Source organism: Caballeronia sp. AZ1_KS37 (assembly GCF_023631165.1).
Lineage (GTDB): Bacteria > Pseudomonadota > Gammaproteobacteria > Burkholderiales > Burkholderiaceae > Caballeronia > Caballeronia zhejiangensis.
Map to the genome: position 1 here is coordinate 113655 of NZ_JALQDP010000012.1, position 89187 is coordinate 202841.

The 89187-nt window shown below is 63.6% G+C and carries 83 protein-coding genes, 2 tRNA genes and 1 pseudogene (1 of these 86 cut by a window edge); 35 read left to right on the forward strand and 51 right to left on the reverse strand.

Translation table 11 applies throughout. The features are described from left to right. From ilvC to NCS00_RS09440, 3 genes are all read right to left on the reverse strand, one after another. Positions 1-175, reverse strand: partial view of a ketol-acid reductoisomerase gene (ilvC, locus tag NCS00_RS09430; protein WP_008341903.1) — the start only. The gene continues 842 nt to the left of window position 1, outside the view; only the first 175 of its 1017 coding nucleotides appear in the window; the start codon lies at positions 173-175; its stop codon lies off the left edge, out of view. Between the two features lie 65 nt (positions 176-240). After that, positions 241-732, reverse strand: a complete 492-nt coding sequence (gene ilvN / locus NCS00_RS09435; RefSeq protein WP_008341906.1) for an acetolactate synthase small subunit — start codon at positions 730-732, stop codon at positions 241-243. Between the two features lie 108 nt (positions 733-840). Continuing rightward, positions 841-2604 carry an acetolactate synthase 3 catalytic subunit gene (locus tag NCS00_RS09440; protein WP_008341907.1) on the reverse strand — a complete coding sequence of 588 codons (1764 nt, stop codon included), beginning with the start codon at positions 2602-2604 and terminating at the stop codon, positions 841-843. A 423-nt stretch (positions 2605-3027) separates the two neighbouring features. On the opposite strand from NCS00_RS09440, the gene NCS00_RS09445 reads away from it, so the two are divergent. From NCS00_RS09445 to NCS00_RS09490, 10 genes are all read left to right on the forward strand, one after another. After that, a complete protein-coding gene (locus tag NCS00_RS09445; protein WP_244807436.1) occupies positions 3028-3591 on the forward strand; it encodes an RNA polymerase sigma factor in 564 nt (187 codons plus the stop codon). Then, entirely contained in the window at positions 3588-4034 is a 447-nt protein-coding gene (locus tag NCS00_RS09450; protein ID WP_034473052.1) for a DUF3619 family protein, read from the forward strand. The genes NCS00_RS09445 and NCS00_RS09450 overlap by 4 nt, the downstream gene beginning before the upstream one ends. A 28-nt stretch (positions 4035-4062) precedes the next feature. Then, entirely contained in the window at positions 4063-4830 is a 768-nt protein-coding gene (locus NCS00_RS09455; RefSeq protein ID WP_250439961.1) for a DUF3106 domain-containing protein, read from the forward strand. Then, positions 4827-5348, forward strand: coding sequence for an RDD family protein (locus NCS00_RS09460; RefSeq protein ID WP_008341911.1), 522 nt, complete (start codon positions 4827-4829; stop codon positions 5346-5348). Before NCS00_RS09455 ends, NCS00_RS09460 begins: the two co-directional genes overlap by 4 nt. A 67-nt stretch (positions 5349-5415) precedes the next feature. Continuing rightward, the gene (locus tag NCS00_RS09465) at positions 5416-6378 is read left to right on the forward strand and encodes a UDP-2,3-diacylglucosamine diphosphatase (protein ID WP_250439962.1); all 963 of its coding nucleotides are present in this window, start codon (positions 5416-5418) and stop codon (positions 6376-6378) included. A gap of 29 nt (positions 6379-6407) precedes the next feature. Next, positions 6408-7439, forward strand: coding sequence for a glycosyltransferase family 4 protein (locus NCS00_RS09470; RefSeq protein ID WP_034473050.1), 1032 nt, complete (start codon positions 6408-6410; stop codon positions 7437-7439). Further along, entirely contained in the window at positions 7436-7990 is a 555-nt protein-coding gene (locus NCS00_RS09475; RefSeq protein ID WP_034473049.1) for a diacylglycerol kinase, read from the forward strand. Before NCS00_RS09470 ends, NCS00_RS09475 begins: the two co-directional genes overlap by 4 nt. Before the next feature lie 144 nt (positions 7991-8134). Further along, positions 8135-8881 carry a TetR/AcrR family transcriptional regulator gene (locus NCS00_RS09480; RefSeq protein WP_008341915.1) on the forward strand — a complete coding sequence of 249 codons (747 nt, stop codon included), beginning with the start codon at positions 8135-8137 and terminating at the stop codon, positions 8879-8881. Continuing rightward, positions 8882-9466: an LOG family protein gene (locus tag NCS00_RS09485; RefSeq protein ID WP_250439963.1), complete on the forward strand. Its 585-nt coding sequence runs from the start codon at positions 8882-8884 to the stop codon at positions 9464-9466. It begins immediately after the preceding gene. 12 nt (positions 9467-9478) lie between these two features. Continuing rightward, entirely contained in the window at positions 9479-10225 is a 747-nt protein-coding gene (locus tag NCS00_RS09490; RefSeq protein WP_008341918.1) for an SDR family oxidoreductase, read from the forward strand. Here NCS00_RS09490 and NCS00_RS09495 read toward each other — a convergent pair whose 3' ends face one another. From NCS00_RS09495 to sugE, 10 genes are all read right to left on the reverse strand, one after another. Continuing rightward, a complete protein-coding gene (locus NCS00_RS09495; protein WP_250439965.1) occupies positions 10226-11101 on the reverse strand; it encodes a DUF5672 family protein in 876 nt (291 codons plus the stop codon). Positions 11102-11161: 60 nt separating this feature from the next. After that, complete coding sequence (locus NCS00_RS09500; protein WP_250439967.1) at positions 11162-11359, reverse strand: hypothetical protein; 198 nt, start codon at positions 11357-11359, stop codon at positions 11162-11164. Between the two features lie 46 nt (positions 11360-11405). Next, on the reverse strand, positions 11406-12926 hold the full coding sequence (locus NCS00_RS09505) for a S8 family peptidase (RefSeq protein WP_250439969.1): 1521 nt from the start codon (positions 12924-12926) through the stop codon (positions 11406-11408). Positions 12927-13102: 176 nt separating this feature from the next. Further along, on the reverse strand, positions 13103-13978 hold the full coding sequence (locus NCS00_RS09510) for a DUF5672 family protein (protein ID WP_239295367.1): 876 nt from the start codon (positions 13976-13978) through the stop codon (positions 13103-13105). Between the two features lie 190 nt (positions 13979-14168). Continuing rightward, positions 14169-14747: a DUF924 family protein gene (locus tag NCS00_RS09515; RefSeq protein ID WP_175982719.1), complete on the reverse strand. Its 579-nt coding sequence runs from the start codon at positions 14745-14747 to the stop codon at positions 14169-14171. 2 nt (positions 14748-14749) lie between these two features. After that, complete coding sequence (locus NCS00_RS09520; RefSeq protein ID WP_008341926.1) at positions 14750-15481, reverse strand: alanyl-tRNA editing protein; 732 nt, start codon at positions 15479-15481, stop codon at positions 14750-14752. 82 nt (positions 15482-15563) lie between these two features. Then, on the reverse strand, positions 15564-15977 hold the full coding sequence (locus NCS00_RS09525) for a group II truncated hemoglobin (RefSeq protein ID WP_008341927.1): 414 nt from the start codon (positions 15975-15977) through the stop codon (positions 15564-15566). A 17-nt stretch (positions 15978-15994) separates the two neighbouring features. Next, complete coding sequence (locus NCS00_RS09530; protein WP_409014117.1) at positions 15995-18511, reverse strand: ABC transporter permease; 2517 nt, start codon at positions 18509-18511, stop codon at positions 15995-15997. A gap of 71 nt (positions 18512-18582) precedes the next feature. Further along, entirely contained in the window at positions 18583-19212 is a 630-nt protein-coding gene (locus tag NCS00_RS09535; RefSeq protein WP_008341929.1) for a DUF4126 domain-containing protein, read from the reverse strand. Between the two features lie 233 nt (positions 19213-19445). Then, positions 19446-19766: a quaternary ammonium compound efflux SMR transporter SugE gene (gene sugE, locus NCS00_RS09540; protein WP_008341930.1), complete on the reverse strand. Its 321-nt coding sequence runs from the start codon at positions 19764-19766 to the stop codon at positions 19446-19448. A 244-nt stretch (positions 19767-20010) separates the two neighbouring features. On the opposite strand from sugE, the gene NCS00_RS09545 reads away from it, so the two are divergent. Next, positions 20011-21468, forward strand: coding sequence for a cytochrome ubiquinol oxidase subunit I (locus NCS00_RS09545; protein ID WP_250439972.1), 1458 nt, complete (start codon positions 20011-20013; stop codon positions 21466-21468). A 20-nt stretch (positions 21469-21488) separates the two neighbouring features. Further along, a complete protein-coding gene (gene cydB / locus NCS00_RS09550) occupies positions 21489-22496 on the forward strand; it encodes a cytochrome d ubiquinol oxidase subunit II (protein ID WP_034473035.1) in 1008 nt (335 codons plus the stop codon). On the opposite strand, the gene NCS00_RS09555 is transcribed toward cydB, so the two are convergent. Genes NCS00_RS09555 through NCS00_RS09565 form a run of 3 tightly spaced genes read right to left on the reverse strand, consistent with a single transcriptional unit; the run spans position 22497 to position 24919 of the window. Next, entirely contained in the window at positions 22497-22979 is a 483-nt protein-coding gene (locus NCS00_RS09555; RefSeq protein WP_250439974.1) for a hypothetical protein, read from the reverse strand. It lies immediately after the preceding gene. A 39-nt stretch (positions 22980-23018) separates the two neighbouring features. Further along, positions 23019-23579: a peroxiredoxin gene (locus NCS00_RS09560; protein WP_250439975.1), complete on the reverse strand. Its 561-nt coding sequence runs from the start codon at positions 23577-23579 to the stop codon at positions 23019-23021. Positions 23580-23620: 41 nt separating this feature from the next. Then, complete coding sequence (locus tag NCS00_RS09565) at positions 23621-24919, reverse strand: EAL and HDOD domain-containing protein (RefSeq protein WP_008341935.1); 1299 nt, start codon at positions 24917-24919, stop codon at positions 23621-23623. Positions 24920-25383: 464 nt separating this feature from the next. Between NCS00_RS09565 and NCS00_RS09570 the strand changes: the two genes are divergently transcribed. Next, positions 25384-27264 carry a putative bifunctional diguanylate cyclase/phosphodiesterase gene (locus NCS00_RS09570; protein WP_008341936.1) on the forward strand — a complete coding sequence of 627 codons (1881 nt, stop codon included), beginning with the start codon at positions 25384-25386 and terminating at the stop codon, positions 27262-27264. 136 nt (positions 27265-27400) lie between these two features. Next, positions 27401-28873, forward strand: coding sequence for an HDOD domain-containing protein (locus NCS00_RS09575; protein ID WP_008341937.1), 1473 nt, complete (start codon positions 27401-27403; stop codon positions 28871-28873). A gap of 37 nt (positions 28874-28910) precedes the next feature. On the opposite strand, the gene NCS00_RS09580 is transcribed toward NCS00_RS09575, so the two are convergent. Continuing rightward, the gene (locus NCS00_RS09580; RefSeq protein ID WP_250439977.1) at positions 28911-29354 is read right to left on the reverse strand and encodes a hypothetical protein; all 444 of its coding nucleotides are present in this window, start codon (positions 29352-29354) and stop codon (positions 28911-28913) included. 157 nt (positions 29355-29511) lie between these two features. Further along, the gene (locus NCS00_RS09585; protein ID WP_008341939.1) at positions 29512-31140 is read right to left on the reverse strand and encodes a methyl-accepting chemotaxis protein; all 1629 of its coding nucleotides are present in this window, start codon (positions 31138-31140) and stop codon (positions 29512-29514) included. 344 nt (positions 31141-31484) lie between these two features. Between NCS00_RS09585 and NCS00_RS09590 the strand changes: the two genes are divergently transcribed. Beyond that, on the forward strand, positions 31485-32759 hold the full coding sequence (locus NCS00_RS09590) for an MFS transporter (protein ID WP_008341940.1): 1275 nt from the start codon (positions 31485-31487) through the stop codon (positions 32757-32759). A 61-nt stretch (positions 32760-32820) separates the two neighbouring features. Here NCS00_RS09590 and NCS00_RS09595 read toward each other — a convergent pair whose 3' ends face one another. The 6 genes from NCS00_RS09595 to NCS00_RS09620 form a co-directional block, all read right to left on the reverse strand. Further along, on the reverse strand, positions 32821-34713 hold the full coding sequence (locus NCS00_RS09595) for a propionate--CoA ligase (protein ID WP_034473029.1): 1893 nt from the start codon (positions 34711-34713) through the stop codon (positions 32821-32823). A 95-nt stretch (positions 34714-34808) separates the two neighbouring features. Beyond that, entirely contained in the window at positions 34809-35267 is a 459-nt protein-coding gene (locus NCS00_RS09600) for a hypothetical protein (RefSeq protein ID WP_008341944.1), read from the reverse strand. Beyond that, positions 35264-35548, reverse strand: coding sequence for a hypothetical protein (locus tag NCS00_RS09605; protein WP_250439978.1), 285 nt, complete (start codon positions 35546-35548; stop codon positions 35264-35266). Before NCS00_RS09605 ends, NCS00_RS09600 begins: the two co-directional genes overlap by 4 nt. Before the next feature lie 131 nt (positions 35549-35679). Next, complete coding sequence (locus NCS00_RS09610; RefSeq protein ID WP_250439979.1) at positions 35680-36438, reverse strand: 5'-methylthioadenosine/adenosylhomocysteine nucleosidase; 759 nt, start codon at positions 36436-36438, stop codon at positions 35680-35682. Continuing rightward, positions 36435-38801 carry a UvrD-helicase domain-containing protein gene (locus NCS00_RS09615; protein ID WP_008341949.1) on the reverse strand — a complete coding sequence of 789 codons (2367 nt, stop codon included), beginning with the start codon at positions 38799-38801 and terminating at the stop codon, positions 36435-36437. The genes NCS00_RS09610 and NCS00_RS09615 overlap by 4 nt, the downstream gene beginning before the upstream one ends. An 86-nt stretch (positions 38802-38887) precedes the next feature. Beyond that, entirely contained in the window at positions 38888-40096 is a 1209-nt protein-coding gene (locus NCS00_RS09620) for a hypothetical protein (protein ID WP_250439980.1), read from the reverse strand. Positions 40097-40311: 215 nt separating this feature from the next. On the opposite strand from NCS00_RS09620, the gene NCS00_RS09625 reads away from it, so the two are divergent. Together NCS00_RS09625 and galU are read left to right on the forward strand one after the other, a co-directional pair. Next, a complete protein-coding gene (locus NCS00_RS09625; protein WP_008341952.1) occupies positions 40312-43179 on the forward strand; it encodes a valine--tRNA ligase in 2868 nt (955 codons plus the stop codon). Between the two features lie 78 nt (positions 43180-43257). Beyond that, positions 43258-44139, forward strand: a complete 882-nt coding sequence (gene galU, locus NCS00_RS09630) for a UTP--glucose-1-phosphate uridylyltransferase GalU (RefSeq protein WP_008341953.1) — start codon at positions 43258-43260, stop codon at positions 44137-44139. 88 nt (positions 44140-44227) lie between these two features. On the opposite strand, the gene NCS00_RS09635 is transcribed toward galU, so the two are convergent. The 4 genes from NCS00_RS09635 to NCS00_RS09650 all read right to left on the reverse strand — a co-directional run bounded on the left by NCS00_RS09635 (position 44228) and on the right by NCS00_RS09650 (position 47405). Then, positions 44228-44455 carry a sulfurtransferase TusA family protein gene (locus NCS00_RS09635; protein ID WP_008341954.1) on the reverse strand — a complete coding sequence of 76 codons (228 nt, stop codon included), beginning with the start codon at positions 44453-44455 and terminating at the stop codon, positions 44228-44230. A gap of 64 nt (positions 44456-44519) precedes the next feature. After that, a complete protein-coding gene (locus NCS00_RS09640) occupies positions 44520-45536 on the reverse strand; it encodes a Gfo/Idh/MocA family protein (protein WP_250434921.1) in 1017 nt (338 codons plus the stop codon). Further along, the gene (gene iolG / locus NCS00_RS09645) at positions 45533-46537 is read right to left on the reverse strand and encodes an inositol 2-dehydrogenase (protein ID WP_008341957.1); all 1005 of its coding nucleotides are present in this window, start codon (positions 46535-46537) and stop codon (positions 45533-45535) included. Before iolG ends, NCS00_RS09640 begins: the two co-directional genes overlap by 4 nt. After that, positions 46527-47405 (reverse strand): MurR/RpiR family transcriptional regulator, encoded by an 879-nt coding sequence (locus NCS00_RS09650; protein WP_008341959.1) that lies wholly within the window; start codon positions 47403-47405, stop codon positions 46527-46529. Before NCS00_RS09650 ends, iolG begins: the two co-directional genes overlap by 11 nt. Before the next feature lie 200 nt (positions 47406-47605). Here NCS00_RS09650 and NCS00_RS09655 point away from each other — a divergent pair, with 200 nt between their 5' ends. From NCS00_RS09655 to iolB, 7 genes are all read left to right on the forward strand, one after another. After that, positions 47606-48658, forward strand: a complete 1053-nt coding sequence (locus tag NCS00_RS09655; protein ID WP_008341961.1) for a sugar ABC transporter substrate-binding protein — start codon at positions 47606-47608, stop codon at positions 48656-48658. Positions 48659-48800: 142 nt separating this feature from the next. After that, on the forward strand, positions 48801-49967 hold the full coding sequence (locus NCS00_RS09660; protein ID WP_008341964.1) for an ABC transporter permease: 1167 nt from the start codon (positions 48801-48803) through the stop codon (positions 49965-49967). Positions 49968-49981: 14 nt separating this feature from the next. Then, on the forward strand, positions 49982-50767 hold the full coding sequence (locus NCS00_RS09665; protein ID WP_008341966.1) for an ATP-binding cassette domain-containing protein: 786 nt from the start codon (positions 49982-49984) through the stop codon (positions 50765-50767). A gap of 13 nt (positions 50768-50780) precedes the next feature. Next, on the forward strand, positions 50781-52772 hold the full coding sequence (locus NCS00_RS09670) for a bifunctional 5-dehydro-2-deoxygluconokinase/5-dehydro-2-deoxyphosphogluconate aldolase (protein ID WP_250439981.1): 1992 nt from the start codon (positions 50781-50783) through the stop codon (positions 52770-52772). Beyond that, on the forward strand, positions 52769-54652 hold the full coding sequence (iolD, locus tag NCS00_RS09675) for a 3D-(3,5/4)-trihydroxycyclohexane-1,2-dione acylhydrolase (decyclizing) (RefSeq protein WP_250439983.1): 1884 nt from the start codon (positions 52769-52771) through the stop codon (positions 54650-54652). The genes NCS00_RS09670 and iolD overlap by 4 nt, the downstream gene beginning before the upstream one ends. Before the next feature lie 689 nt (positions 54653-55341). Beyond that, positions 55342-56247: a myo-inosose-2 dehydratase gene (gene iolE, locus NCS00_RS09680; protein ID WP_250434926.1), complete on the forward strand. Its 906-nt coding sequence runs from the start codon at positions 55342-55344 to the stop codon at positions 56245-56247. Further along, positions 56244-57056, forward strand: coding sequence for a 5-deoxy-glucuronate isomerase (gene iolB, locus NCS00_RS09685; protein WP_008341974.1), 813 nt, complete (start codon positions 56244-56246; stop codon positions 57054-57056). Before iolE ends, iolB begins: the two co-directional genes overlap by 4 nt. Before the next feature lie 43 nt (positions 57057-57099). On the opposite strand, the gene NCS00_RS09690 is transcribed toward iolB, so the two are convergent. The 11 genes and pseudogenes from NCS00_RS09690 to alaS all read right to left on the reverse strand — a co-directional run bounded on the left by NCS00_RS09690 (position 57100) and on the right by alaS (position 66954). After that, a complete protein-coding gene (locus NCS00_RS09690) occupies positions 57100-57438 on the reverse strand; it encodes a PIN domain-containing protein (protein ID WP_250523019.1) in 339 nt (112 codons plus the stop codon). After that, a complete protein-coding gene (locus NCS00_RS09695; protein ID WP_081851873.1) occupies positions 57435-57629 on the reverse strand; it encodes a FitA-like ribbon-helix-helix domain-containing protein in 195 nt (64 codons plus the stop codon). The genes NCS00_RS09690 and NCS00_RS09695 overlap by 4 nt, the downstream gene beginning before the upstream one ends. An 11-nt stretch (positions 57630-57640) precedes the next feature. Then, positions 57641-58366 (reverse strand): ABC transporter ATP-binding protein, encoded by a 726-nt coding sequence (locus NCS00_RS09700; protein ID WP_250439986.1) that lies wholly within the window; start codon positions 58364-58366, stop codon positions 57641-57643. Further along, positions 58363-59103, reverse strand: a complete 741-nt coding sequence (locus tag NCS00_RS09705; RefSeq protein WP_239295555.1) for an ABC transporter ATP-binding protein — start codon at positions 59101-59103, stop codon at positions 58363-58365. The genes NCS00_RS09700 and NCS00_RS09705 overlap by 4 nt, the downstream gene beginning before the upstream one ends. Then, positions 59100-60182 (reverse strand): branched-chain amino acid ABC transporter permease, encoded by a 1083-nt coding sequence (locus NCS00_RS09710; RefSeq protein ID WP_008341984.1) that lies wholly within the window; start codon positions 60180-60182, stop codon positions 59100-59102. The genes NCS00_RS09705 and NCS00_RS09710 overlap by 4 nt, the downstream gene beginning before the upstream one ends. After that, entirely contained in the window at positions 60175-61056 is an 882-nt protein-coding gene (locus NCS00_RS09715) for a branched-chain amino acid ABC transporter permease (protein WP_250440001.1), read from the reverse strand. Before NCS00_RS09715 ends, NCS00_RS09710 begins: the two co-directional genes overlap by 8 nt. A gap of 70 nt (positions 61057-61126) precedes the next feature. Then, a pseudogene (locus NCS00_RS09720) lies at positions 61127-61565 on the reverse strand (acyl-CoA thioesterase). Between the two features lie 3 nt (positions 61566-61568). Then, entirely contained in the window at positions 61569-62717 is a 1149-nt protein-coding gene (gene gbd / locus NCS00_RS09725; protein WP_250439987.1) for a 4-hydroxybutyrate dehydrogenase, read from the reverse strand. A gap of 65 nt (positions 62718-62782) precedes the next feature. Then, positions 62783-63817 (reverse strand): threonine aldolase family protein, encoded by a 1035-nt coding sequence (locus tag NCS00_RS09730; RefSeq protein ID WP_033537101.1) that lies wholly within the window; start codon positions 63815-63817, stop codon positions 62783-62785. Between the two features lie 143 nt (positions 63818-63960). Next, a complete protein-coding gene (locus NCS00_RS09735; RefSeq protein WP_034474291.1) occupies positions 63961-64206 on the reverse strand; it encodes a hypothetical protein in 246 nt (81 codons plus the stop codon). A 123-nt stretch (positions 64207-64329) separates the two neighbouring features. Continuing rightward, positions 64330-66954, reverse strand: a complete 2625-nt coding sequence (alaS, locus tag NCS00_RS09740; RefSeq protein ID WP_008341992.1) for an alanine--tRNA ligase — start codon at positions 66952-66954, stop codon at positions 64330-64332. Positions 66955-67154: 200 nt separating this feature from the next. Between alaS and NCS00_RS09745 the strand changes: the two genes are divergently transcribed. Continuing rightward, positions 67155-68375, forward strand: a complete 1221-nt coding sequence (locus NCS00_RS09745) for a CaiB/BaiF CoA transferase family protein (RefSeq protein WP_250439988.1) — start codon at positions 67155-67157, stop codon at positions 68373-68375. A gap of 4 nt (positions 68376-68379) precedes the next feature. Here NCS00_RS09745 and NCS00_RS09750 read toward each other — a convergent pair whose 3' ends face one another. Further along, positions 68380-68592, reverse strand: a complete 213-nt coding sequence (locus tag NCS00_RS09750; RefSeq protein WP_008341996.1) for a hypothetical protein — start codon at positions 68590-68592, stop codon at positions 68380-68382. A 384-nt stretch (positions 68593-68976) separates the two neighbouring features. Between NCS00_RS09750 and NCS00_RS09755 the strand changes: the two genes are divergently transcribed. Next, entirely contained in the window at positions 68977-70686 is a 1710-nt protein-coding gene (locus tag NCS00_RS09755) for a glutamine--tRNA ligase/YqeY domain fusion protein (RefSeq protein ID WP_250439989.1), read from the forward strand. Between the two features lie 80 nt (positions 70687-70766). Continuing rightward, a complete protein-coding gene (locus NCS00_RS09760; RefSeq protein ID WP_008341999.1) occupies positions 70767-71741 on the forward strand; it encodes a transporter substrate-binding domain-containing protein in 975 nt (324 codons plus the stop codon). A 9-nt stretch (positions 71742-71750) separates the two neighbouring features. Here NCS00_RS09760 and NCS00_RS09765 read toward each other — a convergent pair whose 3' ends face one another. The 3 genes from NCS00_RS09765 to NCS00_RS09775 form a co-directional block, all read right to left on the reverse strand. After that, complete coding sequence (locus NCS00_RS09765; RefSeq protein WP_250439990.1) at positions 71751-72200, reverse strand: NUDIX hydrolase; 450 nt, start codon at positions 72198-72200, stop codon at positions 71751-71753. Between the two features lie 19 nt (positions 72201-72219). Next, positions 72220-72618, reverse strand: a complete 399-nt coding sequence (locus NCS00_RS09770; RefSeq protein ID WP_008342001.1) for an RT0821/Lpp0805 family surface protein — start codon at positions 72616-72618, stop codon at positions 72220-72222. 100 nt (positions 72619-72718) lie between these two features. After that, positions 72719-73999, reverse strand: coding sequence for a cytochrome-c peroxidase (locus NCS00_RS09775; RefSeq protein WP_502800873.1), 1281 nt, complete (start codon positions 73997-73999; stop codon positions 72719-72721). Positions 74000-74308: 309 nt separating this feature from the next. Between NCS00_RS09775 and NCS00_RS09780 the strand changes: the two genes are divergently transcribed. Beyond that, entirely contained in the window at positions 74309-75880 is a 1572-nt protein-coding gene (locus tag NCS00_RS09780) for an acid phosphatase (RefSeq protein WP_250439991.1), read from the forward strand. Between the two features lie 69 nt (positions 75881-75949). Here the strand turns inward: NCS00_RS09780 and NCS00_RS09785 are convergent, their stop codons facing one another. Beyond that, a complete protein-coding gene (locus NCS00_RS09785) occupies positions 75950-76651 on the reverse strand; it encodes a GntR family transcriptional regulator (RefSeq protein WP_239295557.1) in 702 nt (233 codons plus the stop codon). A gap of 141 nt (positions 76652-76792) precedes the next feature. On the opposite strand from NCS00_RS09785, the gene NCS00_RS09790 reads away from it, so the two are divergent. Then, positions 76793-78085, forward strand: coding sequence for a cyanate transporter (locus tag NCS00_RS09790; RefSeq protein ID WP_250439992.1), 1293 nt, complete (start codon positions 76793-76795; stop codon positions 78083-78085). Here NCS00_RS09790 and NCS00_RS09795 read toward each other — a convergent pair. The 3 genes from NCS00_RS09795 to NCS00_RS09805 all read right to left on the reverse strand — a co-directional run bounded on the left by NCS00_RS09795 (position 77985) and on the right by NCS00_RS09805 (position 79752). Continuing rightward, entirely contained in the window at positions 77985-78440 is a 456-nt protein-coding gene (locus NCS00_RS09795; protein ID WP_063828766.1) for a response regulator, read from the reverse strand. The genes NCS00_RS09790 and NCS00_RS09795 overlap by 101 nt on opposite strands. A 286-nt stretch (positions 78441-78726) precedes the next feature. After that, positions 78727-78803: transfer RNA gene (locus NCS00_RS09800), tRNA-Arg, on the reverse strand. Between the two features lie 118 nt (positions 78804-78921). Then, positions 78922-79752 (reverse strand): undecaprenyl-diphosphate phosphatase, encoded by an 831-nt coding sequence (locus tag NCS00_RS09805; RefSeq protein WP_008342009.1) that lies wholly within the window; start codon positions 79750-79752, stop codon positions 78922-78924. A gap of 568 nt (positions 79753-80320) precedes the next feature. On the opposite strand from NCS00_RS09805, the gene NCS00_RS09810 reads away from it, so the two are divergent. The 3 genes from NCS00_RS09810 (at position 80321) to NCS00_RS09820 (ending at position 82376) form a co-directional block, all read left to right on the forward strand. Beyond that, on the forward strand, positions 80321-81223 hold the full coding sequence (locus tag NCS00_RS09810; RefSeq protein ID WP_250439993.1) for an aldose epimerase family protein: 903 nt from the start codon (positions 80321-80323) through the stop codon (positions 81221-81223). Between the two features lie 111 nt (positions 81224-81334). Continuing rightward, positions 81335-82027 carry a peptidoglycan DD-metalloendopeptidase family protein gene (locus NCS00_RS09815; RefSeq protein WP_250439995.1) on the forward strand — a complete coding sequence of 231 codons (693 nt, stop codon included), beginning with the start codon at positions 81335-81337 and terminating at the stop codon, positions 82025-82027. A 28-nt stretch (positions 82028-82055) separates the two neighbouring features. Beyond that, the gene (locus NCS00_RS09820) at positions 82056-82376 is read left to right on the forward strand and encodes a hypothetical protein (protein WP_008342014.1); all 321 of its coding nucleotides are present in this window, start codon (positions 82056-82058) and stop codon (positions 82374-82376) included. A gap of 6 nt (positions 82377-82382) precedes the next feature. Here the strand turns inward: NCS00_RS09820 and NCS00_RS09825 are convergent, their stop codons facing one another. The 3 genes from NCS00_RS09825 to NCS00_RS09835 all read right to left on the reverse strand — a co-directional run bounded on the left by NCS00_RS09825 (position 82383) and on the right by NCS00_RS09835 (position 83111). After that, positions 82383-82646: a hypothetical protein gene (locus NCS00_RS09825; protein ID WP_250439996.1), complete on the reverse strand. Its 264-nt coding sequence runs from the start codon at positions 82644-82646 to the stop codon at positions 82383-82385. A gap of 146 nt (positions 82647-82792) precedes the next feature. Further along, the gene (locus tag NCS00_RS09830; RefSeq protein ID WP_167561874.1) at positions 82793-82963 is read right to left on the reverse strand and encodes a hypothetical protein; all 171 of its coding nucleotides are present in this window, start codon (positions 82961-82963) and stop codon (positions 82793-82795) included. A 71-nt stretch (positions 82964-83034) separates the two neighbouring features. Next, positions 83035-83111: transfer RNA gene (locus tag NCS00_RS09835), tRNA-Pro, on the reverse strand. 106 nt (positions 83112-83217) lie between these two features. On the opposite strand from NCS00_RS09835, the gene NCS00_RS09840 reads away from it, so the two are divergent. Then, positions 83218-83685, forward strand: a complete 468-nt coding sequence (locus NCS00_RS09840) for a SixA phosphatase family protein (protein ID WP_034474269.1) — start codon at positions 83218-83220, stop codon at positions 83683-83685. A gap of 121 nt (positions 83686-83806) precedes the next feature. Beyond that, on the forward strand, positions 83807-84631 hold the full coding sequence (locus tag NCS00_RS09845) for a GNAT family N-acetyltransferase (RefSeq protein ID WP_008342022.1): 825 nt from the start codon (positions 83807-83809) through the stop codon (positions 84629-84631). A gap of 64 nt (positions 84632-84695) precedes the next feature. On the opposite strand, the gene ppx is transcribed toward NCS00_RS09845, so the two are convergent. Beyond that, the gene (ppx, locus tag NCS00_RS09850) at positions 84696-86207 is read right to left on the reverse strand and encodes an exopolyphosphatase (RefSeq protein ID WP_008342024.1); all 1512 of its coding nucleotides are present in this window, start codon (positions 86205-86207) and stop codon (positions 84696-84698) included. A 253-nt stretch (positions 86208-86460) separates the two neighbouring features. Between ppx and ppk1 the strand changes: the two genes are divergently transcribed. After that, positions 86461-88524: a polyphosphate kinase 1 gene (ppk1, locus tag NCS00_RS09855; protein ID WP_008342026.1), complete on the forward strand. Its 2064-nt coding sequence runs from the start codon at positions 86461-86463 to the stop codon at positions 88522-88524. Positions 88525-89187: the final 663 nt, after the last annotated feature.

The following is an 89187-nucleotide window of genomic DNA, read 5'->3' on the forward strand; positions in this document are numbered from 1 at the left end:
CGTTCTCGGCCTTGCTCCACGATGCGCCGCCCTTACGCAGGCCGACCGTCACGTTCACGCCGCTTTCCTTCAGGTTGAGCGCGTGTGCATGGCCTTGCGAGCCATAACCGATGATGGTGACTTGCTTGCCCTTGATGAGGGAGAGGTCGGCGTCCTTGTCGTAGAAAACTTTCATGGTGGTTCCTTGATCGTGCGTTGAATTTGGTTGCGCTACTTTGCTTCGTTTTGACTGGAAAGGCGTCAGACCTTGAGAATCCGCTCGCCCCGGCCGATGCCTGAGCTGCCCGTGCGAACCGTTTCGAGGATCGCCGTGGCGTCGAGCGCCTGGATGAACGCGTCGAGCTTGTCGGACGCGCCCGTCAGTTCCATCGTGTAGGTCTTCTCGGTCACGTCGATGATGCGGCCGCGGAAGATATCCGCCATGCGCTTCATTTCTTCGCGTTCCTTGCCGACCGCCCTTACCTTGATGAGCATCAGCTCGCGCTCGATGTGGGCGCCCTCTGTCAGGTCGACCACTTTCACCACCTCGATCAGGCGGTTCAGGTGCTTCGTGATCTGTTCGATCACGTCGTCCGAGCCAATGGAGACGATGGTCAGCCGCGACAGCGAACTGTCTTCGGTCGGCGCCACCGTCAGCGTTTCGATGTTATAGCCGCGTGCCGAAAAGAGCCCGACGACGCGCGATAACGCGCCCGGTTCGTTCTCCAGCAAAACGGAGATGATGTGTTTCATTGTCTTTTCCCGAATGTGTCCAGAAGAGGCGTTCGTCCGAAAAACCCGCGCGCGTCACATGTCCTTTGTGAAGACAGGCGCGCGCGGGCCTCGCGAGTCGAAGCCGCGTTATAGATCCTCAGACCCGAGCAGCATTTCCGTGATGCCTTTGCCTGCCTGCACCATCGGGAATACGTTTTCGGTGGGATCGGTCTGGAAGTCGAGAAATACGGTGCGATCCTTCAGGCGCAGCGCTTCCTTCAGCGCCGGCTCGACGTCCGCCGTCTTTTCGACGCGAATGCCGACGTGACCGTACGCCTCAGCGAGCTTCACGAAGTCGGGCAGCGCGTCCATGTACGAACTGGAATAGCGCTTCTTGTATTCGATCTGCTGCCACTGGCGCACCATGCCGAGATAGCGGTTGTTCAGCGAGATGATCTTGACGGGCGTGTTGTACTGCTTGCACGTCGAGAGCTCCTGAATGCACATCTGGATCGAGCCTTCGCCCGTGATGCAGACCACTTCGTCGTCCGGATAGGCCATCTTCACGCCCATCGCCGCCGGCAGGCCGAAGCCCATCGTGCCGAGACCGCCCGAGTTGATCCAGCGGCGCGGCTTGTTGAACGGATAGAACTGCGCCGCCCACATCTGATGCTGGCCGACATCGGAACACACGAACGCGTTGCCGTCGGTCAGTTCCCAGAGCTTTTCGACGACGTACTGCGGCTTGATGATCTCGCTCTTGCGGTCGTAGGACAGGCAATCCTTCGAGCGCCAGCCTTCGATCTCGTCCCACCACTTCGCGAGCGCCTGCGTGTCCGGGCCGTGCTCGGCGTGCTGAAGCTGCTCGATGAGCTCCTTGAGCACTTCCTTCACGTCGCCGACGATGGGGATATCCACCTTCACGCGCTTGGAAATGGACGACGGGTCGACGTCGATATGGATGATCTTGCGCGGCGACGACGCGAAGTGCTTCGGATCGCCGATCACGCGGTCGTCGAAGCGCGCGCCGATGGCGATCAGCACGTCGCAGTTCTGCATCGCCATGTTGGCTTCGTACGTGCCGTGCATGCCGAGCATGCCGAGGAACTTCTTGTCCGATGCGCGATAGCCGCCGAGGCCCATCAGCGTGTTGGTGACGGGATAGCCGAGCAGATCGGCGAACTGGTTCAGCTCGCGCGATGCATCGGCGAGGATGATGCCGCCGCCGGTATAGATGTACGGGCGCTTCGCCGACAGCAGAAGCTGCACCGCCTTGCGGATCTGGCCCGAATGGCCCTTCGTGACCGGATTGTACGAACGCAGCGACACGCTCTTGACCGGCTCGTACTTGCACGGCGCCTTCGACACGTCCTTCGGAATGTCGATCAGCACCGGGCCGGGACGGCCGGTACGCGCGATGTAGAACGCTTTCTTGACGGTCTCGGCCAAGTCGCGCACGTCCTTCACGAGGAAGTTGTGCTTCACGCATGGACGCGTGATGCCGACGGTGTCGCACTCCTGGAATGCGTCGAGACCGATGGCCGCGGTCGGAACCTGCCCGCTGATGACGACGAGCGGAATCGAATCCATGTAGGCCGTGGCGATGCCGGTGACGGCATTGGTGACGCCCGGGCCCGAGGTCACGAGACACACGCCGACGTTGCCGGTCGAGCGCGAATACGCGTCGGCGGCGTGCACGGCGGCCTGCTCGTGGCGCACGAGAATGTGCTGAATCTGGTCTTGCTTGTACAGCTCGTCGTAGATGTAGAGTACCGAGCCGCCGGGATAGCCCCAAATGAACTCGACGTTCTCATCGGCCAATGCGCGCATGAGCACGGTGGCGCCGATGGAGTCAGCTTCGTGAGGAGGAGTCGTATCCGACGTGGAGAATTCCGCGCTGGGCATGTTCATTCATCACCTTTCGAATTTTCGGCAAAAAATTGATCGGGTGCTCTCTGCCGGGCTTGTGGCTCGGGTTCAAGCGGCGCGTCTAGGTTTGACTGGCGTGCTTCTTGGGCTCGCCTCAAAGCAGACATTTCACTGATGATGCGAGTCAGAAAATGTAACAGCGGCGCGCGCGGGCGGTCAAGCAAAAAGTTACCGAACGCGGCGTGCGCGCTGATTTTGCGCCGTTGCGGCGCGAAAGTTCCTTTACGGGGAGAGGCTGTCCGGGGCGCATTCGACCGGTCGAGTGCGGGCGGCAAATGGCAACAAAAGCTCTCATCCGCTCCGGATGCGGCGAAACTTTGCTAGGATTCGCAGGTTTTCCTAGAACTCCACGATCCTCATCGACGCAACTTCGGACGCAGCTTCGTTGCGCCGGGTCCCCAACGGATGGCATCAGACAAGGAACTCGCCGACTTCCTGGCGGGCGTCGAAAGACGCGCGTTCAAGCAAACCGTGTACACCGTTCGCGACGACGACGCGGCGCTCGACATCGTGCAGGACGCGATGATCAAGCTGGCGGAAAAATACGGCGACCGGCCTGCATCCGAGCTTCCCCTTTTATTCCAGCGTATCCTTCAGAACGCGACGCATGATTATTTTCGTCGCCAAAAGGTGCGCAACACCTGGGTCAGCCTGTTTTCGTCCTTCGGCAATGCGGACGACGACGAATTCGACCCGCTCGAAACCCTCGAATCCGAGGACGGCGCGGCGAGCAGCGAGAGCAGCGAAAACCGTCTGGAGCGCGAGCAGGTATTGAATCTGATCGACGCCGAAATCCAGAAACTGCCCGCGCGTCAACGAGAAGCTTTTCTCATGCGTTACTGGGAGGATATGGATGTCGCCGAGACGGCCGCCGCGATGGGATGCTCCGAGGGTAGCGTGAAGACGCACTGTTCACGCGCTACGCATGCACTCGCGCAAGCCCTGAAAGCCAAAGGGATCACGCTATGAGTTCCACTCTTGAAACGAAGGAAAACGAGTTCGCGCTGAAAGTCGTGCGCGCACTCGATGAAAGCACGTTGAACATTCCGGCTGCCGCCGTCGACCGGCTGCGCGATGCGCGCCGCGCCGCGATCGCGCGCAAGAAGCCGGAGAAGGTGGCCGTCGCGATGACCGCGCCCGCCTTCGCTCCGGCGTTCGCCGGAGGCACGCTCGACGCGGGCGGCGCCGATAACGGCCGCGGCGCAAAAGGGCTGCTCGCGCGGCTCGGCGGCCTCGGACTCGCGTGGCCGCTCGCGGCGCTCGTCATCGGGATTGCGGGCATCGCGTATTGGGAAGATCAGCAGCGCAAGGCGGAACTGGCCGACATCGACGCGGCCATGATGAGCGACAGCCTGCCCATCGACGCCTATCTGGATCACGGTTTCAACGCGTATCTGACGCGCAATCATTAAGCACTGAAAACAGCGGGGGAATTTCCGGGTGAGTTACAAGCGCGGTCTCGCGATTGTCTTTAGTTGCGCGATTGCGGGTCTGGTTGCGTTCGCCGCGACTTATCCGCGCTTTTATTCCACCGCCGCAGCGCCGTCGTCCGCCGCCGCGCCGAGCGGCAGTTCCGGCACGCCCGCCGATTCGAACGCATCGCCGCTCGCGGCGCTGTCGTCCGACAGCCCGATCTCCTGGAGTCATCTCACCGAAGCGCAGCACGTTGCGCTCGCGCCCTTCGCCACGCAGTGGGACTCGTTCTCCGACGAGCGCAAGAAAAAGTGGCTCAGGATCGCGTCGCGGTTCCATCGGATGTCGCCCGACGCGCAGAAGCATCTGCATCAGCGCATGGAAGAATGGGTGCGGCTCACGCCCGACCAGCGCAAGGTCGCGCGCGAGAACTATCAGGTTTCGAAGTCGGTGCCGCTCGAAAAGCGCGAGAAGGCGTGGGACGCGTATCAGAAGCTCTCGGAAGAACAGAAGAAAAAGCTGGCCGCGAGCGAGCACACGCGCCGTCCGACAATCGTTTCCGCGCCGCCCACCGGCAAGACGGAAGTGAAGGACATCAACCGGCTCGTCGCGGCGCGCGAGCAGGGACACGTCGGCGGCCACGCGGACGGCAGTTCGGCGGCGGCGGCCGCGCCGGCAGTGCCCGTTTCCGGCGCGCCGGCGCAACCCGCCATTCCGAACGCGGCGAGCATCGTGCCGGCCACGCCGATTCCGGTATCGCCGCAGCAGGCGCCTTCGATGTACAACGGCTCGTGAGCGCGCAGCCGGCAGTGGCCACCGTCGATCCGATGCGCGCGCCCACACTGCGCCGCCGGCTCGCGACGATGCTCTACGAAGGCGTCATTCTCTTCGGCGTCGTGTTCCTCGCCGGTTATCTCTTCAGCACGCTCACGCAGCAACGCAACGGTCTCACGCATCACAACTGGCTGATGTCGTGGATCGGCATCGTCCTCGCGGCTTACTTCGTGTATTTCTGGACGCACGGCGGCCAGACCCTGCCGATGAAAACCTGGCGCCTCAAACTCGTCGATGCGCGCGGGCAACCCGTCAAACCCGCCCGCGCGCTCGCGCGCTACGCGCTCGCGTGGCTGTGGTTCCTGCCGCCGCTCGCGCTGCACCCGCTCTTCTCGCTCGCCGTGCCGCAGACGCTCGCCGTCTTCGCCGCGTGGGTCGCGCTGTGGGCCGCCGCCGTGTGGCTCGATCCGGCGCGTCAATTTCTCCATGACCGCCTCGCCGGCACGCGCATCGTTCCCGCGCAATCCGTTGTCAAGTAATAAGAACTTCTCGTGACTGTCACGGCTCGGTCACGGCCGGAAGGCGTAATGCGCATACCGAAACCCGATGCGCGAGCCAATGGCCTTCAACTCGTCCGCCCGACCGGCAATCGACCCGCCCTCTCCCTTCAGCTTCAGCAATAACGAACTGCGCACCGGTCCCTTCGCGCTGCGATCGGAGTCCACGGAATCGTTCGGGTCCGAATCCGCGTCGCCGGGCCAGCACGACGGCATCGCCGATTCTGGCGGAGAGCCGCATCGATACCGCACGATCTGGCTGTCCGATATCCACCTCGGCTCGGGCGGCTGCCAGGCGCCGTATCTGCTCGATTTCCTGCGGCACCACGAGTCGGAGTATCTGTATCTCGTCGGCGACATCATCGACGGATGGCAGCTTCGCAAAGGCTGGTTCTGGCCGCAGGCGCACAACGACGTCGTGCAGAAAATCCTGCGCAAGGCGCGAAAGGGCACGCAGGTCGTGTACATCCCCGGCAATCACGACGAAGCGGCGCGCCAGTTCTGCGATCTCGCGTTCGGCGACATCCACGTTCGCGGCGAAGCCTTTCACACGACGCTCGCGGGCAAGCGTCTATGGATCGTACACGGCGATCTCTTCGATGGCGTGATCCAGCACGCCAAATGGCTCGCCTATCTCGGCGACACCGCCTACACGATGATCCTGCTGCTCAACCGCTGGTTCAATCGCGTGCGCACGAAGCTCGGCTTCAACTACTGGTCGCTGTCGCAATACCTGAAGCATCAGGTCAAGAACGCGGTGAACTTCATCTCGCAGTTCGAGCGCGTGATGACCGACGAAGCGCGCCGCCGCGGCTGCGACGGCGTCGTGTGCGGGCACATCCACAAGGCCGAAATCCGCGACATCGACGGCATTCTCTACTGCAACGACGGCGACTGGGTCGAGAGTCTCTCGGCGCTCGTCGAAACCTACGACGGCGAACTGAAAATCGTCTACTGGACGGTGATGCGCTCGCCGGAAGCGCAGCCGGCGAAAGCACGCGCGACCGTCTGACCACGAACGAACCAACGGGGCCAAAGCCGATGAAGATCATGATCGTTACCGACGCATGGGAACCGCAGGTCAACGGCGTCGTGCGCACGCTCACGCAGACGACGAAGGAACTCACCGCGCTCGGACATCGCGTGGAATTGCTCACGCCGCTCGAGTTCAGAACGATTCCCTGCCCGACCTATCCGGAGATTCGCCTGTCGCTGATGCCGGGACAGCGCGTCGCGAGCCGCATCGACGCGTTCGGGCCGGACGCGCTGCACATCGCCACCGAAGGTCCGCTCGGACTCGCGGCGCGCGCGTATGCGCTGCGTCACAAGCTGCCGTTCACGACCGCGTACCACACGCGCTTTCCGGAGTATGTGAAGGCGCGCTTCGGCATCCCGCTCGCGCTGACGTATCGCTTCCTCCACTGGTTCCACAAGGGCTCGCAGGCGGTGATGGCGCCGACGCCCGTCGTCAAGAGCGATCTCGAAAAATACGGCTTCACGAATGTCGTGCTGTGGACGCGCGGCGTCGATCTCGACATCTTTCATCCGATGGAGTCGAAGGTGCTCAACACGGCGCGGCCGATCTTTCTGTACGTCGGGCGCGTGGCCGTGGAAAAGAACGTCGAGGCGTTTCTCAAGCTCGATCTGCCCGGCTCGAAGTGGGTCGCGGGCGAAGGTCCGGCGCTCGCGGAGCTGAAGTCGCGCTATACGAACGTCAACTATCTGGGCGTGCTGTCGCAGCCGGAGCTCGCGAAGGTCTACGCGGCGGCGGATGTCTTCGTGTTTCCCAGCAAGACCGATACTTTCGGCCTCGTGCTGCTCGAAGCGATGGCCTGCGGCACGCCGGTCGCGGCCTATCCGGTGACGGGCCCGATCGACGTGCTCGGCGAAAACGGCCCCGGTGCGCTCGACGACGACCTTCACGAAGCCTGCCTGCAGGCGCTGAAAATCGAACGCGCCGATGCCCGCGCGTGGGCCGAACGCTTCTCGTGGCGCGCGGCCTCGGAGCAGTTCGCATCGCATCTGCGCCAGTTCGGGCCGCGCGCCGCGAGCTCGGACCGGGCAGCGGCATGACGCGACACGCCGTGGCGCAGGAACGGGCCGAAGCGAACGCGCGAGGCGCTTCGTCCGCGACGGGCCGCGCGCGCGATCCCTTCGACGATGACCCCGAAGACATCGACGAAACGTCCGCGCAGCCGCCCGAGCCGCTCGGCCCCGACGACCTGCCCTTCAATCCGTACAAGGGCAACCGCGGCTTCACGCGCGCGTGGCACGCGATGAAAAATTCGCTGTACGGTTTTCGCGTCGCGATTCGCGAGGAAAGCGCGTTTCGTCAGGAATTGACGCTCGCCGCGATCCTCCTGCCGTGCAGCCTTTTCGTGCCGGTCGCGCCCGTCGAGCGCGCGGCGCTGATCGCGTCCGTGCTGCTGGTGCTGATCGTCGAGTTGCTGAATTCGAGCGTCGAGGCGGCCATCGACCGGATATCGCTCGAACGTCACGAGTTGTCAAAGCGCGCGAAGGATTTCGGCAGCGCCGCGGTGATGGTCGCGCTCGGCGTCTGCGTCATTACCTGGGGTCTGATTCTTTGGCCGTTTGCATCCGCTTGGCTCGCGCGTATCTTATAAAAGAGAATTCGTGCGCTCAAAGCTCGCGTCCGTGCCGCAGAACGACCGGTTTATAATCGTCCGATATTCTCAAAAATAGCAACGGAAGCGGCCGCGCGAACGCTCATCCCGAGCCCTCGCGGCCCGATCCCAAGGTCGGACGACATGGAAGCCAAACCACCCCGCCGCACCCGCGAACGGATACTCGAGCTGTCGCTGAAGTTGTTCAACGATATCGGCGAGCCGAACGTCACCACGACGACCATCGCCGAGGAGATGGAAATCAGTCCAGGCAACCTGTACTACCATTTCCGCAACAAAGACGACATCATCAACAGCATCTTCGCGCAGTTCGAGCAGCAGATTCAGAAGCGTCTGCGCTTTCCGGACGATCATCGCCCGACGATCGACGAGATGTGGTCGTATCTGCAATACATGGCGGATTTCTTGTGGACTTACCGCTTCCTGTATCGCGACCTGAACGATCTGCTCGCGCGCAACCGCACGCTCGAAACGCACTTCAAGCAGATCATCACGCACAAGGTGCACTTCGCGAGCCAGTTGTGCGAGGCGCTCGTGGCCGATCAGGAAATGGTCGCGACGCCCGAGGAGATCAAGGTGATCGCGACGAACATCGGCGTAATCGCGACGTACTGGCTGTCGTATCAGTACGTGATGAATCCGCGCAAGTACAACGATCAGGAAGCGATCCGCACGGAACTGCATCAGGCGAGCCTGCATATCATCTCGATCATGGCGCCGTATCTGCGCGGACGCTCGCGTCAGCTCTTCGACGATCTCGTTTCCGGTAAGCTGCCAAAGCGCGAGTATGCGGATTTCCTGCCGCCGCGCGAAGACGCGTCCAACGCATCGAACGCGTCGAAGACCGAAATACCGAAGGATTCCAGATAAATGAAGGCAGTTTGTGTTTATTGCGGCTCCGCGACCGGCGCCCGCCCCGTCTATGCCGAAGCGGCCAAGGCATTCGGCCGCGCGCTCGTTGAAAACGATCTCTCGCTCGTCTACGGCGGCGGCCGCGTCGGGCTGATGGGACTCATCGCCGATGAAGTGCTCGCCGCGGGCGGACGCGCCGTCGGCGTGATTCCCGAGTTGCTGCTCGCAAAGGAAGTGGGCCACACGGATCTCACCGAATTGCACGTCGTGCCCGACATGCACGAGCGCAAGAAGAAGATGGCCGATCTGTCGGACGCGTTCGTCGCGATGCCGGGCGGCGTCGGCACGTTCGAGGAGTTTTTCGAGGTCTACACGTGGGCGCAGCTCGGCTATCACCAGAAGCCGGTCGGCTTGCTCGACGTGAACGGCTACTACGATCCGCTCATGGCGATGCTGTGTCATACGGTCGACGAAGGCTTCATGCGCGAGGCGTATCTGGATTTCATTCAGGTCGCAGCCGAACCCGGCGAGATGATCGCAAAGCTGAAGACCTACACGCCGCCCGCGATCGACAAGTGGTCCGAAAAACGTAACGCCGTCTGAGGAGCGGAACCGATGTCTAAAGTCATCCTGATTACGGGGGCTAGCCGCGGCATCGGCCGCTCGGCTGCGGTGCTCGCGGGCGCGCGCGGCTGGTCGGTCGGCGTCAACTACGCGTCGAACGCCGCGGCCGCCGATGACACCGTCGCGGCCGTCGTTGCGGCGGGCGGCAAGGCCATCGCGATTCCCGGCGACGTCAGCGACGAAGCCGCGATCATCGCGATGTTCGACGCGACGGAGAAAGCCTTCGGCAAGATCGATGGCGTCGTGAACAACGCGGGCATCGTCGCGCCCGGTTCGATGCTCGCGGACATGGATATCGCGCGCATGAAGCGCATCTTCGACATCAACGTGCTCGGTGCGTATCTCTGCGCGCGCGAGGCGGCGCGGCGCATGTCGACTTCGCGCGGCGGCAAGGGCGGATCGCTCGTGAATGTATCGTCGGCGGCGGCGCGGCTCGGCGGGCCGAACGAGTACGTCGATTACGCGGGATCCAAAGGTGCGATCGATACGCTCACGATCGGGCTGTCGAAGGAACTCGGGCGCGAAGGCGTGCGCGTGAACGCGATTCGCCCCGGGCTCATCGATACCGACATCCACGCGAGCGGCGGCAAGCCGGATCGCGCGCACGTACTTGGCGTGCAGACGCCGATCGGACGCGCGGGCACCGCCGATGAAGTCGGCGAATCGATCGTATGGCTGTTGTCGGATGCGTCGTCGTATGTGACGGGCGCGATTCTGGACGTGTCGGGCGGGCGTTGATCAAGCAGGCTCTGGCATGAACTCGAGCCGATAACCGCGCTCCTCGAGCATCTTGACCACAGGCGGCTCCAGCGGATGTTCGTCGATGTGGCGCCGCGTCGCGCCATAACGCACGACCGGCGGATCGATGCTGGCAAGACGCCGCCATGAACCGTGCATGCCGAATACAGTGTGAAGGTTCACGCCGATGTGACTGAGCGCGGCATGTTCGAAACCGAAACGCGCCGCGACTTCGAGCGGCGCGAACCGCAGACCCACGGCTTCCAGCTCGGGACGCAACATGCAGGTGAGTTGCACGTCTTCATGCGTGGCGTCGTTGAACCAGCTCATGGCGATCGGCTCGGAATCGCTGACGTCGGGCGGCGGGACCACCATCCGGATGTGCGGATGATCGACCAGCGCACGAAGCATGCGACGGCTACGGAGACTGAAGCCTCCGTTGAGCACCGGAATCACGACGGAGTCCGGGTTCTCGAGATCGCCGTACCAAGAAAAATCCTTCTTCCAGTAAATGCCTTCGGGTCTGTCGACGCGCGCGAGGTGTCCGGGCGCGCCGATATAGTCGTATTCGAGGAATTCATCGGTCCAGTTCGACGCGTCGAGCAGCCAGCCGTCTTCCTGGACGATCAGCACGTACTCCGTTTCGACCATGCGCCACAACGCGAACATCATGAAAAGGCTGTATTCCTTGAAGCTCAGCGGCGCGATGGCACGGTGACGAATGTCCGGCGGAAGATTGCCGGGTGCGGACGGGCTTAGAAGCAAGGCGGAAGCGCCGGGCATTTGCCGGCGGGAGAATTCGAGCGCCAGCGCCGCGCCGTGGGCGTCGTTCAGTCCGGTCACGGAGACCAGAGTGATGTTGCTGAAATCGGGCATGAAACACGTCGGATGATAAGGATGCCGAGCGATTCTAAATCACTGGCATTCGACGCCATCTCAAAAGGCTGGGTCATTCATCGACGCGCATTTGGCGGCGAGAATATGGTTTTGACGGGGAAAGTGCGCGATCATTTTCGATGAAGCGAGCAAATCGATCGGGTGGCTGATGTCGCATATGTCGTTATTGACACCGAACTCAGGCGCGCGGCGACTGTTCAGATCGTTGCAAAGGCCCGCGGCAGGCGAGCCTTCCATTCATACTCGACGACGTCTCGAGCGCGTAACAGCGGGATCTGCCCTGTCAGCTTCGTTTGATCGCCAGGATGCTCTCAACGGCCTTCCGGGCATTGATGAGACCCGCGCCACAACCCTCCGGACACTGTGCGGCCATCGATGTCGCCGTTGAAGTCAGGGCGGACTTTATCTCGTCGACGGTCGCCCCAGGGTTCGCCTCAAACATGAGTGCAATCACTCCTGCTACGTGCGGAGTTGACTGCGATGTGCCACTCAATATCGAAAACATGGAGTTGGATGCGGGAACGGTCTTACCTGTATCGATGGTCGAGATGATCGATCCGCCGGGGGCCATCACAGTGACCGGCGGCCCGTAATTCGAGAATACAGCACGATTGCCACCGGAATCCGTTGCACCAACAGTGACGATCCCGTTGCAGTTCCCAGGCTGCTGCGTCGAAACTTCCCCCTTGCCGTTAGGCCCGTTTCCGGAAGCAGTCACGACCACCGCGCCCTTACTGCGCGCGAAATCGATGGCATCCTGGTAGGCTCTAGAACAAGTTCCCGCACCGCCCAGACTCAAATTGATGACCTTGGCTGGCGTCGCGTTTGGCGGTACGCCTTCCACGGTGCCGCCCGCAGACCAAACGATGGCATCCGCAATGTCCGATAATTGGCCACCGCATCGCCCAAGAACGCGCACAGGAAGAATTTTGCTGTTATAGGCCACGCCGGCCATTCCGTATCCGTTGTTGGCTTTCGCACCGATGATGCCCGCCACATGCGTCCCGTGCCAGGTGGAATCCGAGCTTGATGTTAGTACACCGCTTGGACACACGTCGCCAGCCTGCGTCCAGTTTCCGGGGTCCGATCCACCCGCCCCGCGTCCGCTCCTGTTTCGGTCATAGCGCGCGTCGGATATGAAGTTGTATCCAGGCAGAAACTGGCCATCGAGATCCTTCTGGTCGGTTATACCGGTGTCGAGCACCGCAACGACGACGCCGTTGCCCGTGGCCAGATCCCATGCGCTTGGCAACGAGATTGCCGTGCTTTGACTCGACAGATTCCACTGATATTGGCTATAGAAGGGATCATTGGGTACAGACGCCGGATACATGATCGCGTTAGGCTCGATGTACTCCACCTCCGGGCTCTTCAGATACTCCACCATGAACGCCTGAGCCTCAGAGGAACTCATGCGCTTCGACGCCCGGATGACGTGCCCTCGACCACGCGTCACACTTCTTTCTTCGATCGAAAGATTCCTCAGTTTGGCCACGCGCGCATTGTTCGAAGTGGCCAGCGTAGCGTCGTTGATTGATCGATGCGCGGCACTGTCACCACTGCCGCTCTCGTTCGCCTGCGAGCGGTAATAGACGATGAAACTGTCGTACTCGCTTCCCTGAAGCAATCCGCTGACATTCGCGCGCGATGCATACTCCGTAGGAATTTCGTTCGCAGCGAGCCTCGTTGTCGCTTTCATTTGAGTGGACTCGGGCAACACCGATCCGAGTTCGGAAGATCCCCCGCCGCAGGCTGCGAGACTAGCGGAAGCAGCCATGATTAAAGCAATAGTTCTTTTCTTCATTATTTTGATTCTATTTTTTAATTCGTATACCTAATTTATAGGAACGTAATACATGAACTTACGACTAACACGCTATGCGACCATGCCGTCCTCCTTCGTCGATGATGAGTTCCCGAAAACCTCCCTAGCGTCATCGTCTGGGGGCGATGTCTTCCAGTGTGTCGCCCTATGCCTGCTCACTCCGCAGCGAACGTTACGCGATACCCGCGCGCCTCCAACATACGCACGACATCCATTTCCCGGAATGCCCGCTGTGCCAAACTGCGTTTGACTTTGTACTCCACGCTCGGTGGATCGATGCTGACCAGACGGCGCCAGAAAGCATGATGGCCGAATAGGTCCATGAAATCGGCATCGCCATAGATAGGACCGGAGTCTTCCACCGCGAACAGCTTGCACAAATCGAGCGGAGCGTACTTGATCCCGACCGCCTCGAGTTGCGGACGCAAAGTGGCAGTCAGTTGCACGTCTTCATTGGGTGCGCGATTACTCCAGCGCATGCGAAATTCGCTGTTATCGAGTAATTCCGGCCGCGGAATCTCAACCTTGATTTCCGGATGATCCATCAATGCGCGCAACATGCGCCTGCTGCGCAGGCTGAAGCCTCCATTCAAAACAGGCCGCACGACATGGCCCGGACGATCTATCCGATCGCGCCATTTGAAGTGTGAAATCCACTCGGTACCGGCGGCCGATTCGACGCACGCCTGATGAACGGGTGCCCCTATGTAGTCGTAGTCGAAGAATTCGTCACGCCAGTTATTGCCGTCCAGAACCCAGCCATCATCCTGCAAGACGAGCGCGAAATCGGTGTCGATCAGCTTCCAAAGCGCAAACATCACGAACCAGCTGTATTCGTGGTAGTTCATGGGAGCGATCTTGCGGTGCGCGATTCCTTCAGGCAGCCCGCGCGGCGAATTCGGGCTGCAAAGTAATGCGCGCGCGCCTGGCATTTGTCTGCGACTCAATTCCAGCGCTGGAACGGCGCGCGTGGCGTCCTGCAAACCTGTTACGGAAACCAAAGTAATTCGATTAAAGTTCGCGCGCGTCATGCTGTTGCGATGGTCCGATATATGAATAGTGCCTTGATACAGCGGTATTCATATTAGGGGCGCATCGCTCATGCATCAATAGAACTAATCGGAAAACGGATCGTCAACGACCAATGTCAATCCGTTCGATCGACGATGTGACGCGGGCTTCCTCACGTAAAAGGGATGCGGCACACGCTTCGCCCGTGGGTCAAAACCCGCCATGCGCCGCCAGCCACGCTTCCTCATCGGCGCGCATTTCGCGTCCGAGAATCCGATTGCGATGCGGAAAGCGTCCGAAGCGCTCGACCACTTCCGCGTGCTCCAGCGCCGATTCATGGAAGCTCGAAACGCCGGTCTCTTCTTTCAGCTTTGCGAATAAGCGCAGCGCCTCGCGCTGGCTCCCCATCGATTCATCGTGCTCGAACGGCATGTACGCGAACGCGCGATGGTACGCACTCGGCAAGCGCAGATCGTCGCCGCGCTCGACCAGCGTCTTCGCCAGCGCGAGCGCACGCGCATCGCCCGCAAACGCGCGCGGCGTGTTCCGATGACAGTTGCGCGAAAACTGATCGATGAGCACGATCAGCGCAAGCGTGCCGAGCGGCGTGCTTTCCCACTCGCGCAAGCCGCCCGCGTGCGCCTCGTCGAGCAGCGCGCCGAAACGTTCGGTGAGCAGCGAATCGAAGGCGCGCTTCTTCTTCCACCACAGCTTGCGATCCTGACCGAATTCCGCTGAACCGGGCGCGCCGAACCAGAGATCGAGCACGGCCTGAGCGCGCGGATCCATGTTCAGACGAGTTCCAGCACCAGTCGCCGCGTGCGCGCGCTCTTTTTCTCCAGCTTCGCGATGCGCAACTCGCCGATCTCCTCCGTGTTGCGCACATGCGTGCCGCCGCACGGCTGCAGATCGACATTCTCGATGCGCAAGAGACGCACGCGGCCGAGGCCCGTCGGCGGCTTCACGCTCATCGTGCGGACGAGCTCGGGACGCGCGGCCATTTCATCGTCGGTGATCCATTCGGTCTGCACGCCGTGCGCGCCGCCGATCAGCGCGTTGAGCTTCGCTTCGACGGCTTCGCGCTCGATCGGCTCGACCGTCGCGAGATCGAGCCGCGCGTATTCCGTCGTGATGCTGCAGCCGTCGACGGGATACGGCAGCACCGCGCAGATCAGATGGCTCGCCGTATGCAGCCGCATGCGCCGGTAACGCTGCGCCCAGTCGATCTCCGCGCTCACCTTGTCGCCGGTTTTCAGCTTCGCAAGCGCATCCTCCTGACCGGGCGCGGGAACGTGAACCGCGTCATCCGGCGTTGCGCCTTCGAACTTCGCCTTGCGCGTATCGGCGATCGCGATGACCGTGCCGTCCGCGAGCGTCAGCGTGCCGGCATCGCCCGCCTGGCCGCCGCCGAGCGGATAGAACACGGTTTGATCGAGGTGGATGCCCTGCTCGTCGATGGCGGTGACGGTCGCGTCGCAACGCGTTTGATAAGCGTCCTCGCGAAAGAGTGCGCGTGTGCTCATGGTCGTGCTTCCTTGCGATGAGGCGAAAAAGCCGATGATGCATCAGCCGCGCCCCGCCTGAACCGGTACAAAAGAAAGCGAATCAACCGGGACGGTTGCGCATCCAGTCGGCGGTATCGAAGAACGAAGTGAGCAGCCGCTCGCGCAAGGATGCGTCGATGCCGATGTCTTCCATCGCCCACGCCATGCAGCGCAGCCATTGGTCGCGCTCGCTCGATGCAATCGCGAACGGCAGATGCCGCGCCCGCAAACGCGGGTGACCGAAGCGGCTGATGTAGTGATCCGGCCCGCCCATCCAGCCGCACAGGAACCAGAACGTCTTGTCGCGCGAATTGTCGAGCGTCGGCGGATGCAGCGCGCGGATGCCCGCGAACTCCGGCTCGAGGTCCATCAGATCATAGAAACGGTCGACGAGCGCGCGCACGCGCTCTTCGCCGCCGACCAGCTCGAAAGCGGTCGGCTTTTGCACATCGTCTTCGGGATTGACGTCGGTCATTGCTCTGATTCGAAAAACTACGCGTCGCGCAGCGATTGCAGCGCGGGGCGCGCCAATACGCGCCGCAGGCTCAGCCAGCCGCCGAGCCCCGCGCACGCGACGCCCGCGACGATGCCCACCGGCACGAGCCACGGATTGAAATCGATATGAAACTCGAACACGCGCGCCGCCAGCACATAGCCGATGCCCTGCGCGCCGACCGCGGCCATCAGCCCGGACAGCGCGCCCACGGCGACGAACTCGGCGACCTGCACCGAGCGGATCTGTCCGTGCGACGCGCCGAGCGCGCGCAACAGCGCCGATTCGCGCACGCGTTCGTCGCGCGTGCCGGCAAGCGCCGCGTAGAGCACGAGCACGCCCGCCGCGAGCGTGAAGAGGAACAGGAACTGCACCGCGCCGATCACCTGCGCGAGCGTGCGATGAATCTGCGCGAGAATCGGCGCGATATCGATCGCCGTCACGTTCGGATAACGCGCGACGAGCCCGTCGATCACGCGTTGCTCGTCCGCCGGCAGATGAAAGCTCGTGATGAAGGTCGCGGGAAGATCGGCGAGCGCGTCGGGCGGCAGCAGCACGAAGAAGTTGACCTTGAACGAATTCCAGTCGACCTTGCGCACGCTCGTCACCGGCGCTTCGACCGGCAGTCCGGCGACGTCGAAACGCAGCACGTCGCCCATCTTCACGCGGATCGTCTTCGCGATGCCCTCTTCGATCGACACCTGCGGCTTGCCGTCTTTGCCGAACCACGCGCCTTGCGTGACGCGGTTATCGCCGGGCAGTTCGGTCGTGTACGACAGATTGAATTCGCGATCGACGAGGCGCTTCGCGTCGGCACGGTCGTAGTTGTCCGGATTCACAGCCTTGCCGTTGATGGCGACGAGACGCGCGCGCACCATCGGCGAAAGCGCGGCGTCGGGCTGGCCGTGCGTGTGCAGATAGTCGAGCACGCCGGCGCGCTGGTCCGGCTGAATGTCGATGAGAAACTGATTCGGCGCGTCGGGCGGCGTCGCGTCGCGCCAGCCCTTGATGAGATCGTTGCGCGTCATGCCGATGAGCAGCAGACACATCAGCCCGATGCCGAGCGCGGTGATTTGCAGCGCGCTCGACCCGCTGCGCCGCTCCAGCGACGCAAGCGCATAACGCCAGCCGACGCCCGCGCGGCTGCGCTCCCGCCGCACGAAGCGCGCCGCCGCCCAGAGCGCCGCGCGCGCGATCGCGCCGAACACGAGCAGGCCCGCCGCGAAACCGCCCGCGACGATGCCGCCGAGCTTCAACTCGCCCGCCGCGACGATCAAAAGCGCCGCGAACAGCAGCACGCCGACGCCATACGCGGCATGAGCGACGCGTTGCGCATCGCCAAGCTCGCGCCGGATGACATGCACCGGCGGCACGCGCGTGATCGGCAGAAGCGGCGGCAGCGCGAAGCCGAGCAGCAGCACGAGCCCCATCGCGACGCCTTGCAGCGCGGGCCAGACGCTCGGCTGCGGCAGTTCGACATCGACGAGCGAGCCGAGCCAGTTCAGCAGCACGAGATGCCCGCCGAAACCGAGCACGACGCCCGCCGCGCTGCCGATCAGGCCGATCGCCAGAAATTCGTTCAGGAAGAGCGCGCGCAGCGTGCGCTGGCTGACGCCGAGACAGCGCATCGCGGCGCAGCCGTCGAGATGACGCCGCGCGAAACGATGCGCCGCCATCGCGATCGCGACCGCCGCGAGCAGCGCCGTCAACAGCGACACCAGCGTGAGGAAGTGGCTCGCGCGATCGATCGTCTGGCGCACTTGCGGCTGGCCGTCGGAGAGCGATTCCAGCGCGACGCCGCGCAGCTTGCCGCCATCGACGTTCTCGCGCGCGAACTTCGCGAACTGCTCGACCTGGCTGTCGGAACCGGCGACGAGCAGGCGATACGTCACGCGGCTGCCGTAGCCGATGAGTCCCGTGGCGGCGATTTCGTCGGCGCGCATCATCAGGCGCGGCGAGAAGTTGACGAACGAGAAGCCGCGATCCAGTTCGCGCGTGATGACGCCCGCGACCGTGAACGTGCGCGTGCCGACTTTCACCGTGCCGCCGACCTTCGTCTTGAGCGCATCGAGCAAGGCGGCGTCGACCCAGACGGTGCCGGGCGCGGGAATGCCGTGCGCGGGCGCATCGGCGGCGTCGACGGCGGGCGCGATGCGCAGCGCGCCGCGCAACGGATAGCCCTGCGTCACGCCCTTGATCGCCGCGAGGCGCGAGAGCGGCTGCGCGGACGTCGAACTGATCATGCTCGGGAAAATCGTCGTGCCCGCCGTCTCGAGTCCGAGCGATTTCGCTTGCGTTGCGAACATCGGATCGACGGGATGATCGGCGCGCACGACGAAATCGGCGGCGATCATCTGGCGTCCGTCGCGCGCGAGTCCCTGGCGCATGCGATCCGCGAGAAACCCGACGCTGGAGAGCGCCGCCACCGCCAGCACCAGCGCGAGCAGCAGCATCGTGAGCTCGCCCGCGCGCCAGTCGCGGCCGGTCATGCGCCACGCCTGACGCATCGTCTGCATGAAACCGAGCGTGATGTGCGGATGCGAATGTCCTGCCTTACGTGCGGCCTGATCGTTCCTGAATGCGGTGCTCAATCGTGCTTGCTCCGCAGCCGGTTCATCCGATGTTCCGAGCTCGGCAGCATGTGCTTGGCCATGCGCGACACCCCGCCGTGCACGCCGCGCGCGAGCCTCGGCAGCGCCCAGCCCGCCAGCACCAGAAACGCGAGAAGCAGCACGAGAAACAGCAGCGGCACAAAGAGCGCGAGCGCGATGCCGGTGACCGCGCCGACATCCTCGGTCGCCGACGCCGCCCAGTTCGACACCGGCTCCGGCGACAGATTGATGAGCGCCCGCGTGCCCGCCTTCGCGAAATGCGATGCACCGGCGAGCGTGCCGCCCGCGAGCGCGGCGATGGTGAGCATGGCGGGATCGGCGTGGCCGAGGGAGCCGGCGGCGAGCACCGCGCCCGCCGGAATGCGGATGAACGTGTGCACCGCGTCCCACAGGGAATCGAAGGCGGGAATTTTATCGGCGAGAAATTCGACGACCGCGAGCACGCCCGCGACGCCGATCACCCACGGCGAGCCGAGCACCGCAAGCGAATCCGGCAGATGAACGATTCCCATGCGCTGGAACATGCCGGCGATGAAAACAGTGAGATACAGGCGCAGCCCGCTCGCCCATGACAGGCCCGCTGCGAGCGAAAGTGACTCAAGCATTGCCGTCTCCCTTAATGCTGCCAGCCGCCGGCGTTCGCCGCTACGGGACGATTTGCCGACTGAAAAGAGCGGTCTTTGCGGCAGATGCCGGAAGAAGCCGCCTACATCCGCGAAGATAGAACGAAAACGCGCAAAACGTTGCGCTCAGACAAATGCGGATGACCTCGAACCATTATATCCACGCAAATACGCGCGGTGCAGCACGGTTCAAGCGATTGGCGTTCCCGGCGCCCTCAGTGTCCTGACGAGAGCTTGAGCCCGATCAGCCCGGCGACGATCAGCACCGCGCTCAGGATGCGCGCCGCCGACAGCGCTTCGCCCATGAACACGATTCCGAAGACGAACGCGCCGACCGCGCCGATGCCCGTCCAAACGGCGTAGGCCGTGCCGAGCGGCAGTTGCTTCATGGCCATCGCGAGCAGGACGAAGCTGCCGAGCGCGGTGATGACGGTAAAGACGGACGGTCCGAGCCGGGTGAAGCCTTCGGACGATTTGAGACCGGCCGCCCAGGCGACTTCCAGCAGACCGGCGACGAAAAGAAGAATCCAGGACATCGAGCGACTCCCTTGAAAAATGGGGCCGTCCCCGACGAAACGATGCGCATGCGGTCGTCCGCATGGCTTAGGCGCGAAAGCCGAAGATTGTACCAAACGGGTGCATTCGCGGCACGCGCACGCGGCGCTTCGCCGCGCGGCGTGTGGTCGCGTTCCTTAAAACCATGCTATTAAGGAGAAAAGCGCCCGCGCGAGGCGCGCCTTTCGACACATCCGCTGCAAAAAGCCTGAACAAGGAGCGTTCATGGATGTCGACTCGGTCCTGCTCTCCCGCTTCCAGTTCGCGTGGGTCGTCGCCTTTCACATTCTGTTGCCGGCCTTCACGGTCGGTCTGTCGTGCTTCATCGCGACGCTCGAATTCAACTGGTGGATCACGAAGCGCGACGTCTATCGTCGCCTGTCGGCGTTCTGGCTGAAAATTTTCGCGGTGTCGTTCGGCATGGGCGTGGTGTCGGGCATCGTGATGCCGTTTCAGTTCGGCACCAACTGGAGCCGTTTTTCGGATGCGACTGCGAACGTCGTCGGCCCGCTGATGGGCTACGAAGTGCTGACGGCGTTCTTCCTCGAATCGGCGTTTCTCGGCGTGCTGCTCTTCGGGCGCAAGCTCGTGCCGCAGTGGGCGCATGTGATGTCGGCGATTTTCGTCGCGGCGGGCACCGTGATCTCGTCGTTCTGGATTCTCGCCGTCAATAGCTGGATGCAGACGCCGCAAGGCCACCGCCTGCTGCCGGACGGCCGCTTCGAAGTGGTGAGCTTCTTCGACGTGATCTTCACGCCGTCGTTTCCGTACCGGCTCGGGCACACGGTGAGCGCGTTTCTCGTGACGGCCGGCTTCGTGATTCTCGGCGTCGGCGCGATGTATCTGCGCCAGCGCCGCGCGCTCGAGGAGAGCCGCGTGATGGTGAAGATGTCGCTGATCTTTCTCATCATCATGGTGCCGGTGCAGATGGTGATCGGCGACGCGCATGGACTCAACACGCTCAAGCATCAGCCGGCCAAGCTCGCGGCGATGGAAGCGCTCTGGGAATCCGGCACGCGCGTTCCGGCCAATCTCTTCTCGATTCCCGATCAGGACGAGGAACGCAATCACTTCGAAATCTCGATTCCGGTGCTCGGCAGCATCTATCTGACGCACGACCCGAACGGCTACGTGCGCGGCCTCAAGGACTTTCCGCGCGAGGACCGGCCGCCCGTCGCGGTCGTGTTCTTCGCGTTTCACATCATGGTCGGCATCGCGCTGCTGATGTTCGCGCTCGTGCTGTGGGGCATCGTGCAGTTCGCGCGCGGGCGCATCGAGACGAGCACGCGCTGGCTGCGCGCGGCGACGTGGGCGATGCCGCTCGGCTTCATCGCGGTGATCGCCGGCTGGACGACGACCGAGGCCGGCCGTCAGCCGTGGACGGTCTACGGCATCCTGCGCACGAAGGATTCGGTGACGCCCTCGCTCACCGCCGCCGATGTCGGTCTCTCGTGGCTGCTCTATGTGCTCGCCTATCTCGTGATCTTCGGCGCGGGTTTGTTCCTGCTGCGGCGGCTCGTGCGCGTCGGGCCGGCCGAAGTCGGCCATGCGCACGAAAAGGACGAACTCGATACGAAGGCGCGCGCGGCGCGTCCGCTGTCGGCGGTATCGGCGGGCGGGAACGGCGCGACGCCCCGCGTGAGCGAGGACGACATCGTGCCGCCCGGCCGCGGACGCAAATAAGCAACGAACCGGAGAACGCGATGCTCGATCTCGTGCCGCTGTGGGCCGCCATTCTCGCGCTGGCGGTGTTCATGTATGTGCTGCTCGACGGCTTCGATCTCGGCGTAGGCATGGTTTTTCTGCTGCGCCGCGACGCCGAATCGCGCAATCTGATGATCAACTCCGTCGCGCCCGTCTGGGACTTCAACGAGACCTGGCTCATTCTCGGCGGCGGCGGATTGTTCGCGGTGTTTCCGCTCGCGTTCGCGATCATCGTGCCGGCCGTTTATTTCCCGATTCTCTTCATGCTGCTCGGGCTGATCTTTCGCGGCGTCGCGTTCGAATTCCGCGAAGTGACCGGCGCGCGCAAATGGCTGTGGGACGGGGCGTTCGGCTGCGGCTCGCTCGTCGCGACGTTCTCGCAGGGCATCGTGCTCGGCATGTTCATCCAGGGCTTCCCGATCGAAGGCCGCGTCTACGCCGGCACGAGCTGGAACTGGGTCGCGCCGTTTCCGTTGCTCGTCGGCGTGGGGCTGATCTTCGGCTATGCGCTGCAAGGCACGACGTGGCTCGTGCTCAAGACCGAAGGCGAACTGCAGGACTGGAGCCGCAAGATGGCGCGCTATGCGCTCATCGGCGTGATCGCGTTCATTCTGCTCATCAGCCTGTGGACGCCGCTCAAGGACGCGCGCATTGCCGCGCGCTGGTTTGCCTTCCCCGACAGCCTGGCGTTCGCGCCGGTGCCTGTGCTCACCGTGCTGCTCGCGTGGACGCTCTGGTCGAGCCTCGCGAAAGACCGCGACGTGCTGCCGTTCCTGTGCTCGATCGGGCTCTTCTTTCTCGCGTTCACGGGGCTCGTCATTAGCCTGTGGCCGTTCATCGCGCCGCCTTCGGTCACGCTCTGGGATGCGTCCGCCGCGCCCTTGTCGCATCAGTTTCTGCTGATCGGGACGATGTTTCTGCTGCCCGTCCTGATGATCTACGTGATCTGGTCGTACTGGGTGTTCCGCGGCAAGGTACGCGGCGACATGGGTTATCACGCGGAATAGTCAGAGCTTCTGCTGCGTGGCGAGCGACAGGAGGCGCGCCCATTTGTGCGCCTCGCCGCGATCGCGCATCGGCAGCGTCCATTCGCCGTGCTTCGCGTCCCGCACGTCGAGCACGACCTGCCACGCGCCGTTCGTTCCATTCGCCTGCCGCATGCGCGCGCCGCGCAGGTCCGCGAAGATATAGCTGCCGCGCTCGTCGCCGACGCGCACATCGCACAGACGCTTGCCCGCCGCGACCCGCACGCCGCCCCAGTCGGATTTGAGTTCGTGGGTCCAGTCGCCGTGTTCGCCTTTGCGCAGATTCGGCGCGATCTCGCGGCGGCTCGCGAGCCAGCGCATCACGCCCGCCGCGATGATCGCCAGCACGACGATCGCAACCGCCACCGCGACGCCGAGGCCGAAGTGCGCGTGTAGCGCGTCGAACGACCATATCGCGCCGTAAATCAGCAATCCTAAAACGATCAGTCCGACGACGATGGGCATCGCGCCTCCCGCACGCTCAATCGATGAGACCGCAGCGTATCACTGCGCCTTGTGCTTCGCGTTCCAGTCGCGCAGCGCCTGCAGCGTGTTGGCGACGTGCTGGTCCGGCGACAGGCTCGTGTATTCGTAGATGACGCGGCCGTCGGGCGCGATCACGTAGGACACGCGCTTGGCCATCGTGCTTTTCATCGGCATGGAGGCGTCGTAGGACTTGATGATCTTCGAGTTTTCGTCCGCCGCGACCGGAAACTTGCTGCGGCATTCGCTCACCGAAAACTTCTTCAACGTATCGATGTTGTCGTGCGACACGCCGATGACCGTCGCGCCTTCGGCCTTGTACTGATCGACCGCTTCCGCGAACTCATGCGCCTCGATCGTGCAGCCCTTCGTGAACGCCGCCGGATAGAAGTACAGCACGACCGGGCCTTTCTTGAGGGCATCGGCGAGCGAATAGTCGTACACGTTGCCGCCGAGCGACGCCTGCGCGGTGAAGTCGGGCGCGGCATCCCCGGGCTTGAGCGTCGCGCCTGCGACGAGCGGATAAACGGCCGCGGCCATCGCCAGAACAGCAGCCGCTTTCATACCGGAAAATCTTTTCATGCGCGCTCCTTTCGAAGACCTCGTTCATGCAAAGACGCCGGCTATGCGTCGTCCTCGCCCTGATCCATCCGGTGTTGCGCGAACCACGCCGCCGCTTCGAATTGCAGTTTCGCGAGCACCGCGGGCGTGAGCACGTCGAGCGATGGCTGCGCGTGCCGGCTCGCGTCGATGGCGGGCGCATCGCCCCGCTCGGCAGCCCGCGCGATGCCGAGCAGCGCGCCGAGCAAGCCTTCGCCCGCGAGAATGGCCGTGCGGATTTCGGCCGCCAGATGGAGCTTATCGAGAATTTCCACGGGCTGCATGTTCAGCACGACATGCACGAGCGAGAAGATGCCGGTCATGAACGCGGCGTCGGAAAAGGCTTCGTCGGCGGGACGCAGCTTTTCGGCCGCGAGCTCCAGGAAGCGCGCGCGCGTGCCGACGAGTTGCAGCAGCGGATCCGAGCGCCACGGCAAACCGCTGCCGTCCGCGTACAGCAGCAGCTGCGCCCAGCGCATCAACTGGCGCGTGCCGGTCGCGGCGATCGCCTCGCGCAACGACGACACGCGCCGCCCGCGCGTCTGCGCACTCGAATTCGCGAGACGCATCAGCTGCACGACGATATCCGGATTGCGCTTCAGTTCCGCTTCCAGCTCGCGCAGGCCCGGCTCGCCGGCGAGCACGGCCATGAGGCGCAGGAGCGAGCCGCGCGCCGGGCTCTCGCGCCGCGCCGAAAGCACCTGCGGCCGCGCGAAGAAATAGCCCTGAAAGAGATCGAAGCCGAGACGTTTGGCGCGCGTCAGATCGTCGAACGTCTCGATCTTTTCCGCCACGAGCAGCTTGCCGCGCCGCTTCACTTCCGCAGCGAGTAGCGGCAGATGCCGATCGTCCGCGGCGAGGAAATCGACCTTGACGATATCGACGGTCGGCAGCGCGGCATGCAGCGCGTCGTCGAGCTTCACGACGTCGTCGAGCGCGAAGCGAAAGCCCGCGTTGCGCAACTGCGCGCAGCGTTTGAATAGCGACTCGTCGAACGTGATGCTTTCCAGCAGTTCCAGCACGAAACGCTCGGGCTGCATGATGTGGACGATGTCGTCGAACAGCAGCTCGCGGTTCATGTTCACGTAACCGGGATGCGGCCCGAGCACCGCCGGCACGCCCATCTCGCCGATCGTGCGCGCGACGACATGCGCGGTCGCCTGCACGTCGTCGTGGATGCGGGCGCGATTGTCGGGGCTGTCGCGAAAGAGCAGTTCGTAGGCGACGAGCGCGCCTTCGCCGTCGAGGATCGGCTGACGCCCGACATAGACGCTTTGCCCGCGGCGCGCCGATGCCGCGCGCTTCAGGGAAGAATCGGGCATGGCGCGGACCGGTCGGATGCGCGCGGCGGCGCCGTGAAGCGTTGCGTGATGGCCGGCTCGATGGCCTTGGCTATGGCACAGGCCGGCCGCTTGGTGGATTCGATCATGGGGCGAACGAGTCGAACGGAATTCTGATGGTCAACAGCACGGCGAAAGCCCTGCGTCCGGCGGCACACCGACGAGAGAACGGGTTCCCGGCCGCAAACGCGCCACTGTAACCGAATTCTCCTGACGAGATAATATGAAACCTCATATAGACAATAACTGGACATTCTTGATGCCGCGATGCGCCCGCCGCATCCGCGCCGCCGGTTAAAGAAATCCCCGATCGCGCCGATAACTCGCCTGATAGAGCGTGTCGCGCCTCATTGCGGCACGTCCCGGCCGGAACCCGCGAGGCGCGGGTTCCGCGCGCCGCCGCCTGGCCGAAACAGCAGGCGCAGCCGCCAGAAACCAACGAGACCATGCAAGCGAACCGGATCAACGTCTCCCGCCGCGCACCGTGGCGCATCGCGCTCGATGCGCTCTCTCGCGCATGGGGAAGCGCCGCGCGCGAGCGGCATCCCGAGAGCGCCGGGGAGCCGCCCGCGCCCGCGACATCGCCCGGGGCCGGCGCGCCGGATGCGCCCGTCGCCGCCGTCGCGAATGCCCTGACCGACGCGTCCGAGGCCACGCTCGGCGCGGTCGACTTCCTCGCCCAGCTCGACGATGCGCTGCGCTTCCAGTATGTATCGGATGCGAGCATCGAGTTCATCGGCTATCACCGCGATTATCTGAGCATGCTGACGCTGCACGATCTCGTCGCATCCGAGGAAGCCGACGAGCTGCATGCGCTCGTCGCGCGGGCGCGCGTGAGCGGCAAGCTCGAATCGGCGACGCTGACGGTCGTGAAGTCGCTCACCTATCCGATCTGCGTCGAGTTGCGGCTCGTGTCGACGGCCGCGCGCGGCATGCCCGGCTTCGCGCTCGCCGCCTTCGACGTGACGCACTGGCGCGAGCGCGAAGCGGCGCTCGTGCATACGATCAATCACGATGCGCTGACGGGCCTCGACAATCTCATCGCCCTGAAGGCCGCGATCGTTGCGGCGCAGGACGAAGCCGAACTCACGCGCACGCACGCGGGACTCGTGCTGCTCGACATCGACGATTATCAGCGCATCAACCGCGCGCTCGGCTACGACGCCGGCGACGAGCTGCTGCGCGAAACCGCGCGGCGCATCCAGCATACGGCGGGACACGGCGAGCGCGTCGCGCGCGTGGCCGGCGACGAATTCGCCGTGCTGCTGCCGCCCGGCACCACGGCGGAACTCGCCGAAAGTCTCGGGCGGCGCTTGCTCACCGCGATCGCGCAGCCCTACCGGCATCGCGGGCAGCACACGCATTTGTCGGCGAGCGTGGGCGTCGCGCTGTATCCGGATCAGGCGGGCAGGCTCGCGAAAAGCGAAGCGCAGACCAACCTCTTGCGCATGGCCGATCAGGCGCTCGCGCAGGCGAAGGAATCGGGCGGCAATGCGCTCGTCTTCCACACGATCGACGACAACCCCGCCGACGCCGAGCGCCTCAAGCTCGAAGCGGACCTGTACGAAGCCGTGCGCAACGGTGAGTTCTCGCTCTACTTCCAGCCGATCACGAAGATCCGCACGGGCGCGGTGGTCGGCGTGGAAGCGCTGATGCGCTGGAATCATCCGGTGCACGGGCTCGTGCCGCCGTCGACGTTCATTCCGCTCGCGGAATCCATCGGCCTCATCAATTATCTGGGCAACTGGGTGCTGAAGGCCGCGTGCATGCAGATCGTGCAGTGGGACGCGATCGGCATCCGGCTCGATTACGTGTCGGTGAACGTGTCGCCGCAGCAGTTCCGCGACAAACGATTCACCGCCGCAGTAAAAGAAGCGCTCGCGCTCACCGGCATCGACGCGCGGCGGCTCGTGTTCGAGATCACCGAAAGCCTTTTGATGCACGATCCGGAGGAAGCGACGCGCCTGCTCGAAACGCTGACGACGATCGGCATCCGCTTCGCCGTCGACGATTTCGGCACCGGCTATTCGAGCCTCGCCTATTTGCAACGTTTTCCGCTCTCGAAGCTCAAGATCGACCGCAGCTTTGTCGAGAACCTGATTACGTCCCGAAACAATCGCGCGATCGTGAGCGCGGTGGTCGGGCTGGCGCAATCGCTCGGACTGGAGCTGGTGGCCGAAGGCGTCGAAACCGAGGCGCAGCGGGATTTGCTCGCGGACCTGGGATGCGACCATATTCAGGGCTGGCTCATCAGCCATGCGTTGCCGTCGGACGAGCTGGCGCGCTCGTTCCAGTCGCATTCGCTCGTATTGCACGAGACATTATGAACGGACGATTGTTCGTGTTTTAATCGAAGCACGCGCCGTAACTCCCTAATAACGTGTACATTTCGTTGTTGGGTGCTGGATTGCAGGACCGCCTCGGGTTAGCCGTCGCGTAACGAACGAGTTCTTATTTTTTGCAATGGCACGCACCAAGGCCGAACTACTGGACAAGCTGTGGTCGCGCATGAGCGAGCGCGGGGATTTCCCCATGCTGTCTCAGGCGCTGCGCTCGACTGTGTCCGCAATGAGCGATGACGACCTCGACTTCACGTCCCTCGTGCAAGTCGTGCTGTCGGACGTCGGCCTCACGCAGAAGGTGCTGCGGCTCGCCAACTCGGCGATGTACATCGCGTTCGGCGGCAACATCACCACCGTCACGCGCGCGTTGATGGTGCTCGGCATGGACGCCGTCGGTCATCTCGTCGTCGGGTTGAAGCTCGTCGACCACTTCCATCAGAGCGCGCCGCGCCGTATCGACGCGAAGCTCGAACTGAACCGCACCCTGCTCTCGGGCGCGGTTGCGCGGCAGCTCACCGAGCACAAGGACTTGCGCTCCGCCGAGGAAGCGGTCGTCTGCACGCTGATGCGGCAGATCGGCAAGCTGCTCGTCGCGTTCTATCTCGAACACGAGTGGGATCAGTTGCGCCGCAAGGCCGCTTCGGAAAACATCCCCGACAGCGCCGCCTGTGCCGCGCTGCTCGGCGTCACCTTCGACGAGATCGGCCTCGAAGCGGCGGACCGCTGGCGTCTGCCCGAGACGATTCGCGAAGGCATGCGCGCGACCGATCCGAACGCGCCCGTCGATGAAACCGTGCCGAAGCACGTTCGCTGGCTGCGCGCGATCTCCAACTATTCGACCGAAGTCGCGGACGCGCTCACGGCGCAAAACGTGGCCGCGGACGGCCGCGAATCGGTGCTCTTCGATATCGCGAACCGCTACACCGGACCGCTCAACACCGACGCCGACACGCTCACGTCGATGAGCCTCGCGCTCGCGAACGAAGAAGCGAGCGACGGCGTGATGCGCGAGATCTCCGAGCTGCAGGCCAACGCCGATGCCATGGCGCGCGCGAACGTATCGGCGGAGGCGCGCATCGGCGCGAGCGTCGCGGACTTGCGCTCGTTGCCGTCGAAGAATGCGCTGGCGCCCGCGCTCGCGCTCGCGTCGGAATCGATACTCGGCAGCCTGCATCTGTCGCGCACCGTGGTGTTCGTGCGCCAGGCCAACAACGAATTCCACGCGCGTCTCGGCCTCGGCGCGGGCGTCGAGCCGATGTTGCCGAAACTGCGCTTCTCGGCGGAGTTCCGGCCCGACGTGTTTCATCTCGCGATCAGCAATCCGGTCGGCATCTTCATCGAGAACGCGCACGACGCGCGCATCGACGCCCGCCTGCCGCGCTGGTACAAGGAGACGCTCGGCGAAGCGCAGGCGTTCGTCGTGCTGCCGGTGAAATCGAACGATACGACCGTCGCGCTGATCTACGGCGACTGGACCTCGCCGCAACACGTGCGCAAGATCTCGCCCGCCGAGATGAGCGCACTGAACGAGCTCACGAAGGAGCTGAGCCGTTTTTTCTTTAGCGCGAACTGGAAGGAAGTCGAGCTCATCTGAGCGGCTTCCTTCTTGCGCGCAGACCCCTTCCTCCGCCTTATTCCCGCTTCAGAATCGCCACGGCCTGCTCGCCGTATCGCACGATATAGCCGCCGTGCGCGCGCTGCCATTCGCGTGCTTCCGATTCGTTCGCAAACCAGTTCTTCTCGTAGTCGTTGAACGCGCCTGCGTCGAGCCGATAGCGGTCGATCGCCGCGTCCGGCTGTTCGTCGATGTGGGATTTGCACGCGTCCCAGCCTGGGTAGCCGAGTTCGACGGCGAGCATCGCAAGCAGATGCTTCAGTTGCAGATCGTCGCGCATCGCGTGCAGATCGGCGAGGCGTTTCGCGCGCGTGACGTTCGTCGCGAGCAGGCGGCGCAGAACGGGCATCGACGCGCTCGTATCGCCGTCGCGGGCGTGACGAAGCAGACGCCGCGCATGTTCGCGCAGATAGTCGCTATTGGAAACGGAAGAAGAGATCGGACAGGATGTAGACCACATGACGTTGTTCCTTTGTTGCGCCGTTCTCGCTGCGGCTATAAAGGTTCGACGTTGCGGTTCGATCCAAAGTTGAGGTGCTGCACGGCAGGTGCGTAAGACTTTCGCGAGACCGGGCGCCCTGCCGCGCCCGTCCGCGATTCTATCCTCAAGCCTTGCGTCAGGCCAACTGGAATTTTCCGACGAGCGACTTGAGCGCGCGCGCCTGATCGTCGAGCGATTGCGCGGCGGCCGCCGCCTGTTCGACGAGCGCGGCGTTCTGCTGCGTGTTCGCGTCCATCTTCGTGACGGCCTCGCCGATCGACTCGATGCCCGTCTTCTGCTCCGCTGATGCCGCCGAGATCTCGCCCATGATGTCCGTCACGCGGCGCACGGCCTTGACGACTTCCTCCATCGTGGCGCCCGCTTCCTGCGCGTAGGTCGAGCCGTCCGACACGCGCGACACCGATGTATCGATGAGCCCTTTGATCTCCTTCGCCGCCGACGACGAACGCTGCGCGAGACTGCGCACCTCGCCCGCGACGACCGCGAAGCCGCGTCCCTGCTCGCCCGCGCGCGCCGCTTCGACCGCCGCGTTCAGCGCGAGGATGTTGGTCTGGAACGCGATGCCCTCGATCACGCCGATGATGTCGCCGATGCTCTTCGCGCTCGCATCGATGCGCTGCATCGTTTCGACGACGCGGCCCACGACCGCGCCGCCCTTCTCCGCGATCTCCGACGCGCTCGCCGCGAGCGTGCTCGCCTGCTTCGCATTGTCGGCGTTCTGACGCACCGTCGACGTGAGCTGCTCCATGCTGGCCGCGGTTTTTTCCAGCGCGACGGCCTGCTCCTCGGTACGGCGCGACAAGTCGACGTTGCCCGTTGAAATCTCGCTCGATGCCGAAGCGATCGCCTCCGCGCTCGCCGCGATATCGCCGACGGTCGACGACAGCCCCGCCTGCATTTCGGAGAGCGCGTGAAGCATCGACGCGTCGTCGCGACGCTTGAGCTTGACCGGATACGCGAGATCGCCCGATGCGATGCGACGCGCGATGTCCTTCGCATAACCGGGCTCGCCGCCGAGCTGGCCGGCGAGACGCCGCACGACCCATTCGGAGACGACGATCGCGAGCGCGAACAACGCGAGCGTCAGCACCGACACCATCACGAACGACGAATGGAAGATGAACGCGGCGGATTCGATCGTCGCCTTGGCTGCGGCGCCGCGGCGCGCGACGAGTTCATCGACCATCTTTTCGAGCTTGCCCGTTTCGACGAGCAGCGACACGTCCTGCATGCCGACTTGCCAGTTCATCTGCGAGAGATCGAGCGGTTGCTCCTTCACGAGCTTCACGAACGTCCGCAGATTCTCGGCCCACTTGCCGAGCGCGATCGAGAAGTTCTTTTGCTGCGCGAGCGCGTCCTTGTCGGCGTGATCGATGTATTGCGCGAGCTGCGCCTGTTCACGTCCGATTTCGGCGAGCGATTGCTCGATCTGCGCGCCGAGATCGTCGCGCTCTTTCGCCGTGCTCGCGGTGAGCAGCATCTTCTGCGACCGGCTCGCGCGCAGCAGATAGCCGCGCGTTTCCTCGGCCGCGCGGCTCGCGACGTAGCCTTGCGTGTAGATGGATTCGGTCGCGCCGTTCAGACGGCTGATCTGCGTGAGCGAAATTGCGCCGATGACGAGCGTGCCCGCGAGCACGAGTCCGAAAGCCAGCCTGAGCGATGCCTTGACTGATAGCGTGCGCTTCGCTTCGTCATGCGCCATGAAGCCCGCGTCTTTTGCGCCGCGTAGCGAAAACAGTTTCATCGATCGAATCCCCGAATTTGTTCTTTGGACTTGGCCGTCGTGAGGCGTGTCCTGGTCTGATCCCTGCCGGGAATACGGCAGGTTTGCGGGCTTTCTTGAGCCTTTTTTTAGCAGGAGCGCACGTTCGTTCGCTCCGCCGTCGCTTCTTATAACCGGCCAAAAAACCTTGCGTGCGACGAAATCGCAGCTTGATTCGCTGCCGATCCTGTCCGATTCGCGACAAAGCTTGGCAGGACAACGCGTCGGGGACAGCCTACACTTGTCAGAAATTCAGTCTGCGCATAAATGTCGCACTGACAAAAGATCGATTCCGAGACGCTTTCCTGCTTTCACAAGCCATCACTATGCAAACGAGCATCGACAAGGGCGCTTTGTCGCCTTCCGGCGCATCGGCCGGCGCTTCCGCCAACGCTTCTGCAAACGCTTCCGCCGCGACATCAGCGGGCGCGCAACGCACCGTTTATTCCGTTCTGGGCGCGATCAGCTTTTCGCACCTTTTGAACGACATGATCCAGTCGCTGATTCTGGCGATCTATCCGATGTTCAAGAGCGAATTCGCGCTCACGTTCGGACAGATCGGCCTCATCACGCTCGTGTATCAGGTGACGGCTTCGCTGCTGCAACCGCTCGTCGGCCTGTACACGGACAAGCATCCGAAGCCGTATTCGCTTCCGGTCGGCATGGGCTTCACGCTGTCGGGTCTCTTGCTGATGTCGGTCGCGGGCAGCTTCGGCACGCTCTTGATCGCGGCGGCGCTGGTCGGCTGCGGATCGTCGGTGTTTCATCCGGAATCGTCGCGGGTGGCGCGCATGGCGTCGGGCGGCAAGCACGGTCTCGCGCAGTCGCTCTTTCAGGTCGGCGGCAACGCGGGTTCGTCGTTGGGTCCCTTGCTCGCCGCGCTGATCGTCATCCCGCACGGGCAAAAGAGCATCGCGTGGTTCTCGGTGGCCGCGCTCGTCGCGATGTTCGTGCTGGCGAATATCGGCCGCTGGTACAAGCGTCATCCGGCGACGAAGAAGGGCCGCGCGCAGACCGCGCACGCGACGCTGCCGCGCAACAAGGTCGTCATGGCGATGAGCGTGCTCGTGCTGCTCGTGTTCTCGAAGTACTTCTATCTGGCGAGCATCACGAGTTACTTCACGTTCTATCTGATCAGCAAGTTCGGCATCTCGGTGCAGGCCGCGCAGATCCATCTGTTCGTGTTCCTCGCGGCGGTGGCGGCGGGCACGATCATCGGCGGTCCGGTCGGCGACAAGGTCGGGCGCAAGGCGGTGATCTGGGTGTCGATTCTCGGCGTCGCGCCGTTCACGCTCTTGATGCCTTACGCGAACCTGTTCTGGACGGGCGTGCTGTCGGTGATCATCGGGCTCGTGCTGGCATCGGCGTTCTCGGCGATTCTCGTGTATGCGCAGGAACTGATTCCGGGCAAGGTCGGGATGGTCGCGGGCTTGTTCTTCGGATTCGCGTTCGGCATGGGCGGCGTGGGCGCGGCGGTGCTCGGGCATCTCGCGGATGCGACCAGCATCGATTATGTGTACAAGGTTTGCGCGTTCCTGCCGTTGCTGGGCGTGTTGACGGTGTTGTTGCCGAAGACGCATGAGGGGAAGGCGAAGGCCTGAGCGCACGCGATGACGATCACAACGGGCACGCCGGACCGCGTGCCCGTTGTGTTTTGGGCGCTCAGTTTCCCAACGCCTCCCTCACCTGCATCAACGCGCCCGGATCCTCGATCGTCGGCAGCTCGCCCGGATCGCGCCCTTCCGCCAACGCCGCGATCGCGCGTCGCAGCAGCTTCCCCGAACGCGTCTTCGGCAGCATCGTCACGAAATGCACGCGCGCCGGACGCGCGATCGCGCCGAGCTGCGAATCCACCGCGTGACACAACTCCGCTTCCATGCCCTCGCGCGCGCCCGGCGCATTGATGCGATCGGCATCGCGCAGCACGACGAACGCCGCGGCCGCCTGCCCCTTCACGGAATCGGCGATGCCGACCACCGCGACCTCCGCGACCGCCGGATGCGCCGACAACGCCTCTTCGATCTCGCGCGTGCCGAGCCGATGCCCCGCCACGTTGATGACATCGTCGGTGCGGCCGAGGATCGACACGTAGCCGTCCTCGTCCTGCACACCCCAGTCGAAGGTCGAATAGACCATCTGATTCGGCACGCTCTTCCAGTACGTGTCGACGAAGCGCTGGTCGTCGCGCCACACCGTCTGCATGCAGCCCGGCGGCAGCGGATACGCCAGCGTGACGACGCCCTTCTCGCCGGGCGCGCAGGCATCGCCGGTCGCTTCGTTGCGCAGCGTGAGATTGAAGCCCATCGACGGTACGCCCGGCGAGCCGAGCTTCGACGGCAATTCTTCGATGCCGCGCGGAATCGCGATCATCGGCCAGCCGGTTTCCGTCTGCCAGTAATTGTCGATGACGGGCTTTTTCAACGCGCTCTGGATCCAGTGCGCAGTCGGCTCGTCGAGCGGCTCGCCCGCGAGAAACAGCGTGCGCAGGCTCGACAGATCGTATTTCTCCATCAGCGCCGGATCCTGCTTCTTCAGCACGCGGATCGCGGTCGGCGCGGTGAACATCAGATTGATCTTGTACTGCTGGACGAGCCGCCACCAGATGCCGCCGTCGGGACGAATCGGCGTGCCTTCGTACATCACGGTCGTGAGGCCGGCGATCAGCGGCGCATAAATGATGTAGCTGTGCCCCACGACCCAGCCGATGTCCGATGCGGTGAACATCGTGTCGCCCGGCGCGCCCTGAAAGATGTGCTCCATCGATGCGGCGAGCGCCACCGCGTAACCGCCGACATCGCGCTGCACGCCCTTCGGCCTGCCCGTCGTGCCGGACGTGTAGAGCACGTACGACGGCTCGTTCGATTCGAGCCATTCGCACGGCACGTGCGCGTCGAAAAATTGCTCGCGCAGCGGTTCGTACGCGACGAGATAACTCGCCTGCAAGCGCTCGGGCGCGAGTTGCCGGTCGATCAAGAGCACTTGCGGCACCTTGTATTCGGCGCGCGAGAGCGCTTCGTCGACGAGCGGCGTGTAGTCGATCACCTTGCCCGCGCGCGCGCCGGCATCGGCGGTGACGATGAGCGCAGGCTCGGCATCGTCGATGCGCGCCGCGAGATTCGGCGCCGCGAAGCCGCCGAACACGACCGAGTGGATCGCGCCGATGCGCGCGCACGCGAGCATCGCGAAGAGCGCTTCGGGAATCATCGGCAGATAGATGAGCACGCGATCGCCCTTCTTCACGTGCAGCGAGCGCATGACGGCGGCCATGCGGTTCACTTCCGCGTGCAGCTCGGCGTAGGTGTAGCGGCGCTCGATGCCCGTTTCCGTCGATACGTAGACGAGCGCGTCCTGTTGCGCACGCGACGCGAGATGCCGATCGACGGCGTTATGGCACAGATTGGTCTTGCCGCCGACGAACCACCGCGCGAACGGCGGCTTGCTGCGGTCGAGCACCCGCTCGAACGGCGTCTGCCAGTGAATGCGACGGGCCTGTTCGGCCCAGAACGCTTCGGGCTCGTCGATCGACCGTCGATACGCTTCTCGGTAAGTCGGCATGCGCGTCCTCTGCAAAGCGGCGTTGGCTGAGCCCTGAGCATAGAGCAGCCGTCCAACCCGCGCCAGACCGGGCGCGCCCTGATCGGCCCGGCGCGTCAGAGCGCCCGGGTTCGCGCTGCGGCGCGGCCCTCGGACGCGGTGTGCTTGAGCAGCACCGGCGCAAGCTCGCCCGCGACGCGCATGCTCGACACGACGACCGTTCGTACGCCGCATCCGTCCGTCAATGCGCGCAGCGTTTCTCGCGTGCTCGCGCGCGCCTCGATGCGCGGTTCGATCAGGATCAGGCCGCGGCAGTACGCGGCCAGCATCGCGCGATGCGTGCGCATCCACGCGGCGCGCAGACGGGCGTCGTCGGCGGTTTCGTTTGCGTCGTGCTCGGCCACGAGAACGAAAGGCGTCGCGAGGGACACGAGACGGCGCATCTGCGCGCCCCATGCGAACGCATAGCCCGGTTTCACGGCGCGCGGACGCAGGCGCACGAGCGGGAATCGGCTCGCGTCGAAAAGACGCTCGTCGAGTTCGATGGATTTCGGTGCAAGGTCGGCGGCGTTCACAGCGGTTTCGGACTCCAGTAGTTGAGCGCGGCGACGAGCGACGGCCAGCGGGAACGCCGCGGCACCACGCGTTTCTTGGGCTGCGTGGCGCGTGGCGCGCGGCGAGCCGATTCCTGCGCCGCCTGCGCCGCCTGCGCCGTCGCCTCCGTCCACGCGCGGCGCGTGGTTTCGAGCACTCTCGCGGCGTTCGCCGAAACAGCGCAACGCTCGCCCCGCTCGCCGCTTTCGGACGCCGGGCGCGCTTCGCCCATCGTGCCGATGGCGGTGAAATCGTTGGTCATGTCGTCGGGCCTCCTGTGTCTGCCTCACGGTGTGCGAGTCATTGTATTGAGAATCATTCTCAACTACAAGCAGGATTTTCGACGATGCGCGGCCCCCGGAAAGCCGCGTCCGCGTGGGATTCGGCGCTCGATCAGCCGGCAGCGCGGAGAAAGCGCGACAAAATGCCCGACGAGTAAGTCGCGGCGATCGACGTCAGAAATTCGGTGAACGATAGCGGCGCGGCGGCGTCCGCTGCATCGGAAATGGTCCGCACGACCGCGCACGGCACGCCGTGCTCGTAGCAGACCTGCGCGATGGCCGCGCCTTCCATTTCGACCGCGAGCGCGTCGGGCAGCGCGTCGCGCAAGCCGAAGAGCGCGTCGTGGCCCGCGATGAAGCGATCGCCGCTCACGATCAGCCCGCGATGCACGCGCGGCCCGGCGACGGCGAAGCGCTCCGTCAGCGTACCGCCCTCGTCGGCGATGAACGCATCGGCGGCGGCGGCGAGCGCATCGGAAAGCGCGCGATCGGCGCCGAAGCGCGCGCGGTCGAGCAGCGGCACTTCGTAGCGCGGAAAGAGCGGCGATGCGTCGAGATCATGCTGCAGCAAAGCATCGGCGATGACGACATCGCCCACTTGCACGTCCGTGCGCACGCCGCCCGCGACGCCTGTGAAAACGATGGCATCGGTTTCGAACACATGGATGAGCGCGCTCGCGGTCGCGGCCGCCGCCACCTTGCCGATGCGCGCGAGCGTGACGACGGCCGGCAGCCCATGCGCGTCGCCGACGTAATACTCGCGCTGGCCGAGCGTCACGGTGCGAACTTCGCCTGCCGAGCGCATCTGCGCGATGAGGTCGCCCAGTTCCTGCGGCAGCGCCGCCATGATGCCGAGCCGCTTCGTCTTCATTCGACGGCCTGCAGTTTCGCCACGGCCAGCGCGAGCCACTTTTCGCCGTGGCGCTTGAAGCGCACTTGCGCGCGCGCGTCGCCGCCCGAGCCTTCCAGCGCGGTCACGGTGCCTTCGCCGAACTTCGTATGGAACACGGCCTGGCCGACCTTGAAGCCGGATTCCGCCGCGCGCTGCTCGTTGGCGAACGACGGCAATGCCGCGCTGGCGCCCTGATCCCGCGCATAGCCGGAAGAACCGCCGCGCTCCTGTCCGGGACGCGCAAACCAGTCGCGGCCCCAGCCGGCGTTGTCGGCGCGTCCGCCCCAGCGCGCGCCCGCCTCCATCTTCGGCGTGAGCCACTTGAGCGAGCCTTCGGGCAATTCGTCGAAGAAACGCGAACGGATGTTGTAGCGCGTCTGGCCGTGCAGCATGCGGCTCTGCGCGAACGACAGATAAAGCCGCTCTTTCGCGCGCGTGATCGCCACGTACATGAGACGCCGCTCTTCCTCCAGCCCGTCCGATTCCTGCGCGCTGTTCTCGTGCGGGAACAAGCCCTCTTCCAGCCCGGTGATGAACACCGCCGTGAATTCGAGGCCCTTGGCCGCGTGCACGGTCATCAGTTGCACGGCGTCCTGGCCGGCCTGCGCCTGGTTGTCGCCGGCTTCGAGCGATGCGTGCGACAGGAAACCGGCGAGCGGCGTCATCGTGTCGGGATTCTGCGCGGGATCGGCGATGCCGGGCGCATCGAGCACTTCGATCTCGCCGTCCTCGCTGACGATCTCCGGCAACGCCGACGCGCCCGGACGCAGCGGAATGGAGCGCGCGGGCGTATCGAGCCCGTAGCCTTCCTCGCTGACGAACGCCGCCGCCGCATTCACGAGTTCCTGCAAGTTCTCGAGCCGATCCTGGCCCTCGCGCTCGGTTTCGTAGAACGCGGCCAGACCGCTCGCGCGCACGACGTATTCGACGGTTTCCGGCAGGCTCATCTGCTGCGTTTCGGCGCGCATTTTCGCGATGAGCGTCGCGAATGCGCCGAGGCTCGTGCCCGCCTTGCCGGTGACGTACGGCACGGCGGCGGCCATCGAACAGTTGTAGAGACGCGCCGCGTCGGCCACTTGCTCGATGGAGCGCGCACCGATCCCGCGCGTCGGGAAATTGACGACGCGCGCGAAGGCGGTGTCGTCGTTCGGATTGTCGATGAGACGCAAATAGGCGAGCGCATGCTTCACTTCCTGCCGCTCGAAGAAGCGCAGACCGCCATACACGCGATACGGAATGCCCGCGTTCACGAGCGTATGTTCGATGGTCCGCGACTGCGCGTTGCTGCGGTAAAGCACCGCGACCTCGCCGCGCGACACGCCCGTATTGATGAGCGCCTTGATTTCCTCGACGATCCAGCCCGCTTCCTGCGAATCCGTTGCGGCCTCGTAGACGCGCACCGGCTCGCCGTGTCCCGCGTCGGTGCGCAGATTCTTGCCGAGCCGGTTGGCGTTGTTGGCGATCAGATAGTTCGCGGTATCGAGAATATGGCCGTGCGAGCGATAGTTCTGCTCCAGCTTGATGAGATTGCGCACGCGGAATTCGCGCTCGAAATCGTGCATGTTGCCGACGTTCGCGCCGCGGAACGCGTAGATCGACTGGTCGTCGTCGCCGACCGCGAAGATCGCGTTGTGCTCGCCCGCGAGCAGCTTGAGCCACGCATACTGCAGCTTGTTCGTGTCCTGAAACTCGTCGACGAGAATGTTGCGAAAGCGCGCCTGATAATGCGCGCGCAGCGGCGGATTGTGCGCGAGGAGTTCATAACAGCGCAGCAGCAGCTCGGGAAAATCGACGACGCCTTCGCGCTGGCATTGCTGATCGTAGGCTTCGTAAAGCTCGACGAACTTGCGATTGAACGCATCGGTGGCGTCGACGTCTTTCGGACGCAGACCCTGTTCCTTCGCGTTGTTGATGAAGTACTGCAGATTCTTCGCCGGATACTTCTCGTCGTCGACGTTCAGGCCTTTCATCAGCCGCTTGATCGCGGACAGCTGGTCGGCCGTGTCGAGAATCTGGAATGTCTGCGGCAGGCCGGCGTCGCGGTAATGCGCGCGCAGCATGCGGTTGCACAAGCCGTGAAACGTGCCGATCCACATGCCGCGCGTATCGATGGGCAGCAGCGCGGACAGGCGCGCCATCATCTCGCGCGCGGCCTTGTTCGTGAAGGTGACGGCGAGCACGGTCGGCGGCGACGCGTAGCCCTGCTGGATCAGCCACGCGATGCGCGTGATGAGCACGCGCGTCTTGCCGCTGCCGGCGCCCGCGAGAATGAGAGCGGGCTCGTCCGGGAGCGTCACGGCGGCGAGTTGTTCGGGATTCAGATTCGCGAGCAGGTCGGGCATGGGAAAGAGGCGTCGAGGTAAGCGAGCATTATAAATGTCCGGTTCTTCGACGACTTTCCGCGTCGCCCGTCGCAGCCGACACTCGATTACGGCGCAGACGGCCTACTTTCCATGGATTGTTGCATTTTCTGGGCCGCGTCCGCGCCTAGCGTATTTCGCACACGTCCGTTCACAAGCGTGTTCAGAAATTTGTCATCGAAGCCATTCGCCACTTTCCAGGCGTCCCGATCCCGCTCGAACACGAATTCGCCCTTGAGCTGCACGTATGGCATCGCACCGATAACGCTCAACAGATTGTCCTTATAGTCGACCAAAACCGGACATGCGTAGGAATGGTCGTCGATCCTGCGGCAATCCGCTGCCGGAAGCACGCCGATGACCCTCGCTTCCATCGTTCTCGGCACATCTTCCCCGTACACCGGTTTGTGATACGACGGCGACCGTCTGCCCACGCGATCGTCGATTCCCTTGATTCCCGCGATGACCGCTGCGCGAATCGCGTCGCGGCCGAGCGGGGCGCCCAGCGCCTTGTTCAGCCCGGCCTCGTTGTAGCGCGCGGCCACGTATTCGTACGGATAGGTATGCACTTCGAACTCACCATTCTTTTCCCTGGGCCGGATCACGTAGCCTATGGGGCTCGTCGCCTCCCCCGCTTTGATGACCGCTGTGCAACCGCGCGATCTGTCGCCATCGTCGTAGCCCACTTCCTGGAAATCCGAAAATCGTGGCGTCAAATCGCGGTCATCGTTCAGCGACAGGCCCGGACGTTTCGTGGCGAGATCGGTCTTCGATTGGACGCCGATCCGGAACAGCGCGTCCTTCGTGCTGCTTGCCGCGCAGGATGGCGTGCTTGCCGACCAGAGGGTGTAGGCCCCGACCGCCGCGAAGATCACGCAAAACGCCGATGCATACCCGATCATGCGACGTTTCACCTTCTTGCGCGTGCGCGCGGCGAACGCCGCGAATGGCGCCCGGAAACGCGGGTCGATCTGCCCGACGACCGACTCGTACTGCAACAAGTCCTCGGGCGCCTTGTCCGTCTCCAGCGTTTCCACGAAACGGACCGCCGCCGCTTCCGCCGCTTGCTCATCCAGGAAACGCTCTTGAATGAGCCAGTCGAGCATCGCGCGCGCGGAATCGAAGCGCAGGTCGATCTCCGACATCTGGTCCATCGACTCTAGCACCCGCAGGGCCGTTTTATCGTCGATATAGCCGCAACTATTCAACACTGCCAAGGTCTGCAAGCGGACCATGCCCGCGACGCTAACCTTCTGACACTCCTGATCTGTGGTCATCTCGCCCCTTTCTCTTGCGCCACTCGTGCCGGATGCACGCGTGCGAATCCGCCAGCGTAGAACCATGGCTTTTTGCGATACAGGGACAGAGCGCGCTTTTGACAATTACTTCCAGATATCGCTCTTACGGGGCACTCGGGCACCGTACGAGTAGGCCACGTGGGCACCGCTATAATTGACGGATTCCCTGCTTTCAGATCTAGACGAACGACGACATGAGCGACAACACACTGGCAAAAAGCTTCGAGCCTCAAAACATCGAGTCCCAATGGGGACCGGAATGGGAAAAGCGCGGATACGCCGCTCCCACGTTCAAGGAAGGCGCGAAGAATTTCTCCATCCAGTTGCCGCCGCCGAACGTCACCGGCACGCTGCACATGGGGCACGCGTTCAACCAGACCATCATGGATGGCCTGACGCGCTATCACCGCATGCTGGGCGAAAACACGCTGTGGGTGCCGGGCACGGACCACGCGGGCATCGCGACGCAGATCGTCGTCGAACGCCAGCTCGATGCGCAAGGCATCTCGCGCCATGACCTCGGCCGCGAAGAGTTTCTGAAGCGCGTCTGGGCGTGGAAGCAGCAATCCGGCTCGACCATCACGAATCAGGTTCGGCGTCTGGGCGCATCGATCGACTGGTCGCGCGAATACTTCACGATGGACGACAAGATGTCGGCCGCCGTGCGCGACGTGTTCGTCACGCTCTATAAACAAGGGCTGATCTATCGCGGCAAGCGGCTCGTGAACTGGGACCCGGTGCTCGGCACCGCCGTGTCCGATCTCGAAGTCGTGAGCGAAGAAGAAAACGGCAGCCTGTGGCACATCAACTATCCGCTGCCGGACGGTTCCGGTCATCTGACGGTCGCGACCACGCGCCCGGAAACCATGCTGGGCGACACCGCCGTGATGGTGCATCCGGAAGACGAGCGTTATCAGCATCTGATCGGCAAGACGGTGACGTTGCCGCTATGCGATCGCGAAATCCCGATCATCGCCGATGAATACGTCGATCGCGAATTCGGCACCGGCGTCGTCAAAGTCACGCCCGCGCACGACTTCAACGACTACGCCGTCGGCCAGCGCCACAAGCTGCCGCAGATCGAAATTCTCACGCTCGACGCGAAGATCAACGACAACGCGCCTGAAAAATATCGCGGCATGGATCGCTTCGACGCGCGCAAAGCCGTCGTGAAAGATCTCGAAGCGCTCGGCCTGCTCGAATCCGTCAAGCCGCACAAGCTGATGGTGCCGCGCGGCGACCGCACCAACGTGGTCATCGAACCGATGCTGACGGACCAGTGGTTCGTCGCGATGAGCAAGCCGGCGCCCGAAGGCACCTTCAATCCGGGCAAGTCGATCACGGAAACGTCGCTCGATGTCGTGCGCAACGGCCAGATCAAGTTCGTGCCGGAGAACTGGACGACCACCTACTATCAGTGGCTCGAAAACATCCAGGACTGGTGCATTTCGCGCCAGTTGTGGTGGGGCCATCAGATTCCCGCGTGGTACGGCGAGAACGGCGAGATTTTCGTCGCGAAGACCGAAGAAGAAGCCCGCGCCGAAGCCGACGCGCAAGGCTACAAAGGCGCACTCAAGCGCGATGAAGACGTGCTCGACACCTGGTTCTCGTCCGCGCTCGTGCCGTTTTCGTCGCTCGGCTGGCCGAACGAGACGAAGGAATTGAAGGCGTTCCTGCCGTCGTCGGTGCTCGTGACAGGCTTCGACATCATCTTCTTCTGGGTCGCCAGAATGGTGATGATGACCACGCATTTCACCGGCAAGGTGCCGTTCGACACCGTCTATGTGCACGGACTCGTGCGCGACGCCGAAGGCCAGAAGATGTCGAAGAGCAAGGGCAACACGCTCGACCCGATCGATATCGTCGATGGCATCGACCTCGAATCGCTCGTCGCCAAGCGCACGACCGGCCTCATGAATCCGAAGGCCGCCGCGCAGATCGAGAAGAAGACGCGCAAGGAATTCCCCGAAGGCATTCCGTCGTTCGGCACCGACGCGCTGCGCTTCACGATGGCCTCGATGGCCACCCTCGGCCGCAACGTGAACTTCGATCTCGCGCGCTGCGAGGGTTATCGCAACTTCTGCAACAAGCTCTGGAACGCCACGCGTTTCGTGCTGATGAACTGCGAGGGCCACGATTGCGGTTTTGCGAATCCGGGCGCGTGCAAGCCAGGCGATTGCGGCCCTGGCGGCTACACGGATTACTCGCAGGCGGATCGCTGGATCGTGTCGCTGCTTCAGCGCGTGGAAGCCGAAGTGGAAAAGGGTTTCGCGGACTATCGTTTCGACAACGTCGCGAGCGCGATCTACAAATTCGTGTGGGACGAGTACTGCGACTGGTATCTCGAACTCGCGAAGGTGCAGATCCAGACCGGCACGCCCGAGCAGCAGAGGGCGACGCGTCGCACGCTCTTGCGTGTGCTCGAAACGGTGCTGCGCCTCGCGCATCCGATCATTCCTTTCATCACGGAAGCGTTGTGGCAGAAGGTTGCCCCTCTCACCGACGCCTTCCCGCAAGGCGCGAAGGAAGGCGAAGTCTCGATCATGACGCAGCCTTATCCGCGCGCCGAGCAGAAAAAGATCGATGAATCGTCAGAACAGTGGGCTGCCGAACTGAAGAGTGTCATCGATGCATGTCGTAATCTACGTGGCGAAATGAATCTGTCGCCCGCGGTGAAGGTGCCGTTGCTCGCGCACGGCGACGCGGCGCGCCTCACCGCGTTCGCACCGTATATCGCTGCCCTCGCGCGTCTTTCCGAAGTGAAGATCATCGACGACGAAGCCGCCCTCGACAAGGAAGCTCATGGCGCGCCCGTCGCGATCGTCGGCACGAGCAAGCTCGTGTTGAAAGTCGAAATCGATATCGCCGCGGAACGCGAGCGCCTGACCAAGGAAGTGGACCGTCTGACGGCCGAGATCGCAAAATGTAACGCGAAACTCGGAAACGAAAGCTTTGTTTCAAAAGCGCCGGCCGCTGTCGTTGAACAGGAGCGTAAAAGGCTGGCAGAATACGGAACCACTATCGAGAAGCTTCAGGCCCAATTATTGCGTCTGCCTGCTTGAATTTGAGGGTTCGAATCATTTATCGATCCGCTCCGTCTGTCTCGACGTTTCATTGATTAAGAGGATCAGGGTCATCACATGCTAAAAGTTACCAAAGCGGTTTTCCCCGTCGCAGGTCTGGGCACGCGGTTCCTTCCCGCGACCAAGGCCAGCCCGAAGGAAATGCTGCCTGTCGTCGACAAGCCGCTGATTCAGTACGCGGTCGAAGAAGCAATGGCGGCCGGCATTACCGAAATGATCTTCGTGACGGGACGCAGCAAGCGCGCCATCGAAGATCACTTCGACAAGTCCTATGAGATCGAAGCGGAACTCGAAGCGCGCGGCAAGGACAAGCTGCTCGAACTCGTGCGCAGCATCAAGCCGAGCCATGTCGACTGCTTCTACGTGCGTCAGGCCGAAGCGCTCGGTCTCGGCCACGCTGTGCTCTGCGCGGAGAAGCTCGTCGGCGACAATCCGTTCGCCGTGATCCTCGCGGACGACTTGCTGTACGGCAAGCCGCCCGTCATGTCGCAGATGATCGAAGTCTTCGATCACTATCACAGCTCGGTGATCGGCGTCGAAGAAATCCCGCCGGAGGATTCGAAGTCCTACGGCATCATCGACGGCAAGGAATGGGAAGACAACATCTTCAAGCTGTCGGGAATCGTCGAAAAGCCGGAACCCGCCGTGGCGCCGTCGAACCTGGGCGTAGTCGGCCGGTACGTGCTGAAGCCGCGCATCTTCGATCACATTCGCGCGCTGAAGCCGGGCGCGGGCGGAGAACTGCAACTGACGGACGCGATTCAATCGCTGCTGTCGGATGAGCAAGTGCTCGCGTACAAGTATCAGGGCACGCGCTTCGATTGCGGCAGCAAGCTCGGCTATCTGAAGGCGACGGTCGAGTTCGCGCTGCGTCATCCGGAAGTGAAGCAGGAATTCGAGGAATATCTGCGCAATCGCGCGCCGATTCTCGAAGACTGACTTTCTGGCCGGATCGGATGAAAAAAATGCCCGTCACCTGCGTGACGGGCATTTTGCTTTTGGGCGTTTGCTTGTGCGTTCGTTGGCTTCAACGCCGGCGCATCAGGAAGATGAACGTCTTGTCCTGTGCGGTCGATTCGACGATCTCGTTGCCGGTCTGCTTCGCGAAGGCCGCGAAATCGCGTTGCGATCCGGGATCGGTCGCGAGCACTTTCAAAATCTGACCGCTCGTCATGTCGGCGAGCGCCTTCTTTGCCCGCAAAATCGGCAACGGGCAGTTGAGCCCGCGCGCGTCGACTTCCTTGTGAACTTCCATCGCGATTGAACCTTTGTTTGCCGGTGAGGGGAGCGCTCGTGAAGGTTCGATTTTAACGCAGAGGTCAAAACTCCACCGCCCGCCCACTCTCATAAGCCTGCCGCATCGCAATACCAATGCGCGTCGCCTCTCTTGCATCGTCGAGCGTCAGCCCCGTCGGCTGCCCTTGCCGAAGCAACCCGACGAACGCCTGCGCCTCGCGCAAAAACGCATCCTCGAAGCGCTCGAAGAACGTCGGCGTGCAGGCATTGCGCACGCCCTGCGCATCCGCGATTTCCACGCGATTCGCCCGCGGATTGCGTCCCACCGACAGCGCGCCCGCCGTGCCGATCACTTCCGTCTGCGTGTCGTGCCCATGCGCCATCGTCCGCGACGCATACAGCACCGCGAGCCGTCCGTCATCGAACTCGATCGTGCCCACGCCATTGTCGATGTCATTGCACTCGCGCAAGCCTTCGTGAATCGCGATGGTTCCGCTCGCATACACGCGTTTCGCGCGCGGATTGCCGAGCAGCCAGCGCGCAAGATCGATGTCGTGCACGCTGCAATCGAGAAACAGCCCGCCCGATGTCGGCGCGAATCGCACGAAGAAGCCATCGGGATCGTTCTTGTCGCAGGTCTGCGAGCGCACCATGAACGGCCGGCCGATCGCGCCGCTCGCGACGCGATCGAACGCATCGCGATAGCTCGCATCGAAGCGCCGCACGAAGCCGATCATCACTTGCAGATGCGGATGCCGCGCGTGCTCTTCGATCACCGCGTCGCATTCGGCGAGATCGAGCGACAGCGGTTTCTCGCAGAACACATGCTTGCCCGCGCGCAACGCGGCGATGATCTGCCGCGCATGCAGCGACGTCGGCGTGACGAGCCACACGGCATCGACGGAGGCATCGGCGAGCAGTTCATCGTAATCCGCATAAAGCGACAACTCGGGAAGACTCGACGAAGCCCACTCGCGCTCGTCCACAACCGGACTGCACGCCGCGACGAGTTTCGCGCCCGGCACGCGCCACGCGAGATTCTCCGCATGCCGGCGCCCGAGCCGCCCCAGTCCGGCGATACCGAAGCGCACCGCGCTCATGCGACGTTCTCCCCGAGCTTGACGATGCGCTTCTCGCGCCACGACAAGGTCGCCGCTTCGGCGAGTTCGAGCGCCTTCAGGCCATCGGCGACGGTGGTTCGCACCGGTTTGCCGTTGCTGACCGCATCGAAGAAATGCGCGATTTCCGCCGCATACGCCGCGCGATAACGTTCGAGAAAGAACGCCTCGGGCTTGTCGCTCGACACCGACGCCGACGTGTACGCGGTGACTTCCGTCGGCCGCACATTGCCAGCCTGCAGCATGCCCGCGCTGCCGAGCAGCTCGAAGCGCTGATCGTAGCCATACGCCGCGCGCCGCGCCGTATTGATCTGGCACAGACGCCCGCGCTTCGTGCGGATCGTGACCGCGGTCGAATCGATATCGCCCGCTTCGGCGATGGCCGCATCGCTCAAGCAACTGCCCGTCGCGTGCAGCGTGTCGGCTTCGTCGTCGAGAATCCAGCGGAAGATGTCGAAGTCGTGAATCAGCATGTCCTTGAAGATGCCGCCCGAATGCAAGATGTACTCGACCGGCGGCGCGCCCGGATCGCGGCTCGTCACGATCAGCATTTCCGGATCGCCGATCTCGCCCGCGTCGATACGCGCCTTCAACGCCGAGAACGTCGGATCGAAGCGACGCTGAAAGCCGATCATGCAGACGACGCCCGCCTTCTCGACAGCATCGGCGCACGCGCGCGCACGCTCGGTCGTGAGATCGACGGGCTTCTCGCAGAACACATGCTTCTTCTGCGCCGCCGACGCCAGAATCAGATCCGCGTGCGTATCCGTGCTCGAACACACGACGGTCGCGCCGACGGAGGCATCGCCCATCGCGCCATCGACATCGGCGACGGTCGCGCCATGCGCTTTCGCGAGCGCGGCGGCCGCGTCGCGATTCACATCGACGACGTATTTCAGACGCACGCCCGGTTGCCGCGCGAGATTGGCCGCGTGAATCTTGCCGATGCGCCCCGCCCCAAACACCGCCACATCAATCGTCATAGCCACCTGTCTCCTTGGATTCCTCAACGTTCAACTCGAGCCGGTACGCGAGCGCGATGAACAACGCCTGGCACAGGCAAATGGTGCTCGTGAGCGAGCGAAACGCGAACGCGCTGCCCTCCTTCACGAACAGACTCGCGCTCGCGTGACGCGCGAGCGGCGAAAGCTGGCTATCGGTGATGACGAGCGTCGCCGCGCCGTGATGCTGCGCGGCGCGCACGCAATATTGCGTCTCCTTGCCGTAGGGCGCGAAGCTGATCGCGATCACCACGTCTCCCTTCTTCACGCTGCGCACCTGTTCGCGAAACATGCCGCCGAAGCCCGAGATCAAATGCACGCGCTTCTTCGTGTGCTGCAATGCATAGACGATGTAGCTCGCGACCGCGAACGACCGGCGCACGCCGATCACGTAGATGTTCTCCGCCTGCGAAAGCATCTCGACGGCGGCTTCGAACTGCGCGTCGTCGAGACCGGCCTCGAGCTCGTCGAGACCCGTGCGGCTCGCCGCGATGAACTCGCGCGCGACCGACACGCCGGACGCATCGCCCGCCTTCTCGTCGATGAGCTTGCGTATGCGCTGCTGATACGTCTGCTGCGAACCGCCCGCGCCCGTGTACGCCTGCCGGAACACGGCCTGCAAGTCGGAGAAACCGGAGAAACCGAAGCGCTGCGCAAACCGCACGACCGCCGACGCATGCACGCCGCACGCGTTGGCGATATCGCTCGTGCGATCCATCATCACGCTTGGCCGATGCTGCTCGATATACGTCGCGACGCTCTTCAACTGGCGCGGCAGCGAGTCGTAGGCGTCGGTGATCCGCTGCATCAGTTCGTCGACGCTTTGCACGTCGGTGCTGGTTTCATCCATCACATGCTCTTTCGATGTTCGTCGTGAACCGATTATAGGAACACGGCAAGCAAATTGGAATGTATTTTCCATTTGCCGCACCAATGAAATTTCTATTGCAGGCCACCGAAAACTGACCTACTCTTGGTCCTGAGCACGGCACATCGAAGGGTCGGCTCGCGAAACATCACACCAAACAACAACCGAGATAGGTGGAGACAATGACCATTTGCAACGGTCGGGCCGCACTGCGCGCGCTGGTGGCTGCTGCTGCGTTGTGCAGCGCATCGATGATGGCGGCGAGTCCCGCACACGCGGCGCCCGACGCGAAGTTCGTGCTGATCAGCCACGCGCCGGACTCGGATTCCTGGTGGAACACCATCAAGAACGCGATCAAGCAGGCCGACGAAGACTTCAACGTGCAGACGGACTACCGCAATCCGCCGAACGGCGATATCGCGGACATGTCGCGCCTGATCGAGCAGGCCGCCGCGCGCAACTACGATGGCGTCATCACGACCATCGCCGACTTCGATGTGCTGAAGAGCGCCATCAACAAGGTCACGGCGAAGAAGATTCCGCTCGTCACGATCAACTCGGGCACCGAGGAACAGAGCGCGCAACTGGGCGCGATCATGCACGTCGGCCAGCCGGAATATGTGGCGGGCAAGGCGGCCGGCGAGAAGGCGAAGGCCGCGGGCGTGAAGTCGTTCGTCTGCGTGAATCACATCGCGACGAACACGGTGTCGTTCGATCGCTGCAAGGGCTTCGCGGACGCACTCGGCATCGACTACAAGGCATCGACGATCGATTCGGGACAAGACCCGACCGAGATTCAGTCGAAGGTATCGGCGTATCTGCGCAATCATCCGGACACCGGCGCGATCCTCACGCTCGGACCGACGCCCGCATCCGCGACGCTCAAGGCCGTCACGCAAATGGGCCTGCAGAACAAGGTGTATTTCGTGACTTTCGACTTCTCGGACGACATCGCGAAGGCCATCAAGGACGGCACGATCAAGTTCGCGATCGATCAGCAGCCGTATCTGCAAGGCTATATCCCGGTGGCCGTGCTCGCGATCGTGAAGAAGGAACATACGACCGATCCGGCGAAGATCCGTCAGCTTCTCGAAGCCAATCCGAAGTTCAAGGCGCGCCTCGAAACCTACGGATTGCAGCCGTCGTACGGACCGAAGAACATTCGTTCGGGCCCGGGTTTCATCACCAAAGAAAATCTCGACAAGGTCGTGAAGTACGCGGGTCAATATCGTTGATCCCGGCGTGACCTGATTCGGGCGGCGCTTCGCGCACCGCCCGCTTTTATCGACGTTCAGCGCGCCTTGCTGCGTCCGTTCGCGGACGCGGCGGCGACGCGCGCATCGGTACCGCATCGACATCGAGTCTCAAGGAGCCATCATGGGCGTAGCCGGCAAACACTACCCTCCTCACGTGAACCGTCAGCAGGACAACGCTGAAACACCTGACCAGGCCAAGCCCTCGGATGAGCGCGTACGCCACACGTCGTGGTTCGGTCATTTGCTGAATCGCCCGGAGTTCGCGGCCATTTCCGGCACCGTGCTCGTCTTCATCGTGTTCGGCTTCGGCGCGGGATCGTCGGGCATGTTCAACCTCGACGGCGTGATGAACTGGTCGCAAGTGGCCGCCTATCTCGGCCTGCTCGCGGTCGGCGCGTGTCTGCTCATGATCGCGGGCGAGTTCGACTTGTCCATCGGCTCGATGATCGGCTTCGCGGGCATGATGGTCGCGTTGCCGGCGGTCTATTTTCATTGGCCGCTATCCCTTTCGATTCTCTTCGCGTTCGTCATGTCGATGCTGCTCGGCGCATTGAATGGCTATCTCGTCATGCGCACGCGCCTGCCGTCGTTCATCGTCACGCTCGCGTTCCTGTTCATTCTGCGCGGCCTCACGCTCGCGCTGTCGATCATGTTCGCGGACCGCACCATCATCTCGGGCGTCGGCGATCTCGCCCAGGCCGATCCCATCGCCGACACGCTCTTTCATGGCGTCGCGTTTCACGGCCTGTTCACCTGGCTCGCGCACATGGGCATCGGCAAGCTGCTCGACAGCGGCCAGCCGCTCGTGCCGGGCATTCCGAAAGTCATCATCTGGTGGCTCGCGCTCGCGGCGGTCGGCGCGTTCGTGCTCGCCAAGACGCGCTACGGCAACTGGATTCTCGCGGTCGGCGGCGATGCGAATGCCGCGAAGAACGTCGGCGTGCCGGTGAAGCGCGTGAAGATATCGCTCTTCGTGCTCACCGCGTTCTGCTCGTGCCTCTTCGCCGTGCTGCAAGTGTGCGATATCGGCTCGGCGGCGGCGGATCGCGGCTTGCAGAAGGAATTCGAAGCGATCATCGCGGCGGTCATCGGCGGCACCTTGCTGACGGGCGGTTACGGATCGGTCGTCGGCGCATGTTTCGGTGCCCTGATCTTCGGTGTCGTGCAGATCGGCATCACTTATACGAACGTGAGCTCGGACTGGTTCCGCGTATTCCTTGGCGTGATGCTGCTCATCGCCGTGCTCTTCAATCACTACGTGCGCCGCCGCGTGTCCCAGGCTCAATGAGAGGAGCAACGAACATGCAAGACGACAACATCCTCGCGCTCGAAAACGTCAGCAAGTTCTTCGGCAAGGTGATCGCGCTGAACGGCGTCACGTTGCGGCTCAAACGCGGTGAAGTGCATTGTCTGCTCGGCGATAACGGCGCCGGCAAATCGACACTCATCAAGACGCTCGCAGGCGTGCATCAGCCCTCTTCCGGCGACTATCTCGTCGATGGCAACCCCGTGCATTTCGACTCGCCGAAAGAAGCGCTCGATCTCGGTATCGCGACCGTGTATCAGGATCTCGCGCTCGTGCCGTTGCTATCGGTGGCGCGCAACTTCTTCATGGGACGCGAGCCGCAAAAGAAGCGCTTCGGCATCAGCGTGATGGACCTCGACCTCGCCGCCGAAACGTCGCGCGCCAAGCTCGCCGAAATGGGCATCAATGTGCGCGATCCGCATCAGCCGATCGGCACGATGTCCGGCGGCGAGAAGCAATGTCTCGCGATTGCCCGCGCGATTCACTTCGGCGCACGCGTGCTGATCCTCGACGAACCGACCGCCGCGCTCGGCGTGAAGCAGAGCTTCAATGTGTTGAAGCTCATCCACAAGGCGCGCGAAAAAGGCATCTCGGTGATCTTCATCACGCACAACGTTCACCATGCCTATCCGATCGGCGATTCGTTCACGCTGCTCAATCGCGGCCGCTCGATGGGCACGTTCACCAAGGACAACATCAGCAAGAACGAAGTGCTCGACATGATGGCGGGCGGCGCAGAAATGCAGCAGATGATGACCGAACTCGAAGGCGCGACGATCTGAGGACATTGAATCCATGCCAACGCAAAATCCCTCTCGCTTCGCGCCGGATCGCACGCGCGATATCGTGTGTCTCGGCCGCCTCGCCGTCGATCTCTATGCGCAAAATGTCGGCGCGCGGCTCGAAGATGTATCGACGTTCGCGAAGTATCTCGGCGGCTCGTCGGCGAACATCGCGTTCGGCTGCGCGCGGCTCGGGCTGAATGCGTCGATGCTCGCGCGCGTCGGCAACGATCACATGGGGCGCTTTCTCACGGAGACGCTCGAACGCGAAGGCTGCGATGTGAGTCACGTTCGCATCGATCGTGACCGGCTCACCGCGCTCGTGCTGCTCGGCCTCGAAGACCGCGACACGTTTCCGCTCGTGTTCTATCGCGAGAACTGCGCGGACATGGCCGTCGACGAACACGATTTCGATGAAGCGTATATCGCGTCATCGAAGGCGCTGCTCATTACGGGCACGCACTTCTCGACGGAACAGGTGAACCGCACGAGCCGTCGCGCGCTCGACTACGCGCGAAGCAACGACGTCCGCACGATTCTCGACATCGACTATCGGCCTGTCTTGTGGGGTCTCACGGGCAAGGCGGATGGCGAGACGCGCTTCATCGCGAACGAGAGCGTCACCGCGCATTTGCAGCGCATTCTGCCGTTGATCGATCTCGTCATCGGCACGGAAGAAGAGTTTCGCATCGCGGGCGGCAAGGACCGTCTGATCGATGCGCTCGCGATGGTCCGCAAGGTCACGAGCGCGACGCTCGTCGTGAAGCGCGGGCCGCTCGGCTGTTCGATCATCGAAGGCGCGGTGCCGTCGTCCATCGACGATGCGCCGGTTCATGGCGGCGTCGAAGTGGAAGTGCTCAACGTGCTCGGCGCCGGCGACGCGTTCGCTTCAGGCTTCTTGTCGGGATGGCTGCGCGACGAGCCGCTCGAAGCCTGCGCGCGAACGGCCAATGCATGCGGCGCGCTCGTCGTGTCGCGTCACGGCTGCGCGCCCGCGATGCCCACGCCCGCCGAGCTCGATTACTTTCTCGCCGCGGCGAAGGAAGACCCCGCGCGCATGCGCCGCCCCGATCGCGATGCAAAGCTCGCGCGTCTGCATCGCGTGAGTCCCAAGCGCAAGCAATGGGACGAAGTGCTCGGCTTCGCGTTCGATCATCGCAATCAGTTCTTCGATCTCGCGCAGCAAACGGGCGCGAGCGAAGCGCGCATCTCGACGTTGAAAAACCTGTTCGTCGAAGCCGTTGCACAGACGGAGAAAGAACTCGCGCTCGAAGGACGCATTGGCGTGTTGATCGACGATCGCTACGGGCAAGATGCGTTGAACGCGGCGACCGGACGCGGCTGGTGGATCGGCCGGCCGGTCGAATTGCCCGGCTCGATGCCGCTCGAATTCGATCATGGCCGCTCCATCGGCACGACGCTCGTGCAGTGGCCGCGCGAGCAGGTCGCGAAGTGTCTCGTGCAATATCACCCCGATCATCCGCATGACGTGCGTCTCGAACAGGAAGCGCAGTTGCGCGCGCTCTACGATGCCGTTCAGGCAAGCGGCAACGAACTGCTGCTCGAAGTGATCGTGCCGAAAAACGGGCCACCGATTGAAGACGACACCGTGTATCGCGCGTTGAAGCGCCTTTATAACCTCGGCATCTATCCGGAATGGTGGAAGCTCGAACCGATGAGCGCGAAGCAATGGCAAGCCATCGATGCGCTGATCGCGCAGCGCGATCCGTATTGCCGTGGCGTCGTGTTGCTGGGATTGTCGGCGGGCGTCGATCAGTTGCGTGAAGGCTTCGCAGCGGCGGCATCGTCGAAGACGTGCAAGGGCTTCACCGTCGGGCGCACGATTTTTCATGAGCCGAGTCATGCGTGGCTCGCCAATGAGATCGACGACCGCGAACTGATCGCGCGCGTGCGACGCACGTTCGAAGCGCTGATCGATGCATGGCGCGAGGCGCGTTCGTCTTCGGGCGCAGAACTTCGAGTGACACAGGAGCAAGCCGCATGAACCAGCGTGCAACGCAATCGGAGACTGCAGTGAGTTCGACCATTCGACTGACCGCCGCGCAAGCGCTCGTGCGCTATCTCGCGGCGCTTCGCACCGGACACGGCGAGCCGCTTTTCGGCGGCGTGTTCGCGATCTTCGGGCATGGCAATGTCGCGGGTATGGGCGAGGCGTTGTATCGGCATCGCGATGAATTGCCGACGTATCGCGCGCACAACGAGCAGGCGATGGCGCATAGCGCGATCGCGTATGCGAAGGCGCATATGCGGCGACGCATGATGGCGGTGACGACGTCGATCGGTCCGGGCGCGACCAATCTCGTGACGGCGGCCGCGCTCGCGCATGTGAACCGCTTGCCGGTACTGCTGTTGCCGGGCGATATCTTCGTGTCGCGCGCGCCCGATCCGGTGTTGCAGCAAGTGGAGGATGGTCACGATGGCGGCGTCTCCGCTAACGATGCGTTGAAGGCAGTATCGCGTTACTTCGATCGCATCGTGCATCCCGCGCAATTGTTGAGCGCATTGCCGCGCGCGATACGCGTGCTCACCGATGCGGCGCAATGCGGCCCGGTCACGCTCGCGTTGCCGCAGGACGTGCAGGCGATGGCGTACGACTACCCTGCTTCGTTCTTCGAGCCGCGCGCCGTCGAGTTTCATGCGCCGGCACCGATTCCGCGCGAGATCGAACGCGCCGCCGCGATGCTGCGTGAAGCGCGCGAGCCGTTGATCGTATCGGGTGGCGGCGTGCTGTACGGACTCGCGACCGATGCGTTGCGCACGTTCGCGCACAGGCATGGCGTGCCCGTCGCGGAGACGCAGGCGGGCAAAGGCGCGCTCGCCTGGGACGATGCGTTGAACGTCGGCGGTATCGGCGTGACGGGCGGCACCGCTGCGAACGAACTCGCGCATGCGAGCGATTGCGTGCTTGCTATCGGCACGCGTCTGCAGGATTTCACGACCGGATCGAACACGCTATTCACGCAGGCGCGGCTTGTCGCGGTCAATGCGAATCCGTTCGATGCGCTCAAGCAGAACGCGCTCGCCGTGCAGGCGGATGCGCGTGCCGCGCTGGAAGCGTTGTCCGAAGCGCTCGGCGACTGGCACGCATCGCCGCAATGGACGACGCGCGGGCATCGGCTTGCGAATGAATGGCGCGAGACCGTGGCGCATGTGACGAACACGCCCGTCGCGGATGGCAAGCTGCCGCGCGAAGCCGATGTGATCGGCGCGGTGCAGCGCTCGGACGATGCTTCTTCAGCCAACGATATCGTCGTGTGTGCTGCGGGCACTTTGCCCGCGGATTTGCAGAAGCTCTGGCGCACCAGCGCGCCGGGCGGTTATCACGTCGAATACGGCTATTCGTGCATGGGCTATGAAGTCGCGGGCGGACTGGGCGTGAAGCTCGCGCGGCCCGAGCGCGAAGTGATCGTGATTGTCGGCGACGGCTCGTATCTGATGATGAATAGCGAGCTCGCTACGTCGGTGATGCTCGGCGCGAAGTTGATCGTGGTGTTGCTCGACAATCGCGGGTTCGGGTGCATCAATCGCTTGCAGCAGGCTTGTGGCGGGGCGCCGTTCAACAATCTCATCGATGATTGCAAGCAGGGCGCGCTTGGGGCGCCGGAGATCGATTTCGCGATGCATGCGCGGTCGCTCGGGGCTTTGGCGGAGCATGTTTCCAGCATCGATGAGCTTATCGTCGCGATGAAGCGCGCGCGGGCGGCGGATCGCAGTTATCTCATCTCTATCGATACGGATCCTTCGAGGACTACCGAGGAAGGTGGATGGTGGTGGGAAGTCGCCGTTCCTGAAGTGTCGGATCGCGCGGCTGTCGTCGTTGCGCGTGAGGCCTATGAGCAGGCCGTCAAAGCTCGTAGTGTTTGATTGAGCTTCTATGGAAGCCTGTGATCGCGTCGGTCTATTGGCGTTGCCCCTGTGCGGGGCGGCAGTCACTTTCTTTGCTGCTGCAAAGAAAGTAAGCAAAGAAAGCAGCTCGTCACGGCCCGCGGTCACACGCAATTTGGGTAGTCCTCTCGTCACAGGCGGCACTCGCCTAAAGAGTGCCCTCAAACACCTAATCGGGCTTGGCTCGCGCACGGTCTGCCGCCCGAATACGTTGAGGACACTGGTTCAGCACGAAAGAGCTTCGGCACAGCGCTACGCGCTGCCGCCCGGTATGCAAGGGAAACCAAAGGGCGGCGATTGCAGTGAGATGGAGACGTTAGTAGAGAAGCACGCGCGGACCCGGTTGACCGGTCGGCCGCGCAGCGGGCTGGAGCTATTTGGTGCTGAACCAGTTTGGTGTGTGGTGCGATGTGGCAGACCGTGCGCGATCCAAGCCCGAATAGGTGTTTGAGGGCACTCGTTAGGCAGCCCACGAACGACGAGAGGACTACCCAAATTGCGTGTGACCGCGGGCGTATCGGAAGCTGCTTTCTTTGGTTACTTTCTTTGCAGCAGCAAAGAAAGTGACTGCCGCCCCGCACAGGGGCAGTGCTAATAGACCGACGCGAAACCGGGATCCGGCGAAAGCGAAAGCAAAAAGCAAAAAGCAAAAAGGAGAACCCAACATCATGCCTTTGAAAAAGATACGCATCGGCATCAATCCATTGTCATGGATGAACGACGACCTGCCTTCGCTCGGCGGCGAGACGCCTCTCTCCACCGCCCTGACGGAAGGAAAACAGATCGGCTATGAAGGCTTCGAGCTAGGCAACAAGTTCCCTCGCGAACCGCAAGCGCTAAAAGCCTTGCTCGCGCAGTACGAGCTAGCGCTAGTCTCCGGTTGGTATTCAGGCCGACTCGCAGAACGCAGCGCAGAAGAAGAAATCGAAGCCGCGGGCCCCCATCTCGACCTGCTCGCGCAAAACGGCGCGACCGTAATGGTCTACGGCGAGGTCGCCAACTCGATCCAGGGCGCGCCAAAACCGCTCTATCAACGTCCGCGCTTTTTCTCGGATGCGCAATGGACCGGGTACGCAGACCGCCTGAACCGCTTCGCCGAATACACCCTCTCGCGCGGCGTGCGCGTCGCCTATCATCATCACATGGGCGCGTATGTCGAAACGCCCGCCGACGTCGACCGCCTCATGGCGCTCACCAACGATTCGGTCGGCCTGCTGTTCGACGCGGGACACATCACGTTCGCGGGCGGCGATGCCCTGAGCGTGCTGCAAAAGCACATCGCTCGTGTATGCCACGTCCACTGCAAAGACGTGCGCCCCGAAATCGTGAAGCTCGCGCGCAATCGCAACTGGAGCTTTCTCGATGCGGTCATCAACGGTGCGTTCTCCGTGCCCGGCGATGGCTGCGTCGACTATCCGGGCATCATCGCGTGTCTCGCGAAGCATGATTACGAAGGCTGGCTCGTCGTGGAAGCGGAACAGGATCCGGTGATCGCGCCGAGCTACGCATACGCCGACAAGGGCTATCGCACGCTGCGTACGCTCGTCGACGCAACATTCAAGGAGGCAGCATGAGCCTGCTAGTGAAAGCATCGCGCGAAGGACAAACCATCGCGCGCGTCACGCCCGATTCCGCGGGCTGGAAGCACGTCGGCTTCGCGGCGTATCGCCTGAATGCGGGCGATGTCGTGCATGTCTACGACGCGGATCGCGAAAGCTGCATCGTCGTGTTGACGGGCACGGTGAGCGTCGAAGCGGGCGACGAGCATTATCAGTCGATCGGCTCGCGCGACAGCGTGTTCGAAGACGCCGCCCCGTATGCCGTCTACGTGCCGCCGAAGCTCGCCGCCATCGTGCGTGCGGAACGCGATGCGCAGATCGGCGTCGCGAGCGCGCCCGCGAAGGGCGAGTTTCCGCCGCGTCTCATCGAGCCATCGCAAATGAAGCGCTCGACGCGCGGCAAGAACGCGAATACGCGCTACGTGTGCGACATTCTTCCGCAAACGGAAGATGCCGAGTCGTTGCTGGTCGTGGAAGTGCGCACGCCGGGCGGACATGCGTCGAGCTATCCGCCGCACAAGCACGATCAGGACAATGTGCCCGTCGAAAGCTCGCTCGAAGAGACGTATTACCATCGACTGAATCCGCCGCAAGGATTCGCGTTTCAGCGCGTTTATACCGATGAACGCGATCTCGATGAAACGATGGCCGTCGAGGATCACGATGTCGTCATGGTGCCGCGTGGGTATCATCCGGTGGTCGTGCCGTATGGCTACGATAACTACTATCTGAACGTGATGGCCGGCGACAAGCGGACGTGGCACTTCAAGAACGATCCGAAGCATGAGTGGATCGTGGAGAGGGATAGCAAGGCGCAGGGTTAAGCGAGCGGGAAGGCGAATGCCGCATGTCGCGGCATTCGCTGCACTACGCGTTCCAGGGATCGAAGATCGTCGCGTCGAACTGACTAATGGGTGCCGATGCTCTTCTCGACGCAGCAATTTCCGCGTACGCATCGGCTGCATCGTTATCGAAACTCGGCAGACGGCCAGCGAAATCTTCACTGAAGATGATCCGCGTGGCGTCCCATAGGCGCTGCCGCCTGATACCTGCGGCCATCGACCATATTCCATAGAGAATTTCTCCACGCGTGACAGTCGTGGTGAACAGTGCCGAACGCGGCTCGTTGGCGAGCCATGTCAAAACGCGCTGTTCCGGCGCCGGACGCAGCAACTCGGAAAGGACGTTGGTATCCAGAACGATCAGTCATCGAACCCCGACGGGTTACGAATCGCCTCGCGCTTGGGAAGCTCCAACTCGACTCCGCCAAGCGGATCGATGCGGCCACGAATCGATTCGACAAGAATCTTTCCTTGCGCCGGTTCTGTCCAAAGAGCTGTCCGCAGAATGTCGCGAGCCTCTTCCTCCATCGAGCGACCGTGCTTCGCTGCCTGCATACGCAGGAACTTCAGGCATATTGACTCGAATCGAACGTGCCACCGACCGACAGCCATTGCCGCGAGATCGCTTCATCGCGCGCGAGCGTCTCGATCGTCCCATCGAACTGTATCGCCCCATGCCCCATGACCGCGACGCGCGCATCGAGCGTGCGCGCGATCGTCAATCGCTCTTCGATCAGCAGCGTCGCGACGCCGCGGTTGCGCAGCATCGCGAGACACGCGGCCACTTCCGCGAGCACTTGCGGCGCGAGCCCTTCGCCCGGTTCGTCGATGACGACCAGCGACGGATCGCCCGTCAACGTGCGCGCGAGCGCGAGCATCTGCTGCTCGCCGCCCGACAACGCGCCCGCCTTCACCGACGCGCGTTCTTCGAGCACGGGAAACAGCCGATACGCATCGCGCAACGCAAAACGCGTGCCCTTCCTTTCGCCCAGCACGAGATTTTCGCGCACCGTGAGCGCAGGGAACACATCGCGCGTTTCGGGCACGTAACCAATGCCCAGCCGCGCGATGCGATGCGCCCTCAAGCCGACGAGCTGAACATCGCGATAGCGCATGTCGCCCGCGCATCGCACGAGTCCCATGATGGCTTTCGCGAGCGTCGATCGTCCCGATCCGTTGCGGCCGACAAGCGCCACCGCTTCGCCTTCGTCAATGCACAGGTGCACGCCGTGCAGCACTTGCGCCGCGCCGTACCACGCGCACAAATCGTCGATACGCAACTGCGCCTTCATGACGCGACTCCACCGAGATACGCGTCCTGAACAGCGCGATTCGCGCGTATCGCAGCGGGCGTATCGGTGGCGATCACGCGCCCTTGCACGAGCACCGAAATGCGATCCGCGAGGCCGAAAACCGCATCCATGTCATGTTCGATGACGAGCAGCGTGCGCCCTTCCGTCGTCGCGCGAATCAGTTCGAGCGCGCGAGTCGCCTCCGCGCGATTCATGCCGGCGGTGGGCTCGTCGAGCAAGATCAGCGACGCATCGGTGGCAAGCGCGATGCCCAGATCGAGCGCGCGTTGCTCCGCGTACGTCAGGCGTGCCGCGAGTTCGTCGGCGCGCGCGGCAAGGCCGATGGCATCGAGCATCGCGTGCGCGCGTTCGTCGATTCGTCGCGAAGGCAGCCATCGATCGACAAGCCGCGACGATGCCGCGCCGAGCGCCGCGCAACGCAGGTTCTCGAACACGGACAAGCCGCCGAACACGCTCGTCGTCTGAAAGCTGCGGGCAAGCGAGCGCGATACGCGTTGCGGCGGCTTGCCGGTGATATCGATTCCGCTCGCGACGATGCGTCCATCGTCGGGCCGCGTGCGTCCCGAGATCAGATCGAAGAGCGTGGATTTGCCCGCGCCGTTCGGTCCGATGAGCGCGTGCCGCTCGCCCGCAGCGACCTGCAAGTCGACGCCGCGCAGTACGCGCGTCACGCCGAAGCGCTTGACGATGCCATGCAATTCGAGCGCCGCGTTCATCGCGCGGTCCTCGTGCGTCGCGCGAGCCACAAGCCCAGCAACGCGCACGGCAACGCGATGAACCACGCGCGTGCATCGGTTCGTCCGGCGTAAAGCGCTTCGACCGGCACGACGACCGCGACGCCCCACGCGATCGCGCTCAGCATGCCGATGCACAAGGACCGCGCATCGCGCCGAACGAGGCCCGCGACGCCTTCCGGCGCGGCCACGACGACCCACATGAACAAGAGCCCGAGATACATCGGCCACGCGGTGCTGACGCTCGCGAGCCCGACGCTGAAGAACGTGAGCAGCACCGCGCCGACGATCGGCCCGGCGAACGTGCCCGCGCCGCCGATGACGGTCGCGACGAGCGCGCTCGTCGATCGCGCAAGACCGACGCTCTCCGACGACACCAGCTCGACGTTGATCAACGCCAGCACGCCCGCGATGCCCGCGAAAAACGCCGACACGATCAACACGTGCAGGCGCACGCGCGCGGGCGCGAAGCCGATCGCGGCGGCGCGCGCGGGATTGTCGCGCACGGCGTTGGCGAGACGGCACATCGGCGTGCGCGAAAACGCGAACATCGCGACCGCCGATATCACGCACCAGCACGCGATCAACGCATACGCCTCGCGCGGCGGCCCGAAGGTCATCGCGAAGAACGAAGGCCCGCTCGCGCGATCGATCGTCACGCCGCCCTCGCCGCCGAACCACCCCGGCACGAGCCACACGCATGCGGCGACGAGTTCGCTCAAGCCCAGCGTGATCATCGCGAAGGACGTGCCCGCGCGCTGCGTCGAAATCGCGCCGAAAACGACCGCGACGAGCATCGCCGCGCATCCGCCGATCATCGGCAGTAACGGCAACGGCACGCCGAATCGAGCGAACGCATGCGCGGCGGCGAACGCGCCGAGACCCGAATAGACCGCGTGCCCGAACGAGAGCAAACCCGTCTCGCCGAGCAACAGGTTGTACGAAAGCGCGAGGACGATGAGCGTCGCCGTCTGCGCGAGATACGCGAGCAGCCACGATTGATCGACGACGAGCGGCGGCAGCGCGAGCGCGACGATCAGCGCGATGAAGACCTTAAGCATCGCGCGTGCGCTCGCCGAAAAGCCCGCGCGGCCGCGCGGCCAACATCGCGACGAGCAGCAGATACGGCAGCACGGGCGCGAGTTGCGCGACCGTCAACGCGCTCCACGCAGGCGGCAAGGTCACGCCGAGCGATGCCGCGATGCCGCCCGCCGTCGCGCTCGCGCCGACCGCGAAGGTCTGGACGCAGCCGATCAGAAGCGACGCGACGAGCGCGCCGCCGAGCGATCCGAGCCCGCCGATCACGACGACGACGAACACGATCGGGCCCATCGCATCGGCCATCGCCGGTTCGATGACGGCGAGCGGCGCGCCGATCACGCCAGCGAGCGCGGCGAGCGCGGTGCCGGCGGCGAAGACCATCGTGAAGACGCGCGGCACATCGTGGCCGAGCGTTTCGACGGTCGCGGGATGCGTAAGCGCCGCGCGCACGATGAGCCCCGTTTTCGATGTACGCAACACGAGCCACAGCGCGCCGAGCATGACGACGGCGACCGTCATCATGAACACGCGATAGCGCGCGAACGATGCGCCGTACAGCATGAAAAGCGGTCCGTCGAGCACGCGCGGAACGGCGGCGGGCAACGGCCCGAATCCCCAGACGAGCTTCACGCCCTCGCCGATGACGATGGCCGCGCCGAACGTCAGCAGCATGTCGGCGAGCGCGCCGCGCGCATGGACGCGCCTCAATAGCAGGCGCTCGAACAAGGCCCCGGCAACGCCAACGATCAATGGCGCACAGATGAGCGCGAACCAGAATCCGCCGTACGCGGCGAGCGCCTGCCCGACATACGCGCCGAGCATGTAGAAACTCGCGTGCGCGAAGTTGAGCACGCCGAGCATCGAGAAAATCAGCGTGAGTCCCGCCGACAGCATGAACAGCAGCAATCCCACGCTCACGCCGTTGAGCAGACTCACGCAAAACCACTGAAGCAAAACGCGACCCTCAGCCGGTGATGAGCGGCTTCAACGCATCGATGAGCGGCGCGGGCAACGGCACCGGCCTGCGCGTCACGCGATCCACGTAGACATGCACGAAATGCCCCTGCGCGGCGGCTTCGTCCGCGCCTTGCGTGAAGATCGCGACTTCGTAGCGCACGCTGGTATTTGCCGAGCTTCTCGACGCGCAAGCCCGCCTCGATCGGTTCGGGAAACACGACCGGCGCGAAGAAATTGCAGCGCGTCTCGACGACGAGGCCGATGGTTGCGCCCTCGCTGAAATCGAGCACGCCCGCGCGCAGCAGGTACTCGTTCACGACCGTATCGAAGTAGCTGTAGTAGACGACGTTGTTGATGTGACCGTAGACGTCGTTATCCGACCAGCGCGTGCTGATCGGCAGGAAGTGCGCGTAATCGGCGCGCGTGGTCGGGACCGGCTTGCTCATCGCTCAGAGAGACTCCATCAGCATGCGTCGATAATCGTCGGCGCTCGCCTCGCGCGGGTTCGTCTTGTGGCAGTGATCCGCGAGCGCGCCCTTCACGACCTTGTCGAACATGCTTTCGTCGACGCCCATCTGCGACAGACGCGTCGGCAGGCCGAGGCGCGCGGTCATGTCGTGCACGGCCTGCGCGACATCGGCGTTATCGGGGAGATTCATCACGCGGCGCATGCGCGCGAAACGCCGGTCCGCGACGACCGTCGGCGCGCTTTCGTTGAAGCGCAGCACGGCAGGCAAGACCACCGCGTTCAGCGTGCCGTGATGCAGCGACGTGCGTCCGTTCACCGCCAGCCCGCCCAGCGGATGCGACAGCGAATGCACGCAGCCGAGGCCCTTCTGGAACGCCATCGCGCCCTGCATCGACGCGGACATCATGTTCAGACGCGCGTCGCGGTCCTGGCCGTCGTGCGTCGCGCGCTCGATGTTGGCCCACGCGCGTTCGAGTCCATCGAGCGCGATGCCGTCGGCGGGCGGATTGAACGCGGGCGCGAGAAACGTTTCGATGCAATGCGCGATCGCGTCCATGCCGGTCGCGGCGGTGAGCGGCGGCGGCAGGCCGAGCGTGAGCGACGGATCGCAGACCGCCGATTTCGGCAGCAGATGCCACGAATGGAAGCCGAGCTTGCGCCCGTCGTTCAGGATGATGATCGCGCCGCGCGCCACTTCACTGCCCGTGCCCGACGTGGTCGGCACCGCGATCAGCGGCGCCGCGCGCTCGGTGATCTTGCCGCTGCCGCCTTCGATCGTCGCGTAGGTCGTGAGCGGCTCGTCGTGCGTCGCGGCAATCGCCACGCCCTTCGCCAGATCGATCGATGAGCCGCCGCCCACCGCGATCAGGCCGTCGCAGCCTTCGCGCTTGTATTGCGCGGCGGCTTGCATGACCATCGCTTCGGTCGGATTCGACGGCGTGTCGTCGAACACCGGCAGCGCGCCGAGCCGCGCGCTTTCGATCACGCGATCGGCAAGCCCCGCCGCCTTCACGCCTTTATCGGTGATGACGAGCGGACGCTTCATCCCGATGCGCGCGCATTCGCTTTGCAGCGTCTGTAGCGCGTCGTAGCCGAGATGAATGTGGGTCAGATAGAAGATGAAGGCCATGGCGTCAGCGTCGATAAAAGAGGTGCGGCCATGTTGAAACCGCACGCCGGAAGTGTCAATCGGGGTTAGATCGACGCCGACAAGGCGCGCACTTCATCGACGAAGCGCTCGACGGTCCCCCGCTGCGTATCCCACGCGCACATCAGACGGCAGCCGCCCGAGCCGATGAACTGATAGAAGCGCCAGCCCTTCGCGCGCAGCGCCGCCGCGACGTGCGCCGGCAACTCCGCGAACACCGCGTTCGATTCGGGCTTGAAGAGCAGCGACACGCCCGGAATGCCGGCGAGGCGCTCGGCCATCAGCGATGCCATCGCGTTCGCGTGACGCGCGTTGCGCAGCCAGACGTCGTCGTCGAGCAGACCGAGCCACGGCGCGGAAATGAAGCGCATCTTCGAGGCGAGTTGCCCGGCCTGCTTCAGGCGATAGGCAAAATCGGCGGCGAGCGCCTTGTCGAAGAACACGACCGCCTCGCCCACCGGCAGACCGTTTTTCGTGCCGCCGAAGCACAGCACATCGACGCCCGCGCGCCACGTGATCTCCGACGGATGCACGTTCAGCGTCGCGACCGCGTTCGCGAAACGCGCGCCGTCCATGTGGATCTTCAGATGCCGCCGCTTGGCGATGGCCGCGATCGCGCGGATCTCCTCGACGGTGTAGACGGTGCCGACTTCCGTCGCCTGCGTGAGCGAGACGACCTTGGGCTTCGGATAGTGGATATCCGAGCGCTTCGTGACGAGTTCCTCGATCGCATCGGGCGTGAGCTTGCCGTTCTCGCCCTTCGCGGTGAGCAGCTTCGAGCCGCCGGAGAAGAATTCGGGGCCGCCGCATTCATCGGTTTCGATATGCGCGAGTTCGTGGCAGATCACCGAGTGATACGACTGACAGAGCGACGCGAGCGCGAGCGAATTGGCCGCCGTGCCGTTGAAGACGAAGAAGACTTCGCAATCGGTCTGGAAGAGGTTGCGGATGCGGTCGCAGACTTGCGTGGTCCACGAATCGTCGCCATAGGCGGGTTCGTGGCCGCTCGTGTTGGCCTGGATCAGCGCTTGGAGCGCTTCCGGGCAGATGCCTGCGTAGTTGTCGGAGGCGAAGTGTTGGATCGGGTCCGTGGGCGCTGTCATGGGGTCGCTGTGATGGCCGGTTTTTGAACGCGGCGCGCGCGGGCGCTAAAACATCGAACGTCATCGCGCGCGCCGGCAATCGGGCCATTTTAGCGGTTCATCGCCTTCCGAACCGCGTGCGCCTACTTGGTGTTCGGCGCGCTCGCGGCGTTGGCCTGCTGCGCTTCCTGGGCCTTCTTGTCCTTCTTGTTCGCTTCGTGATGGCCGATCGCGCAGCCGCCGATCGCGCCCGCGGTGCCATGTCCGCCCGCGACATGTCCCGCGACGCCGCCGACCGCCGCGCCCTTCAGACAGCCCTTCGCCTGCGCGGCGCCCGTTGCTGCGAGCATCGTCGAAGCCAGAATGATCGATGCGAGTCTGCGATTCATATGTCGTCTCCCTTGCGTTGATGGAACTTCACGGGAAGACGCACGCGCCATACCTGACAGCGTGTAAAGAAAAACGGCCCGATCTTCGTCAGATCGAGCCGTTTTGTCAGAAGCGATGAACGCTTAAAGCTGCTGCTGCACCCATCCGGTCACGCCGGCCAGCGCGGCCGGCAGATTGGCCGGTTCCGTGCCCCCTGCCTGCGCCATGTCGGGACGGCCGCCGCCCTTGCCGCCGACCTGCTGCGCGACGAAATTGACGAGCTCGCCCGCCTTCACCTTTTTCGACGCGTCCGGCGTCACGCCCGCGATCAGGCTGACCTTGCCGCCATCGACCGATGCAAGCACGATCGCCGCGCTCTTGAGCTTGTCCTTGAGCTTGTCGACGGTTTCACGCAGCGTCTTCACGTCCGCGCCTTCGAGTTGCGCGGCGAGCACCTGCACGCCGGAAACATCGACGGCCTTCGAGACGAGTTCGTCGCCCTGGCTCGCCGCCAGCTTCGATTTCAGCGCGCCCAGTTCCTTCTCCAGCGACTTCACGTGCTCCTGAACCTGCGCGATGCGTTGCGTGAGTTCGGACGGTTGCGCCTTCAGCACGCCCGCTGCCGCATTGATGCGCTGATCCAGTTCCTGCACGTAGCGCACGGCGTTGTCGCCGGTGATCGCCTCGACGCGGCGAATGCCCGCCGCGACGCCGCCTTCCATCACGATCTTGAAGAAGCCGATGTCGCCGGTGCGCTGCACGTGCGTACCGCCGCACAGCTCGCGCGAGAAGCCGAGATCGAGCACGCGCACGGTGTCGCCGTATTTCTCGCCGAAGAGCGCCATCGCGCCGCCCTTCACCGCGTCGTCGTACGGCATCACGCGCACGACGCCCGGCGCGTTCGCGATGATCTCGTTGTTGACGATCTGCTCGACGCGACGGATTTCTTCGTCCGACATCGGCGCGTTGTGGGCGAAGTCGAAGCGCGTCTTGTCCGCATCGACGAGCGAGCCTTTCTGCTGCACGTGACCGCCGAGCACTTCGCGCAGCGCCTTGTGCATCAAATGCGTGGCCGAGTGATTGCGCGCGGTGCGGGCGCGGCGCACGCCGTCGATTTCCGCCTTCACGACGTCGCCGACCTTGAGCGTGCCCTGCTCGACCGTGCCGTGATGACCGACGACATCGGCCTGCACTTTCAGCGTGTCCGCGACGGCGAAGCGCACGCTTGCGTTCGCGAGCACGCCCTGATCGCCGACCTGGCCGCCCGATTCGGCATAGAACGGCGTGTGATCGAGCACGACGACCGCTTGCTGGCCGTCCTTCACTTCATTGACCGATGCGCCTTCGACGTACAACGCGAGGATTTTCGCGTCGTCGAAGATTTCCTTTTCGTAGCCGTGGAACGTGGACTTCGCGCCCGAGTATTCGAGGCCCGCCGCCAGCTTGAACTTGCCGGCCGCGCGCGCCTGATCGCGCTGACGCGCCATCGCGTCGTCGAACGCGGGTTCGTCGACGGTCACGCCACGCTCGCGGCACACGTCCGCCGTCAGATCGAGCGGGAAGCCGTAGGTGTCGTGCAGCTTGAACGCGAGTTCGCCGTCCAGTTGCTTCACGCCCTTCTTTTCGAGATCGGCCAGTTCGCCTTCGAGGATCGACATACCGTGCTCGATGGTCTCGAAGAAGCGCTCTTCTTCCTGACGCAGCACGTCGGTCACGCGTTGTTGCGCATCGGTGAGTTCCGGATACGCCGCGCCCATTTCCGCGACGAGATCCGCGACGAGCTTGTGGAAGAACGCGCCCTTCTTGCCGAGCTTGTAGCCGTGACGGATCGCGCGGCGCACGATGCGGCGCAGCACGTAGCCGCGGCCTTCGTTGCCGGGAATGACGCCGTCGACGATCAGGAACGAGCATGCGCGGATGTGGTCCGCGATCACCTTCAGCGAGTTGTTTTCCAGGTCCGGCGTGTTCGTTTCGCGCGCCGCGGCCTTGATGAGATTCTGGAACAGGTCGATCTCATAGTTGCTGTGCACGTGCTGCAGCACGGCGGCGAGACGTTCGAGGCCCATGCCGGTATCGACGCACTGCTTGGGCAGCGGCGTCATGTTGCCTTGCGCGTCGCGATTGAACTGCATGAACACGAGATTCCAGATCTCGATGAAGCGGTCGCCGTCTTCTTCGGGCGATCCCGGCGGGCCGCCCCAGATTTCCGGGCCGTGGTCGTAGAACACTTCGGAGCACGGACCGCACGGGCCGGTGTCGGCCATCTGCCAAAAATTGTCCGATGCGTAACGGGCGCCCTTGTTGTCGCCGATGCGGATGATGCGCTCGACCGGCACGCCGATTTCCTTCGCCCAGATATCGAAGGCTTCGTCGTCTTCCTGATAGACCGTGACCGTGAGTTTTTCCGCCGGCAGGTTGTAGACCTTCGTCAGCAGTTCCCAGCAGTAGTGAATCGCGTCGCGCTTGAAGTAATCGCCGAACGAGAAGTTGCCGAGCATCTCGAAGAACGTGTGATGCCGCGCGGTGTAGCCGACGTTCTCCAGATCGTTGTGCTTGCCGCCCGCGCGCACGCTGCGCTGCGCGGTCGTCGCGCGCGAATACGGACGCGATTCGCTGCCCAGGAACACGTCCTTGAACTGGACCATGCCCGAGTTGGTGAAGAGCAGTGTCGGGTCGTTGCCGGGCACGAGGCTCGACGAACGCACGATCGTATGGCCCTTCGATTCGAAAAACTTCAGGAATTTCTCGCGTATTTCGGCGGCTTTCATAGCGTACGGGGCGTGTCTTCGGTTCTTTGATGGCGCCCGCGGGCAGCTGATTTCGCAGGCTGCCGGCGGAACAAGGGTGATTGTCGATTATACGGGATTCGCCGCGCGCGCCCGGGCGATGCGGACGCCCGCGCTATCGCGCACGCCGCGGTTCTGTGCGACAGTCGCACTCCGGAGACACAACGTAGCGAGACACATCGATGGGAGCCTTGAGCCATATTCGCGTGCTGGACCTGACCCGCGTGCTGGCGGGACCGTGGTGCGCGCAGACGCTCGCCGACTTCGGCGCGGACGTCATCAAGATCGAGCGGCCCGGAACCGGCGACGACACCCGTCACTGGGGCCCGCCCTACCTCAAGACGCCCGAGGGCAACGACACGCACGAAGCCGCGTACTACCTCGCGGCGAACCGCAACAAGCGCTCGGTGACGGTCGATATCGCCACCCCCGAAGGCCAGCAGATCGTGCGCGAACTGGCCGCGCAAAGCGATGTCGTCCTCGAAAACTACAAGGCCGGGCAACTGAAGAAGTACGGGCTCGACTACGAGTCGCTGAAGGCCGTGAAGCCGGATATCGTCTATTGCTCGGTGACGGGCTTCGGGCAGACGGGGCCGTACGCGTCGCGCGCGGGCTACGATTTCATCGTGCAGGGCATCGGCGGATTCATGAGCATCACCGGCGAGCGCGACGGCCAGCCCGGCGGCGGTCCGCAGAAAGCGGGGGTGGCGATCGCCGATCTGATGACCGGCATGTACGCGGCCATCGGCGTGCTCACCGCGCTCGCGCACCGCGACCGCACGGGCGAGGGCCAATACATCGACATGGCGCTGCTCGACGTGCAGGTCGCGATGCTCGCCAACATGAACACGAATTTTCTCGCGAGCGGCAAGCCGCCGGTGCGCTGGGGCAACGCGCATCCGAACATCGTGCCGTATCAGACCTTCCAGACGAGCGATGGCTGGGTCATCGTCGCGGTGGGCAACGACGGGCAGTTCCGCAAGTTCGTCGAAGCGGGCGGACGCCCCGAGCTGGCCGACGACGCGCGTTTCGCGGCGAATCCGTCGCGCGTGCGCAACCGCGACATGCTCGTGCCGATTCTCGCGGACATGGTGCGTCTGAAAGGCAAGCACGAATGGATCGCCGAGCTCGAGGCGGCGGGCGTGCCGTGCGGGCCGATCAACGATCTCGGCGAAGTATTCGAGGATCCGCAAGTGCTCGCGCGCAGGATGCAGATCGATCTGCCGCATCCGACGGCCGGCACCGTGAAACTCGTCGCGAGCCCGATCAAGATGAGCGCGACGCCGCCCGAAGCGCGCACGCATCCGCCGCTGCTAGGCGAGCACACGTCGAGCGTGCTGGCCGACGTGCTCGGCTACGACGAAGCGAAAATCGCGCGATTGCGGGAAAAGAAGGCGATCTGAACCCTTATCGAACGCCCGCGCCGATCAGACCGCCCGCCGCCGCGCCCGCGACGGTGCCGATCGGCCCGCCCGTGACCAGATACCCGAGCGCGCCGCCGGCGGCCGCGCCGACGCCCGCGTGAGCCTGCTGACGCGAGACGTTTGCGCAGGCGGCGAGGCTCGATACGAGCGCGGCTGCGGCGGCGAATTTGAGCGTCGTGAGGGCGATCTTCTTCATGATGGGCTTCCTTGTGTTGTCGTTGTGATGTGTTGTGCCTGGCGCTCGAGCGTGCCCCCGGAACCGGCGCGCTCGATGTACGCGAGCCGATCTTAAGAGCCCGCGCGCGCGCCTTTCAACGCGATTTACGTCCCGTTACGGCGGTTACGAGGCGTGCCGCGGCACGTAAACCATGTAACGGAACTCGCGAAACGGCGCGACGGCTGGAACCGCCCGGCGAAACAAAGCGCGAGCGCTTCCTCATACGCCGCCGCGGCCTGCCCCGGACGGTTGCGTAAGGTAGAATCGACCCAATATTCAAGGCCTTTGTACGCGTTTCGAGTTTCATCGAGCGCTTCCCGAACCGATCACGCGCGCGAGCGCATCCGCTGCCACTTTTTCCGCATGAACACCGATCGCAACGACGCTCCGGCGCCATCCAATTTCATTCGCAACATCATCGAAGACGACAACCGCTCCGGCAAATGGTCGCAGCGGGTCGAGACGCGCTTTCCGCCGGAGCCGAACGGCTATCTGCATATCGGCCATGCGAAGAGCATCTGCGTGAACTTCGGCCTCGCCGCGGATTACGGCGGCGTGTGCCATCTGCGCTTCGACGATACGAATCCCGAGAAAGAAAGCGTCGAATACGTCGATTCGATCATCGACGCCGTGAAATGGCTCGGCTTCGACTGGAACAAGAACGGCATCGAGCACCGCTATTTCGCGAGCGACTACTACGACAAGCTGTACGAATACGCCGAAATGCTCATCAAGAAGGGCCAGGCGTACGTCGACAGTCAAACGGCCGAAGAGATGCGCGCGACGCGCGGCTCGGCCGCCGAAGCCGGCATCAACTCGCCGTATCGCGATCGTTCGCCCGAAGAAAACCTCGACCTCTTCCGCCGCATGAAGGCGGGCGAGTTCAAGGAAGGCGAGCACGTGCTGCGCGCGAAAATCGACATGGCGTCGCCGAACTTCAACATGCGCGATCCGGTCATCTACCGCATCCGCTTCGCGCATCATTACCGTACCGGCGATACGTGGTGCATCTACCCGATGTACGACTACGCGCACTGCGTGTCGGACGCGATCGAGAACATCACGCACTCGCTCTGCACGCTGGAGTTCGAAGATCATCGGCCGCTCTACGACTGGTTCCTCGCGCAGCTCGCGGACGACGGCGTGTTTCAGCGTCCGCTCCCGCAACAAATCGAGTTCTCGCGCCTGAACCTCACCTACGCGATCACGAGCAAGCGCAAGCTGCTGCAGCTCGTGCAGGACAATCACGTCGACGGCTGGGACGATCCGCGCATGCCGACCATCGTCGGCGTGCGTCGCCGCGGCTTTACGCCGGAAAGCATTCGTTTGATGGTCGAGCGCGTCGGCGTGACGAAGGTCGATTCGTGGATCGACATGAGCATTCTCGAAGGCGCACTGCGCGACGATCTCGACGAGAAAGCGCCGCGCGCGATCGCCGTGCTCGATCCGCTGAAGCTCATCATCGACAACTATCCGGAAGGACAGAGCGAGGAATGCAGCGCGCCGGTGCATCCGCATCATGCGGATCGCGGCGTACGCACGTTCCCGTTCTCGCGCGAATTGTGGATCGAGCGCGAGGACTTTCAGGAAACGCCGCCGAAGGGCTATTTCCGCCTCTTCCCCGGCAACAAGGTGCGTCTGAAGTACGGCTTCATCGTCGAATGCACGGGCGCGGACAAGGACGAGAACGGCAACGTGATCGCCGTGCACTGCAACTACTTCCCGGACAGCAAGTCGGGCACCGAAGGCGCGAACAACTACAAGGTGAAGGGCACGATCCACTGGGTCAGCGCGGCGAGCGCTTATGCGGCCGAGGTGCGTCTGTACGACCGTCTGTTCAAGGAACCGCAGCCGGGCGCGGGCGGCGCGGAGTTCCTCGACGCGCTCAATCCGGATTCGAAGCGCGTCGTGAACGCCTATCTCGAACCGAGCGCGCGCGATGCGAACGCCGAAGACCGCTTCCAGTTCGAGCGGCACGGCTACTTCGTCGCGGACCGTGTGGATTCGCAGCCGGGTAAGCCCGTGTTCAACCGCATCGTCAGCCTGCGCGACAGCTGGGGCAAGCCGGCCTGACATCGATGCAACGAGGGCGCCGCGCGGCGCCCTCGTCGTGTCTGGCGGCCCGGCCATACGCCGCTTCCAACGAGGAGAACATGAAGCAGTCGCATTCCTTCGCGCCGCGCCGCACACGGGCCCAACGAAGCGCCGCCCTCGCCTCCGTGCTGCTGTTCGCATCCGCCGGCGCGGGTGCCGCCACGAGCGCCGAACTGGCGACGGCCCAAGCCAGCGTCGATCAGATGCCGCCGTCGGCGACGCTGCGCAAGATCGCCGAGAACGGCGCGATCGTGCTGGGCACGCGCGAATCGTCGGTGCCGTTTTCGTACACGGTGAAGCAGCAGCCAGTGGGCTACTCGTACGACATCGCACTGAAGGTCGTCGACGACATCAGGAAGCGCCTCAAGATGCCGAACCTCGCGGTCAAGAACGTGATGGTCACGTCGGCGAACCGCATCTCTTATGTCGTGAACAATCAGGTCGATCTGGAATGCGGCTCGACCGCGCATGTGGCCGATCGCGATCCGCTCGTCGCGTTCTCGAACAGCTTTTTTCAGTACGGCATCCGCATGGCCGTGAAGAAGAAGTCGGGCATCCGCGATTACGACGATCTCGCGAACAGGACGGTCGTGACGACGGCGGGCACGTCGGACGAGCGCATGCTGCGGCAGATGAGCATCGACAGGAAGCTGAACCTGCGCATCATCAGCGCGCGCGATCATGCGGAGGCGTTCGCCGCGCTGAAGTCGGATCGCGCGGTCGCGTTCGTGATGGACGATCCGCTTCTCTACGGCAAGATCGCGCAGGAAGGCGCGGCGCGCAATGAATACACGGTGACGGGCGCGCCGCTCGCGAACGAAGCGTACGGCTGCATGATGAGAAAGGGCGACCCGGTGTTCAAGCGCATCGTCGACGACGTGATCGCCGGCATGCAGCGCTCGGGCGAAGCCACGAAACTCTACGAGACGTGGTTCATGCGCCCGATTCCGCCCGACGGCATCAACCTGCAATTCCCGATGTCGCCGGAAATGAAGGCGCTCTTCGCCAATCCCAACGACCGCACGATCGACTGATCGCGCCGGTCAAAGCGTCTCGTGCAGTTCGGCGAGCGAGAGCGTGGTCTGAAAGAGCCGCGCGAGACTGCGGCTCGCGAACTGATCGACATCCGCCGGACTGACCCAACGATACGCATCCATCTCCGGAATCATGGTGCCGTCGCTGTAGCGCGGGAAAAACGATTCGCACACGCAGTTTTCGAGCTGCACTTCCTCGGCGGAAACGCGCACCGCGAACAGATGCAGATCCTTGTCGCGGCGATAGACGAAGCGCCCGAGATCCTTCAGACGTTCAGCGGGCAGCACGATGCCCGTCTCCTCGACGAGCTCGCGCAACGCCGCCTCGCGCGGGTTTTCGCCCGGATCGGCGGCGCCCTTGGGCACGTCCCAGTGCGTGGTTTCGGTCGCGTGACAGAGCAGCACGTCGCCCTGTTCGTTGAGGATGACCACGCCGCACGATACGGTGCGCGAGGTCATCGATCGCTTGCCCGGTTCGTCACTGCTTCTTGAGTTTCCACGTGCCGTCGCTCTGCTTGCATGCGGTCGGGATCCAGGTTTGCGTCTGTCCCTTCGCGTGCGCGACGAGCGTGACCTTGCGGCATTTGAGGCCGCCGGATTCGAAGGTTTCCTGCGGCGTCACCGTTCCGTTGATCGGGACCGTGTTGCCCGTGCCCTCGTTGTTCCAGTCGAGCGATTCGCCGTCCTGCTTCGTGTTGAGCGCGATCTGCGCGGCCTTGTTGAGCGCCTGCAGGTCGCGCTGCTTCATGTAGGTGATCGGCGTGTTGTTCAGGAAGCCGAGATTGGCGGCGGATGCGGTCGCGCTCACGGCGACGAGCGCGGCTGCCGCGATCGTCCGGAGAGAGGCGTGAGCGAACGCTCGATCTCGTATCGGCATGAAGTTTCTCCTCGTTGCATTGGTGTTTCGCCGATGACCGCGCCGGCCGTCGGCTGCAACGAGAATAGCATGAGGCGCGGGCCGCGCCGCCCGCGCTGTCTCAGTTTTGCGCGGACTTCATTTCGTTGATGCCGATGCCCTTTTGCGAGTCCTTGTCCCTCGCCGGATCGTAGCCGTCGGTGAGCGTGCCGAGGAACGCGACGACGTCCTTGATCTCGGCTTCGTCGAGCGCGGGTTTGTCGCCTTTCTTGCGATCGAACGGCGGCTCGGTGTTGACGTTCTCCCAGTACTTCTTCGGCAGGTCGTCGAACTTCTGCACGGCGCCGTTCTTCGACACCGGATAGAACTTTTCCGGATTCGTGTCGCGCTCGACATAGAAACGCACCACGTCTTCCAGACGATGATAGATGCCGTTATGGAAGAAGGTCTTGCGCGTCGCGACGTTGCGCAGCGACGGCGTGCGGAAGATCCCGCAATACTCGTCCATGCCCTTCAGGTCGCGACGCTCGGGACCGCATGCGCCGAGATCGTGGAAATTCGGATTCTTGTTGATCGGCAAGGCGCGGTTGCGCGGCACGCCGATCGCGATCAGGCCGAAGTCGCTGAACTGCGGCGGCGAGCCGTCCTTCGCGCGCTGGCTGATGTGGCACGACGCGCAATTGCCCTTGTTCTCGTCGTTGAAGAGTTGCAGGCCGTGCATTTCGGCGTCGTTGAGCTTCGCGCGGCCGGCGAGGAACGCGTCGTACTTGCTCGTGTACGGATAGAACTTGTCGGGCGATTGCTCGAACGCTTCGAGCGATTCCAGCACCGACGCGAACGCCTTGTCGTCGCTTGCGAAGACATCGGCGCCGAACGCGCGGCGGAAATCATCGGCATAGGACGACGCCTTCACCGCCGCGACGACCTTGCCCGGCGTGCTGCCCATTTCGAACGACGACAGAATCGGGATGCGCGCCTGATCCGATCCGCGATCGACGCGGCCGTCCCACGTCAGGCCGCCGGTCGGACCGGCATCGACGCTTTCGTCGCCTTCATCGTCGGAATCGTGGAAGTGACGCGTGAAGGCAGGCACCGACTGCAAGTACCTGAGCGACGGCACCGCGCGAAAGCCCGCCTGATGCATGTCGTTGCCGCCGAGCTGCACGGACAGCGCATTCGGCGGCCCGAACGCATGACTCGGGCTATGGCACGACGCGCACGCGAGCTTGCCCGACCCGGACAGCGACGGATCGAAGAAAAGCTTCTCGCCGAGCGAGGTGATCTGCTTCACATGCGCGAATACTTCCGCGCGCGATTGACCGTGCGGCGCCGAGTTGTCCGCGTTGGCCGCATTCACCGTCCTGGCCGCGACGTTCGCCGCGTGCGAATCGCAGCCGCTCATCGCCGCCGAAAACGCGGCAAGCGCGATGGAACACAGGACGAACGGCAGGCGCATCGAAGACATGGCGTAGGAGGCGGAATCGAAAGATGCCGAAGCGTATGTCGTCTGCGTGTCTTTCATGTGACAAGCCTCGACGCTTTCACATCGAACCATCTACGCGAAATTTATTAAGCAAACATTACGCAAACGAAAGCGTTATTACATGGTTGCGTCAATTTGCGTTGCGACACTGCGCACGCCGGCGAGCAAAGACTCATTCGACGATGAAGCCGCGCCGTGCGCCGGTCCCCAACACAAGAGAGATCCTCAATGAACAAGAAACTCGTTTGCGCGGTGCCGATCGTGGCCACTGCCGCATTCGGCCTCTACGCATGCGGTGGCGACGACCATCACGACAGCAGCGATATTTCTTCGGTGAAGAACGTCGTCGTGATCTACGCGGAAAATCGCAGCTTCGACAATCTGTACGGGCATTTCCCCGGCGCGAACGGCCTGCAGAACGTAACGGCGGCGAGCGCGCAGCAGCTCGACCGCGACGGCAGCGTTCTGCCGACATTGCCGACGATCTGGACCGGCCTGACGGCGACGGGCGTGACGCCCGCGATCACCGCGGCGATGACGACGAATCTGCCGAACGCGCCGTTCGCCATCGACGATCCGAAGGGCTTCAACATCCAGCTGAACGTCACGACGCGCGATCTGTATCACCGCTTCTACGAGAATCAGATGCAGATCGACGGCGGCAAGAACGACAAGTTCGCCGCGTGGGGCGATTCGGGCGCGCTCGTCATGGGTCACTACGACACGCCGCCGGACAAGCTGCCCCTCTACAAGATCGCGCAGCAATACACGCTCGCGGACAACTTCTTCATGGGCGCGTTCGGCGGCTCGTTCCTGAATCACCAGTGGCTCGTCTGCGCCTGCACGCCGATCTATCCGAACGCGGACAAGAGCGTCGCGTCCGGCTCGATTTCGGCCGTGAATGCCGATGGCGTGTCGCTGAAGCTCAAGACGGATCCGCCGCCTTCGGCGCTCACCGGCTCGGCGGACGCGCAGTTCGTGAACTCGGGCACGCTCACGCCCGACTTCTACGCCGTCAACACGATGCAGCCGCCGTATCAGCCGAGCGGCAACCCGGCGCCCGCGGGAGTCGATCCGGCGCTCGGCGATGCGACCAAGGCCAACACGCTGCCGCCGCAGACGCAGCAGCACATCGGCGATCTGCTGAACAGCGCGGGCGTGAGTTGGGCGTGGTACGGCGGCTCGTGGGCGGCGGCGCTCGCGAACCGCTCGGTCATCAACGGCGCGGTCAACGTCGTGCCTGACTTCCAGACGCATCATCAGCCGTTCAACTACTTCGCCGATCTCGCGCCCGGTACGGCAAACCGCGCGCAACACTTGCTCGACGGCGGCACGAACGGTTCGGAGTTCATCAAGGCGATCGACGCGGGCACGCTGCCGCAAGTCGCGTTCTACAAGCCGCAGGGCAACTTGAACGAGCACGCCGGTTACACGGACGTCGCGCAGGGCGACCAGCACATCGCCGATCTGATCTCGCATTTGCAGAAGAGCCCGCAGTGGAAGAACATGGTCGTCGTCGTGACGTATGACGAAAACGGCGGCTTCTGGGATCACGTCGCGCCGCCGAAGGGCGATCGCTGGGGTCCGGGCACGCGCATTCCGGCGCTCATCATTTCGCCGTACGCGAAGAAGGGCTTCGTCGATCACACGCAGTACGACACCACGTCGATCCTTCGCTTCATCACGAAGCGCTTCAACCTGCCGACGCTGCCGGGCCTCGCCTCGCGCGACGCCGCGCTGGTGGCGAACGGCGCGCCGAAGATGGGCGATCTGACCAACGCGCTCGACTTCTCGCAGTAAGCATCGCGCGCACGCAACAATGAAAGGGCCGCGGCTTTCGAAGCCGCGGCCCTTTCTTTTTGCCGACGATCACGCGAGCGCGAAGATCGTCGCCAGATCGCTCGTGCGCGACGCGCCCGCTTGCGCGAGAACACGCGCTTCCAGTTCGTCGATGTGCGTACGCATCGCAGTTAGCGCGGCATCGAGATCGCCCTGTTCGAGGGCGTCGATGAGTTGCGCGTGTTCATCGGATGAGCAGTTCGACAGCTTCGATGGATCGAAAAGCGCCTTGTAGAGCTCGGTCTTCGCGACGAGCCTCGCGAGAAACGCCTCCACTTCCGGCGCGCCCGCGAGTTCCGCGAGGAGCACATGAAAGTGGCCCGCGAGACGCACACATTCCGCGACGCTTCCCGCTTTCAGCGCGCGCTGTTCGGCCTTGACGTGAGCGCGCAACGCACGCAACGCCTTCACGCTCAACGCGCCGCACAGCGATGCGACGATGCCCGCCTCCACCACTTGCCGCGCGCGATAAACCTCGCGGATGTCGTCGACGGTCGGCGACGGCACGAACGCGCCGCGATTCGCTTCGAGCGTGAGCTTGCCTTCCGCGCCGAGGCGCGCGAGCACCTTGCGGATCGTGCCGCGCGTGCACTCGAAGGCTGCGGCGAGCTCGCGCTCGACGAGCTGCGCGCCGGGCGCGAGCTTGCCCTGCAAAAGCGCGGACGCGATTGCCGCGTAGACGCGCTCGTCCGCGGAAATGTCCTTCGATGAAGTGTCCTTGCGTGATGCCATGATGCCCGCCGTGCTTGCGATGAATCGCATTGTAGCGAGCGCGCACCGCCGCGTACGAATGCGCCCTATTCGGTTCGTCGTATTTTTGGTTGACCAAAAATAGATAGAATGGTCAACCATTTCGCACCGAGGATGAGTCACATGAAAGCATCGAACGTCGCGTGGCTCGCGGTGATCGTCGCGATCGGCCTGAATCTGCGGCCGCTGCTCACGTCCGTCAGTCCGCTGATGGGCGTGATCTTGCACGCGACAGGACTGTCTTTTCGCGGGGCGTCGATGCTGACCGGCTTGCCCGTCGTCGCGATGGGCGTGTGCGCGTTCGGCGCGAGCGCGCTGTCACGCTCGGTCGGCAATGCGCGCGGCGTGGCGCTCGGGCTCATCGCGATCGTCGCGGCGTGCGCGGCGCGCCTCGTCGCGGGGAACGCGGTGGCGCTCGTCGCGAGCGCGGCCATCGCGGGCACGGGCGTCGCCGTCATTCAGGCGCTCTTGCCGGGCGTGATGAAGACGCGCTTTCCCGCGCGCCTGCCCTTCGCGATGGGCCTCTATTCCGCATCGATCATGGCGGGCGGCGGGCTCGGCGCGAGCATCACGCCGGCGGTCGCATCGCGCGTGACGTGGCAGGCTGGACTCGCGTTCTGGGCTGTTCCCGCGCTGATCGCGCTCGCGGCTTGGATGATGCTGATGCGCGCCGATGCGTTGCCGCGCGTCGCATCGACGGGCCGCGCGAAGCCCGCGCCGTCGCTCTTTCTCAATCGTCGCGCGTGGACGCTCGGGATTTTCTTCGGGCTCGTCAATGGCGGCTATACGAGCCTCGTCGCGTGGATGCCCGCGTATTACCAGCAACTCGGCCGCGGCGTGACCGAAAGCGGCGCGCTGCTGGCGATGCTCACGGCGTTCCAGGCGTCGTCCGCGCTGCTGTTGCCGATGGCGGCGGCGCGTTTCGGACGCGGCAGGGATCGTCGTCCGTGGATCGCGCTCGGCCTCGCCGCGCAACTCGCGGGGTTCGCGCTGTTGCTAGTGGCGCCGCTTGCCGCGCCGCTCGCCGTCGTCGCGTTGCTCGGCGCGGGCCTTGGCGGTGTGTTCGCCCTTTCGCTCGTGCTGACGCTCGATCACGCCGACGATCCCGCGTTGGCCGCGCGGCTCGTCGCGTTCGTGCAGGGCGTGGGGTTCGTGATCGCGGCGATTGCGCCGGTCGTCGCGGGCATCGTGCGCGACGTGAGCGGCGGCTTCTCGATGTCGTGGATGATGCTCGCCGCGAGCCTCGTCGCGATGATCGCGCTCGACGTCGTGTTCGCCCCGCGCGGGTATGCGCGCGCGATGCGGTCCGCGCGGGTCAGCGAACCGCGTGACAGGCGAAGAACTCGTCGAGCAGATCGGTCATCTGCCATACGGGACACGGACGGCGGCAATGCCCGTCGTAACCCGCTTCCTTGAGATGCGCGATCGGCTCTTCGGGCAGGAAACCGCTCATCGCGATGATGAGGCGAGTGGCGTCGTCATCGGCTTCGCGCAGCGCCCGCACCAGCGCGTAGTTGCCGGAACCTCCGATGCGCGTATCGAGAAAAAGCACATGCGGACGCCATTGCTCGACGATGTTTCTGGCCGATGACACATCCGCCGCAAGCTGCGCCGGAAAGCCCTTCAGCTCGAACAGCGACGCAAGCGACGCGCCGAGCACGCGTTCCGGCAGCGCGAGCAGCACGCGGCGCGATTCCGGTTGCAGGCGCAGCTTCTTGCGATTCCATAGCGAGCATTGCGCCGGGCTGGTTTCGTATGCTCGATTGTTCAAGTCACCCTCTTTCGACGATGCGGTACGCACCGTCACCGTTGTGGCGCACCGCGCGCCACGATGACGCATCGGCGCACCGTCGATGGGCGGCACGTCTGCTTGTACGAGATGGTTAAATTTGTGAAGCGTTGTGTGGCGCGGAGTTGCGGGGATCGGGCGCGCACGCGGGGGAAGGACGGGCAGGAAGCGGGCCAGGCGATGGCGCCTCGCTGCTTGCTTTGCGCGGAGCGCAAAGCAAAAAGCCCAGCCGAAGGAAGACTGGGCTTTTGCCTGTGTGCAGGCCGTTTGGCCCGCCCTACACGACTCGAACGTGTGACCTACGGCTTAGAAGGCCGTTGCTCTATCCAGCTGAGCTAAGGGCGGAGAACCGGAGCGCGCGGCGGAAGCAACGCGAGTAAGACGCGAGACAACCGCGAAAACCGCCGCCAATCAGAAGAGATCGCGATTTTACCTCATTCGCCGCTGCCCTTGTCCCGGCTCGTCACATCGGCTGCGGATGCATCATGAACCAGCCGAGAAAGAAGATTCCCGCGATCACGCAATACACGCCGAACGACGCGAGCTTGCCGTGGCCTTCGAAGTAGCGCATCAGGAAGCGCACGCTCAGATACGCCGCGATGCCCGTCAGCACCCCGCCCAGCACCGAATCGGCGAGTTGTCCCGGCGCGTGAAAGAGCTTCGGCAATTCGAGCACGCCCGCCGCGAAGATGATCGGCGTGCCGAGCAGGAACGAGAATTCCGCCGCCGCTTCAGCCGTGAGACCCGCGCCCACGCCCGCGATCATCGTCAGGCCGCTGCGCGAAAAGCCCGGAATCAGCGCGCCGATCTGCGCGAGCCCGACCAGAAACGCCTGCCTGAACGTGAGCTTTTCCGGCGCCCGCGTCGCGCGGCTTCGCTGCAGACGGTCACCGAGCCACAGCAGCACGCCGTTGACGATCAGCGCCGCCGCGACGATCCGCAGATCGTGAAAGATGGCCTCGAGCCGCTTCTCGAGCAGCAAGCCGACGATGCCCGTCGGAATCGTGCCGATGATGAGCGCCCACATCATGTGCCCGTCGTCGTTCTTGCGTCCGCCGAGCGACGCGAAGAAGCCGCGGATCAGCGCGATCCAGCGTTCACGGAAATACCAGAGCAGCGCGACGGCCGTGCCCAGATGCAGCGCGACGAGAAACGGCAGCAGTTGCGGCGCGTGCTTGTCGATGTGCATGCCGATCAGGCCGGGAACGAGGAGCGTGTGCCCGAGGCTGCTGACAGGAAAGAGCTCGGTTACGCCCTGGAGCACGCTTAAGAAAACGAGAAACCACAAAGTCACGCGTCGGTCCTTTTTCGGGGAAGGTGGAGGACGCGCCGTGCAGTTCCATTCCTCGCGTCACGCGAAGCCAAAGATGCCGGACAGGGAATGGAACAGGAAGGATGAGTCGATACGGCGCGCAAACGGGACCGATTATGCCGTCGGCTAAATCGAGCGCCAAGCGCTTACCGCACACAAATTGCGCCGACAGTCAATCGTCGGCAAAGCGAAGAATTATCGAAAGTCGATGACAGGCAATACGAAAGCGAGCGCGCCTCCGAACGGGACGCGGACTCGCAATTCGGCGATCGCCCGTCAGGCCTTCAGCTTGTAGAGGAAAAGCGCCGTGCTTGCCCCGAAGAGCCCGAACATCGCGACGCCCATTGCCATCGCCAGATCCATGGTTACTCCTTGTCCGTCTGATTCCCAACACAGGGAGCATATAACAACATATTGCATAAGCCTTGCTTAGTCGCAATTTCCCGCAAAGGGTTTTTCCGGACAGAATTCCAAGGCAGAATCGTCGGGTTAAGCCGCGTCGCTCAGGAGCGTGCGCGGCGTCTCGCCATCCAACGGAGCGCCTGCCATCATGTCACCGGAATCCGACATCATCGAAATCGAGCGCGACGGCGCCGCCATCCAGCTCGCGCCGCACGCGGGCGGACGCCTCATGACCTGGCGCGTCGGCGGCAAGCCCGTCGTGCACTGGCCCGACGCCGCCGACTGGTCCAATCCCGCGAAGATCCGCGGCGGCAATCCGCTGCTCTTTCCGTTTCTCGGACGGCATTTCGTCGATGGCGAAATCGGCAAGTGGCGCGATCCGGAAGGCATCGTGCATGCGCTGCCGACGCACGGCTTCGCGCGCAACCTGCCCTTTTCCCACACGCGCGACGCCGACGGCCACGGCCTGCGCATGACGCTCGTCGACAGCGACGCCACCCGCGACGGCTATCCGTTCGCGTTCCGCTTCGAGGCGGCGTACCGCATCGTCGACGGCCATACGCTCGAAGTCGAGCTGACGACGTCGAATCCGGGCGAGGTCGCGCTGCCCTACTACGCCGGGCATCACTTCTATTTTCATCTGCCGCACGGCCAGCGCGGCGAGAGCAGCGTCGCGCTGCCGCATACCGAACGGCGCCGTCAGCTTCCGGACGGCTCGATCACCGAAGCCGAGCCCGGCCTGCCGCGTTATTCGCTCGCCGATCCGGGCATCGTCGATACGTTTCATTGCCTCACGCGGCAGTCCGACGAACCGGTGCTGTTGAATCTGCCGGGCCTCAAGCGCACGATCGCCTTCGAGTTGCAGCAGCCCGATTCCGTGCCGTGGTACGCGGTCACGACCTGGACCGAATCCGACGCATCGGACTTCTATTGCGTCGAACCGTGGATCGGCCTGCCCGATGCCATCCACAACGGGCGCGGCCTGCGCTGGCTCGCGCCGGGCAAGACGGAGACGGCTTCGCTGCGGCTCGTCGTCGGCGAGCAGTCGTAGGCGAAGCGGCGTCATTCTGTCCGGGGAAACCCGAGACGGTAAAATCCTGCCTTTCGATTCGCCGCGCGGCTGTGCACGCACTGCTCGCGGCGATGCTTTGCGAGGTCAGGTTTGCAAAAAACAATTCGACGGCTCGTCTGCGCATCGCTCATCGCAGTGTTGGCCGCTTGTGGAACGGGGCCGGTCGCGCCGGGTTTCTATCGTGTAGAGCGTGGAGACACGGTTTCCAAAATCGCGCGCGAGAATCGCACGACGATCGCGAACATCAAGCGCTGGAACGGGCTCGCGAATCCCGACGCCATCGAGGTCGGACAGGTGCTGCGTATCGCGCCGCCTGCGAGCAGCGCGAGCACCGCGGATTCATCGGGTGCGGCGGCAACGGGCAGCACGAAGAGCGAAGCCGGCGCGCAGGCGTCCTCGCAGAGCAAGGCCGGACCGGGCGTCACGCTCGTGTGGCCGGCGCAGGGCAGCGTCGTTCGCAGCTTCGACGGCAAGAACTCGAAGGGCATCGACATCGCCAATGTGGCGGGCACGCCCGTCGTCGCCGCCGCGAGCGGCAATGTCGTCTACGCCGGCAACGGTCTGCGCGGCTACGGCAACATGCTGATCGTCAAGCATGACGACGATTATCTGACCGCCTACGCCCACAATCGCGTGCTTCTGGTGAAGGAAGGCCAGACCGTGCAGCAGGGCCAGCAAATCGCCGAAATGGGCGACACCGACAGCAATCGCACGATGCTGCATTTCGAAGTGCGCTACATGGGCCGCTCGACGGACCCGGCGCGCTATCTGCCGCCGCGCTGACAGCCGGCGGCCGCTTTAAGGAAGATCGATGAGATTGACGATGAGGATCAACACTGCCGCGCTCGGCGCGGCTCTCGCGCTCACCGGCGCGCTGGCCGGCTGCGCGAGCGGCCCGACGATGACCTATCTGCCTTCGGGCGACACGGGCTTCGCGATCAACTGCAGCGGCGGCGACGCGGCGACGAGCTGGGCGGCCTGCTACAAGCAGGCGGGTGAAACGTGCGGCGCGTATGGTTACGACGTGATTTCGAAGGATGCCGACAACGGCGCGACCGCAGGCGGCACGGTGGGCGGGATCTTCGGCGCGAACATCAAGAACCGTTCGATGGTGATCCGCTGCAAGCAGTAACGCCCGTCAGCGGTCTTTCGGCGCCCACGTGCGCCAATGCCCCGACAACGGATCGATATGCGCGGCAAACGCCACGAGCGAAGCGACGGCGAGCGGCGCGACAGCAGCAAAAATCCAGAGCAGATCCATGACAGATACATTTTGCAACAAGTTCGGGCGATGATACCCGAGCGGCAAAAGTTTCGTTGGATGAATCCCGCCGAAATCGCCGAAACGGAAAGGGTTACGCATTACGGTTTCTTGCATCCCTGCACGAGGCGCGCCTTGCATCCCGTTACGCACGGAAACAAGCGCATACAGCCGTGACGCGCTCGAATTCCTAGACTGGCGGCAGCCCGTGCCGTATCTCCGCGCGAACGGTTGGCGCGGGTCAGAAGCCCCGGTGCGCCCGCATCGGGGCTTCGTCTTTGCGGGGCTTACTGAGGCTTGGCAGGATCGGAGATCATCGACGGCGGCGTCATGTCCGTCGGCACGCCCTTGTAGTCGGGCGGATCTTTCGGTTCGTGCTTTTGATGGCCAGACTCCGCACAGGCGGCGAGACCGAGCGTGAAGAAAACGGCGCAAGCGAAGGCGGAAACAGCGCGCATTGAGACTCCTGGAAGAGCGTAGAAAAGACAAAGGGGTTACAAGCCGTAACTTGTAACCCCTTCGTGTATCGTGGTCGGAGCGAAAGGATTCGAACCTTCGACCCTCTGATCCCAAATCAGATGCGCTACCAGGCTGCGCTACGCTCCGACGAGCCGCAGATTGTAGCGTGCCTGACCCGCGTCCGCAATGCCGAACTCAGGCACGCAACTTTCTGCTGCATCCGAAAGCGAACCTCATCATCCGGAGACAATCGATGAACCTCATTCTCTGGCGACACGCCGAAGCAGAAGATCAGGCGTCGAGCGATCTCGCGCGGCAGCTCACGCCGCGCGGGCGCAAACAGGCGCAAGGCATCGCAAAGTGGCTGAAGGCGCGCATCGACGATGACGCCGTGCTGCTCGCCAGTCCCGCGACGCGCACGATCCAGACGGCCGAAGCCTTCGGCGACCGCTATCGCGTCGTCGACGCGCTCGCGCCCGGCAACGGCGCGCAGGCCGTGCTCGATGCGGCGGGCTGGCCGGACGGCATTGCGGAGACGGTCGTCGTCATCGGGCATCAGCCGACGCTCGGCCGGGTGGCCGCGCTCCTCATGACGGGCCACGAAGCGGATTGGTCGATCAAGAAGTCGGGCATCTGGTGGCTCCAGTCGCGCACGCGCGGCGGCGACGGGCAAAGCGTGCTGCGCGCGGTCATCAATCCGGACCTGCTTCAGGCGTCGTAAGCTCGCGTTCATGCGGATGTCGTTTCATCGAAACGTCATTGCGATGCCATGCGAGCGTCACTGTGCATTACTACATTGGCGAGGACTTGAAGCCACAGCAACGTCCTGTCGAGGAACGCCAATGCAAGAACTGCCGACGCCTTTCCTGCAACTCGGAGCGTCATCGCTCTCGCTCGATTCGCGCCGCCACCTTCCGCGCACGTCGGAAACGAACACGGGCCGCGAGCGCCTGCAAGTCGCGTGGGCGCGCGACGACGACGCCCTGCGCGACGCGCAGCGCCTGCGCTTTCGCGTGTTCTCGGAGGAAATGGGCGCGCGTCTGTCCGGCCCCGCAGGGCTCGACGTCGACGCCTTCGACGCCTATTGCGATCACCTGCTCGTGCGCGATCTCGACACGCTGCAGGTCGTGGGCACGTATCGCGTGCTGCCGCCGCATCAGGCGGCGCGCATCGGGCGTCTCTACGCTGAAAGCGAATTCGACGTGTCGCGCCTCACGCACCTGCGCCCGAAGCTCGTCGAAGTAGGACGCTCGTGCGTGCATCCGGATTATCGCAACGGCGCGGTGATCATGTCGCTGTGGGGCGGCCTCGCCGCGTACATGATGCAAAACGGCTATGAGACGATGCTCGGCTGCGCGAGCGTCGGCATGATCGACGGCGGTCATTACGCCGCGAATCTCTACACGTCGCTACCCGCCGATGCGCTCACCGCCCCTGAGTACCGCGCGTTCCCGCACACGCCGCTGCCCGTCGAGGAGTTGCGCACCGGCGCGAACGTGAGCCCGCCGCCGCTCGTGAAGGGTTATCTGCGGCTCGGCGCGAGGATTTGCGGCGCGCCGGCATGGGATCCGGATTTCAACACCGCCGACTTCCTCACGCTCTTCCGTCTGTCCGATATCAACGCTCGTTACGCGCGGCATTTCATCGGCGACATGCAGGGACGTTGAAGCCCTGAAACGCAAAAGGCCCCGTCGACTCGACGGGGCCTTCGCTTTTCTCACGACGCGAAAATCAGTCGCCCGTATAGACCACGCGATACGGCCGCCCGATCTTCTCCCATTCCATCGCTTCCTGAACGAGGCTGTAGTCGGTGAGCGGATTGTTCGCCACCCACTCGTTCGGCAGATGCACTTCGAAACCGCCACTCGCCTGCCTCACTTCGATGCCGGGCAGCCCGACATCCGTGCGCCGGCGCGACAGCAGCGCGGCGAGCCGCAGGCAAAACAGCAGCGTCCATTCGACGTCGCGCGCCTGCGCGAGCTTGCCGAGCTTGCCGGCGTGGCCGAGCACGAGCGCGGCGAGACGCGCCTGATCGGTGCGGGAAAACCCCGGCATGTCGGCGTTGCTCGCGATATACGCCGAATGCTTGTGATACGCACTGTGCGCGATCGACAGTCCGATCTCGTGCAGCGACGCGGCCCACGCGAGGAACATGCGGTTCTCCTCGCGCACGTCTTCGTCGGGTTCGCCGAGCTGGTCGTAGAAGCTGATCGCCAGTTCGCCGATGCGCTCCGCCTGCGCGGCATCGACGCCATAACGGCGCTTGAAGCCTTCGACCGTCACCGTCCGCATGTCCTGATGCTGCGAGCGTCCGAGCAGGTCGTAGAGCACGCCGAGGCGCAGCGCGGCATCGGTCGTATCGGCATAGTCGATGCCCAGTTCCTCGAACACGCCGAGCATGATCGACAGCCCGCCCGCCAGCACCGGCACGCGATCGGGCTTCAACGCGACGAGTTTCAGCCGGTTCACGTTCTCGGCCTTGATGAGCGCGCGCTTGAGCTTCTCCAGCCCGCCGCGCGAGATGCCGTGCGTGATGCCTTCGTCGTTGAAGCCGTTCGCCTCGATCAGTTCCGCGAGCGCGCGCGCCGTGCCCGACGAGCCGATCGCCTGATCCCAGCCGGTGCCCTTGTATTCGCTCGAAATGATCTGGATCTCGCGTTTGGCGGCGAGTTCGGCCTGCCGCATCGTGTATTCGTCGACGTTGCCGGCCGGGAAAAACTGGCGGCTATGGCTCACGCAGCCGATATAGAGGCTTTCCATGTGGATCGGCGTGTAATGCGATCCGATGATGAATTCCGTCGAGCCGCCGCCGATATCGACCACGAGCCGCTTGCCCGCGCTCGCCGGCACCGAATGCGCGGCGCCCGCGTAGATGAGGCGCGCTTCCTCGCGCCCGGCGATGACTTCGATCGGAAACCCGAGCGCGGCTTCCGCCTCGGCGAGAAAGTCGGGCGCGTTTTTCGCGACGCGCAGCGTGTTGGTGGCGACGGCGCGCACCTGGTCGGGATGGAAATCGCGCAGACGTTCGCCGAAGCGCTTCAGCGCGTCCCAGCCGCGCACCTGCGATGCGCGGTCGAGCATCTTGTCCTTGGAGAGGCCGCCGCCGAGACGTACGGGCTCGCGCAGCGCGTCGACCTGATAGATCTGGCTGCCGGCGGGCGTTTCCTCGACCCGTCCGACGATCAACCGGAAACTGTTCGATCCGAGGTCGACCGCGGCAAGTAGATGGGGATGTGTGACCATCGGATATCCAGAAATCGTGAAGTGGGGGGAAGCACTGTCACAGCGGCGCTGCTGCAGCGCACGAATTCTATTCTATGCCGGGTTGGCGAGCGGGCCTTGCCGTCCCGTTCGGAACCGCGCGTTTGCGCTGGCAACGCTATCCGCAATGTGAGTAGAATTTGTGACATCCGTTATGTCATAAAAAATACATCATACTGTGAGAGCATCCGAGAGTTCCCTTGCCCATCTGATCGAGACACCTTCCCTCCCTCCGATGTCCATACGCTATCCGCTCTTCAACCGCGAACTGGGCATACTAGGTTTCAACGAGCGCGTCCTCGCGCAAGCCGCCGATACGACGGTTCCCCTGTTGGAACGCCTGCGTTTCATCTGCATCACCAGCAGCAATCTCGACGAATTCTTCGAAGTCCGTATGGCGGGTCTGCAAGAGCAGATGCGCGACAACCCCGGCTCGCTCTCGCCGGATGGCATGTCGCTGCAGCACGTCTACGACCTCGTCTCCGAGCGCGCGCAACGGCTCGTGCGCCAGCAATATTCGATGCTGCATGACATCGTGCTGCCGGCGCTCGAAATGGAAGGCATCTATTTTCACGGCGCGGAGGACTGGACGGAACAGCAGACCGGATGGGCGCGCGACTACTTCTACAACGAACTGCTCCCCGTCCTGACGCCTATCGGGCTCGATCCCGCGCATCCGTTTCCGCGCGTGCTGAACAAGAGCCTGAACTTCGTCGTCGAGCTGGAAGGCACCGATGCCTTCGGCCGTCAGGCGATGATGGGCATCGTGCAGGCGCCGCGCGCGCTGCCGCGGCTCGTTCGCATGCCCGAAGCGCTGTCGGGCTATCCGCATGGTTTCGTGCTGCTGAGTTCGTTCATGCAGCACTTCGTGAACGAGCTGTTTCCGCATCTCGTCGTGCGCAGTTGCAATCAGTTTCGCATCACGCGCAACAGCGAGCTTTTCGTCGATGAGGACGAAATCACCAATCTGCGCGTCGCGCTGCAGGGCGAATTGCCGGCGCGGCATCTGGGCAACGCGGTGCGTCTCGAAGTGTCGGCGGAAACGCCGCCGCATCTCGTGCGGCGTCTGCTCGACGAAGGTCAGCTGAGCGAACGCGATCTGTATCGCGTGAACGGGCCGGTGAATCTCGTGCGGCTCATGCAGTTGCCCGAGATGGTCGATCGACCCGATCTCAAGTTCGTGCCGCATATTCCGTCGGTGCCGAAGGCGATCGTGAACACGTCGAATCTTTTCGATGCGATCGATCAGGGCGATATCCTTTTGCATCATCCGTACGAGAGTTTTCAGCCGGTGCTGGAGCTGCTGCTTCAGGCCGCGAAGGATCCGCAGGTCGTCGCGATCAAACAGACGATTTATCGCACGGGCACCGATTCGCCGCTCATGGATGCGCTGATGCAGGCCGCGCGCAATGGCAAGGAAGTGACGGTCGTCGTGGAACTGCTCGCGCGCTTCGATGAAGAGACGAACATCAATTGGGCGTCGCAGCTCGAAGCGGTTGGCGCGCATGTGGTGTATGGCGTCGTCGGCCATAAGTGCCACGCGAAGATGATGCTGATCGTGCGGCGCGTGTCGCAAGGCGGCAAGTTCGTGTTGAAGCGTTATGCCCATTTGGGCACGGGCAACTATCATCCGCGCACGGCGCGTCTTTATACCGACTTCGGTCTGATGACTTCCGATCAGGAAATGTGCGAGGACGTGCATCACGTCTTTCAGCAACTGACGGGCATTGGCGGAGAGATTCCGCTGCATCAGTTATGGCAATCGCCTTTCACGCTACATGCGAAGCTGATCGATGCGATCCGCGCCGAGGCCGAGCATGCGCGGGCGGGACGGCGTGCGCGCATCGTCGCGAAGATGAATGCTCTGCTCGAGCCTACGGTTATTGCCGCGCTTTACGAGGCTTCGCATGCGGGCGTGAAGATCGATCTGATCGTGCGCGGGGTTTGTTCGTTGAAGCCCGGCGTCGAGGATCTTTCGGAGAACATTACGGTTCGGTCAGTCGTCGGGCGCTTTCTCGAGCATCATCGGATTTTTTACTTCTATGCGAATGGCAGGGAAGATGTGTTTTTGTCGAGCGCTGACTGGATGGATCGCAACTTCTTTCGTCGTGTGGAAGTGGCGTTTCCAATTCGCGATAGGCGGTTGAAGCGGCGGGTTATTGCTGAAGGGTTATCGGTTTGTCTTGGCGATAATCAATCGGCTTGGGTCATGCAGAGCGATGGGCATTATCGGAAGCGCCGTCCGGGTAAGTCTATTCGCAACGCGCAGTTAGGGTTGCTGGCTAAGTTTTGTTCTTGATGTTTTTTGCCCTTTTTCGTGCGTGTTTTCTTCTTCGCTGGATTCGGTATTCGCGTCGGGCTTTGTGCTTGTTCGCTTCCGCTTTCGTGGAATCCTGCGTTCGTGTCGGTCTATTAGCACTGCCCCTGTGCGGGGCGGCAGTCACTTTCTTTGCTGCTGCAAAGAAAGTAACCAAAGAAAGCAGCTACTGATACGCCCGCGGTCACGCGCAATTTGGGTAGTTCTCTCGTCCTAGGTGGCACTCGCCTAACGAGTGCCCTCATCACAATCACCGGGCTTGGCTCGCGTACGGTCTGCCACATCGCACCACACAGCCAACTGGTTCAGCACCAAATAGCTCCAGCCCGCTTCGCGGCCGACGGGTGAAGCGGGTCCGCGCGCGCTTTCTCGCTAACGCTTCAATCGCGTTGCGCCAGCGAATCGTTGGTTTCCCTTGTAGACCCGGCGGCAGCGCGTAGCGCTGGGCCGATGCTATTTCGTGCTGAACCAGTGTCCTCAACACCTTCGGGCGGCAGACCGTGCGCGAGCCAAGCCCGATTAGGTGTTTGAGGGCACTCTTTAGGCGAGTGCCGCCTGTGACGAGAGGACTACCCAAATTGCGTGTGACCGCGGGCGTATCGGAAGCTGCTTTCTTTGGTTACTTGTATATTGAATCTGGCGTCC

Excerpts from the sequence above, each read along its gene's own strand:
- ilvN (WP_008341906.1), bottom strand. The coding sequence starts at position 732 with ATGAAACACATCATCTCCGTTTTGCTGGAGAACGAACCGGGCGCGTTA.
- NCS00_RS09440 (WP_008341907.1), bottom strand. The coding sequence starts at position 2,604 with ATGAACATGCCCAGCGCGGAATTCTCCACGTCGGATACGACTCCTCCT.
- NCS00_RS09445 (WP_244807436.1), top strand. The coding sequence starts at position 3,028 with ATGGCATCAGACAAGGAACTCGCCGACTTCCTGGCGGGCGTCGAAAGA.
- NCS00_RS09450 (WP_034473052.1), top strand. The coding sequence starts at position 3,588 with ATGAGTTCCACTCTTGAAACGAAGGAAAACGAGTTCGCGCTGAAAGTC.
- NCS00_RS09465 (WP_250439962.1), top strand. The coding sequence starts at position 5,416 with ATGCGCGAGCCAATGGCCTTCAACTCGTCCGCCCGACCGGCAATCGAC.
- NCS00_RS09470 (WP_034473050.1), top strand. The coding sequence starts at position 6,408 with ATGAAGATCATGATCGTTACCGACGCATGGGAACCGCAGGTCAACGGC.
- NCS00_RS09475 (WP_034473049.1), top strand. The coding sequence starts at position 7,436 with ATGACGCGACACGCCGTGGCGCAGGAACGGGCCGAAGCGAACGCGCGA.
- NCS00_RS09480 (WP_008341915.1), top strand. The coding sequence starts at position 8,135 with ATGGAAGCCAAACCACCCCGCCGCACCCGCGAACGGATACTCGAGCTG.
- NCS00_RS09485 (WP_250439963.1), top strand. The coding sequence starts at position 8,882 with ATGAAGGCAGTTTGTGTTTATTGCGGCTCCGCGACCGGCGCCCGCCCC.
- NCS00_RS09490 (WP_008341918.1), top strand. The coding sequence starts at position 9,479 with ATGTCTAAAGTCATCCTGATTACGGGGGCTAGCCGCGGCATCGGCCGC.
- NCS00_RS09495 (WP_250439965.1), bottom strand. The coding sequence starts at position 11,101 with ATGCCCGATTTCAGCAACATCACTCTGGTCTCCGTGACCGGACTGAAC.
- NCS00_RS09500 (WP_250439967.1), bottom strand. The coding sequence starts at position 11,359 with ATGGAAGGCTCGCCTGCCGCGGGCCTTTGCAACGATCTGAACAGTCGC.
- NCS00_RS09505 (WP_250439969.1), bottom strand. The coding sequence starts at position 12,926 with ATGAAGAAAAGAACTATTGCTTTAATCATGGCTGCTTCCGCTAGTCTC.
- NCS00_RS09510 (WP_239295367.1), bottom strand. The coding sequence starts at position 13,978 with ATGACGCGCGCGAACTTTAATCGAATTACTTTGGTTTCCGTAACAGGT.
- NCS00_RS09515 (WP_175982719.1), bottom strand. The coding sequence starts at position 14,747 with ATGGATCCGCGCGCTCAGGCCGTGCTCGATCTCTGGTTCGGCGCGCCC.
- NCS00_RS09520 (WP_008341926.1), bottom strand. The coding sequence starts at position 15,481 with ATGAGCACACGCGCACTCTTTCGCGAGGACGCTTATCAAACGCGTTGC.
- NCS00_RS09525 (WP_008341927.1), bottom strand. The coding sequence starts at position 15,977 with ATGACCGACGTCAATCCCGAAGACGATGTGCAAAAGCCGACCGCTTTC.
- NCS00_RS09530 (WP_409014117.1), bottom strand. The coding sequence starts at position 18,511 with ATGCAGACGATGCGTCAGGCGTGGCGCATGACCGGCCGCGACTGGCGC.
- NCS00_RS09535 (WP_008341929.1), bottom strand. The coding sequence starts at position 19,212 with ATGCTTGAGTCACTTTCGCTCGCAGCGGGCCTGTCATGGGCGAGCGGG.
- sugE (WP_008341930.1), bottom strand. The coding sequence starts at position 19,766 with ATGTCCTGGATTCTTCTTTTCGTCGCCGGTCTGCTGGAAGTCGCCTGG.
- NCS00_RS09545 (WP_250439972.1), top strand. The coding sequence starts at position 20,011 with ATGGATGTCGACTCGGTCCTGCTCTCCCGCTTCCAGTTCGCGTGGGTC.
- cydB (WP_034473035.1), top strand. The coding sequence starts at position 21,489 with ATGCTCGATCTCGTGCCGCTGTGGGCCGCCATTCTCGCGCTGGCGGTG.
- NCS00_RS09555 (WP_250439974.1), bottom strand. The coding sequence starts at position 22,979 with ATGCCCATCGTCGTCGGACTGATCGTTTTAGGATTGCTGATTTACGGC.
- NCS00_RS09560 (WP_250439975.1), bottom strand. The coding sequence starts at position 23,579 with ATGAAAAGATTTTCCGGTATGAAAGCGGCTGCTGTTCTGGCGATGGCC.
- NCS00_RS09565 (WP_008341935.1), bottom strand. The coding sequence starts at position 24,919 with ATGCCCGATTCTTCCCTGAAGCGCGCGGCATCGGCGCGCCGCGGGCAA.
- NCS00_RS09570 (WP_008341936.1), top strand. The coding sequence starts at position 25,384 with ATGCAAGCGAACCGGATCAACGTCTCCCGCCGCGCACCGTGGCGCATC.
- NCS00_RS09575 (WP_008341937.1), top strand. The coding sequence starts at position 27,401 with ATGGCACGCACCAAGGCCGAACTACTGGACAAGCTGTGGTCGCGCATG.
- NCS00_RS09580 (WP_250439977.1), bottom strand. The coding sequence starts at position 29,354 with ATGTGGTCTACATCCTGTCCGATCTCTTCTTCCGTTTCCAATAGCGAC.
- NCS00_RS09585 (WP_008341939.1), bottom strand. The coding sequence starts at position 31,140 with ATGAAACTGTTTTCGCTACGCGGCGCAAAAGACGCGGGCTTCATGGCG.
- NCS00_RS09590 (WP_008341940.1), top strand. The coding sequence starts at position 31,485 with ATGCAAACGAGCATCGACAAGGGCGCTTTGTCGCCTTCCGGCGCATCG.
- NCS00_RS09595 (WP_034473029.1), bottom strand. The coding sequence starts at position 34,713 with ATGCCGACTTACCGAGAAGCGTATCGACGGTCGATCGACGAGCCCGAA.
- NCS00_RS09605 (WP_250439978.1), bottom strand. The coding sequence starts at position 35,548 with ATGACCAACGATTTCACCGCCATCGGCACGATGGGCGAAGCGCGCCCG.
- NCS00_RS09610 (WP_250439979.1), bottom strand. The coding sequence starts at position 36,438 with ATGAAGACGAAGCGGCTCGGCATCATGGCGGCGCTGCCGCAGGAACTG.
- NCS00_RS09615 (WP_008341949.1), bottom strand. The coding sequence starts at position 38,801 with ATGCCCGACCTGCTCGCGAATCTGAATCCCGAACAACTCGCCGCCGTG.
- NCS00_RS09620 (WP_250439980.1), bottom strand. The coding sequence starts at position 40,096 with ATGACCACAGATCAGGAGTGTCAGAAGGTTAGCGTCGCGGGCATGGTC.
- NCS00_RS09625 (WP_008341952.1), top strand. The coding sequence starts at position 40,312 with ATGAGCGACAACACACTGGCAAAAAGCTTCGAGCCTCAAAACATCGAG.
- galU (WP_008341953.1), top strand. The coding sequence starts at position 43,258 with ATGCTAAAAGTTACCAAAGCGGTTTTCCCCGTCGCAGGTCTGGGCACG.
- NCS00_RS09635 (WP_008341954.1), bottom strand. The coding sequence starts at position 44,455 with ATGGAAGTTCACAAGGAAGTCGACGCGCGCGGGCTCAACTGCCCGTTG.
- NCS00_RS09640 (WP_250434921.1), bottom strand. The coding sequence starts at position 45,536 with ATGAGCGCGGTGCGCTTCGGTATCGCCGGACTGGGGCGGCTCGGGCGC.
- iolG (WP_008341957.1), bottom strand. The coding sequence starts at position 46,537 with ATGACGATTGATGTGGCGGTGTTTGGGGCGGGGCGCATCGGCAAGATT.
- NCS00_RS09650 (WP_008341959.1), bottom strand. The coding sequence starts at position 47,405 with ATGGATGAAACCAGCACCGACGTGCAAAGCGTCGACGAACTGATGCAG.
- NCS00_RS09655 (WP_008341961.1), top strand. The coding sequence starts at position 47,606 with ATGACCATTTGCAACGGTCGGGCCGCACTGCGCGCGCTGGTGGCTGCT.
- NCS00_RS09660 (WP_008341964.1), top strand. The coding sequence starts at position 48,801 with ATGGGCGTAGCCGGCAAACACTACCCTCCTCACGTGAACCGTCAGCAG.
- NCS00_RS09665 (WP_008341966.1), top strand. The coding sequence starts at position 49,982 with ATGCAAGACGACAACATCCTCGCGCTCGAAAACGTCAGCAAGTTCTTC.
- NCS00_RS09670 (WP_250439981.1), top strand. The coding sequence starts at position 50,781 with ATGCCAACGCAAAATCCCTCTCGCTTCGCGCCGGATCGCACGCGCGAT.
- iolD (WP_250439983.1), top strand. The coding sequence starts at position 52,769 with ATGAACCAGCGTGCAACGCAATCGGAGACTGCAGTGAGTTCGACCATT.
- iolE (WP_250434926.1), top strand. The coding sequence starts at position 55,342 with ATGCCTTTGAAAAAGATACGCATCGGCATCAATCCATTGTCATGGATG.
- iolB (WP_008341974.1), top strand. The coding sequence starts at position 56,244 with ATGAGCCTGCTAGTGAAAGCATCGCGCGAAGGACAAACCATCGCGCGC.
- NCS00_RS09695 (WP_081851873.1), bottom strand. The coding sequence starts at position 57,629 with ATGCAGGCAGCGAAGCACGGTCGCTCGATGGAGGAAGAGGCTCGCGAC.
- NCS00_RS09700 (WP_250439986.1), bottom strand. The coding sequence starts at position 58,366 with ATGAAGGCGCAGTTGCGTATCGACGATTTGTGCGCGTGGTACGGCGCG.
- NCS00_RS09705 (WP_239295555.1), bottom strand. The coding sequence starts at position 59,103 with ATGAACGCGGCGCTCGAATTGCATGGCATCGTCAAGCGCTTCGGCGTG.
- NCS00_RS09710 (WP_008341984.1), bottom strand. The coding sequence starts at position 60,182 with ATGCTTAAGGTCTTCATCGCGCTGATCGTCGCGCTCGCGCTGCCGCCG.
- NCS00_RS09715 (WP_250440001.1), bottom strand. The coding sequence starts at position 61,056 with ATGCTGTCGGCGGGACTCACGCTGATTTTCTCGATGCTCGGCGTGCTC.
- gbd (WP_250439987.1), bottom strand. The coding sequence starts at position 62,717 with ATGGCCTTCATCTTCTATCTGACCCACATTCATCTCGGCTACGACGCG.
- NCS00_RS09735 (WP_034474291.1), bottom strand. The coding sequence starts at position 64,206 with ATGAATCGCAGACTCGCATCGATCATTCTGGCTTCGACGATGCTCGCA.
- alaS (WP_008341992.1), bottom strand. The coding sequence starts at position 66,954 with ATGAAAGCCGCCGAAATACGCGAGAAATTCCTGAAGTTTTTCGAATCG.
- NCS00_RS09745 (WP_250439988.1), top strand. The coding sequence starts at position 67,155 with ATGGGAGCCTTGAGCCATATTCGCGTGCTGGACCTGACCCGCGTGCTG.
- NCS00_RS09750 (WP_008341996.1), bottom strand. The coding sequence starts at position 68,592 with ATGAAGAAGATCGCCCTCACGACGCTCAAATTCGCCGCCGCAGCCGCG.
- NCS00_RS09755 (WP_250439989.1), top strand. The coding sequence starts at position 68,977 with ATGAACACCGATCGCAACGACGCTCCGGCGCCATCCAATTTCATTCGC.
- NCS00_RS09760 (WP_008341999.1), top strand. The coding sequence starts at position 70,767 with ATGAAGCAGTCGCATTCCTTCGCGCCGCGCCGCACACGGGCCCAACGA.
- NCS00_RS09765 (WP_250439990.1), bottom strand. The coding sequence starts at position 72,200 with ATGACCTCGCGCACCGTATCGTGCGGCGTGGTCATCCTCAACGAACAG.
- NCS00_RS09770 (WP_008342001.1), bottom strand. The coding sequence starts at position 72,618 with ATGCCGATACGAGATCGAGCGTTCGCTCACGCCTCTCTCCGGACGATC.
- NCS00_RS09775 (WP_502800873.1), bottom strand. The coding sequence starts at position 73,999 with ATGAGCGGCTGCGATTCGCACGCGGCGAACGTCGCGGCCAGGACGGTG.
- NCS00_RS09780 (WP_250439991.1), top strand. The coding sequence starts at position 74,309 with ATGAACAAGAAACTCGTTTGCGCGGTGCCGATCGTGGCCACTGCCGCA.
- NCS00_RS09785 (WP_239295557.1), bottom strand. The coding sequence starts at position 76,651 with ATGGCATCACGCAAGGACACTTCATCGAAGGACATTTCCGCGGACGAG.
- NCS00_RS09790 (WP_250439992.1), top strand. The coding sequence starts at position 76,793 with ATGAAAGCATCGAACGTCGCGTGGCTCGCGGTGATCGTCGCGATCGGC.
- NCS00_RS09810 (WP_250439993.1), top strand. The coding sequence starts at position 80,321 with ATGTCACCGGAATCCGACATCATCGAAATCGAGCGCGACGGCGCCGCC.
- NCS00_RS09820 (WP_008342014.1), top strand. The coding sequence starts at position 82,056 with ATGAGATTGACGATGAGGATCAACACTGCCGCGCTCGGCGCGGCTCTC.
- NCS00_RS09825 (WP_250439996.1), bottom strand. The coding sequence starts at position 82,646 with ATGCAAGGCGCGCCTCGTGCAGGGATGCAAGAAACCGTAATGCGTAAC.
- NCS00_RS09830 (WP_167561874.1), bottom strand. The coding sequence starts at position 82,963 with ATGCGCGCTGTTTCCGCCTTCGCTTGCGCCGTTTTCTTCACGCTCGGT.
- NCS00_RS09840 (WP_034474269.1), top strand. The coding sequence starts at position 83,218 with ATGAACCTCATTCTCTGGCGACACGCCGAAGCAGAAGATCAGGCGTCG.
- NCS00_RS09845 (WP_008342022.1), top strand. The coding sequence starts at position 83,807 with ATGCAAGAACTGCCGACGCCTTTCCTGCAACTCGGAGCGTCATCGCTC.
- ppx (WP_008342024.1), bottom strand. The coding sequence starts at position 86,207 with ATGGTCACACATCCCCATCTACTTGCCGCGGTCGACCTCGGATCGAAC.
- ppk1 (WP_008342026.1), top strand. The coding sequence starts at position 86,461 with ATGTCCATACGCTATCCGCTCTTCAACCGCGAACTGGGCATACTAGGT.